Annotated in this window: 96 protein-coding genes and 3 tRNA genes (1 of these 99 running past the window's edge); 42 read left to right on the top strand and 57 right to left on the bottom strand. The window is 35.3% G+C overall.

The annotated features are described in order from the left end of the window. Positions 1-117: 117 nt before the first annotated feature. Positions 118-190, bottom strand: a tRNA-Lys gene (locus tag J2Y60_RS20240). Positions 191-259: 69 nt separating this feature from the next. Further along, positions 260-332 (bottom strand) — tRNA-Lys (locus J2Y60_RS20245). Positions 333-425: 93 nt separating this feature from the next. Between J2Y60_RS20245 and J2Y60_RS20250 the strand changes: the two genes are divergently transcribed. Then, positions 426-1,163, top strand: a complete 738-nt coding sequence (locus J2Y60_RS20250; RefSeq protein ID WP_309916563.1) for a hypothetical protein — start codon at positions 426-428, stop codon at positions 1,161-1,163. 55 nt (positions 1,164-1,218) lie between these two features. Here J2Y60_RS20250 and J2Y60_RS20255 read toward each other — a convergent pair whose 3' ends face one another. Further along, positions 1,219-2,028, bottom strand: a complete 810-nt coding sequence (locus J2Y60_RS20255) for an SDR family oxidoreductase (protein WP_309916895.1) — start codon at positions 2,026-2,028, stop codon at positions 1,219-1,221. A 154-nt stretch (positions 2,029-2,182) separates the two neighbouring features. On the opposite strand from J2Y60_RS20255, the gene rlmD reads away from it, so the two are divergent. Then, positions 2,183-3,595 (top strand): 23S rRNA (uracil(1939)-C(5))-methyltransferase RlmD, encoded by a 1,413-nt coding sequence (gene rlmD / locus J2Y60_RS20260; protein ID WP_309916565.1) that lies wholly within the window; start codon positions 2,183-2,185, stop codon positions 3,593-3,595. Positions 3,596-3,648: 53 nt separating this feature from the next. On the opposite strand, the gene dnaB is transcribed toward rlmD, so the two are convergent. Further along, positions 3,649-5,259, bottom strand: a complete 1,611-nt coding sequence (gene dnaB, locus J2Y60_RS20265) for a replicative DNA helicase (protein WP_309916568.1) — start codon at positions 5,257-5,259, stop codon at positions 3,649-3,651. 255 nt (positions 5,260-5,514) lie between these two features. Between dnaB and J2Y60_RS20270 the strand changes: the two genes are divergently transcribed. From J2Y60_RS20270 to J2Y60_RS20285, 4 genes are all read left to right on the top strand, one after another. Beyond that, a complete protein-coding gene (locus tag J2Y60_RS20270; protein ID WP_309916571.1) occupies positions 5,515-6,477 on the top strand; it encodes a PhoH family protein in 963 nt (320 codons plus the stop codon). A gap of 112 nt (positions 6,478-6,589) precedes the next feature. Continuing rightward, positions 6,590-7,888 carry a M43 family zinc metalloprotease gene (locus J2Y60_RS20275; RefSeq protein ID WP_309916574.1) on the top strand — a complete coding sequence of 433 codons (1,299 nt, stop codon included), beginning with the start codon at positions 6,590-6,592 and terminating at the stop codon, positions 7,886-7,888. 100 nt (positions 7,889-7,988) lie between these two features. Next, entirely contained in the window at positions 7,989-8,621 is a 633-nt protein-coding gene (locus tag J2Y60_RS20280) for a TetR family transcriptional regulator C-terminal domain-containing protein (RefSeq protein WP_309916577.1), read from the top strand. A 129-nt stretch (positions 8,622-8,750) separates the two neighbouring features. Further along, complete coding sequence (locus J2Y60_RS20285; RefSeq protein WP_309916580.1) at positions 8,751-10,079, top strand: AarF/ABC1/UbiB kinase family protein; 1,329 nt, start codon at positions 8,751-8,753, stop codon at positions 10,077-10,079. A 60-nt stretch (positions 10,080-10,139) separates the two neighbouring features. Here the strand turns inward: J2Y60_RS20285 and J2Y60_RS20290 are convergent, their stop codons facing one another. Then, complete coding sequence (locus J2Y60_RS20290) at positions 10,140-10,541, bottom strand: DUF3127 domain-containing protein (RefSeq protein ID WP_309916582.1); 402 nt, start codon at positions 10,539-10,541, stop codon at positions 10,140-10,142. 140 nt (positions 10,542-10,681) lie between these two features. On the opposite strand from J2Y60_RS20290, the gene J2Y60_RS20295 reads away from it, so the two are divergent. Beyond that, a tRNA-Leu gene (locus J2Y60_RS20295) sits at positions 10,682-10,765 on the top strand. 52 nt (positions 10,766-10,817) lie between these two features. On the opposite strand, the gene J2Y60_RS20300 is transcribed toward J2Y60_RS20295, so the two are convergent. The 5 genes from J2Y60_RS20300 to J2Y60_RS20320 all read right to left on the bottom strand — a co-directional run bounded on the left by J2Y60_RS20300 (position 10,818) and on the right by J2Y60_RS20320 (position 15,876). Further along, a complete protein-coding gene (locus J2Y60_RS20300; protein WP_309916585.1) occupies positions 10,818-12,608 on the bottom strand; it encodes a M56 family metallopeptidase in 1,791 nt (596 codons plus the stop codon). Positions 12,609-12,656: 48 nt separating this feature from the next. Beyond that, positions 12,657-13,025, bottom strand: a complete 369-nt coding sequence (locus tag J2Y60_RS20305; RefSeq protein ID WP_309916896.1) for a BlaI/MecI/CopY family transcriptional regulator — start codon at positions 13,023-13,025, stop codon at positions 12,657-12,659. Between the two features lie 153 nt (positions 13,026-13,178). After that, positions 13,179-13,844 (bottom strand): deoxynucleoside kinase, encoded by a 666-nt coding sequence (locus tag J2Y60_RS20310; RefSeq protein WP_309916588.1) that lies wholly within the window; start codon positions 13,842-13,844, stop codon positions 13,179-13,181. A gap of 219 nt (positions 13,845-14,063) precedes the next feature. Continuing rightward, entirely contained in the window at positions 14,064-14,834 is a 771-nt protein-coding gene (locus J2Y60_RS20315; protein WP_309916591.1) for an SGNH/GDSL hydrolase family protein, read from the bottom strand. Between the two features lie 103 nt (positions 14,835-14,937). Then, positions 14,938-15,876 carry a glycosyltransferase gene (locus tag J2Y60_RS20320; RefSeq protein ID WP_309916594.1) on the bottom strand — a complete coding sequence of 313 codons (939 nt, stop codon included), beginning with the start codon at positions 15,874-15,876 and terminating at the stop codon, positions 14,938-14,940. Between the two features lie 573 nt (positions 15,877-16,449). Here J2Y60_RS20320 and J2Y60_RS20325 point away from each other — a divergent pair. Then, entirely contained in the window at positions 16,450-17,421 is a 972-nt protein-coding gene (locus tag J2Y60_RS20325; RefSeq protein ID WP_309916597.1) for a glycoside hydrolase family 43 protein, read from the top strand. A gap of 142 nt (positions 17,422-17,563) precedes the next feature. On the opposite strand, the gene J2Y60_RS20330 is transcribed toward J2Y60_RS20325, so the two are convergent. Both J2Y60_RS20330 and J2Y60_RS20335 read right to left on the bottom strand, forming a co-directional pair. Next, positions 17,564-19,891, bottom strand: a complete 2,328-nt coding sequence (locus tag J2Y60_RS20330; RefSeq protein ID WP_309916600.1) for a carboxypeptidase-like regulatory domain-containing protein — start codon at positions 19,889-19,891, stop codon at positions 17,564-17,566. 90 nt (positions 19,892-19,981) lie between these two features. Then, on the bottom strand, positions 19,982-20,767 hold the full coding sequence (locus J2Y60_RS20335; RefSeq protein ID WP_309916603.1) for a LuxR C-terminal-related transcriptional regulator: 786 nt from the start codon (positions 20,765-20,767) through the stop codon (positions 19,982-19,984). 202 nt (positions 20,768-20,969) lie between these two features. Between J2Y60_RS20335 and J2Y60_RS20340 the strand changes: the two genes are divergently transcribed. From J2Y60_RS20340 to trxA, 7 genes are all read left to right on the top strand, one after another. After that, on the top strand, positions 20,970-22,478 hold the full coding sequence (locus tag J2Y60_RS20340; protein ID WP_309916606.1) for a succinate CoA transferase: 1,509 nt from the start codon (positions 20,970-20,972) through the stop codon (positions 22,476-22,478). Between the two features lie 253 nt (positions 22,479-22,731). Continuing rightward, positions 22,732-23,433, top strand: a complete 702-nt coding sequence (locus J2Y60_RS20345) for an SDR family oxidoreductase (protein ID WP_309916609.1) — start codon at positions 22,732-22,734, stop codon at positions 23,431-23,433. Between the two features lie 126 nt (positions 23,434-23,559). Continuing rightward, positions 23,560-24,513, top strand: coding sequence for an SPFH domain-containing protein (locus J2Y60_RS20350; protein WP_309916612.1), 954 nt, complete (start codon positions 23,560-23,562; stop codon positions 24,511-24,513). Between the two features lie 36 nt (positions 24,514-24,549). Further along, positions 24,550-25,341 (top strand): hypothetical protein, encoded by a 792-nt coding sequence (locus J2Y60_RS20355; RefSeq protein WP_309916614.1) that lies wholly within the window; start codon positions 24,550-24,552, stop codon positions 25,339-25,341. A gap of 76 nt (positions 25,342-25,417) precedes the next feature. Further along, a complete protein-coding gene (dnaE, locus tag J2Y60_RS20360) occupies positions 25,418-28,990 on the top strand; it encodes a DNA polymerase III subunit alpha (protein WP_309916618.1) in 3,573 nt (1,190 codons plus the stop codon). A 108-nt stretch (positions 28,991-29,098) separates the two neighbouring features. Further along, on the top strand, positions 29,099-30,247 hold the full coding sequence (locus tag J2Y60_RS20365; protein ID WP_309916621.1) for a hypothetical protein: 1,149 nt from the start codon (positions 29,099-29,101) through the stop codon (positions 30,245-30,247). Positions 30,248-30,382: 135 nt separating this feature from the next. Then, entirely contained in the window at positions 30,383-30,706 is a 324-nt protein-coding gene (gene trxA, locus J2Y60_RS20370) for a thioredoxin (protein ID WP_309916624.1), read from the top strand. A 219-nt stretch (positions 30,707-30,925) separates the two neighbouring features. Here trxA and J2Y60_RS20375 read toward each other — a convergent pair whose 3' ends face one another. Beyond that, the gene (locus tag J2Y60_RS20375; protein WP_309916898.1) at positions 30,926-32,116 is read right to left on the bottom strand and encodes an aspartate aminotransferase family protein; all 1,191 of its coding nucleotides are present in this window, start codon (positions 32,114-32,116) and stop codon (positions 30,926-30,928) included. A 117-nt stretch (positions 32,117-32,233) separates the two neighbouring features. Here J2Y60_RS20375 and J2Y60_RS20380 point away from each other — a divergent pair, with 117 nt between their 5' ends. Then, positions 32,234-33,757, top strand: coding sequence for a S10 family serine carboxypeptidase-like protein (locus J2Y60_RS20380; RefSeq protein ID WP_309916626.1), 1,524 nt, complete (start codon positions 32,234-32,236; stop codon positions 33,755-33,757). Between the two features lie 80 nt (positions 33,758-33,837). Here the strand turns inward: J2Y60_RS20380 and J2Y60_RS20385 are convergent, their stop codons facing one another. The 5 genes from J2Y60_RS20385 to J2Y60_RS20405 form a co-directional block, all read right to left on the bottom strand. Next, positions 33,838-34,695, bottom strand: a complete 858-nt coding sequence (locus J2Y60_RS20385) for an SDR family oxidoreductase (protein ID WP_309916628.1) — start codon at positions 34,693-34,695, stop codon at positions 33,838-33,840. 104 nt (positions 34,696-34,799) lie between these two features. Further along, a complete protein-coding gene (locus J2Y60_RS20390) occupies positions 34,800-35,378 on the bottom strand; it encodes a Crp/Fnr family transcriptional regulator (protein ID WP_309916631.1) in 579 nt (192 codons plus the stop codon). A 174-nt stretch (positions 35,379-35,552) separates the two neighbouring features. Further along, positions 35,553-36,314, bottom strand: coding sequence for a cytochrome c oxidase assembly factor Coa1 family protein (locus J2Y60_RS20395; RefSeq protein ID WP_309916633.1), 762 nt, complete (start codon positions 36,312-36,314; stop codon positions 35,553-35,555). Between the two features lie 172 nt (positions 36,315-36,486). Further along, positions 36,487-37,191 (bottom strand): GTP cyclohydrolase I FolE, encoded by a 705-nt coding sequence (folE, locus tag J2Y60_RS20400; RefSeq protein ID WP_309916634.1) that lies wholly within the window; start codon positions 37,189-37,191, stop codon positions 36,487-36,489. Next, positions 37,151-37,570, bottom strand: coding sequence for a 6-carboxytetrahydropterin synthase (locus tag J2Y60_RS20405; RefSeq protein WP_309916637.1), 420 nt, complete (start codon positions 37,568-37,570; stop codon positions 37,151-37,153). Before J2Y60_RS20405 ends, folE begins: the two co-directional genes overlap by 41 nt. A gap of 465 nt (positions 37,571-38,035) precedes the next feature. Between J2Y60_RS20405 and J2Y60_RS20410 the strand changes: the two genes are divergently transcribed. The 7 genes from J2Y60_RS20410 (at position 38,036) to J2Y60_RS20440 (ending at position 44,936) form a co-directional block, all read left to right on the top strand. Then, positions 38,036-39,388: a Gfo/Idh/MocA family oxidoreductase gene (locus J2Y60_RS20410; protein ID WP_309916640.1), complete on the top strand. Its 1,353-nt coding sequence runs from the start codon at positions 38,036-38,038 to the stop codon at positions 39,386-39,388. A 199-nt stretch (positions 39,389-39,587) separates the two neighbouring features. Next, a complete protein-coding gene (locus tag J2Y60_RS20415) occupies positions 39,588-40,664 on the top strand; it encodes a galactokinase family protein (RefSeq protein ID WP_309916642.1) in 1,077 nt (358 codons plus the stop codon). 28 nt (positions 40,665-40,692) lie between these two features. After that, positions 40,693-41,553 (top strand): sugar phosphate nucleotidyltransferase, encoded by an 861-nt coding sequence (locus J2Y60_RS20420; protein ID WP_309916645.1) that lies wholly within the window; start codon positions 40,693-40,695, stop codon positions 41,551-41,553. A 160-nt stretch (positions 41,554-41,713) separates the two neighbouring features. Next, positions 41,714-43,762 (top strand): (E)-4-hydroxy-3-methylbut-2-enyl-diphosphate synthase, encoded by a 2,049-nt coding sequence (gene ispG, locus J2Y60_RS20425; protein WP_309916649.1) that lies wholly within the window; start codon positions 41,714-41,716, stop codon positions 43,760-43,762. Positions 43,763-43,830: 68 nt separating this feature from the next. Beyond that, positions 43,831-44,019 (top strand): DUF6728 family protein, encoded by a 189-nt coding sequence (locus tag J2Y60_RS20430; RefSeq protein WP_309916651.1) that lies wholly within the window; start codon positions 43,831-43,833, stop codon positions 44,017-44,019. A gap of 7 nt (positions 44,020-44,026) precedes the next feature. Beyond that, positions 44,027-44,380 carry an MmcQ/YjbR family DNA-binding protein gene (locus J2Y60_RS20435; RefSeq protein ID WP_309916654.1) on the top strand — a complete coding sequence of 118 codons (354 nt, stop codon included), beginning with the start codon at positions 44,027-44,029 and terminating at the stop codon, positions 44,378-44,380. Between the two features lie 4 nt (positions 44,381-44,384). Then, the gene (locus J2Y60_RS20440; protein ID WP_309916657.1) at positions 44,385-44,936 is read left to right on the top strand and encodes a hypothetical protein; all 552 of its coding nucleotides are present in this window, start codon (positions 44,385-44,387) and stop codon (positions 44,934-44,936) included. Positions 44,937-45,005: 69 nt separating this feature from the next. Here J2Y60_RS20440 and J2Y60_RS20445 read toward each other — a convergent pair whose 3' ends face one another. From J2Y60_RS20445 to J2Y60_RS20470, 6 genes are all read right to left on the bottom strand, one after another. After that, on the bottom strand, positions 45,006-46,241 hold the full coding sequence (locus J2Y60_RS20445; RefSeq protein ID WP_309916658.1) for a DUF1343 domain-containing protein: 1,236 nt from the start codon (positions 46,239-46,241) through the stop codon (positions 45,006-45,008). Between the two features lie 52 nt (positions 46,242-46,293). Continuing rightward, positions 46,294-47,490, bottom strand: a complete 1,197-nt coding sequence (locus J2Y60_RS20450) for a hypothetical protein (RefSeq protein WP_309916660.1) — start codon at positions 47,488-47,490, stop codon at positions 46,294-46,296. Between the two features lie 24 nt (positions 47,491-47,514). After that, positions 47,515-48,387 carry a glutamine amidotransferase-related protein gene (locus J2Y60_RS20455; protein WP_309916663.1) on the bottom strand — a complete coding sequence of 291 codons (873 nt, stop codon included), beginning with the start codon at positions 48,385-48,387 and terminating at the stop codon, positions 47,515-47,517. A 140-nt stretch (positions 48,388-48,527) separates the two neighbouring features. After that, the gene (locus tag J2Y60_RS20460; protein WP_309916665.1) at positions 48,528-49,625 is read right to left on the bottom strand and encodes a carboxylate-amine ligase; all 1,098 of its coding nucleotides are present in this window, start codon (positions 49,623-49,625) and stop codon (positions 48,528-48,530) included. Between the two features lie 73 nt (positions 49,626-49,698). Beyond that, positions 49,699-50,682, bottom strand: a complete 984-nt coding sequence (locus J2Y60_RS20465) for a hypothetical protein (protein WP_309916667.1) — start codon at positions 50,680-50,682, stop codon at positions 49,699-49,701. Between the two features lie 63 nt (positions 50,683-50,745). Continuing rightward, the gene (locus J2Y60_RS20470; protein WP_309916669.1) at positions 50,746-51,450 is read right to left on the bottom strand and encodes an alpha/beta fold hydrolase; all 705 of its coding nucleotides are present in this window, start codon (positions 51,448-51,450) and stop codon (positions 50,746-50,748) included. A gap of 261 nt (positions 51,451-51,711) precedes the next feature. Between J2Y60_RS20470 and J2Y60_RS20475 the strand changes: the two genes are divergently transcribed. Together J2Y60_RS20475 and J2Y60_RS20480 are read left to right on the top strand one after the other, a co-directional pair. Then, a complete protein-coding gene (locus tag J2Y60_RS20475) occupies positions 51,712-52,518 on the top strand; it encodes an alpha/beta hydrolase-fold protein (protein WP_309916672.1) in 807 nt (268 codons plus the stop codon). Positions 52,519-52,693: 175 nt separating this feature from the next. Then, a complete protein-coding gene (locus J2Y60_RS20480) occupies positions 52,694-55,324 on the top strand; it encodes a DUF5686 and carboxypeptidase regulatory-like domain-containing protein (RefSeq protein ID WP_309916674.1) in 2,631 nt (876 codons plus the stop codon). 435 nt (positions 55,325-55,759) lie between these two features. Here the strand turns inward: J2Y60_RS20480 and J2Y60_RS20485 are convergent, their stop codons facing one another. Then, the gene (locus tag J2Y60_RS20485; RefSeq protein ID WP_309916677.1) at positions 55,760-56,191 is read right to left on the bottom strand and encodes a CHRD domain-containing protein; all 432 of its coding nucleotides are present in this window, start codon (positions 56,189-56,191) and stop codon (positions 55,760-55,762) included. 83 nt (positions 56,192-56,274) lie between these two features. Continuing rightward, entirely contained in the window at positions 56,275-58,767 is a 2,493-nt protein-coding gene (locus tag J2Y60_RS20490) for a PIG-L family deacetylase (RefSeq protein WP_309916680.1), read from the bottom strand. A 288-nt stretch (positions 58,768-59,055) separates the two neighbouring features. On the opposite strand from J2Y60_RS20490, the gene J2Y60_RS20495 reads away from it, so the two are divergent. The 3 genes from J2Y60_RS20495 to J2Y60_RS20505 all read left to right on the top strand — a co-directional run bounded on the left by J2Y60_RS20495 (position 59,056) and on the right by J2Y60_RS20505 (position 64,069). Continuing rightward, the gene (locus J2Y60_RS20495; RefSeq protein WP_309916684.1) at positions 59,056-59,889 is read left to right on the top strand and encodes a helix-turn-helix domain-containing protein; all 834 of its coding nucleotides are present in this window, start codon (positions 59,056-59,058) and stop codon (positions 59,887-59,889) included. Between the two features lie 51 nt (positions 59,890-59,940). Then, a complete protein-coding gene (locus J2Y60_RS20500) occupies positions 59,941-61,062 on the top strand; it encodes an NAD(P)/FAD-dependent oxidoreductase (RefSeq protein WP_309916687.1) in 1,122 nt (373 codons plus the stop codon). 379 nt (positions 61,063-61,441) lie between these two features. Then, complete coding sequence (locus J2Y60_RS20505) at positions 61,442-64,069, top strand: glycosyl hydrolase 2 galactose-binding domain-containing protein (RefSeq protein WP_309916690.1); 2,628 nt, start codon at positions 61,442-61,444, stop codon at positions 64,067-64,069. Between the two features lie 140 nt (positions 64,070-64,209). Here J2Y60_RS20505 and J2Y60_RS20510 read toward each other — a convergent pair whose 3' ends face one another. Then, positions 64,210-64,863 (bottom strand): PAS domain S-box protein, encoded by a 654-nt coding sequence (locus tag J2Y60_RS20510; protein WP_309916693.1) that lies wholly within the window; start codon positions 64,861-64,863, stop codon positions 64,210-64,212. Between the two features lie 354 nt (positions 64,864-65,217). On the opposite strand from J2Y60_RS20510, the gene J2Y60_RS20515 reads away from it, so the two are divergent. After that, positions 65,218-65,928, top strand: coding sequence for a hypothetical protein (locus tag J2Y60_RS20515; RefSeq protein WP_309916694.1), 711 nt, complete (start codon positions 65,218-65,220; stop codon positions 65,926-65,928). A 75-nt stretch (positions 65,929-66,003) separates the two neighbouring features. On the opposite strand, the gene J2Y60_RS20520 is transcribed toward J2Y60_RS20515, so the two are convergent. The 3 genes from J2Y60_RS20520 to J2Y60_RS20530 all read right to left on the bottom strand — a co-directional run bounded on the left by J2Y60_RS20520 (position 66,004) and on the right by J2Y60_RS20530 (position 68,639). After that, positions 66,004-67,032: a DUF255 domain-containing protein gene (locus J2Y60_RS20520; RefSeq protein WP_309916698.1), complete on the bottom strand. Its 1,029-nt coding sequence runs from the start codon at positions 67,030-67,032 to the stop codon at positions 66,004-66,006. A gap of 442 nt (positions 67,033-67,474) precedes the next feature. Further along, entirely contained in the window at positions 67,475-67,825 is a 351-nt protein-coding gene (gene gldC / locus J2Y60_RS20525) for a gliding motility protein GldC (protein WP_309916701.1), read from the bottom strand. Between the two features lie 91 nt (positions 67,826-67,916). Then, entirely contained in the window at positions 67,917-68,639 is a 723-nt protein-coding gene (locus tag J2Y60_RS20530) for a DUF4197 domain-containing protein (protein WP_309916703.1), read from the bottom strand. A 151-nt stretch (positions 68,640-68,790) separates the two neighbouring features. Here J2Y60_RS20530 and J2Y60_RS20535 point away from each other — a divergent pair, with 151 nt between their 5' ends. Both J2Y60_RS20535 and J2Y60_RS20540 read left to right on the top strand, forming a co-directional pair. Next, positions 68,791-70,029, top strand: coding sequence for a competence/damage-inducible protein A (locus J2Y60_RS20535; protein ID WP_309916707.1), 1,239 nt, complete (start codon positions 68,791-68,793; stop codon positions 70,027-70,029). Next, positions 70,020-71,324, top strand: a complete 1,305-nt coding sequence (locus J2Y60_RS20540; protein ID WP_309916710.1) for a dihydrolipoamide acetyltransferase family protein — start codon at positions 70,020-70,022, stop codon at positions 71,322-71,324. Before J2Y60_RS20535 ends, J2Y60_RS20540 begins: the two co-directional genes overlap by 10 nt. A 77-nt stretch (positions 71,325-71,401) precedes the next feature. On the opposite strand, the gene J2Y60_RS20545 is transcribed toward J2Y60_RS20540, so the two are convergent. The 7 genes from J2Y60_RS20545 to J2Y60_RS20575 all read right to left on the bottom strand — a co-directional run bounded on the left by J2Y60_RS20545 (position 71,402) and on the right by J2Y60_RS20575 (position 78,581). Next, positions 71,402-72,004 carry a hypothetical protein gene (locus J2Y60_RS20545; RefSeq protein ID WP_309916713.1) on the bottom strand — a complete coding sequence of 201 codons (603 nt, stop codon included), beginning with the start codon at positions 72,002-72,004 and terminating at the stop codon, positions 71,402-71,404. A gap of 371 nt (positions 72,005-72,375) precedes the next feature. Beyond that, positions 72,376-73,140 (bottom strand): acyl-CoA desaturase, encoded by a 765-nt coding sequence (locus J2Y60_RS20550; RefSeq protein WP_309916716.1) that lies wholly within the window; start codon positions 73,138-73,140, stop codon positions 72,376-72,378. A gap of 158 nt (positions 73,141-73,298) precedes the next feature. Further along, a complete protein-coding gene (locus J2Y60_RS20555; protein ID WP_309916720.1) occupies positions 73,299-73,976 on the bottom strand; it encodes a DUF4159 domain-containing protein in 678 nt (225 codons plus the stop codon). Between the two features lie 31 nt (positions 73,977-74,007). After that, a complete protein-coding gene (locus J2Y60_RS20560) occupies positions 74,008-74,709 on the bottom strand; it encodes a 16S rRNA (uracil(1498)-N(3))-methyltransferase (protein WP_309916723.1) in 702 nt (233 codons plus the stop codon). Between the two features lie 4 nt (positions 74,710-74,713). Then, positions 74,714-75,625 carry a CPBP family intramembrane glutamic endopeptidase gene (locus tag J2Y60_RS20565; RefSeq protein ID WP_309916726.1) on the bottom strand — a complete coding sequence of 304 codons (912 nt, stop codon included), beginning with the start codon at positions 75,623-75,625 and terminating at the stop codon, positions 74,714-74,716. 100 nt (positions 75,626-75,725) lie between these two features. Then, positions 75,726-76,289, bottom strand: a complete 564-nt coding sequence (locus J2Y60_RS20570) for a hypothetical protein (protein ID WP_309916729.1) — start codon at positions 76,287-76,289, stop codon at positions 75,726-75,728. Between the two features lie 87 nt (positions 76,290-76,376). Next, on the bottom strand, positions 76,377-78,581 hold the full coding sequence (locus J2Y60_RS20575) for a glutamine synthetase III (RefSeq protein ID WP_309916731.1): 2,205 nt from the start codon (positions 78,579-78,581) through the stop codon (positions 76,377-76,379). A 546-nt stretch (positions 78,582-79,127) separates the two neighbouring features. On the opposite strand from J2Y60_RS20575, the gene J2Y60_RS20580 reads away from it, so the two are divergent. From J2Y60_RS20580 to J2Y60_RS20595, 4 genes are all read left to right on the top strand, one after another. Beyond that, a complete protein-coding gene (locus J2Y60_RS20580) occupies positions 79,128-80,153 on the top strand; it encodes a glutamine synthetase beta-grasp domain-containing protein (protein ID WP_309916734.1) in 1,026 nt (341 codons plus the stop codon). Between the two features lie 150 nt (positions 80,154-80,303). Then, complete coding sequence (mtaB, locus tag J2Y60_RS20585) at positions 80,304-81,629, top strand: tRNA (N(6)-L-threonylcarbamoyladenosine(37)-C(2))-methylthiotransferase MtaB (RefSeq protein ID WP_309916737.1); 1,326 nt, start codon at positions 80,304-80,306, stop codon at positions 81,627-81,629. A gap of 328 nt (positions 81,630-81,957) precedes the next feature. After that, positions 81,958-82,938 (top strand): rhodanese-related sulfurtransferase, encoded by a 981-nt coding sequence (locus tag J2Y60_RS20590; protein WP_309916740.1) that lies wholly within the window; start codon positions 81,958-81,960, stop codon positions 82,936-82,938. 86 nt (positions 82,939-83,024) lie between these two features. Continuing rightward, positions 83,025-83,885: a nucleoside phosphorylase gene (locus tag J2Y60_RS20595; RefSeq protein ID WP_309916742.1), complete on the top strand. Its 861-nt coding sequence runs from the start codon at positions 83,025-83,027 to the stop codon at positions 83,883-83,885. Between the two features lie 80 nt (positions 83,886-83,965). Here J2Y60_RS20595 and J2Y60_RS20600 read toward each other — a convergent pair whose 3' ends face one another. From J2Y60_RS20600 to J2Y60_RS20625, 6 genes are all read right to left on the bottom strand, one after another. Then, the gene (locus J2Y60_RS20600; RefSeq protein WP_309916745.1) at positions 83,966-84,532 is read right to left on the bottom strand and encodes a 50S ribosomal protein L25/general stress protein Ctc; all 567 of its coding nucleotides are present in this window, start codon (positions 84,530-84,532) and stop codon (positions 83,966-83,968) included. Between the two features lie 79 nt (positions 84,533-84,611). Then, entirely contained in the window at positions 84,612-85,553 is a 942-nt protein-coding gene (locus tag J2Y60_RS20605) for a ribose-phosphate pyrophosphokinase (RefSeq protein WP_309916747.1), read from the bottom strand. A gap of 168 nt (positions 85,554-85,721) precedes the next feature. After that, the gene (locus J2Y60_RS20610; RefSeq protein WP_309916750.1) at positions 85,722-86,603 is read right to left on the bottom strand and encodes a tetrahydrofolate dehydrogenase/cyclohydrolase catalytic domain-containing protein; all 882 of its coding nucleotides are present in this window, start codon (positions 86,601-86,603) and stop codon (positions 85,722-85,724) included. 85 nt (positions 86,604-86,688) lie between these two features. Next, a complete protein-coding gene (locus J2Y60_RS20615) occupies positions 86,689-87,387 on the bottom strand; it encodes an NAD-dependent deacylase (protein ID WP_309916753.1) in 699 nt (232 codons plus the stop codon). A 156-nt stretch (positions 87,388-87,543) separates the two neighbouring features. Continuing rightward, positions 87,544-90,039 carry a type I DNA topoisomerase gene (gene topA / locus J2Y60_RS20620; protein ID WP_309916756.1) on the bottom strand — a complete coding sequence of 832 codons (2,496 nt, stop codon included), beginning with the start codon at positions 90,037-90,039 and terminating at the stop codon, positions 87,544-87,546. Between the two features lie 523 nt (positions 90,040-90,562). Then, positions 90,563-93,334, bottom strand: a complete 2,772-nt coding sequence (locus tag J2Y60_RS20625) for a bifunctional aconitate hydratase 2/2-methylisocitrate dehydratase (protein ID WP_309916760.1) — start codon at positions 93,332-93,334, stop codon at positions 90,563-90,565. A gap of 441 nt (positions 93,335-93,775) precedes the next feature. Here J2Y60_RS20625 and J2Y60_RS20630 point away from each other — a divergent pair, with 441 nt between their 5' ends. Further along, positions 93,776-96,043, top strand: a complete 2,268-nt coding sequence (locus tag J2Y60_RS20630) for an aconitate hydratase (protein WP_309916764.1) — start codon at positions 93,776-93,778, stop codon at positions 96,041-96,043. Between the two features lie 298 nt (positions 96,044-96,341). Here J2Y60_RS20630 and J2Y60_RS20635 read toward each other — a convergent pair whose 3' ends face one another. After that, positions 96,342-97,232: an exonuclease domain-containing protein gene (locus J2Y60_RS20635; protein ID WP_309916767.1), complete on the bottom strand. Its 891-nt coding sequence runs from the start codon at positions 97,230-97,232 to the stop codon at positions 96,342-96,344. A 348-nt stretch (positions 97,233-97,580) separates the two neighbouring features. Here J2Y60_RS20635 and J2Y60_RS20640 point away from each other — a divergent pair, with 348 nt between their 5' ends. Further along, entirely contained in the window at positions 97,581-97,877 is a 297-nt protein-coding gene (locus tag J2Y60_RS20640; protein WP_309916770.1) for a hypothetical protein, read from the top strand. A 724-nt stretch (positions 97,878-98,601) separates the two neighbouring features. Further along, positions 98,602-99,252, top strand: a complete 651-nt coding sequence (locus tag J2Y60_RS20645) for a hypothetical protein (protein WP_309916773.1) — start codon at positions 98,602-98,604, stop codon at positions 99,250-99,252. A 301-nt stretch (positions 99,253-99,553) separates the two neighbouring features. On the opposite strand, the gene J2Y60_RS20650 is transcribed toward J2Y60_RS20645, so the two are convergent. From J2Y60_RS20650 to J2Y60_RS20660, 3 genes are all read right to left on the bottom strand, one after another. Continuing rightward, complete coding sequence (locus J2Y60_RS20650; protein WP_309916775.1) at positions 99,554-100,891, bottom strand: ammonium transporter; 1,338 nt, start codon at positions 100,889-100,891, stop codon at positions 99,554-99,556. 97 nt (positions 100,892-100,988) lie between these two features. Further along, complete coding sequence (locus J2Y60_RS20655; protein ID WP_309916779.1) at positions 100,989-102,128, bottom strand: porin; 1,140 nt, start codon at positions 102,126-102,128, stop codon at positions 100,989-100,991. Positions 102,129-102,457: 329 nt separating this feature from the next. Continuing rightward, positions 102,458-102,805 (bottom strand): 4Fe-4S dicluster domain-containing protein, encoded by a 348-nt coding sequence (locus J2Y60_RS20660; RefSeq protein WP_309916782.1) that lies wholly within the window; start codon positions 102,803-102,805, stop codon positions 102,458-102,460. Between the two features lie 189 nt (positions 102,806-102,994). Here J2Y60_RS20660 and J2Y60_RS20665 point away from each other — a divergent pair, with 189 nt between their 5' ends. Further along, positions 102,995-104,017 (top strand): acyl-CoA reductase, encoded by a 1,023-nt coding sequence (locus tag J2Y60_RS20665; protein ID WP_309916785.1) that lies wholly within the window; start codon positions 102,995-102,997, stop codon positions 104,015-104,017. A gap of 258 nt (positions 104,018-104,275) precedes the next feature. Here J2Y60_RS20665 and J2Y60_RS20670 read toward each other — a convergent pair whose 3' ends face one another. From J2Y60_RS20670 to trpS, 3 genes are read right to left on the bottom strand one after another with little or no spacing between them, the layout of a single operon-like run. Further along, the gene (locus J2Y60_RS20670; protein WP_309916786.1) at positions 104,276-104,716 is read right to left on the bottom strand and encodes a DUF2147 domain-containing protein; all 441 of its coding nucleotides are present in this window, start codon (positions 104,714-104,716) and stop codon (positions 104,276-104,278) included. Beyond that, a complete protein-coding gene (locus J2Y60_RS20675) occupies positions 104,703-105,263 on the bottom strand; it encodes a phosphatase PAP2 family protein (protein ID WP_309916789.1) in 561 nt (186 codons plus the stop codon). Before J2Y60_RS20675 ends, J2Y60_RS20670 begins: the two co-directional genes overlap by 14 nt. Positions 105,264-105,282: 19 nt before the next feature. After that, the gene (gene trpS, locus J2Y60_RS20680; protein WP_309916792.1) at positions 105,283-106,254 is read right to left on the bottom strand and encodes a tryptophan--tRNA ligase; all 972 of its coding nucleotides are present in this window, start codon (positions 106,252-106,254) and stop codon (positions 105,283-105,285) included. A gap of 175 nt (positions 106,255-106,429) precedes the next feature. Here trpS and J2Y60_RS20685 point away from each other — a divergent pair, with 175 nt between their 5' ends. Further along, complete coding sequence (locus J2Y60_RS20685) at positions 106,430-107,113, top strand: DUF2461 domain-containing protein (protein WP_309916794.1); 684 nt, start codon at positions 106,430-106,432, stop codon at positions 107,111-107,113. A 3-nt stretch (positions 107,114-107,116) separates the two neighbouring features. Here the strand turns inward: J2Y60_RS20685 and J2Y60_RS20690 are convergent, their stop codons facing one another. The 6 genes from J2Y60_RS20690 to J2Y60_RS20715 all read right to left on the bottom strand — a co-directional run bounded on the left by J2Y60_RS20690 (position 107,117) and on the right by J2Y60_RS20715 (position 113,446). Then, positions 107,117-108,289: an endonuclease/exonuclease/phosphatase family protein gene (locus J2Y60_RS20690; RefSeq protein ID WP_309916797.1), complete on the bottom strand. Its 1,173-nt coding sequence runs from the start codon at positions 108,287-108,289 to the stop codon at positions 107,117-107,119. A 127-nt stretch (positions 108,290-108,416) separates the two neighbouring features. Further along, positions 108,417-109,358 (bottom strand): hypothetical protein, encoded by a 942-nt coding sequence (locus J2Y60_RS20695; protein WP_309916800.1) that lies wholly within the window; start codon positions 109,356-109,358, stop codon positions 108,417-108,419. 93 nt (positions 109,359-109,451) lie between these two features. After that, positions 109,452-110,837 carry a HAMP domain-containing sensor histidine kinase gene (locus tag J2Y60_RS20700; RefSeq protein WP_309916803.1) on the bottom strand — a complete coding sequence of 462 codons (1,386 nt, stop codon included), beginning with the start codon at positions 110,835-110,837 and terminating at the stop codon, positions 109,452-109,454. Further along, positions 110,837-111,517 carry a response regulator gene (locus J2Y60_RS20705; protein ID WP_309916806.1) on the bottom strand — a complete coding sequence of 227 codons (681 nt, stop codon included), beginning with the start codon at positions 111,515-111,517 and terminating at the stop codon, positions 110,837-110,839. Before J2Y60_RS20705 ends, J2Y60_RS20700 begins: the two co-directional genes overlap by 1 nt. A 131-nt stretch (positions 111,518-111,648) precedes the next feature. Then, a complete protein-coding gene (locus J2Y60_RS20710) occupies positions 111,649-112,404 on the bottom strand; it encodes an alpha/beta hydrolase (protein WP_309916810.1) in 756 nt (251 codons plus the stop codon). Positions 112,405-112,459: 55 nt separating this feature from the next. Next, on the bottom strand, positions 112,460-113,446 hold the full coding sequence (locus J2Y60_RS20715) for a cation diffusion facilitator family transporter (protein WP_309916813.1): 987 nt from the start codon (positions 113,444-113,446) through the stop codon (positions 112,460-112,462). A gap of 73 nt (positions 113,447-113,519) precedes the next feature. Between J2Y60_RS20715 and J2Y60_RS20720 the strand changes: the two genes are divergently transcribed. Beyond that, on the top strand, positions 113,520-114,068 hold the full coding sequence (locus J2Y60_RS20720) for an NUDIX hydrolase (protein ID WP_309916815.1): 549 nt from the start codon (positions 113,520-113,522) through the stop codon (positions 114,066-114,068). Positions 114,069-114,072: 4 nt separating this feature from the next. Continuing rightward, positions 114,073-114,687, top strand: a complete 615-nt coding sequence (locus J2Y60_RS20725; RefSeq protein WP_309916817.1) for a LysE family transporter — start codon at positions 114,073-114,075, stop codon at positions 114,685-114,687. 164 nt (positions 114,688-114,851) lie between these two features. Here J2Y60_RS20725 and J2Y60_RS20730 read toward each other — a convergent pair whose 3' ends face one another. Continuing rightward, on the bottom strand, positions 114,852-115,343 hold the end of the coding sequence (locus J2Y60_RS20730; RefSeq protein ID WP_309916820.1) for a GH3 auxin-responsive promoter family protein. It continues 1,047 nt past the right edge of the window; the window shows 492 of its 1,539 coding nt (coding positions 1,048-1,539); its start codon lies off the right edge, out of view — the gene reads right to left on this strand; the stop codon is at positions 114,852-114,854.

Raw genomic sequence — 115,343 nt, forward strand, 5'->3', positions numbered from 1 at the left:
CCCATACATTAAAAGTGTATTGCTCTACCAACTGAGCTACGGAATCTTCAAACCGAAGTTTGTATATATAAAATGTGCGCTCTGGCACGAAGGAAAAATTACCACTGGTAATCTTTGTGATCCCGCTGGGACTCGAACCCAGGACCCATACATTAAAAGTGTATTGCTCTACCAACTGAGCTACGGAATCGGTAATTAAAATTATTTTTTTGGGTAAAAAAAGCCATCGCTTTAGCAAAAGCGATGGCTTTTTCCTTTGTGATCCCGCTGGGACTCGAACCCAGGACCCATACATTAAAAGTGTATTGCTCTACCAACTGAGCTACGGAATCATTTGCTATTTAATGAAACTAACTAAACATCTTTTGTTTTTGTCATATTGTTTCCCTTAATTGCGGTGCAAAACTACGATTATTAAGAATACAATGCAAGCATACTATCTAAAAAAAGTCATATTTTTTTTATGTTTTTCTTTAGCATTTCTACAACTAGCTTATTCTCAAAGCAATGTAGCAACACTGAAAAAAGCAGACTCACTGTATAAAGCTGATAATTTCTCTCAGTCAGAGCGAATTTATGAACAACTTTTGCCTTCAATCGAAAAACCTTCAACTGCATTATTTTTAAAATTGGCCTTTTTAAAAGAAAAAAAAGGAGATTTTTTAAAAACACTGTATTACCTAAATAAGGCTTATCAACAAGACCCCAACGAGAAGATTTTATCAAAACTCAATGAAATAGCACAGCTTCATGAATTAAAAGGATATGAATTGAATGATTTTAATTTCCTTATCCTATTCTATAAACAGTATTCTGGTTTCTTGATTGGTACCATGCTTGTGTTAAGTATTTATATTTTCTTTGTGTTGTTTACCAAGAGATACAAAAACAATCATATTCCTTTGGGTCAAAAAATATTTTTACTGATTTACATCATCGGCATTGGTATATTATTAAATCTACCTGATAAATATCATCAAGGCATTATTAACAGAGATGGCGTTTTGTTAAGAGCTGAACCCTCGGCAGTAGCGCCAGTGGTCTCTATCATAGATAGAGGTCATCGTTTGAACTTAATCGGAGGAAATGATATTTGGAAGCGCGTTTATTGGAATGATAAATTCCTTTATTTAAAAGAAAGCGACATTTGGCTAGTAGAATGAACATTCGGTTAATGTTTTTAAAAGGCTAATTCTGTGCAGAATTAGCCTTTTTACTTTATTTCTTCAAAGGTGAGTCTTTTTCTTTCGCCAAAGTATTGAATACTAAGTTATCAGCAAATGATGGCAACCATTTGTTGATAAATACTGTAAATTTCCCTTGCAATGTTAAAACTAAGTCTCTTTTACGATGTTTTACAGCATATAAAATTCTATCAGCTACTTCTTCCGCACTCATCATATTCCCTTCATCACGCATAGATTCTCCTTTCGAGTTTCCGTCTGCTCCCAAGGATGCTACCCTGATATTAGAAGCCGTAAAACCTGGACAGGCTGTTAATACGTGTACGCCTGAGTGTAAAAGCTCTGTGCGAAGTCCTTCTAAGAAACCATTCAACGCAAATTTAGATGCTGAATAGCCTACTCTTACAGGTAAACCTCTATATCCTGCAATGGAGGAAATTCCTACGATTGAGCCTTTCGTTGCTTTGATGTATGGCAAAGCATATTTTGTAATATAGATTGTTCCAAAAAAGTTAATATCCATTACCTTTCTGATTACCTCAGTATCACAGTCTTCAAACATCGCTCTCATGGATACGCCTGCATTATTGATTAGAACATCAATTTTACCATAAGCAGCAATTGTTTTCTCAACAACATCTTGATTGTCGCTTTCAATACTTACATCAGAAACAATGGGTAAATTTTCGATTCCACGTGCTGTAAGCTCTTGGCTTGTTGCTAAAAGTGCATCTTGTTTTCTACCTGTAATAACAATTTTTGCACCTTCACGACCAAAAGCAAATGCCATTGCTTTTCCGATACCAGATGATGCTCCTGTAATAATAACAACCTTACCTTTCATAATAAAATCTGTTGCAATGTTTCTTAAAATGGTATAAATGTTATTGATAAACATTTATAATACTTGTCTTTAATACTACAAAATTCAACTAAGTTTCTGAAAACTCCTTGCTGATTGTCAATAATAATTTCAATACTTCGTATTTTTGCAATGTATGAAAAAGAAAAATAAAGAAAATATCATTTTTGAAAATGTATTAATTGAAAACTTTGCTTCTGAAGCAAAGTGTATCAGTAGAATTGAAGATAAAGTAATTTTTATTGAAGGGCCTGTAGCACCGGGAGATTATGCTGATTTAAGAGTATTAAAATCCAAGAAAAGTTTCATGGAGGCTGTGGCTTATAACATTCGTCCCAACTCTCAGTACCGTACCCAAACAATTTGTTCTCATTTTGGTACTTGTGGCGGTTGTAAATGGCAACACATTGATTACCAAACACAACTAGACTTCAAATACAAACAAGTAGTAGATGCCTTAGAAAGAATTGCGAAAGTAGATTTACCTGAAATTAAGCCTATTTTTCCTTCTGCTGAAACATTCTATTATCGTAATAAACTTGAATATACCTTCTCGCAAAACCGTTGGTTAACACAGGAACAAATTAATTCAGGAGAGTCTTTCTCAAGAAATGCTTTAGGCTTTCATATCCCTAAGCGTTATGATAAAATTTTAGACATCGACCATTGCTACTTACAACCAGACCCTTCTAATGCTATTCGATTGGCATTGAGAGATTTTACGGCTAAACATAATTTAGATTATTACGAGCAAGTTCGTCAAGAAAAAGGGGCTTTGAGAAACCTGATCATAAGAACTGCTAGTTCAGGGGATTTAATGGTAGTTGTTCAATTTGCGTATTGCCAGCCAGAGGATATTGATTTAGTAATGAATTTCCTTGCGGAGACTTTCCCTGAAATCACCTCTTTGAACTATGTTATCAATACCAAAGGCAATGATACTTTCTTTGATTTAGAGATTGTGAACTTTAAGGGTTTACCATATATTATTGAGGAAATGGAGGATTTGAAGTTTAGAGTAGGCCCAAAATCTTTCTTTCAGACCAATTCAAAACAAGCGTACGAATTATATAAGATTACGCGTGAATATGCTGATATCACAGAAAATGATTTTGTGTACGACCTTTATACGGGTACTGGAACAATCGCTAATTTCGTAGCTCGCCAAGCCAAAAAAGTAATAGGATTAGAATACGTTGAAATGGCTGTGGAGGATGCTAGAGTAAATTCGCAGATTAATAATGTGACCAACACAGAGTTTTATGCGGGTGATATGAGGAAATTATTGAGTAGTGAGTTTGTAAACAAACACGGAAGACCAGACATCGTTATTACCGACCCACCACGTGCAGGAATGGACGAGCCTGTGGTAAGGACACTCCTAGAGGCTTCACCTAAACGAATTGTTTATGTAAGTTGTAATCCTGCTACTCAAGCCAGAGATTTAGCGCTGTTGGATGAAAAATATCAAGTAACGGCGGTACAACCTGTAGATATGTTTCCACAGACCCATCACGTTGAGAATGTTGTTAGGTTAGATTTGAGATAACATAAAAAAAGCTACCAATCGAAATTGGTAGCTTTTTTTATGCATTAATATTTTTAAAAAGGAACATCTTGATTCGGAGAAGTAGTTCCGAAAGGAGAACCTGTATTTTGAGACGGCAAATTATTGATTTTGCTACCCAACATTTTACCCCCACTCTCAAAAGCGGCAGCAGGATTATCTATCTGTTGGAAAGATTGAAGACTATCACCAGCATAACCCATATAATCACCAGCATCTAAATCGCAGTATTTTGTATATTTTCCTATAAATCTTAATTGAACAGTATCTAATGAACCTGCACGGTTTTTAGCAATAATCAACTCTCCTATTCCAGCTACCGAATTGCCTGATTCATCTTGTGTAATACCATAATAATCTGGACGATAAATAAACATTACCATATCAGCATCTTGTTCAATCGACCCTGATTCACGTAAATCTGACAATTGAGGCTTTTTATCTCCCCCTCGCGTTTCTACGGCACGACTCAATTGCGATAGTGCAATCACAGGTACGTTCAATTCTTTAGCAAGCTGTTTTAATGAACGAGAAATATTCGCAATCTCTTGTTCACGGTTACCTGTGCCTTTTCCGCCAGAGTCGCCAGACATTAATTGAAGATAGTCAATCACAATCATCTGAATATCATGCTGAGCTTTCAAACGACGTGCTTTAGCTCTTAACTCCAAAATAGACAATGCAGGCGTGTCATCAATAAAAATCGGTGCATTGGTCAATTTACCAATCTTCGCATGCAATTGTGCCCATTCGTGTGGAGCTAGATTTCCTTTTCTTAATTTATCTGATTCAAGTTCTGCTTCTGCTGAAATCAAACGATTGACCAACTGAACAGACGACATCTCTAATGAAAAGAAAGCTACTGCTTGCCCATGGTCAACGGCAGCATTTCTACAAGCTGATAGAATCAAGGCTGTTTTACCCATACCCGGGCGGGCAGCAATAATAATCAATTCTGTTTTCTGAAAGCCAGAAGTAACCCTATCCAAGGCTGTAAAACCAGTTGGTACGCCTGTTAAGCCTTCTTTTTGATTTTTCTTTAATTCAAGTTCTAATAAGGCCGAACGCATAATCTGCCCCATATCAGAATAATTCTTCCTGATATTGGCTTCCGAAATCCTAAAAAGTTCTTGCTCAATTTTATCTAACAACATGAATACGTCGGTAGTATCTTCATAAGCCATTTTCTGAATCTCAGATGATACCGTAATCAATTGTCTTTTTAGCGAGTGTTCAACTACAATTCTGGCATGAAACTCTATATTGGCTGCTGAATTTACTCTTTGTGTCAATTCAGCTAAATATTGTACACCTCCTGCTATTTCTAATTCACCTGTTGTAACTAATTGGTTTTTAACCGTTAACAAGTCAATAGGTTCTGAATTAGCAAATAATTGCGTAATAGCACCATAAATTCTTTGATGGGCTTCTTTATAAAACGATTCAACTTTTAATATATCAATTACATCAGTTAATGCATCACGCTCTAACATCAAAGCCCCTAACACAGCTTCTTCTAAGTCTGTGGCTTGGGGCGGAATTTTACCTAATCCAGTATCCAACCACCTGTTTTGAGCAGAGATTCGTCCACCGGCATAATTACCGTTTTTTTTATAATTCCCGTTATTTTGATTTGTTTGTTCCATTCTCAGTATTCAAGCCTTTTTATCAAGATTTTACAAATTTTAAAATATTTCAAAAAGGAGATTTTCTTTACGCAACACAATTTTACAAAGAAATTCTTAGAAAACCGAAAAATATAAAACCATAGATTTCATAATTTATTGATAATCAAAGTTTAAAATCATTGAATGAGATTTAATCTAAATTTATGCAACAATTGACGCTTTTTTTTATTAAGTTTAAGTAGAATATTATTCAAACTTTAACATATTTCAGATTTGACAGAAAAAATAATTACCTTAGAAGACCTTGAGTTGGTTGGTTTTCTTGGTGTTGAAAACAGTAATATCAAACAAGTTGCTGCGGCATTTCCTCAAAGTAAAATCATTTCTCGTGGAAACGAAATTACCATCCGAGGTTCATTGCCAGAAATAGTAAGAATAAACGAAATCTTGGATTCACTCATCCAACACTACCAAAAGTATGGCAAGATTTCAAAAGAGCAAGTTCAATCCTATCTTACTCTTGAGAAAAACCCTACTACTGAACCCAATGTACATCTGAAAGAGGAAGACGATGTATTATTATATGGCACCAAAGGGGTAGTTATTAAAGTAAAAACCCCTAACCAGCAAAAAATGGTTGAGGCGGCTTCAAAAAATGATATTGTTTTCGCCGTTGGGCCTGCTGGAACTGGAAAAACATATACTGCTGTTGCGATTGCTGTAAAAGCTTTAAAAAATAAAGAAGTAAAAAAAATAATCATTACTCGACCTGCTGTGGAGGCTGGGGAGAATCTAGGCTTTTTGCCGGGTGACTTAAAAGAGAAAATAGACCCCTATCTTCGTCCTATTTATGATGCGTTAGACGATATGATTCAGCCTGAAAAGCTGAAATATTTTATCGAAAATAGGGTTATTGAAATCGCTCCGTTAGCATATATGCGTGGGAGAACACTCAATAATGCTTTTATCTTGTTGGATGAGGCACAAAATACCACACCCATGCAAATGAAAATGTTTTTAACTAGGATGGGGATTCAATCTAAAGTAATTATTACGGGTGATAAAACTCAAATTGACTTACCAACTAAAGTAAAATCGGGTTTGGCGGAGGCTAGCAGAATACTAGATAACATCAAAGGGATTGCTTTTGTAGAATTAGATGGTAAAGATGTGGTTCGTCACCGCTTAGTTCGTGACATTATCATGGCTTACGAAAAATCAGAAGCACTGAAATAACATTCCAATAAATTACACGACTCTCACTAAAACGGCTTTAATTTGTATTTTTTTATAAAAAATGCAGGTTAAAGCCGTTTTTTATATTCAGTAATCAAAACCATTACCCAAAATGAAAAAACTATTATTCATATTAATCATTTTAATGCCTTCTATACTGTTGGCACAAGATAAATGTGGTGTTGCATTAGATGATAAAAAAATGCAAGAAAAATATAGTGATTGGAATCAACGAAAATCTTTGTTTGAAAGCCAAATTCAGGTAATACAAAATCAACGAAAAAACAGCCTTGCCCGCATTGAAGATAAAATTTATACTATTCCCGTGGTTGTCCATGTGATTCACAACAACGCAAACAATGTTATCGGAGGTGCAAACAACATAAACATTGCTGACGCACAGATAATGTCGCAGATTCAGATTTTGAATGAAGATTATAGAAAAAAACTGGGAACAAACGGCTACAATACCAATCCTGTAGGGACCGACATGGAAATTAATTTCAAATTAGCTGACAGAGACCCGAATGATAATCCCACTACTGGCATTACCCGTACTTATGTAAGACAGAATGGATTTAATTTTGTAGAGGAAAAAAACAAGATTGCCGCCCTTATTCAATGGGATAATACAAAGTACTTAAATATTTGGGTAACGCGTGGTAATAATGGTGTGATAGGCTATGCGAGCTTCCCTTATGATAGCAAATTAGAGGGCTTAGGCGCTACTACACAAAATATTAGTGACCAAGAATTGTTTGATGGCGTGATTATTGATTATAGAAACTTTGGGAATTGTTGTGGAACATTAAGTCAGTCTTATAACTTGGGGAGAACTACCACACATGAAGTTGGCCATTGGCTGGGTTTATTACATCCGAATGGTGATGAGTATTGTGGTACTGACTATTGTAATGATACACCTCAAATTGAAAGCTTGAATTTAAATACAACCTGTGATAAATTGACGTCTAACTGTAATAATATTAGTATTACGAATATGATTGAAAATTATATGGATTATTCGCCTGATAGATGTATGAATGTATTTACAGTTGATCAAAAGAATAGAACTAGAGCAGCGCTAAGCTTGAGTAAGAAAAGGAAGCTATTATTAGATAATGCTGAACCCCTCACGGACTCGGAACGATTGCAAGTAACAGTAACGCCCAATCCGATTAATCCTACTGTTAATGGTAATATTAAATTAAAAGTAACCTTTAAAGATGAAAAAGATTTATTAATTCAATTGCATGATTTAAGGGGTATTTTAGTGGAAGAGAAAGTCTTGACACAACAAAGAAGTGGTTATTATTATTTTGATTCAGAAGCACTTGCTACGGGCTACTACATCGTTAATGTAACTGCTTCTGGTGAAACTGTTTCAAAAAAGATTTTAATTACACGGTAATTTATTACAGAAAATAAGAACAAAGTTCTTCAACTATATGTTGTTAAATCAATAAGCTGGTGTTAAAATCGTTGTTGATGAATTACAAAAAATAAAAATCATGGATAAAACAGAAAAAATCAAGCAAGCCTATATTGAGTATTTTCTTGAAAATGGAAATCAACCTCCTTCTGTATTTGCTTTTACAAAAAAGCTAAAAATGAAAGAGAGTGATTTTTATGAATATTATAATTCGTTCGAGCTATTGGAAAGTGATATTTGGCTAGGTTTTTTTAATGAAACAAAGGCTAAAATTGAAGCTGAAGAAATCTACGCTACGTATAGTGTTCGTGAAAAGCTTTTAGCATTTTACTACACATGGATTGAAGTACTAAAACAACACAGAAGCTATACTACTGAGACGTGGCGTCAGATTGATAAACGCAGATTAAAAACACCTGCTTTTATGGTTGACTTAAAAGTAGCATTTAAAGATTTTGCCCGTGATTTAATCTTTGAAGGAAAGGAAAGTAATGAGGTTCAACCAAGGAAATTTATTGATGAAAGATACCCCGATGCCTTCTGGTTACAGTTCTTGATGGTACTTAATTTTTGGGTAAAAGATAAGACAAAAGACTTTCAACAAACAGATGCAATGATTGAAAAGTCGGTCAATACCTCATTTGATTTGATGGCTTCATCAGCATTAGACTCTGTCATCGACTTTGCAAAATTCATGTTTCAAAATAGATAATAGGAAAAATATATTCTCAATGTTTAATTTAGGATTACATCCATAACATATTTGATAGTCAATAACTTAACATTTTAGCATATTTATTATTTGGCATACAAAACATGGATATAGATTTTCTCTATGATAATGAAAGAACAAAATTCAATACCAACTTCTAAAGTTGCACGTGCTACAAAATTTGTAAAAACAGGCGTAAAAATTGGTGGCAATTATTTAAAGCATAATGTCAAAAAAATGATTGACCCCACTATAAGTCGTGATGAATTACACCAAGACAATGCTACAGACATCTACTCGTCTTTGAGTGAGATGAAGGGTTCTGCCCTCAAAGTTACGCAAATGTTAAGTATGGACAAAGGAATGTTGCCAAGAGCTTACAGAGAAAAATTTGCGATGTCTCAATACTCGGCGCCACCCCTTTCTGGTCCTTTAGTAATGAAAACTTTTAGGAAATATTTTGGCAAATCACCCCTTGAGCTTTATGATACCTTTGAGATAAATGCTAGTAATGCAGCCTCTATCGGACAGGTTCACAAGGCTACAAAAAATGGCAAATCGTTAGCAGTTAAAATACAATATCCGGGTGTTTCAGAAAGTATTGGTAGTGACTTAAAAATGATTCGCCCGATTGCCATTGCCATGTTTGGTTTGAATGAAAATGATGTTGATAGGTATATGGGCGAAGTAGCTGAAAAGCTAATTGAGGAAACCGATTACTTCCTAGAATTAAAACGCTCGGTGGAAATATCAGAGGCTTGTGCACATCTAAATGGTTTATTCTTTCCAAAATATTACCCAGAGTTATCGTGTGAGAAAATCTTGACAATGGATTGGCTGGATGGTCTTCACTTAAACGAGTTTTTGAAAACAAATCCATCTCAAGAAATTAGGAATCAGATAGGGCAAGCCCTGTGGGATTTCTATGATTTTCAGATACATACACTCAGACAAGTACACGCTGACCCACATCCAGGGAATTTCTTAATGACAAAAGATGGCACAATGGGCGTAATTGATTTTGGATGTATAAAAGTAATTAATGATGAGTTCTATGATAATTACTTTGCCCTAATCAATTTTGATACGTTAGACGATAATGAGAAAACAGAAGAGATTTTCAAAAAATTAGATTTTATCACAAAGGTCGATTCACCAAAAGAAGCTGTATTCTTCAGGGATTTGTTTAAAGAAATGATTTTTTTGCTAGGTAAACCTTTTGCAGTAGAAGAATTTGATTTTGCCGACGACAATTATTTTGAAAGCATTTATTTATATGCAGAGAAATTGCAAAACCTTGAGGAGCTAAAAACCTCTAAAGTAGCTCGTGGTTCACAGCATGGATTGTACATTAATCGTACATATTTTGGTTTGTATTCAATCTTGAATGAATTGAAAGCAAAAGTGACTACAACTCGCCCAGAATGGCTCAGATCGCAAGCATTGAGCCTTTGCTAATTTTTTTAGGCGTTAATATCATCAATGAATGTGCTATTAACGCCTAGAAATTCTTCTTGTTTAGAAAGGTAAATCCTGATCATCTTCGCTAAATGAAGGTAAGTCTGCGGCAGGAGCAGCAGGCTTAGAAGGAGCTGATGGTCTTGATGAAGCCACAGGAGATGACCCCGCTGATTGGCTTGGAGCATCACTAGCTAAATCAATTCTGTAAGCTCTTAAATCGGTATACCATCTTTCATTATACTCGCGTGATTCTACGCTAAATGTTACTTTCAGCTTATCGCCCAAAGAAAACGTTTTTAAATCCGCAGATTTGTCACCCCATGCAGTAAAACAAGCTTTTTTAGGATATTGCTCTTCTGTTTCAAGGACAAAATCTTGTTTAACCCAAGCACCATTTTTTCCTTGACCACTCACTTCTGGGAGCACTTTTATCAAACTACCTTCAAATTCTAATGCCATTGTGTTATTTTTTTTATTTTTTCCTTAATTGTATCCTTGATTCTCAATGGTTTAATTAAAGCAACCGCTAACAAACTTGTCTAGCCACTGAAAATCTTTGCAATTAAGTAAATTTTCTTTAATTTCGCACCATCAAAAAAGGCAATGTGGTGGAATTGGTAGACACGCTACTTTGAGGTGGTAGTGGGAGTTATCCTGTAGGAGTTCGAGTCTCCTCATTGTCACATAAAAAAACATCTTTGGAAAATTCCAAAGATGTTTTTGCTTTTCTGTCTATTATTGTTTTTTCACTGGTGGTGCAGGCGGTGCCGCTGGGGGTGCCGGTGGCGATGGTGGTTCTGGTGCATCTGGCATCGAAAAGTTGATGGCACCGTTCATTTTAGTTCTTATCGAAGCTGGCAAATACTTTTGAATCTCTTTTGCATGCAATTCTATTTCTTTTCCTAATGCTTCTATTGGTTTTGCTTGAAATTCAATTAGTTTACTTAAACTATCAATCGGAGCACTATGAATATTCATCTTTTCTCCTATCTTTCCCATTTCAGCACCATACTTTTCAATCTGATCTTCCAATACTTTCATCTCTTTTTCAATTTGCTTCATTTCAAGCTCAGCATTTTTCTTTGCTTGCGAGCCTTCTTTCAGATTAATCATATTGATAGCAATTTTACCTTGTTTTTCTCCTAGTTTACCTAACTGACTTCCAAGTGTCGAAACCTTTGCTGAAAAATCATTAATAGGTTTACTTTGCTCATTTATTTTTTGACTGTACACGGAAATTTCTTTTGAAAGTGCCTCTATCTTTTGAGAATGAGGTTCCATTTGTTTCTCCAACTTATCAATCACCTGTAATTCTTGGGCTACTTTAATACTATCTTGACCTGATAGAATAATTCTTTCACCATTGAAATATAAATTTCCATCAGAAATATTAAAATTATTATTGAAGTCATGTCTAACAATCTTAATTCCTTTTTTAGGAGGCTTAGGTGCCTTAGGGCTTTTGGGAGCTTTCGGAGGCTCAGGAACAGTTTGTGCCTCTGCATTGTTTGGTAAATTAACAAAAACTAATGTTGTGAGGGCAAATAATGACATCACGATAATCCCTGCATAATTTACTGATTTCACTTTTTTTACTCCTAAAATTCTCTGTACTCTACCTAGTAGAGTTTGTTTTTTTCCTGCAAATCCCATGGCTAATGTTACGTTTGTTTGTTGTTGAAAAATTTCGACTTTTGTAAGTGCTTTTACTAAATGAATGTTGTTACCGCATAATTCAATGGCTAAATCATCACAGCAATTTTCTCTTTCTTCGCGAATCTTTGCTGAAATCCACCAAGTAACTGGGTGAAAAAAGAAAAGTATTTCTACAATCGATTGCACGATATTAATCAAATAATCATGTCGTTTGATATGCGCTAACTCATGGGCCAATATGGCTTCAATCTCTTTGTTGGATAAGCCCGTTAGTAAACCAATGGGTAATAATATGACAGGTTGCAAAAAGCCAATCGTCATGGGGGTAGTCGCCAGTGATGACTCTAGTAAGTTAATTCCTTTACCAATATTTATTTTCTTCAATAGTTCGTTGAAGATGTCCAACGTGTCGCCGTGTACAGACTTTGTGTGTTTCCAACGCAGTTGTTCCGTATAAATATACCCTCCCATTAAACGAACCGATAGAAACACGGTACCAATCAACCAAGCAGATACTAATAAATTCAGGTTGTTTGAAAGCAACAGTTGGAAATCATTCCATAGATTAGGAGTTGAAGAAAGCGTGGAGGTATTAGTTAAGTTAGTTTGCGTAAGCTTGTCAAAAGTCAAATTACTTTTAGTGCTCAAATAAACTGTGTTTTCTTCAAAAACCATCAAAAATGTAGCAACTGTAGCTAATAATTGACTAAACAATCCCGCAAAACTCAACCAATATCTTTTAGTAGCCGACTTCTTTGATATCAACAAAGCAACTTTTAAGACAATAGCAATGACAATCAATTGCCACACTGAGTGAAGTAAAGTCCAGCCTATGGCTGTCATTACATTTTCTGGAAAAAAATTCAACATTAATTTCATTGATTTAGAAAGGGGTTAAATTTTGATATTTCAAAAGGTTTAGGAGTTGTCTTCAATTTGTGCAATCAATTTTTTAATTTCATCCAACTCTTCTTTAGATGCTTGATGATTTCCCAATGTTTGCATGACTAGTTTCATCGCCGAACCTCTAAAAGCAGTATCAACAAATTTGTCTACTAAAAATTGCTGTGTGGCTTCTTCACTAATCGCGGCTTCGTATAAATGATAACGGCCTTCTTCTATACGTGATACTATCTTTTTTTCAAACATAATTTGAAGAAGTTTCAATGTGGTAGTATAGCCGATATCTCTCACTTTCGACAATTCATCATTTACTTGTCTTACACTAGCTTTACCCAGCGACCAAAGTACTTGAAGAATTTGTAGTTCAGATTCTGTAGGTTTGATAGGTTCCATTTGCATTCAATATTTGTTACGAATTATTTCGTAACAAATATACTACGAAACAATTCGTATAAACAAATTTATCTACGAATATTTTCGTAAATAAATTTATAAGGCTATTATTTCACCTTAAACGGTCAATATTATGGCTGAAAATTATTCAGATTTATCAAATAATGATGGGACACTCAGTGGCTTAGGGCGTGGCGGGATTTCATACAACAAAGCTTTATCAACTTGATTTATCACAAAAGCTAAATCTTCTGGATTGTTGAGGTAGTCTAGATTATTCACATCTAAAATCAACAATTTTCCATAAGTATAGTTTTCAGTAAAGGCATCATAATGATTATTCAAATCTTGTAAGTATTCTACTGAAATATTAGCTTCAAAATCTCTTCCTCTTTTTTTAATTTGAGAAACCAACTTAGGCATATCTGCTTTCAAATAAATCGTAAGGTCGGGTGCTTTTACAGAAGTCATCATTAAATCAAAGATGCCTTTATAAGTCAAATAGTCATTTTCAGACATAATACCCCCTTGATAAAGATTCTGTGCAAAAATATAAGCATCCTCATAAATCGTTCTATCTTGAATGATTCGTTTGTTAGACTGCTGAATTTGTAATACTTGTTCGTACCTGCTTTTCAAAAAATACAATTGCAAATGAAATGCCCAACGAGACATGTCTTCATAAAAATCAGCTAAATATGGATTTCCCTCCACAGCTTCAAATAATACTTCCCATCCAAAATGATCTGCTAATTTTTTAGCTAGCGATGTTTTCCCAGCTCCGATGTTTCCAGTTACGGCAATGTGCATTGTATATTTTATTAAAATTGATGAATTAAAAAGTGGAAATATGCTGTAAACCAGCCAATTGGTCGGCAAACTCTTTCTTTTAAAACAAATTGCAGAAAATTTTAATTGACTGCCAGCATACAAATTTCGGTCTTTTTAGGTTTAAAATCAAAATACATTTGTACTGGCTGAACTATCGTAAAAACAAAAAGACCCTCTTGCTGAAGGTCTAGTTACTTTTTAGTATTTATATTTTTTCAAAAACTTCATTTTGCTACTCACTTCTTTAATCCATTCACGAGCCATCAATTCATGCCCGAAAACAGTTGGATGAACGCCATCCCAAATCCAGTACTCGCCTTCAGCCTTTTTAAATGCCTTATCGAACATCGCTGGATAATCAATCAATACAGCATCATATTCTTTAGCAAGTTTTTTCACTACCTCCGCTCTTTCGTTAGTTTCTTTCTGCCAAGCCTCATAATTATCTTTCTTAGCTCTGATAGGATAGACAAAAGGAATGCCCAATACAAAAATCATATTTGGATTACTCTCTTTACATTGGTCTAGCAAATCTCTGTAACCTATCTCAAATTGTGTCACATCAGGTGATTCATTAGGTTTGGCAAAAACAGCATTTACATCGTTAATACCAATCAGCAGGCTCAATACATCAGGTTTTAAATCAAGCGTGTCTTGTTTCCATCTTTTCTGCAAATCAGGGATTCTGTTTCCACTGATCCCTCTATTATAAAAAGTAAAGCCTGCTTCGGGAAAATCTGCTCCTATCCTACTTGCTACACCGTAGGCATAACCATGCCCCATAATATGGTTTGGGTCTGTATTTCTTCCTCTATTTCCATCGGTAATAGAATCTCCTTGAAAAAGAAAGGTAAGCTTAGTAGGTATTTCTATTTTATCAGCCCTTATTTCAGACGGCTTTACGATAGATACCAAGCCAGTAAGAACACTTGATTGAAGAAATATACGTCTTGTAAATAAGTTTTTCATGTTAAACAGCGATTTGTTAGCTAAAAATCTTTTCTCATTATCAAAAGACGCTTAACCAACAAAATACTACTTATTTTTATTTTTTCTTCAATAGAACCACTGACTATTTGATAGCCCACTGAATTGAGTATTTTGTGTAGGGCAATAATGAAGGTTTTCTAACCATACAGCTAAAAAGCAAATTCCTATTTTTCCAAATAAGCATCATGAAAAACAGCTTATAAATAATATTATCAGATTTCTTTTGAAACAATTTGTTCAGTCTGCTTGTAAACTTCAATTGCTCTGCTGGTATTTTATTATATTTCAAGAATTGGCTGATGTGGTTGAATGCATCTTTGCGGTGCTTGATAAAACTTTGATTCCCCTTTGTTGAAAAGTCAATTGAAGCATTCTTGCCATGCACTCTTTGAAAAACCAATATCTCATTTAAATAACTAACCCCACCATTACAAGCTGCTACGACGGTCATCCACCAATCATAGAAAAAGCCTTCTGCACTTGGAAAAGGAATTACTTCTTTTAAAAAGCTTTTCTTCACTAGCATCGCATGACCGCTAACAGTATTATAGAAAAACAACTTGCGTGGATCATTACCAGAAAATCTTAGATAGTTTGGTGTCGGTTGCGGGTTCTTAGGGACTTCACCATTAAATCTAATTGAATCACAATGAATAATTGGCGTGTCTTCTGTCCATGCCTCCATTAACCTTTGAATTTTATTCAATGCCCAAATATCATCTTGATCAGCAATCGCTATTATATCACCATTAGCAGCCATTAAAGCCTGTTGGAAGTTGATATTAAATCCTACATTCTTTTCATTTTGCTGAATTGATAAAATAGGATACTTAACCTTTAATTCTTGTAACTTATCCCAAGTCCCATCTGTTGAAGCATCATCAAAAATAAGAATTTCCTTAAGCGGGTAAGTTTGATTAATAATACAGTCTAATTGTTCTTCAATAAAATTGATTCCATTATAAGTACACATTACTACACTGATACAACTTACAGGATTCTGGGGGGTCTCTAATGACATGATTTTAAAATAAGGATTAAAAAATAAATTTAGTATGGTTAATAATTGTTATACAATATGTACAAATGTTGTTCATTCGAATGAAATATTACTAATACCCGATTACATTTTATATGGATGAATAATAACTATTATCAAAAGCTTATATTCTTATGTAAAGTTACCGTATGTTAAGAATTATATTCCAAAACTCTTTCTCCAAAATGCTAATCATTTAATATCTTGCTAATAGTAAGGATTAACAAGCACACCCAATAAAATAATTTAATATAACTTAGGATTCAATTGTATTTCACATAACAATATGTTTAAATCTCTTAGAGATTTAAACATATTGAAATTTTAAAGTAAAATGGTATAAGATTTTTCTAAAATTCAGCTCTTTGAGCGAATCGAGGTGAGATTTTATTATAATTAAATATTTTTCGGCTTCTTTCAGAGCCTTTTTTCAGTCAATTCTTGGTTTAATACAAGAAAATAAGCAGTTAGGAAAAGATATTTCTTATTTAAGTAATATTCAAATAAGAAATTAAATATCATAATAAACTACAACAAATATTGAGCCAATTATTTATGCGAAAACTAATTTTATTGATTATCCTTTTTACGTTTGTTCAACAAACGATTTTTTCTCAATCCATTACCGCAGGTAATCCTGTTTTCAAAGGTTGGTATGCCGACCCAGAAGGAATAATATTTGATAAAACCTATTGGATTTATCCTACTTATTCAGCCCCTTACGAAAAACAAGTATTTTTTGATGCCTTTTCTTCCAAAGATTTAGTGACTTGGACGAAGCATTCAAAGATATTGGATACTACTAATGTGAAATGGGCTAAAAGAGCCATTTGGGCTCCTTCGATTATTAAAAAAGAAGGAAAATACTATCTATTTTTTGGGGCGAATGACATTCAGAGCGACAAAGAATATGGTGGTATTGGAATAGCCGTTGCCGACAAGCCTTCGGGGCCTTTTAAAGACTACCTCAAAAAACCTTTAATTGATAAGTTTTATAATGGTGCACAACCTATCGACCAGTTCATTTTTAAAGATAACAACGAATACTATTTGATTTATGGTGGCTGGAAGCATTGTAATATTGCTCATTTGAAAAAAGACTTTACTGGCTTTATCCCCTATTCTGATGGCAGTATTTTCAAGGAAATCACTCCTGAAAACTATGTCGAAGGACCTTTTATGTTTAAAAAGAATGGTAAGTATTACTTTATGTGGTCTGAGGGTGGCTGGACTGGCCCTGACTACTGTGTAGCTTATGCCATTGCCGATTCTCCTTTTGGCCCTTTTAAACGAATTGGTAAAATTTTACAACAAGACCCTAAAATTGCTAGAGGTGCGGGGCACCACTCTGTGATTAAAAATCCTAAAACAGACGATTGGTACATTGTCTATCATAGAAGACCTTTGACAGAGACTGATGGAAATGCCCGTGTTACTTGTATTGATAAAATGTTTTTTGATAAAAATGGACTTATCAAGCCTGTCATTATTACTAATGAAGGTGTTGAGAAGAAAACGATTAAGTAAAGAGATAAATTGAGTATTGAAATCAAAAAGAGTGGTCAGAAATTAGTTTTCTGACCACTCTTTTTGATTGATAGATGTAAATTATAGTTCCGTTAGGAATGCTATATCAGTAGCATGTTAGAAGTATCCTATGTAAATACCTTTAAAATTCAACTCGATAGCTTAGGTTTGGAATAAAAAGACCTTCTCGGTATTCATCTACCACCTTAGTAAGATAATTGTATTGAAAACCCATAAACTCTTTATACATTGTAGCATTAATGATTTTTAAAGCAATTTCCCCACTAGATTTCTTCTTATTAATCTTGAACGTTGCCGTAAGGTGTGACGTAAAAGCTGAAGGCAATTGCTTCGAAAAAGCCAGCGTTTCATCAAATTTTGCTTCTTGAGCTTTTTGTGAAGCTTTTTCATCTAATGGTGAATAATGGTCACCTCCCTGATAGCTCAATCGGATATTAATCCCAAATACATTTTGCTGATTTTTGCCCATTTGCCATTCTTTCCCCGTTAAAAAATTAAAAGCATAATTTCTATTATACCTCGTATTTCGCCACACTCCGTCTCCTCCTCTATACGTTGAACTAAAAACAGAACCTGTAATCATATAATAAAAACCGCTTGATAAATACTTCTCAAAAGTAATGTCTACACCATAGTTCTTACCTTCTCCTGTATTTTGTAAGGCTTCTTTAAAAAACCAATCATTGGTTAAGTTAATAGTTGAGAAAGAACTATCTTTTATAACAGGTACGTTGAACAGTTTTTGATAATACCCTTCAATTTTTAAATGATGGAACTCCGACAAATTCAGGTCATACCCTAACACCAAATGATGTGCCTTTGTAAAGTCAAGGTTTTTATTGAGATTCTCTTGTCCATTTTTTACAAAGTAATAATTCAATCGTTCTAAACGGCTATGTAAACCAAATCCAACACTGAAAGCCTGAGTTTCAGCAAAGCGATATTTTATACCCAAGCGTGGCTCAATAGTATAATGATTATTCAAGGTAAATAACTGCCCATTCGCCCCAACATTCATCGTTACCTTCTCTGAGAAATTAATGGTTGAATTCGTATAAGCTGAAAGCAAAAAGCTTTTGCCTTTTTCTGCTATCACTTTTTCTAAAGAATTACCAAACGTTGAAGCATTTTGCAATGAAATATCATAACGCATACTTGTTGCCACTAGCCCTGTTTTGTTAGTATGTTTTGAACTAAACTTGGTATTTAAATATGAATTAAAAACAAGGCTGATATTTTGATTATTAATCCTGTTTTTAGGCAAAATCTGTGATATATCATTGATTCTGTCGGTTGTTAAATCAATACCATTGATTGTTGACGCAAAGGTTGTTTTTAAATACTGTGTATCGTTTAAGAATATTTTATGACTGATACCACTGGCCACCATAAACTGTTTAACAGACTGGTTTTCTTTATCAGTATCGTATTTCCATTCCGCCTTATCCTCTTTTATCTTAGCACTAGAATTATCTAGCAAACCAATGCCCCAGAATGAAAATGTACCCGCCTTTTTAGTAGGAAAATTAAGCTTAAACGAAAAGTCTTGGTACTTTACACCACCTGCGTTATCTGGCAAAAGTGGCTCTAATAATGCCATCGTTGAATAGCGATAATTAAAAAGATAAGATGATTTACCCCTCGACTTAAATGGTCCTTCTGACGAAACATCAATGCCTGTAAGTCCCACTTGAAAAGTATGCTCGTCTTTGTTGTTATTGCCTTTCCGCATAAAAATATCGAATACTCCCGAAAGTGCATTACTATATTCAGCAGGAAACGCTCCAGAAAAGAAATCTGAATTGGCTAATAGTTGGCTACTAAGAGCTGTTAATCCTCCTCCTCCAAAACTACTCAAATCTGCAAAGTGATTAGGATTAGGAATTTCTACGCCTTCTAATTTCCATTGTAAAGCTTGGGGATTGTTTCCTCGCACCACGATTGCATTGTTTCCTACATTACTGGTCACGCCTGCAAACGATGAAACCAATCTAGCAGGGTCATCAAATCCACCAGCATATCGTTTGGCTGCTTCAACACTCAGCATTCTTGCACTGAGTGTGGCTGTACTATTGAGAGGCTGTTCTTTATTCACCTGTGGTTTTACTGTAACTTCTGCCAACGTGGTGGTACTTTCTTTCATGGAGACAGTCAGGAAAACCTCTTTTGATGACGACAATACAATCTCTTTCATCAAAATAGGCTCATAGCCAACCATGCTTATTTGAATGTTATATCTGCCTACACTTACATTGTTAATAGTAAAGTTTCCAGAGGCATCAGTCTGTGTACCAAATTTGGTATTGAGGATTATAACATTGGCAAATGGAAGGGCTGTATTAGAAGCATTGTCGATTACTATCCCTCTGAGGGTCTGGGTAGGTTGTTGTGCTTTTGATGGGAACAAGAACATTCCAACAATCAGTAATAGTAGGTTAATTTTTAGCATAATTGTATGAATAAATCGGTTTAATGTGAAAGCACAAAGGTCTTTCATAACCTATTTTCATACAATACTGATTTTTCAGTACTCAACTCATTATATCAAGCCAAGCTTTGAAGCAAAAACAATCGCTTCAAGTGAATTATTAGCACCTAGTTTCTCTAAAACTCGTTGTCGGTGGGTGTTTACAGTATGTACACTGATGGCTAATTTATCTGAAATCTCTTTACTTAAAAAGCCATCTTTGACCAAATGAAGAATCTGAATTTCTCGTTGCGATAAAGCCACACTTGGTTCTTCCACTCTTTTAAGCTCATCGTCCAGAAAAGGAATTATTTTTCCTGTTCTAAAATTCAACAATTTGCTTTTTAAGCCCTCATTTATTTCCTGATTAGGGGAAACATCTATGATACTCAGCGACAACCACATATTGCCATAAGCATCTAATTCCAATATCTGATGTTGTTCTACTACCCTAATGTATTTATCCTCCGCATTTAATATCCTGTACTCATTAATCAACTTATAATCGGTTTTCTGTTCTCTTGAAAAGGCAAAAAATAGCTTCAAGAGTGATATTCCATTTCTGGTAAGTTCCATTAAATCTTTAGGATGAATTTTGGTATCCAGAAAGATATGGTCTTTTACTTCAATCTGTGCTAAATCATAGCCCAGCAGACTACTAAAATTAGGAGAATAAAATACGTGTTCTTTTCTAAAAGAGTCAAAGACACTTACACCACTATTCCCCAAACTAGCCAAAGTATGCAACAGAGGTTTATGTTTTTCGAGAATAGCATAATCTAGTTCCTCCTCAACAAATTGTTGTTGGTTTAGTAATGTTATGTAGGTAGTGGTAATGTGTTGTTGTTCTTCAGTCATATAGGTTCATTTATTATGCAAATGTATCTTTCAATTGGCTTATTTCATGCATCAAACTATTAATTTATTGGTATTAGTTCACCGTAAATGGCACACATTTTTAGCATAAACTAATAATAGTCATGATTTAAAAAATTAATAGTCATAGTCTAAAAAATAGTTTCCTCCGAATTTCGTGCTTTATAAAAAGCTACTCAGAGATATGACTCAAGAAAGAATTCAACCTACTAGTTTACTTGATAAAGTAATAACAGCCCAACAGGCTGCTCAATTTTTTAAAAATGGTATGACCGTTGGCTCAAGTGGTTTTACCCGTGCTGGTGACAGCAAGGCAGTCTTAAAAGCATTAGCAGAAAGAAAACATACTGATGAATTAAAAATAACTTTGATTACTGGCGCTTCATTAGGGCATGATGTAGATGGCCAATTGGCTGAAAACAATATTATTGCCAAAAGAATGCCATTTCAGACTGATGCCATCCTCAGAAAATACATTAATACTGGCGAGGTTTTATTTATAGACCAACACCTAGGCGAAACTGCCGAATTGATTAATAATAAACATTTACCTGAAATAAATATAGCCGTAATAGAAGTGGCCATGATAAAAGCTGATGGTAGTGTTATTCCAACAACATCTATTGGCAACTCTGCCACTTTTATAGAAAAAGCAAAAGCAGTTATCCTTGAAATAAACCTATCGATTCCAACAAGCATAGAAGGAATTCACGATGTGTTTTATCCTGGGGAATATCCTAATCGTAAAATTATCCCAATTACCCAAGCTAATACATTAATCGGGCAAAATAGTATTCCCCTAGATATTTCGAAAGTAATTGGTATTGTGTTCACTAATATCGCCGATAGCCCTGCTACTATTGCAGAACCTGATCAAAAGACAATCGCCATTGCTAGTTATTTGTTAGACTTTCTAAGAGACGAAATAAAGGCTGGTAGGCTCACTAATTCACTTTTGCCGTTACAAGCGGGCATAGGCAAAGTAGCGAATGCCATCTTTGAAGGTTTTGTTGATAGTGAATTTCACGACCTTACGATGTATTCAGAGGTATTGCAAGATAGTACTTTCGATTTGATAGATGCTGGTAAGCTAACGTTTGCTTCGGCATCGTCAATCACTGTTTCTTCAGCATGTTATGAAAAGATATTCATGAATTTTGATAAGTACAAGGATAAGATACTATTGCGTCCACAGAATATCAGTAATGCTGCTGAAGTAATCCGTAGGCTAGGCATTATTGCCATCAATACTGCCATAGAATGTGATATTTATGGAAACGTGAATTCAACCCACGTTTATGGCACAAAAATGATGAATGGAATAGGTGGTTCGGGCGACTTTGCCAGAAATGCTTACCTGTGCATTTTTGTTACGCAAGCGGCTTCTAATGGAAATAATATTTCACACATCGTTCCGATGGTTTCACATGTAGACCATACCGAACATGACGTAGATATTATTGTAACCGATTATGGGTTAGCGGATTTAAGAGGATTAGCTCCTCGCGAAAGAGCGATTAAAATTATTAACAACTGTTCTCATCCAGACTACAGACCTTTGCTTTTAGACTATTATCAAAGAGCTTGTCAGGAAGGCGGACATACTCCTCACCTACTCCACGAAGCACTTGAATGGCAGGCTAGGTTAATAGAAACAGGAAGCATGAAAGTGGATGAATTTGCATTAGTTTAGCACAATCAACAGTCAATGATTATCAGCAATCCCCCATTAGGTTACTGATAATCATTGACACTACCTTAATCTAAGCATCTGGCGAAATACTTTTTAACATCCTACTAATCAACAATTTAATAAAATGAATGATTATTCATTTTATTAAATTGTATCTCAAATACCATATTTGCTATATTTTTTATATTAAAAAAAACATTCTTCCTATACTTAAGTTGTACCAATAATTACTTATCAATAAATATCAAATCTGATGTCAAAAAATATATTAATTATTGGAGCAAGCTCAGGAATTGGAGAAGCTACTGCTCATGTTTTAATCAATAAAGGATTTACAGTTTTCTCGGCTTCTCGGACTACACCTTCAATAGCAGGTATCAAACATGTTACTTGGGATGCATTGAATCCAGACAATACGGTGTTTAATGAACTTCCTGACGTATTAGATGGCTTAATTTATTGTCCGGGTACAATAAATTTAAAACCCTTTCAACGCTTATCACAAGATGATTTCAAGAACGATTTCCAAGTAAATGTACTAGGTGCCGTTTCGGTTATTCAAGCGGTATTACCCAAGCTTAAAAAAAGCAGTAGTGCCTCAATCATTTTATATAGTACCGTTGCTGTAAAAATTGGTATGGGTTTCCATGCTTCTGTAGCAAGTGCTAAAGGTGCCATAGAGGGGCTTACTCGTTCGTTGGCAGCAGAATTTGCTAGTAATAAAATTCGAGTAAATTGTATAGCTCCGTCGCTAACGGCTACTCCTTTGGCAAAAAACTTATTATCAAGCGAGGAAAAGGTAGAAGCCTCTAACAAACGCCATCCCATTGGCAGATTTGGTCATGCACAAGACATCGCAAACATTAGTGCTTTTTTAGTTTCTGAAGAAGCAAGCTGGATTACAGGACAAATACTAAATGTAGATGGCGGAATGAGCGCTATTAAAATGATATAAAATTACCTTTTATACGATAAATATACATTCTCTTACAATTATATGCGACAGCATCAAAGTTTTCCGTACTTTGGTGCTGTTTCTATATTTTTAATTTAATAACATACATACTTAAACCCCAAAACTATGAGTGCTTTAATTATTTTAGTGGTTTTTGCTTTCGTTGTGGTTTTTCTTTCAATTGTTATTGTCAACCAAGGTACGGTTGCGGTAATAACAGTTTTTGGTAAATACCATAGAGTGATGACGCCCGGCTTAAACTTTAAAATTCCGTTTATCGAATTTATTTTCAAGAGAATCTCTATTCAAAACCGCTCGATGGAATTAGAATTTCAGGCCATTACTTCTGATCAGGCAAATGTGAATTTCAAAGCCATGCTAGTGTATGCAGTATTGAATCAGGAAGAACAAACTATCAAAAATGTAGCATTTAAATACATGGATGAGCGCTCGTTTATGCAAGCCCTCATTCGTACTGTAGAAGGAACTATTCGTGCTTTTGTAGCTACTAAAAAACAAGCAGAGGTATTGTTATTACGTGGTGAGATTGTATTGAACGTTAAGAATGAATTAGATGAAACCCTAGAACAATGGGGGTATCATTTGATAGATTTACAGTTGAATGATATTGCTTTTGACGAAGCTATCATGCGTTCGATGGCACAGGTTGTAGCATCGAATAACCTAAAGGCTGCTGCTGAAAACGAAGGGCAGGCGTTATTAATTACCAAAACAAAAGCTGCTGAGGCAGAAGGTAATGCCATTAGAATATCGGCAGAGGCAGAAAAAATTGCGGCACAGTTACGTGGACAAGGTGTGGCACTCTTCCGTGAAGAAGTAGCTAGAGGTATGGCTGAATCAGCCAAAGTAATGAATGAGGCTAATCTGGATGCTTCGTTAATACTTTTCTCAATGTGGACAGAGGCGGTCAAGCATTTTGCGGAACAAGGTCAGGGTAATGTTATCTTCTTGGATGGTTCTACAGAAGGAATGGACAAAACAATGAAACAAATCATGGGTATTCAGCAATTAAAAGAAGGTGGCGATTATGTTGCTCCTAAATTGCCCACTAAAAAATAGTTCTAATCCTTAAATATTAAAGAGTAATTTTAATTTATGAAAAAAGTTTTGTTGGCTAGTCTAGCCCTTTTTCTTTTAAATAGTTGCAGTATGTATAAACCTTTTACATCAACTGTAAAACCAGAAGAGATTAAACAAATAGGAATATTGCCATCCTTAAATGTTCTAACATTTAAGGATGCTGATGAAAATGCTAAAAATAACGAAATAGCTATACAATTATCACAAAGTCTGGCTGTTAAAACAAAAGATAAAACAGAAAGTGTCCTAAATTTAGCGGAGGTTTCTTATAAACACATATCGCTTAATGAAGATGATGAGCAGATTTTAGATAATGAACTGTCACATTATATAACCACATTTAATAAACTAGAGTCAATCAATTCAAGTCATCTTCCTGAAATTCTGAATACTAAAAAAAATAGAGATTTATTTAATACGATAGTTGTCTCTGATAGTGTTGTTAACATATTAGAGAAAAACAATTTAAGATACGCCCTATCTATTATCTCTTTGGGTATAACTAGGACCCCAATTGGTGATGCCGAAAGACGATTAAACAATACAATAGGTTTTGCACTAGCTTCAGGTTTTGTGGCATTGACTGGTACTGGTTTTTGGATAAAAGAATTACCTTATACAAATTCAATGTATGCTATAATTCTTGATGCCAAAGAGAAAAGACTCGCTTTTTTTAAATTTAAAACTGAACTCATAGACCCTTTAAATGAAAACCTTACTAAAACACAACTATATTCTTGTTTTGAAGATTATTGGATTTGGTATCATCCTGAAGCTCAGAAGCATTTAAAAATTACAAAAAAATAAAAAATCATTTTATCCAAAAAGCGACACTAAAATTGTCGCTTTTTTGTTTATTTTGTATAAGTAAAAACCCAATTTGATGCAATTCTCTCATTTACACTGTCATACGCAATACTCTCTCTTAGATGGAGCTTCTAAAATTTCTGGACTTTTTGCTAAAGCAAAAGCTGATAATATGCCTGCTGTTGCCATAACAGACCACGGTAATATGTTTGGTGCTTTTCAGTTTGTGGCTGAAGCCAGTAAACACGAAGGGGTTAAACCCATTGTTGGCTGTGAGTTTTATGTAGTGGAAGACCGTTTTAAAAAACAATTTTCTAAAGAACAAAAAGACAAACGTTATCATCAATTGATGTTGGCCAAGAATGCCGAGGGCTATGCAAACTTGGTAAAGTTGTGTTCTTTAGGTTTTATTGAAGGGCTTTATGGTAAATATCCGCGTATTGATAAATCACTTATTCTGCAATATCACAAAGGTTTAATTGCTACAACTTGTTGTATTGGGGCATCAGTGCCTCAGGCAATTTTAAGAGGTAGCGAAGAGGAGGCTGAAAAAGAATTTAAATGGTGGTTGGATATTTTTGGAGAAGACTATTATGTAGAAGTACAAAACCACCAAATACCTGACCAATTAAAATGTAATGAGGTATTACTAAAATTTGCTAAGAAATATAATGTCAAGGTAATAGCATCAAACGATTCTCATTACTTAGATCAAAAAGATGCCAACGCTCACGATATTTTGTTATGTATCAACACTGGCGAAAAACAGGCTACGCCTACTTACAAAGATGTTGATGATGGCGAATCGGTAAAAGGAAAGCGTTTTGCATTTTATAATGACGAATTTTATTTCAAGAATACACAGGAAATGACCAAACTATGGTCGCATATTCCTGAGGCGATTGATAATACCAATGAAATCGTTGGTAAAATAGACACGTTGCGTCTGAAACAAGATATCATGTTGCCTAATTACGAAATCCCACAGGGTTTTGTTAATCAGGATGATTACTTAGAGCACCTTACGTGGGAAGGTGCTAGAAAGCGATATGGTGAAGCTTGGGAAAGTATTGAAGTAAAAGACAGACTGAGCTTTGAATTACATACCATTCGTACAATGGGCTTTGCGGGGTACTTCTTGATTGTATCAGACTTTATCAGGGCTGGTCGAGAACTTGGCGTTTTTGTAGGACCTGGTCGTGGTTCGGCTGCTGGTTCGGTAGTGGCTTATTGTATCGGTATTACCAATATCGACCCGATTAAGTACAACCTACTTTTTGAGCGTTTCTTGAATCCCGACCGTAAATCAATGCCCGATATTGATACGGATTTTGACGATGAGGGTCGCCAAAAGGTAATTGATTATGTGGTTGAAAAATATGGTAAACAACAAGTAGCCCATATCGTTACTTATGGTACAATGGCGGCTAAAATGTCCATCAAAGACGTTGCTCGTGTGATGGATTTACCGTTGAATGAATCCAATGAATTAGCCAAATTAGTACCTGATAAGCCCGGAACGAATCTTAACCGAGTAATGAATGCTCCGTTAATTGGTGAAAAGTCGTTAGCCGAAAAAGAACAATTCCAAGCAGAAGATATTGAGAATGTTAAAAAACTTCGTGAAATCAGGCGTGAAGGGTCATTGCGTTCTAAAGTATTAGAAGAAGCGCTCGTTTTAGAGGGTTCAGTACGTGGTACGGGTATTCACGCAGCTGGTATTATTATCGCTCCAAAGGATTTAACCGAAATCCTACCTGTTTATTCTTCTAAAGAGGTAAACTTATTAATTACGCAGTTTGAAGGAAAAATAATTGAAGATGCGGGTGTAATTAAAATGGACTTTTTGGGTTTAAAAACCTTGTCTATTTTAAAAGAAGCTTTACGATTGATTAAACAAAACCACGGGATAGATATTGATTTGGATAATATTCCACTTGATGACGTCAAGACGTATGAATTATATCAAAGAGGTGAAACCAATGCAACTTTCCAGTTTGAATCCGCTGGAATGCAAAAACATTTGCTCGATTTAAAGCCCGATCAGTTTTCGGATTTAATTGCCATGAATGCCTTGTATCGCCCAGGTCCTATTGCTTATATTCCAAACTTTATTGCCCGTAAACATGGTCGAGAGGAAATCGCTTATGATTTACCCGATATGGAAGAATATTTGGCGGATACTTATGGTATTACTGTCTATCAAGAACAGGTGATGTTGCTGTCGCAGAAATTAGCAGGTTTTTCCAAAGGAGACGCCGATGTACTAAGAAAAGCGATGGGTAAGAAAGACCGCTACACGCTTGATAAAATGAAAAGCAAGTTTGTGGATGGTGCCAAAGAAAAAGGACACCCTGAAGATAAGCTTAATAAAATCTGGACAGACTGGGAAGCATTTGCACAATATGCTTTTAACAAATCGCACTCTACTTGCTATGCTTTTGTGGCATACCAAACAGGTTATTTAAAAGCGCATTATCCGTCAGAATACATGGCTGCGGTAATGTCTAACTCACTGGGTAACATTGATAAAATTACATTCTTTATGGAAGAATGTAGGCGTATGGGCTTACCTGTATTAGGGCCTGATATTAATGAATCGTATCGTTCATTTGCCGTTAATAAAAAAGGGGAAATTCGTTTTGGTTTAGGTGCTATTAAAGGGACTGGCGATGCAGCGGTAGAGAGTATTATTGAAGAAAGAGATAAAAATGGTGCTTACAAAGATATTTTTGATTTTGTGAAAAGAGTAAACCTTAGAACGGTTAACAAAAAAACGTTGGAAAGTCTGGCTTATGGAGGAGGTTTTGATTGCTTTGACAATATTCACAGGGCTGTTTATTTCGCTGATGTTGAAGGAAGTAATTTTATAGAAAAAATTATTCGTTATGCCAACAAGGCTGTGGAAGTTGCTGCTTCTGCCCAAGGTTCTTTATTTGGAATGCTTGGAGACGGTGGCGGTGGAGACCTCGCAACGCCTAAAATCCCTTTGATTGAAAAATGGGGACAAATGGAAAAACTGAAGTTTGAAAAGGAAGTGGTCGGAATTTATATTTCGGGTCACCCATTAGATGAATATCGCTTAGAGCTAGAAAGCTTTTGTAGCTGTACGCTAGACAGAGTAATGGAACCTATTTTCAAAGGAAAAGAAGTTTCTGTAGGGGGAATTGTCACTAAAGTTGTCGAAAGGTACTCAAAGAATGGAAATCCATTTATGCTTTTTACATTGGAAGATTATAACGGAAGCTATGAGTTTGCTTTATTTGGGGAAGATTTTGTGAATCTTTCCAAATACATTGCTACTGATAGATTCTTATATATAAAGGGACAAATTAAAAACCGTTGGGGTCGACCAGACGAATGGGAATTTAAACCTGTCTCTATTCGATTATTATCTGAAATCAGGAATTTATTCTCGAAAGAGTTAAAAATTAGTATTGGCTTACAATTAGTTAATTCTATTTTTATTGACCAATTAAACAAGTTAGTATCTCAAAATCAAGGTACTTGTAATTTATCCGTTATGGTCTATGACCCAGAAGATAAAGTGGAAGTAACGATGCTTTCAAGAAAAAATAAAATTTCACCAAGTAATGAATTCCTCAATGAATTACAACTAATGCAAGGAGTAACGTATAAACTTAATTAAGTTGTGAATGAGTGAATTGTGAGTTAGTGATACTGAAAAGAATCTTCTTTAATATTTTCTAACTAAAATCACTCATTCACAATTCACTAACTCACAATTATAAACCTCATGCTTAAAAAATTATTTATTTTTACTTTACTAGCCTATTGCACTTGGAACTGTAGTTCTGGGAAAAAAGCCCTTGAACAAGGCAATTATGATGAAGCCGTAGAAACGGCTATTAACAGATTGCAAAAAAGTCCTACCAATACAAAAGCTCAACAAGTATTAAAACAGGCTTTTCCTGCTGCACTCAATTTTCATTTAACCAAAATTGAAGATTGGAAACACTCACAAGAAAATTTTCGTTGGGAACGTGTGGTGGCTGAGTATCAACAGATTCACCATTTAGCTGATGATTTAGTAGCTTGTCAAGCTTGTTTAAAAGTAGCAGGTACACCCAAAAGGTTTTATGATGCATTACAAACTGCTAAAATTTTAGCAGCAGATGAACGATTCGCTGAGGCGCAATCTGCACTAAGCCAAGCCAATAACAATCGTAATGCAGCCAAAGATGCTTTCAATAATTTTTCGGTAGTCCAAGAATTAGTACCTACTTATCCTAATATTAAAGCCAAATTGGATGAATCGTATGAACTTGCCAGTATTGATGTTGTTGTTGAGCAAGTAAGCGTTAATTCTCCTACTTATGCTTTAAGTAATGAGTATTTTCAGGGAAAAATCAACGAATTTCTACGTACTAATCCTAAATTAAATCAATTTGTGCGTTTTCATGCCCCTGAGGAGGCAGAACAAAATAAATTAAAGCCCGACCAAATCATTCATTTACAATTTGATGACTTTATTGTAGGGCAAACCTATGTGGAGACTAACACCAATACTGTAACAAGTAAAGACAGTGTGAAAGTGGGTGAAACGACAGTAAATGGAAAAAAAATAGCTGTTTATAATAAAGTAACGGCTAAATTGACACAATCTAGAAAAGCGATTACGTCAAAAGGAATATTAGATTTTCAGGTAATTGATTTTAAAACCAAACAAAAAGTTTATCAAGATAAAATAGCAGGAGAATTCGTTTGGGTAAATGAATGGGCAAATTTTAATGGCGACGAAAGAGCTTTAACAAAACAACAACTTAGCCTTACTAGAAACAAAGAACTCTTGCCACCTCCTCCACAGCAATTATTTACTGAATTTACCAAGCCTATTTACGACCAAATTACTAGAAAAATAAAAAAATATTATGAAAATTATTAAAAATAATAGCATTAATCATTTGAATATCAACAGAAAAGCTTAAAACCTTTTTGTTTTACTAAAACATAGGAACTAAGATGTTAAAACATTTTGTTTTAACTTTGAGAAAAGAAATTAACTTAATTAAAAAATAAAATGGGAAAATACGTAGTAGCAACCGATGATAATTTTCAAGAATTAATCAATTCAGATAAACCAGTATTAGTAGATTTTTGGGCAGAATGGTGTGGACCTTGTAAAATGATTGGACCAATCGTTGAAGAATTGGCTGGTGATGTAGAAGGACAAGCTATTGTAGCTAAAATGGACGTTGATGCAAATTCAACTGTTCCTTCAACATTAGGAATTCGTTCTATTCCTACATTATTGATTTTCAAAAATGGAGAATTGAAAGAAAGATTAGTAGGTGGAAATATTCCAAAAGCTGTGTTATCACAAACTTTGTTGAAACACGCTTAGTTTTTGAGTTTAGGGTTTATGAGTTTAAAGTTCATAAGTCTAATGTTTATGAGTATCTAAATTGAATTAGCTTGTTCATAAATAACATAACGAGAAGAGGTCAAATTGATTTAACAATTTGACCTCTTTTTAATTTCTATCTATACTACACTATTACTATTATCTTACTGAATTTAAACTGCTAAACTTTGTACTCATAAGCTTTAAACTCATAAAGGCCTAAATGCTCTCTAAAATTACCGCACAAGCTTTCCTAATTTGCTCTTCGGTAATAATTAAAGGAGGTGCAATTCTCATTGAATTATCACAGAATAGAAACCAATCAGTTATTATTCCTTTTTCAATAGCTCGGTCGATAATAGGCTTCAATGTATCAAAATCCTCAAACTCAACCGCCATCATCAATCCTTGATTTCTTACTTCTTTGATTTTTTCATGCACCAATAACGATTTGAATAAAGTAGCTTTAACCTGCACTGATGCCAAGAGATTTTCTTCCAGAATCACATTTAGTGTAGCTAATGACGAAGCACAACTTACTGGATGCCCACCAAAAGTAGTAATATGCCCCAGAATAGGATTGTTTTTAAATACACCCATTACTTCGTGATTGGCAATAAATGCCCCTATTGGCATCCCTCCTCCCATTCCTTTAGCACAAAGTAAAATATCTGGATAAATACCAAATTGTTGAAATGCCCAAAAAGTACCTGTTCTGCCAAAGCCCGTTTGTATTTCATCTAAAATCAACAGCGTTCTAGTTTCTTCACAGCGTTTTCTTAAGGCTAAAAAATATTCTTTTTCTGGAATCCTTACCCCTGCCTCTCCACCGACAATTTCAATAATCACGGCAGCAGTTTTTTCTGTAATCAATGCAATATCCTCTATTACTCCATGTCGGATATTTCTAATGCTAGGCAAAAGCGGGCGGAAATTTCTCTTGAAATTCTCACTACCTGATAGTGATAATGCTCCTTGGGTAGCACCATGATAGGCATTAAAGCACGAAATAATTTCTTGTCGCCCCGTAAAACGCTTTGCCAATTTCATTGCCCCTTCTACTGCCTCCGTCCCAGAATTAGTAAAATAAACATTATCTAAAGGTTTTACATTACTTTCAGTAGGCGTCAATGTTTTTACCAACGCCTCCGCCAATTCTACTTGTGGGGTTTGCACATATTCTCCATATACCATTAAGTGCAAGTATTTATCTACTTGATTTTTAATGGCTTCAACCACTTTAGGATGACGATGTCCCACATTTGACACCCCAATACCTGAAATTAAATCCATGTATTGTTGCCCATTTTTTCCATACATATACACTCCTTCAGCTTGCTCTATCTCTAAGGCTAATGGAAAATCAGACGTTTGGGCAACATTTTTTAAGAATAGTTCTCTATGTGTAATCAAGATTTTGTATTTTTAGTTGATAAGTATTTCTAATAGCTTTAAGCAATAAGCCTAAGCTGAGAGATTTCAGTAAACACAAAATTACAATTCATTCATCATTTAACTAACTCCCAAATGAAAAAACACTTTTTACTATTATTAGTACTATTATCGTTCTGTTCTTTTGCCCAAGAAAAGACAGATTTGAAAAGTATTCAACAAGCCAATGCCATAATTCCTTCCTCTTCATCAGTTCCTGCTCCAGTCGTTACCAAACACCAAACTATTATTAATGGTCAGCCCATTGCATACACCGCTACTACGGGTTATATGACTTTGAAAGACGAAGCTGGTAAACCAAAAGGCAACATTTTCTTTATTGCCTATACGAAAGACGGTGTAACAGACATTACCAAACGCCCGATGACCTATACTTTTAATGGCGGCCCTGGGTCTGCATCAGTTTGGCTTCACATGGGTGCTATTGGACCAAAAAGAATATTGATGTCGGATAAAGGCGATGCCTTAGCTCCACCTTATAAATATGTTAACAACGAATATTCATGGCTGGATAAAACTGATTTGGTATTTATTGACCCTATTAATACTGGTTATAGTAGAGCAGTAAATGGCGAAGACCCTAAACAATTTTTAGGATATGTAGAAGATATCGAGTCTGTAGGAGAATTCATCAGATTATACACAGTAAAATATGGTCGTTGGTCTTCTCCCAAGTTCTTGGCTGGCGAAAGTTATGGTACTACTCGTTCTGCTGGACTTTCGGGTTATTTGCAAGATAAATTCAATATGTATATCAATGGTATTTCTTTGATTTCTTCGGTATTAAATTTCCAAACCATTCTATTCGATAAGGGAAATGAATTGCCTAATATTCTATATGTACCTACTTACACAGCCATGGCTTGGTATCACAAAAAAATTGCGAAGGAATATCAAGGGGATTTACAGAAAGCCTTGCGTGAAGCCGAACATTTCGCTTTAAACGAATATGCTACTGCATTAATGAAAGGTGATTTATTACCAGAAGATGAAAAAAAACAAATTGTTCAAAAACTCAGTAAGTTGACGGGTGTTTCAGAGGCATTTATCCAAAATGTCAATTTACGCATAGAAATCAGCCGTTTTACCAAAGAGTTATTACGTAGTGAAGGCAAAACTGCTGGACGTTTAGACGGACGATTTACTGGAATTGATTATGATGATGCCGGCGAAAGATACGAATTCGACCCAAGTTTGGATGCTACGATCTCAGGACCCTATTCTACGACAGTAAACAACTATTTACGTCAGGATTTAAAATATGAAAATGATTTGCCTTATTTGATGCTGACTGGCAGAGTACAACCTTGGAATTATAATAATGTACAAAACAAATATTTGAACGTAGCCGAAACGTTGCGACAAGCAATGGCTAAAAATCCTTATTTGAAAGTATGGATACCTTCGGCTTATTATGATTTAGCCACACCCTATTTTGCGGCTGAATATGTGGTATCACACATGGGTTTAAGACCAGAACAACGTAAGAATATAAAATTCACCTACTTTGAATCTGGACACATGATGTACATCCACAAAGCATCATTGATTAAACTTAAAAAAGAAGCAGATGAGTTTTATGATGAAACTTTAAAATAATCAGAAGTATCATAAGCACAAGATTGGTCAACTTTTTAAAAGTTGACCAATCTAAAATAACTACTATAAAAGAAATAGATTTAATTACTATACTTGTCTAGCCATTTTGCTTTCAATGTTGCTCTAGCTTCTACAAATTCCTTATCTGTTCCCTGTGCAATAGCATCTAATGGAAAACGTAGTGGACGAGTACCTTCTTCCATTTCCACTAAAGCCAACACTCCATCAGCAATTGTTTGAGGATTCATATTGAATTCAGCTAATTTTCCATAAAATGCTGCACCTAAAGCATTAAAGTCTTCATTAGCTTTTTCACCATATTCTGCTACAATATCAGTTTTATCGGCTGGCAAACCTGCTTTACTTCCATTAGTCATTTCTGTAGGATATACGCCAGGTTGAATACTTACATTTTCAATATTAAATTGTCTTAGTTCATCTTGTAATCCTTCTGTTATGCTTTCTACGCCAAATTTTGATGCTAAGTAAGGAATCATAAAAGGCAATGTATGTCCACTTGCTCCAGAAGTAATATTGATAATCAATCCACTTTTTGCTTTACGCATACTTGGCAATACTGCTTGATAAGTCCGCAAAACACCGTAAAAATTTACTTCAAACATCGCTCTGATTTGGTCTATAGAATAGCCCTCTAATAAACCAAATCCTGATACTCCTGCATTATTGACCACTACATCTATTTTGCCATATTTGGTCAATACTTGTTCAAAAGCATCTTTTACAGAAGTATCATCCGTAATGTCTATTTCTACTACTTCTACATTATCCAAAGCCGAAAGCTCTTCAGCAATTACAGCATTCTTAGTTTTTGTTCCTCGCATTCCTGCTATTACGGTATAACCTGCTTTAGATAAAGTAATGGTCATAAGCTTTCCAAAGCCTGTACTTGTTCCTGTAATGAAAATTATTTTGCTCATTGTCTTAATTTTTTATGTTAATTTATGATACAAAATTGCACCAAGGCAGTACCTATTTCCATTGATAATTAAAGGAAAAAAATCTTGATAAATGTCAAGAGAATTTATTTTTGAAGTGCCTGTTTTCTGATTCTACTGATTGTTTCAGCAGAAATACCAAGATAAGAAGCAATCATGTGCTGTGGAACACGATTCGCAATGGAAGGAAATTTGGAAATAAAATTATGGTATTTTTCTTCGGCAGAGAAGGTAATATTAGCGTGTATTCGTTCCTGCATTACCACAAAACGTCTTTGCAGAATGTCATTTACAAAATCATTAAAGACAGGAATAGTTTTGCAAAGCATATCAAAATCATTTTTCTTGATTAAGATTATTACAGAATCTTCTATCGCATCAATATTATATTTTGATGGCTGTTCAGAAGTCAGGCTTTCTCTATCTCCCGACCAATGATTTTCTATGGCAAAATTCATAATATGCTCAAGCCCTTTATCATCTACAAAATACGTACGCAAAAAGCCTTCGCACACAAATGCATTAAATCGCCAGACATCCCCTTCTTGAAGTAAATATTGTCGTCGTCTTAATTTTTTAACTACACTCACCGATTCTATCAAGTTATAATCTTGTTCGTTCAAGGTAATTCTTTCTGCTAAGTATTTCTTAAAATAGGCAAACATGGGTAAGAGTTGTGAGCGGTCCGCCGCCAAGGTTGTGAGTGATGAGTTTTGAGTTTCGAGCAGTTCGCTAATTTTATTAAAGATGCGGATTAACGAGTGAAATTTGCTAAGAATAGTTAACTTTAAAAGTCAACTATTCTGCAATGTTCGTTGATAAAATCCAGAAGTCCTTTATTATTTTTTCATTTCAATTATTTTCCATTGACTATTAGGTTCTTTCTCCAAATAGACATTCACTTCTATTTCCTTTTGATTTCCAATAACTTTTATTTGAAGGTCAGCTTGTCCATGTCCATTAGTAATATTTACATTACCTGTAGGGAACATTCCGTATTCTTTTATTCCTCCAATTTCTGTTTGAATTTCCTTATTTTGCTCTATGCCTATAATTGACATTTTATAAGCATCAGTTTTTTTAATAGTACTTACAGAAAGTAATAAAACAATTACAAAAAATAAAATGAAAGTACCCAATACGGCAAGAATACGTATAATTGTCTTAGGTTTATCGGGATTTCTAATTACAATTGTTTTTAATACTTTATCTCCCAATCTTTTTTTAACATTACTAGTAGCCAAAACAATAAATTCTACTGGCCAAATAATTAGAAATAGATTCCGTAAAAATAATCTACCAAATGAAGGTACAATATTAGAATCTTCTTCATCTCGAACCATTATTCCCATTATCCATCTTCCTATACTTATACCATTTACACTATCTTTTGCAAAATAAAGTACAAAGATTAAAAGCATTACAAATGACATTGCTATTGTTATATCATTTAGACTATTTTCATTCATAAAGTCTGGTCCCAATGTTAGAAAAAAAATTAAAACTCCTATCGTGGACATTACAAAATGATCAATCATAAAGGCGGCTATTCTTCTTTTTCTAGATGATAGAGTTACATACTCCTTAAAATTTAGTGGCATAATAAATGTTTTTAGGGTTATTTTTTATTTCGATTTAATGGCTTACAATATAGTAATTCCATCTTTAATTTAAATATTTAATTTTCATATATTGAAACACTCATTCTACAAACACAAAAAATCCGCCCAGAGCCTGAGCGGATTTTTTTGTAATTGAAACCTATCTAAAATTTTACACAGCAATATATTTCAAGAATTCAGCCTTAGTAGCTTCTTCAGCAAATTTACCACCATAAAAACTTGTAATAGTAGTTGATGTATCATCCTTCACTCCTCTTGACGCTACACAAAGGTGTTTGGCATCAATCATGATGGCTACGTCTTCTGTGCCTAAAAGCTTCTGTAATTCTTTGGCAATTTGCATTGTCAAACGTTCTTGTACTTGTGGGCGTTTGGCAAAATGCTGAACGATACGGTTTAATTTAGATAAACCTATCACTTGTCCATTCGCGATGTAAGCCACATGGGCTTTTCCAAAAATGGGTACAAAGTGGTGTTCGCAATTTGAATAGAATGAAATGTTTTTTTCAACTAACATCTCATTGTATTGATATTTATTTTCAAAAAGAGCCACAGAAGGCATATTCTTAGGGTCGAGACCACTAAAAATCTCCTTTACATACATTTTTGCTACTCTTTTAGGCGTACCTTTTAATGAATCGTCTGTCAAATCTAATCCCAAAGTCTCCATAATTTGCTTGAAGTGGTATTCTATCTGAGCCATCTTTTCATCGTCAGTCATATCAAAAGCATCATCACGCATAGGAGTATCTACCGACGTCATGATATGCTCATCACCGATTTCTTCATCCGTAAACCTAATTTTATTATTGTTATCAACTAACAGGGTATTCAACAAAGTTTCGTTCGGTTTCATATAATCTAATTTTAAGGTCAAAGTTTGAGTTGATTTTGGGTTTTAGTTTGTCATAAATGACGATAGCGATGTTTTCAGCTGAAGGATTGATGTCTTTGAATTCTTCAGTATCTAAATTCAAATTTTTATGGTCAAATCTATCTAAAATTTCAACTTTGACAAGTTCGCTCAAGACTTTCATATCCATCACATAACCAGTTTCAATGTCTATTTCACCAGTTACCTGTACGATTAAATCATAATTATGCCCGTGATAATTGAAATTATTACATTTTCCATAAACACGTTCATTTTTCTCATCCGACCAATTCGGATTATTCAGTCGATGTGCGGCATTAAAATGCTCCTTCCTAAACACCGACACTCTTTTTGGCATCATATTATCTTTGATTTTTTTAAAATTCAACTTTTAATTAGTCATACTTTTCGACTAATTATGGTAAGTTGGAGACAATCATGCGGAATTTAGTCTCAAAGTTTAAAAGCCGTCTGAAAGGTTGTCAGCAACACTCTTAAACTAAATCAGCGTAATGGTATTCGTAATTAATAACAAGAGAACGTTTAAATTTGTTTAATTAATTACAAAAAAGATTAAACAAATATTCATCGTGTTTATTTAGAAAATTCTTTCTTACAACAAATATCTTAAAATTATCAGCAATCAATTACTGATTTGAAGGCTTTCAATAAATTATTTGTCAATCTTTCTTTTGAAGCCACAAATTATGATTATTTTTCTCGAAATTATTTGTTAGGTTAGAAACATCATTTTTTGATTTTGAGTTCAAATAATTTAAAAGGAACTCTGCAATGCTTACTAAAACACTATCTTCAAATTAAAAAAATGCAAAGACGCAAGTTTATCCAATCAACAGCTCTGGCAAGTACGGCCGCACTGACTATTCCCAATTTTGTATTTGGTGCTAAAGAAGATGAAAAAAAGGTTCGCCTTGGTTTTATCGGTGTGGGTCTCAGGGGAAGGAATCATTTAGAGATGGCAATGTATCGTGATGACGTAGAAATTAACGCCATCTGCGATATCGACCCTAATGCAATTGCTATTTCTTTAAAAATGTTGAAAGATAAAGGTCGAAAAGAGCCTGCTATATATCAAAAAAACGACCATGATTTTGAGAACATGGTAAAACGTGATGATTTAGACGGAATCATCATCGCTACTCCTTGGGAATGGCACGTCCCGATGTCTGTTGCTACGATGAAAGCTGGCAAATATGCAGGCGTGGAGGTATCCGCAACGGTTACCTTACAAGAATCTTGGGATTTGGTCAATACTTTCGAGAAAACAGGTTCGCACTGTATGATTCTTGAAAATGTGTGCTATCGCCGAGATGTGATGGCTGTATTAAACATGGTTCGTCAGAATCTTTTTGGTGAAATAGTCCATTTACAATGTGGTTATCAGCACGATTTACGTGGTGTAAAGTTTAATGATGGTAAACAACCTTATGGCGGTGGGGTGGAATTTGGAGAAAAGGGTTTTTCTGAAGCTAAATGGCGTACACAACATTCTATAGATAGAAATGGTGATATTTATCCTACGCATGGTTTAGGGCCTGTAGCAGAAATGATAGATATTAATCGTGGTAACAGATTCCTTTCTTTGACCTCTACTGCTACCAAATCAAGAGGTTTACATGATTATATTGTAAAGAAAGGCGGTGCCGACCATCCGAATGCTAAAGTAAAATTCAAATTGGGTGATGTAGTAACAACAGTCATTAAGTGTGCCAACGGAGAAACTATTTTGATTACACATGATACTAATTTACCCCGTCCTTATTCCTTAGGATTTAGAGTACAAGGCACGGAAGGCATCTGGACAGAAGATAACAAATCTATTTACTTAGAAAGCTTGGCGAAGAATCATGACCGTTGGGACCCTTTCAAGGAATATCAAGATAAATACGACCATCCACTTTGGAAAACGCATGCCAAGGATGCTGAAAACGCGGGTCATGGCGGGATTGACTACTTTGTATTAAGGGCTTTCGTAGAGTCTGTTAAAAGAAAAGTAGCACCTCCAATTGATGTGTATGATGCAGCGGTGTGGTCTGCAATTAGTCCATTATCAGAACTTTCAATTGCTAAAAATTCAGCTTCTATCGAAATTCCAGACTTTACTAGAGGAAAGTGGAAAACCAACAAGCGTATCTTTGGATTAACAGACGAATATTAAATATAATTTGAAGATTTGGTGATTTGAAAATTTGAAAATGATGTTTTCTTTTTAAAAAATGCTGAATGATAGTTATGATAAACGATTGATTAGCAATTTTTTAAAAAATCAAAGAGACCAAAACACATTTTCAAATCTCCAAATTTTCACACTTTCAAATTAAAACACTATTTTTGCAGTAATTAATTACCGACCATCGATGAGTAATAAGATTAAAGTATCAACACCAGGCAGAATATGTCTTTTTGGTGAACATCAAGATTATCTAGGACTGCCAGTAATTGCAGCCGCAATTTCTAAAAGAGTAAACATTACTGGCGAAAATAGGAACGATGGGAAGGCAATTTTACATTTACCCGATATAGATTCAGAAATTAGTTTCGATATCTATCCAGAATTACCTTATTTGCATAAAAGAGATTACTTTAGGTCAGCTTTGAATATATTACAGCGACAAGGATATTCTTTTAAAAAGGGATTAGAATGTACTGTAGAAGGCAATATTCCAATTAATTCGGGCACATCAAGTTCATCAGCATTATTGGCCAACTGGATTCATTTTTTATCCAGAATAGCCGATGAGCCTAATCCATTATCAGCTAATGAGATAGCGGAAATAGCCTATCATGCGGAAGTGGTAGAGTTTAAGGAAGCTGGAGGAATGATGGATCATTATTCAACGGCCGTTGGCAATGTAATATATTTGGAATCGACGCCTAAGATTTATGTAGAAACGCTCAAACCAAAATTTGGCAGTTTTGTACTCGGAGATTCACTAGAACCTAAAGATACAGTCGGTATTTTGAAAAGAGTAAAGTATGGTGTATTGGAGGCTGTAGAAAAAATCAAAAAGGAGTATCCAGATTTTTCATTGTTTAGCGTTACACAAGAAGACGTCAAGGCATTTGTTAAATTGTTGAATAATGAAGAATTAGATTTGATAAAAGCCAATATTGATAATCGTGAAATTTTGATTGAAGCCCTCGCATTATTGAAGGCAGAAACATTAAACCATGAAAAATTTGGCGAATTATTAAATCAACATCAATTAAATTTACAAGCATTATTAAAAATATCAACTCCTAAAATTGATAGAATGTTAGCCGCAGCCAAAGCCTCTGGAGCATTAGGAGGCAAAATAAACGGTTCTGGTGGTGGTGGATGTATGTTTGTGTACGCCCCAGAAAACCCCGAAGCAGTCGCTAAAAGTATTGAAAATGAAGGAGGTAAAGCTTATATCATTCAGATTGACGAGGGTACAAGCTTAGAAAATTAACCCAACTAGCAAAATAAAAAATCTTTAAATGGCAAAATTACTAATCATGGCGGGCGGAATGTCGTCAAGAATGAAAAAAGCAGAAGGCACAGAAACGTTAGATTCTACATTAATTGAACAAGCAAACACACTTCCGAAGGGAATGATTGGTGTAGGAAAAGATGGTCGCCCATTTATGGATTATTTAATTTATAACGCACATCGTGCTGGTTATACAGAAGTATTGATTTTAAAAAACCCAAAAGATAACGTTACCAAACCTTATTATGACCAATTGGTAGCCGACAACAAGGCTTGGGGAATTACTTTTAAATACGCCACACAACAAATTGCTCCAGACCGCGAAAAACCTGCTGGTACTGCCGATGCCATTCAACAGGCATTAGAACAAACCCCTGAATGGAAAGGCGAACGATTCACTGTATGTAATTCTGATAATTTGTATTCAGTTAAAGTACTTACCTTGTTGAAAGATTGTCCTGTACCCAATGCTGTGGTTTCTTATGAAAGTATTGCTTTGGGCGTTGCTCCAGAAAGGGTAAAAGCTTTTGCTGTAATCAAAGCTGATGAAGAGGATTATTTGATTGAAATCATCGAAAAACCAAATGATGAACAAATAGAGTCTGCCAGAGATAAAAATGGTAAGATTGGTGTAAATATGAACGTATTCCATTTTTATTATGATGATATTTTGGAATATGTAAGCAAAGAACCATTTAATCCAGTTCGAAACGAACGGGAATTGCCAAGTGCTGTCATGAAAATGGCTAAAGAAAACGCTAAGAAAGTAATTACGGTACCTGTAGAAGAAAACGTACCCGACCTTACGTCAAAAGGAGATATTTCTATTGTTCAGAAATATTTGGTAGATGAGTTTGGAGAGTTTTAAGCGATAAATTTGAAATATGATTAATTTGAAAGTGTTTTATTTCAAATTTAATATAACCATTCAGCCCCGATAAACGTTTTAAGTTTATCGGGGTTTTTTGTATAAACTCAAAAGTAAATTACAGAATCTTGTATCTTTGCATAGAACAATTCAATAATCCATGTCAACTACTCAAACTATCAATAGCCTGATTGAAAATGGCAACCGCTATGCCAATTCATTAACTGAATATTCTCGTAGAAAAACGATAACTGTAAACGTTGGCGATGTACCTATGGGTTCTGATTATCCTATCAGAGTACAGTCTATGACAACCATTGATACGTTAGACACCGTTGGGTCAGTTGAGCAAACCATCAGAATGGTAGAATCTGGCTGTGAATATGTGCGTATTACGGCACCATCAGTAAAGGAAGCACAGAATTTGGATAATATTCGCAAAGAGTTGAGAGTAAGAGGTTATAGCGTACCATTAGTTGCTGATATTCACTTTACGCCAAATGCTGCAGAATTGGCAGCAAGATTGGTAGAAAAAGTAAGAATCAATCCGGGAAACTATGCTGATAAAAAACGTTTTGAAACGATAGATTATACCGAGATTGGTTATCAAGTAGAATTAGATAGAATCAGAGATAAATTTTTACCATTGGTAAATATTTGCAAAGAATATGGCACTGCAATGCGTATTGGTACAAACCACGGTTCATTGAGTGATAGAATTTTGAGTCGCTATGGCGATACACCACTAGGAATGGTAGAATCGGCCTTGGAGTTCTTGAGAATCTGCGAAGATGAAAATTATTTCAATATCGTACTTTCCATGAAAGCATCGAACACGCAAGTAATGGTAGAAGCTTACAGATTGTTGTGCAAAAAACTAGCAGAAGAAGGTCTAAAACCCTATCCTTTGCACCTAGGCGTAACTGAAGCAGGAGAAGGTGAAGATGGAAGAATTAAATCGGCTGTAGGGATTGGTACTTTATTAGAAGACGGTCTGGGAGATACTGTAAGAGTTTCTTTAACGGAAGACCCTGAATTCGAAGCACCAGTAGCCAAAGCACTGATTGACAGATATACCCAAAGAAAAGAAAAGTCAACACCAATTTCAGCTTACACTCCCAACTCAACACTCAATACTCAACACTCATTCGATTCTCCTATCAATCCATTTCAATACTTTAGAAGACATACGCATGAAGTAGCCAATTTTGGTGGACATAATGTACCTAGAGTAATTGCAGATTTTTCTCAGATAGAAGTTTCAGAACATGATGATTTAAAACCAATCGGACATTTCTATTTACCATTGCCAGATAAATGGACAATGAACGATTTGGGAGCTGACTATATCTATACAGCCAATAACCCTGCAAAATATATGTTGCCTATGGGGTTAAAAGAAATTTTAGACGCTCCTGCGTGGGATAAACAAACTGATAAAGTAAATAAATTCCCTTTGTTTACTTTAGAACAATATCAAACACAATTATACAGGCATGATTTTTTAAACTTTTTAAGTATCAATTTATCCAATTTAGATACCTCAGTTGTTGAGCAAATCAAAGCTGACAAAACCCTTGTTTTGGCAGTAGAAACAGATAACGAACACGCTATGCCAGCGTTACGCCGTTTGTTTTTTGAATTGATAGCACAAAATGTAAGTACTCCAGCAGTGTTGGTAAGAAAATATGAAAACCTTCCTGAAAGTGATTTTCAACTATTTTCAGCTACTGATTGTGGAGGATTGTTGATTGATGGTTTTGGTGATGGAATATTATTAAAATTGCCTAATTTATCAGAAAAAGCTGAACTATTAACGAAATCAAAAAGTTACAATTCAACAGCCTTTGGTATTTTGCAAGCAGCCCGCACCAGAATGAGCAAGACAGAATATATATCTTGCCCTTCGTGTGGTAGAACGCTATTTGATTTACAAGAAACTACTGCCTTGATTCGTAAGAGAACAGAGCATTTAAAAGGTGTAAAAATTGGTATCATGGGGTGTATCGTAAATGGGCCTGGCGAAATGGCAGATGCTGATTATGGATATGTAGGGGTTGGAAAAGATAAAATTGCGCTATATCGTGGGCAAAATGTGGTAAAAAAATCGGTTCATGCTGATAATGCAGTAGATGAATTGATTGGGATTATCAAAGAAGATGGTATATGGTTTGAACCAGCAACATCTTTAGAGGCTGTTTTCGAATAACTTTATCTGTTTGTATTAATCATTTTTACCAATAGTAGCGATACTGATACCATTATAAACACAAGACAATGTCAAAATTAAAAGACCAATTCAAATTAGGAGAAGCATTTGGATACTTCTTTAGAATATTCAGTAAGCCTGATCCTTCAAAGCCTACTAATTTTAACATTAAAACGATGCACGTCATCAATAAAATATCAATTCTGATGTTTTTGATATGTGTAATTGTAATGATTTACAGAGCATTCTTTAGATAATTGCACAATGAATATTGAAGAATTCAGAGATTTTTGTTTGTCGATGAAAGGAGTAACAGAAGAATTACCCTTTGGACCTGATACTTTAGTGTATAAAGTAATGGGTAAAATGTTTGCATTGACGGGGCTTGATACAGAGATTTTTACTGTAAACTTAAAATGTGACCCTGACAGAGCGATTCAATTACGAGAAGAGTTTCATTATATCACTCCAGGGTATCACATGAACAAAAAACACTGGAATACCGTAAACGGAGATAATGCATCTACAACACAATTAAAAGAACTTACTGAACATTCATATCAGTTGGTTGTTTCAAGCTTACCTAAAAAAGTACAAGTAGAATTTCAAAATTTATAATTGTATGGAGTGGTTATTATTGTTTTTCTTCCTGCCATTTGTACTGACCATGATGTTTTTCAACTGGTTGGAGGAAAAGCTATTTAAGTTTCGTGACCGTGAAAAATTAGAAGAAGGCGAAATATTACTTCATGAAAATAAATTTGTTGAAGCACAGTTATTTTTCACTGAAAAATTAAACCAGTTTCCAAAATCTTCTAGAGCTTACTTTTACAGAAGTAAAGCGAACTTGATGCTAAAAAATTACTTCTCGGCATTATATGATATTGAACAATCGATTTCTTTTGATAATACCGTAGGTGAAGCTTATGTAATCAAAGGAAAAGTGCTTTATAAATTAAAAGAATATGATAGAGCCTTTCTGGAATTTGATAAAGCTGATTGGTTCTTTAGAAGTGAAAATCCCGAAACCTTACGGTGGCGAGGGATGGCGAGATATTGCATTGGTCAAATAGAAAATGCCATTAATGATTTCAACAAAGCGGTATTATTAGGCGACGAAGATGCCGCCTATATACTAAGAACAAAGTTTGAGTATATCAAAAAAAGAGGATAAAAAGTATCAAAATTAATGAACTCAAAATGATAGCTGATTTAAAAAATCACTCATTCACCAACTCACTCATTACTTATAAATCAAATACTTTTTTCTCATCGTTTTGTATTTGGATAATTGTGGCTCCCAAGAATCTTGAATTTCTTTTACGCTTTGTCCTTCAATAATCTGTTTTCTAAATTCAGAATTACCTACTAGTACATCAATATTCAACATTTGGTCACTCTGAGATCTATCAAAAAACTTATCTTTGAATGGATAAGCCTGATAAAAATCTATCATCCATTGAATATTGATTCTTTTACTTTTCCTAAGTAGCTCAATATCATAGTTTCTAAAATCTATCCCGTAGCATTCATTATCCATGTGTAAAGGCTTTTCGCTCATGCCTTTAATACTTACGGGCTTAAAAGTAAAGCTATAAGTACCTTTCAAAGCAGGACTCCCTAATACTGTAAAAGGGAAATACGTACCCCTCCCCTGACTAATAATAGTGCCTTCAAACAAACACATAATTGGATAAAGCATTACACTTTGTTGTGTATTAAGATTAGGCGATGGTTTCACAGGCAAGGTATAAGCATCCTCATGCGTATAGTTTTTCACTGGAATGATTTTTAATTTACAAATCATTTTGTTCGCTAACCAACCTTGACCATTTATCATCTGTGCAAACTCTGCTATTGTCATGCCATGGGCAATAGGAATCGGAAATCTACCCACACCAGACCTTAAACTCATATCTAAAATAGGACCATCTACTAAATACCCATTAGGATTGGGTCTATCTAAAATCAACAGATCTTTGTTATTCTCTGCACAAGCTTCCATCACATCACGCAAAACGTTGATATAAGTATAAAAACGGCACCCTACATCTTGAATATCAAAAATCATTAAATCGACATCTTTGAGGTCTTCAACAGATGGCTTTCTTTTTGAACCATATAATGAAATCACTTTGATGCCTGTATTGGGGTCTTTTTCATCACTGATTACTACCCCAGCACTAGCATTCCCTCTAAAGCCATGTTCAGGGCCAAATACTTTTACCACATTAACACCAGAAGCTACTAGGCTATCCACCAAATGTTTTTTGCCAATAATACTGGTTGGATTAGCCAGAATACCGATACGTTTACCTTTTAAATAGGGTAAATATTTATCGGTCTGCTCTGCGGCTGTTAGGATTGGTTTGGGTTTAGCTACAAATGAGAAGTTACCTTTTTCAATTGAATTAACCTGTAAGCCTGTAAAAAGACTTAATGTTGAAATAACGAATAATATCGAATGAAATATTTTCATGTTTTTTGATGAAGTGTTAAAGCAAGGTAAAGGAAATAGACTCAGGTTGATATCATCTCTCCATAAAACAAACACTACCCCCTACCCAGTCAAAATCTTTATTAAAGCGTACTCCAATCATTTCTCCTCTTGAAAGGCGGGCTAAATTGCTTAATAGTATTGGTCTAGCGTCATCTTTCTGCCAGATATAAAGCATCCTAATTTCACATTTTACAGCACTGCCATCAGTCGTTTGTATGACAGGCTCATATTTTACTTTCTTTTGTAAAATATAATTCTCAGGGTCCATAATGGATGTTAAATCGCTTTCAGAAATATTAATTTTCACCCCTGTTCCTGCAAAAGAGAAAAGTGGTTTTAATACATAGTTGGATAAATTTTCAGGAAACTTGCCTGCATAATCACTCAAAAATCTACATTCAGGAATATAAGGATTATTCAAAAATGGCATGGTGTATTTACTGATTCTGAAAAACCAATTTGGATGTCCAACCCAGTCTACATCAACATCATCAGTTAAACTAAATGCTGTTTGTAAATCTGGGAAGTTTGTTAAGTCATCAAAAATCAAACGGTTGTATATTCTATGAATAGGCGTTTTCACTCCATCATTGATATAAAATAGTTTTCGTCCTTCTTTGATGATTTTAGTAAGACACACAGCTTTAACACCAATGAGCTTTTCGGTTACTTCAAAATCAACCTTTGTTTTTTGTTTCTCAGGATAAATCTCTAAAAGGATAACATTTTCAAGTTGCTCATCGCCGACTACTAGCTTTTTAAAAGCTTCAACGTATGATTTTCTATCAAAATCATTAAACAAAAAATCATAATTGTCAGGAATGTTGTAATGCTTTTGAAAAGTTTCAGACAATAAATACTGAAACCCAAACAATGAAGGGAAACCTTGTAGTTCTATCAACTGTGGTACAAACTCGCCTAGGTTATCCTTACAAACTGCAAAATCAATGGCTAAGAAAGAGGTATGTTCATTTTCATTAGGCACATTTTGTTCGGCTGGTATAGCGTTATCAGTCTTCGCCTTAAAATCATCTCCTGCTATTACATCAATGATACTTTCGCAAGTACTTATGAGTTTATCTTTCAAAGATTTGGGGACAAAAACAGGTGTTTCTGCTACTCTAAACTCGAGAGAGTCTTGCGTAGCATTGTTTAAATCTGCCAAAAACTCTTGATACTTTACTTCAGAAAAGGATTGATTAAATGAAGCTCTGATTTCTTTTTGCATAACAAGGATATTTTCAAAAACAAATTATGCCATTTCTCCAAAAAGTTCTTTTTGACTGATGGTAGAATAGGCTTTTTCAAGAAATTTTGGAATGATAATAGATTCTGTCAGCATGATTTTATCAGGGTCGTCCAGCTTCGCTATCATATCATTGTACTTTTCGATTCCGTGCGTTTTTATCACAGCTTTCTTTTTTTCATCCGACATCAGCAATTTTAGCATTCCTTGTGCATCAGCCTCAGGGTGAAACTGTGTGCCAAATACTTCGTTAGAAAATCTGATAGCCATAATTGCACGCTCTAGGTTTACGTGCGGACGTTCTTTTTCCATTCGTAAAATCTGCACACCTAATTCTTTGATAATCTTCAAGTTGGGACTTACCAATTGATAATCACGAGAATCCACCACATAAAATGGTTCGGGTAAGCCTTCAAACAATGCTTCTTTAATTGTTTTGTCAATTGGGTTCACAGGAAATACACCAAAAGAGGTACTTTTTCTTTTGGTCACTTTCCCAATTTCTAAGTGACGTGCTACCAACTGAAAAGAGTGACAAATCAAAAACAAGAATTTTGGAGTACTTTCCCCATTTAATACTTCCTCAGATTTATTATGCGCAAATATTGAATCAATGAAGGCAAAATATGGTTTTTCCCACACTTCATCAGAAGGTAATGGACTACCCGGTCCACCTGAGGATATATAAATATCGTGTTCTAAATTTGGGATTTCTGTATTACCACGAACATTAAAAACCTGTGTATTTACTTCAATATTTTTTTGTACTCTGAATTCGTTAATCAAATTAATAATGCAACGCATGCCTTCTCCAGCTACGTTGTCATACATATCTAACACTGCTATTTTTAGTGGTTTTTCTGTCGAAATATTTTGCATCGTAAATTTGTTGATGTTAATTTTTATCAATTATTTAATCTCTACTTAACTTATTAAATCGACGCAATTTACTAAAAATAGCCTTAAAATCAATTTGTTACAAAATACAAAGTAAAATTTAACATAGCTTTGCCAACGCTTTAAATCCCAAATCTTGTTTCTTGAACGATATAATCTACGACACTTTTCAAATCGTTAGTTTCTTCAAATACAGCTAACTGACGGTCTGCTCCAGTGCCATTTTTAAGGATTTCTTTGATATATGCTACTTCATTTCGGCTGCCTAATTCGTCCAATACATCATCTACAAAATCTAGTAGTTCATCACATAAATCACTGTATGGTACTTCTTCTTGTTTCCCAAAATCAATCAATTTTGCATGGATACCATATCTGGCTGCGCGCCATTTATTTTCATTGATTAAGACTTTTCTATACGACCTAAAATTCAGGTTTTGTTTTAACAACTTATGGATTTTAGCCACCAAAGCCTGCATTAATGCTGCTAAACAAATGGTTTCGTCAACCCGCATCGGAATATCACAAATTCTAAATTCAATGGTGTCGTAATAAGGATGCAAGCGAATATCCCACCAGATTTTCTTTCCGCTATCGATACATTTTGTTTTTACTAACAAGCTGATGTATTCGTCATATTCACTAGCAGAAGCAAAAAATTCGGGAATACCTGTACGTGGAAATTTATCGAATACTTTCGAGCGATATGATTTAAAACCAGTGTTTCTTCCACACCAAAAAGGCGAATTCGTAGAAAGCGCATAAATATGGGGTAAAAAGTAACGAACGGCATTCAATATTTGTATTCCTTCATTTCTACTCTGGATACCCACATGCACATGTAACCCAAAAATCAAGTTACCTCTGGCGACATCACGCATTTCATCAATCAAAGAATCATAATGCGGACTCGGGGTAATCAGTTGGTCTTGCCAATCTGAAAATGGATGCGTACCTGCTGCTGCTAATAGAAGGTTATTTTGTTCGGCAAGTTGGATAATATTTCGCCTAAGGTCAGTTACCTCCTCTCTTGCTTCTTGAATATTATAACAGATATTCGTTCCCACCTCCACTACAGCTTGGTGCATTTCGGCTTTTACTCTTTCTTGTAATATAATCTGCCCGCCTTCAACAATTTTACTCATGTGCGAGCGTAACTCCCTCGTTACGGGGTCGATGGTCTGAAACTCTTCTTCAATTCCGATGGTGAATAAAGGCATAAGTTTGGAAGGTTTAAGGCTGATAAGGGGAAACAATATTGTAAATCAATACTGTTTCCCTTGTACAACATCATTATTTTTTACTTTCAAAAATGGTATCTCTTGCATTTCCTGCTACCGACGACGTAAGGAAAGTACCCCAAGTAAGGTTGTCTTTACCAGGTTTATGTTTTTTAGCACGGTCAATTGCTACTTTAGCAGCCGTTTCTACTACCCATTCAAAGTTTTCCTGACCAACCGAATTAATATCTGCATCTGGCGCAGGATTACAAAAATCAATGGCATAAGGAATTCCGTCTTTTACAGCAAACTCAACTGTGTTGAAATCATAACCCAATGCTTTGTTCAGTCTAAGTACATAGTCTTTCACCGTTGCTAATAATTTCTTGGCTGCTGGTCCTGTAGGCATCTCAGCTACATAGCGCAAGTGATGTGGATTTCTTGGTTCATAAGGCATTATTCTTACTTCTTTGCCTCCGATACAATAGCAACGGAAGTAATCTGTAAAAGTAATTTCCTCCTGCAAAAGCATTACCAATTGGTCAGTTTCATCATAAGCAGAGAACAATTCGTCGGGATTTCTTACTTTATAAACACTTTTCCAGCCACCACCTGCATGAGGTTTCATATAGGCAGGGAAACCGATATAATCAAAAATATCTCCCCAAGGTAGTGGAAACTTTAGGTTTCTGAATGAAGTCTCTGAAGTATCTGTTGGGCGTTCTTTGGAAGGCAACAACACCGTTTTGGGTACAGGCACGCCTACATTTAACGCTAAGGCATTATTAAAAAATTTCTCATCTGCCGACCACCAAAAAGGATTGTTGATAACAGCCGTACCAGCCATTGCCGTATTTTTAAGCATCGCTCTATAAAATGGTACATCCTGAGAAATACGATCGATAATGACATCATATCCGCTAGATTCCCCTTGTATTACTTTCTCAACAATCATTCGCTCAGCCACGATGCCCGATGGTGCTATTTGATTTACTCTTTCTACAAATGCCTCTGGGAAAGAGGATTCCATTCCATGTAGGATACCTATTTTTTTCATAATACTTAAATTCAATTTTACAGGTTTAATGAATGATTAATTCATTCTTGAAGTGTTTTTTGATTATATTCTATTTAAATATTCAGGGAACATTTCTCGCCAAATATCCCAGTCATGTGTTCCATGCCAACGGACATCTAGCCAGTGGTTGATTTTCTTATTTGCCAAAATTTTAGATAAGCGTTCCGTTTCAGGTTTACAAAAATCAGCATTGCACGTACCCAATACGATATTCATTTGCCATAAATCTGGATGCATGGCATTAGGGAGATAATCAGGAGGATTGTTGAAATAAACACTCTCGCTATAATACCCATTCAAAAACGAGCGTATATCAAAGGCTGCCCCCATTGTAAAAAGGTGTGATACTTTATCAGGATGACGAAAAGCAAAATTTGCTGCATGAAAACCGCCAAAGCTACAGCCTGCAACAGCTACTTTTGAGGTATTGCATTCGCGCATGATGGCAGGAATCAATTCTTCATTTAAATATTGGTCGTAATAAATATGGTTCTGTATACGCTCTGAGGGATGCAAGTGTTTGCCATACCAAGAATATTTATCAATACTATCGGGGCAATAAATTTTTATTTTGCTGCTTTCAATTTGCTTTTTTGCTGATTCAATTAGCTTAAAATCCTTTGCCTCGTAATATCTCCCCATGGTAGTAGGAAAAACAATTACTGGATAGCCCCAATTTCCAAAAATCAACAATTCATTATCTGCTCCGAGATGATGAGAATAATACTTGATATAACGTTCTTGCATTTTGTTGGTGAGGGTTTTACATTATTTCAAAAATTTATTCACAGCTAGATTTAGACTATTTAATTTACTACAAAATTACCACTTGGCAATACTTTCAGATAAAAGTAGGTGTTTTAATCAGAATTCTGTTTTAGTTAGAATCTTTACTCTAAAATAGAAACTGTTTTTAACTTTCAAAACAAAACATTGGAATAATTTATCTGTGAAATATTTAACAATTTGTTTATTTTCGGGAATAATCCAAAAATTGCTAATTCACATATGACTATATATTCACAAAATTCTTCCTCAGAAATCCTTCAAATTGAGGATAATATTTATTCAGCCTACCTAAATAGAACTGTTCATATCACTTTAATATATCCAAAAAAAAATAATTCACTCAACTTGGTTATTTTTAATGATGGACAAGATTTTGAGTCTTTGAAAATCAAACAGTGGATTTCGTCCTTGATGGATGACAACAAAATATCTCCTATTTTGTGTGTAGGTATTCACGCCAATAACGAACGCTTACAAGAATACGGAACGGCATCGCAAGCTGACTATAAAAACAGAGGAAATAAGGCTCATCACCACGCTAACTTTGTTTTAAAAGAATTGTTACCCTTTTTAGAAAATTCTTATTCATTATCATCAAAAAATAGAGTAATGGCTGGTTTTTCTTTGGGTGGATTATCTGCCATGGATATTGCATGGAATCATCCGAAGATATTCACCAAAGTGGGGGTTTTCTCAGGTGCCTTGTGGTGGCGACAAAAAGCTGAGGAGGATGGTTATACGGATGAAAACGACAGAATAATGCACAATATCGTCAGAAAGGGCACATATCACAAAAACCAACAATTTTGGTTTGAGGCAGGTACCAATGATGAAACCTCTGATAGAAACAATAATGGCATCATTGATGCCATTGATGATACCCTCGACTTAATGAAAGAATTAGAAAAACATGGCTATAAAAAGAACGAAGACATCGTTTACAGACAAGTAGAAGGCGGAGAACATAATCAACAAACTTGGAGCAAAGTAATGCCAGAGTTCCTTACATGGGCTTTTGGACAATAATTATTAAAATTTTAGTAGCTTTTTTTCTTGTTTACCAATCATCCCAAAACTTTACTAGTTATCACATTTAGGGTTTTTTAACAAAAGGTTGTCTAATATAGGCAACCTTTTCGTTTAACTTGCATCTGTATTTTATTCATTACATCAAAGCTATTAATCTTTAAACTGAGTTATTATGAATTCATTTATCAACAAAATCCTTATCATTACTATTTTCACTATTTGTTTTGGCTTTTCAATGTTTGCAGGAGGAATCAAAGGCACTGTTAAAAATACTCACGGAGAATACCTTTCTTTTGCTTCCATTATTGTAAAAGGTAGTCCCAAAGGAACGATGGCTAACGAAGATGGCAAATACGAGCTCGCCTTAGACCCTGGTAATTATACCATCATCTTTCAATATTTAGGACATAAAACTTTAGAAAAACAGGTTGTTGTTAACAATGATTATTTACCTCTTGAAATAGTATTAGAGGAACAAGCAATCAGTTTGAAAGAAGTAGAGTTTTCTGCTAAAAGTGAAGACCCCGCCTATACCATTATGCGAAAGACTATTTCGATGGCTCGTTTCAAAATATTAGAACTCAATGAATACTCTGCCAGAACTTACGTAAAAGGCACGGGACAAGTAAGCGAGGTTTCGGGTTTGATAAAAATGTTGGCTGGTAAAAAAATAGAAAAGGAATCTGGATTAAAAATCGGACAAGTATATGTTTTGGAATCTATCAATGATGTTATTTTCAAACAGCCATCTTCAGTAAGAGAAAAGGTAGTTTCTACCCGTAACAACTTGCCCAAGCAATTACAAAGCCAAGGAACAAACTTTATTCCTGTATCACGCACCAACTTTTATAACCCTAAACCGTTTGGCGACATGGTGTCTCCGTTGTCCCCTACTGCTTTGGCGTATTACAAATTTAAGTATGAAGGTTTTTTTACTGAAAATGGTCAGACGGTAAACAAAATACGTGTGACACCTAAATCAAAAAATGATAATGTATTTGATGGTATTATCAATATCATAGAAGATTCTTGGTATATCCACAGTCTGGATTTGCACTTTAGCAGCGACAATATTTCAAACAGGATTAAAATGATTTTTGCTCCTAACAAAGAAATCTGGTTACCCATCAATTATACTTTCCGTTCTGATTTTGATGCTTTTGGCTTCAAAGGTTTCTTTAATTATGTTACCAACGTTCGTAACTATACCGTTGCGGTCAATGAAAAATATCATCAACGACCTGTAGTAATCGATGAGAAAATTGATAAAGCGGAGGCCAAAGAATTGAAAAGCGAGAAAGTAAATAGCAAAATAGCCCTTAATCAGAAACAGGTTACGCGTAAGCAACTCAACAAGTTTTTGAAAGACGCTGAAAAAGAAGACAAGAAAGAGAGAAAGAAAAAAGGGGAAGATGTAGATTTGGTACGGTCGTATAACATTGAAATTGATAGCCTCCACAGTAAACGCAGTGCTGATTTTTGGAATGAAGAAAGACAAGTGCCATTGACAGACTTGGAGATAAAAGGTTATGCCCAAGCGGATAGTATCGCTAAAACCAACGAACAGCAATACAAGAAAGATTCGGTTAGGAATTTACCTGCTTTTAAGTTTTCACATTTAATTTTTGGCAAAACATATAACTATGGCAAAAGAGACGATTTGTTCGGTTTCTTTAATAAATCTCTTAGCTACACTTCTCCGTTAGATCAAATTCCTTCTTTGGATTTTGTTAATACTGTAGATGGATATTTTTTAAAGGCTTCTTTAAGATATGATATTCGTGAGAAACTCACCAAAAGAGAATCTATTTATGGTGATTTAAGGTATGCCTTAGGAAGAAAAGCGCTTAACTGGAATCTTGGGTATTATTATTTAAAAAATCAGCAATCGGTTGAAGTAAGAACTGGACGATATATTCAGCAGTTCAATGACGATAGACCTATTTCTACACCAGCTAACACCATCTATACGATGTTGGCTGAACGTAATTATCTAAAAATTTACCAGAAAGATTATGCTAATATTGAATATAGAAATCGATTATCTGAGAAAGTAACTATTCGATTAAACCTCGAATATGCTGAGAGAATGGCACTAAAAAACTTGGAGACTTTTAAGCCTTGGATTGATGTAAAAGACAGAAGTTTTAGTTCGAATACTCCTGAGAATGTAGAATTAGCCAATACTGACTTTGATAAACATAAAACGTTTTTAACGGAAGCCGATATTATTTGGAGACCTTTTGCCAAAAAACGCAAATTCAATGACCGTGAATATACCATTAATACGGGCAATCCTATTTTCAGACTTAAATCTACCAATGGATTATTAGCTGAAAGTCACTTTTCTCGCTTGCAAGGTTCTTATGAACAATTCTTTGATTTAGAAAAGTTGGGAAATTTGCACGTTTTAACTAATTACGGAGGATTTATACAAAAACCGAGTTATTTTATTGATTATCGCCATTTCAATGGTAATCAGACTATCCTCCGTTCTTTCAGATTTGATGCTTTTAGAAACTTAGATTATTATTTACATAGCACTACAGGCAATTATTTAGAAGTATTTGCACAGCATGATTTTAATCACTTTCTATTAACTCAAATTACTCCGCTTAGAATTTATGGCTTGAAAGAATCTATTTTTGCTAATTACCTGAAAGTGCCTAATCAACAATTTGAATATGTGGAAGTTGGCTATGGCTTATCTGGCATTGGTAAATTGTTCGGTTTAGAAGTAGTAGGCAATTTTGTGAATGGCAAGTATGATGCTACTGTGTTGAGGATTAAGTTTAATCGATAGAAGCTATTAGCTTTGAGCGGTGAGCTATGAGATTTTTTAGTGAATTGTCTAGCTTTTTCTATTAGCGAGTGACTTAAGTACTACTGATTACCCACATCTTTTAAAATGTTGAAATAGAAATGTTATTAATGATCAAATTAGCTTAAATGTACATAAATAGTGTTTAAAACCAAGCGTTGAAGCCCTCATCTCTAGCGAGGGACTTAAGTCCCTCGCTAGAGATAAACGTCTGATTATTAGAAATTTATAAACTTATGGGCAATCAGTAGGACTTAAATCACCCGCTAATAGAAAGAAGGGCTGTTAAAAACTGATGGCATGACTTTTAGAGTAATGCCATCAGTAAACGTCACAAAAAAGCGGTCAGAAAATTAATTTTCTGACCGCTTTTTTAAATGCTAAAAGAAGCTAAAAACTCATCGCTCAAAGCTAAAATTACTGTAAAATCAATTGTCCACGAATTTCTCCTCCAGGTTTTGAAGCACTGTGAATATTCACATAATAATTACCTGCCATTAAATCCGTTTCTTGTTCGGTAGTCAAAGCAGCCGTTGTGCTAGAGTAAGCTGTATTAAATGTGGTTCCTAAACCAAATATTACAGCACCACTTACGCCCACAGCTCCTTTATGAATATGCCAAGCCGTAGGAGTAACACCATTATAACTAATCGTATATGAAATCACTTTTGTTGTTTTGTTATAAGTTCCAACAAAAGAACCAGTAGCAGTTGAAGTATTGGCGGGTACTTCAACAGAGCCATTTAGTGTAACATTAAATTTCACTTCTGGTGAAACTTCTTCATCCTTTTTACAAGAAATGGCAAACAACAATGTAGAGATTAAGAAAGCAAAGAGTGTTTTTTTCATGTTAATTTTTGTTTAAGTGAATCCAAGACTTGCGTCTTATTTACACTTACGGCTCTTTCTCTACTTTAGTTGCGTCGGAAAAATTATTTTCCTGCCGAAATCAAATTGGCGAATAATCTATAAGCCCCAGAAACGCCCGCTGGCAACTGGCGGAAGAAGGCATACCCTGTAAAGATATAATTCCCTTTGCCATATTTTGTATACAACAATCCTCCATTAGCAGGTGGCTCATTAGGGTCGTTAGATGATAGAATGGCATCATACTTTGCATCCCAATCATTTGAAAAATATAACCCCCTTTCTTGAATCCAACCATCAAAATCTTTGACTGTAATCTTATTAGGCGTATTCAATAAAACACTTTCAGGTTTCAAGAAACGTACTTCTGCTTCTTCAACCGTTACTCTATCCCTTGACAATTTAAACGGATAAGGTCCAATACCTGTTTCAATTTTCTGTAAGTTGCTATTTACCTGATATTGAACCACCATGTTACCGCCATTTTCTACATATTCCATTAGTTTTTTCTGGTAATAAGTAATACGTTCTTCAGTGTTATAAGCCCTTACTCCTACTACGATGGCATCAAATTTAGATAAATCTTCATTCAGTTCTTTCTCCGTCAAAATCGTCACATTGTATCCAATCTGACGCAAAGCCATTGGCACGTCGTCGCCAGCACCTACGATATAACCAATATTTTTGCCTTTCGTCTTAATGTCCAGTTTCACTACTTTTGCTTCTGCCAATGGGAAAAGTGTTTGTGGTGGAATATGGTCGTAAGCTACTGTTAAAATCCCTCTGTCATAAGTACCATTCGCTGTTTTAATTACCGCCTTTACCGTACCTTCGGGAGTAGTACTAGAAGGCGTTACTTTAAACACTAGCTTAACTTCTTGGTATTTATTTTCCAAATTAAAATCAATGCTTGAAGGGCTAGACTTCCAGCCAGCAGGCAATGCTAAACTAACGCTTCCTGAGGTTTTACTTTTACCTGATTTCAATGTTACTTCTACCTCTTTGGCTTGGTCATTGGCAAAAACATATACTTTATCCGAAATATTGGCAGTAACTTCTGGGCGAATCTCAAAAGTACGATACAATTCTCCACGGGTCTCATCAGTATATTTATAGATAACAGGCGAGCTAAAAGTAAAAGGTTGATTATCAATCAAAAATGTAAATTCTGCTTGTAAATCTGCTGGTTTTTCGGGTAAGCCAATCAATGTTTGGTCATCTACACGATACATACCTTTGCCCATTTTCTTTTCTGCTAGCCAGAAAGGCTGTGTTAGAGGCTGATTCTTAGGAATTTCTACAGGGAAGCTAATTCTTTGTAATTCATTATTGCCCAAACTAACATTAAAAGTACTGTCTTTGCCGAAACCAACTAAACGTATTTTCTGTAAAGTCACGGCAAAATCTGAACGCTTTACTGCTGTTGCCAGTATATTAATTTTTTCCCCTGCCGAAGCTGAATATTCGTTAGGATTAGCTTCAAAATACAGACCTGTGCAAGCAATAATAATGTTTTCTAATTCCTTTTTCTTCTGAGCCTTCCAGTATTCATCATCAATTTTTAGCAGTGTTTTGTATGCCTCTAATAAAGAAGGAACAATGGTAGATGGATTCTCTGGATTATAACTATTAATGGCAAGGTTAATCCAAGATTCTACTTCCTTCCCTCCTTTTACCCTACTCCACGTTAAATCAACGCCATCAAAAACATCTTTCTGCGCTAACTCTCCAAACTTGTGTACAAAATATTCAGGTCGTAAACCACGTGTGCGAGGTACACCAAATCCTTGCGATTTATGTTGCGAGCGACTTTCTGCAGCAATTTCAGAATAAGCTTTTCCTAACAATGGATTATATCCACCAATTTCTACTTGTATAAATTTACCTTCAGTAGGTTTCTGTGAAACAGCACCAAAATTAAAGGTATTCCAAACTACTCTCTTAGCTTGCCAAGGTTTTACGTATTTCAATTGTTCGGGAAACTTAGTAGGGTCACCCGAAAGTTTGAAAGCCTCTTCTGCTAAAGCTGCTGAAGCAGAGTGATTGCCATGTCCCGCACGAGCGTCAGGCGGGAAACGGCAAATAATTACATCTGGACGAAGATTTCTGATACGCCAGACGACGTCTGCCAATACAGCATCTTTTCCCCAAATTTGTAAGGTTTCTTCCGTATTTTTAGAAAACCCAAAATCGTTTGCACGGGTAAAATATTGCTCAGGACCATCAATCGCACGAGCCGCTAGTAATTCTTGTGTACGAATCAATCCTAATAAATCACCTAATTCTGAGCCAATCAGGTTTTGTCCTCCATCACCGCGTGTAATTGATAAATAGGCTGTTCTTACTTTACGCTCTTTTGCCAACCACGAAAGCATTACGGTGTTTTCATCATCGGGGTGAGCAGCAATATACATCGCTGTACCAAGCACATTGAGTTTTTTCAAATTCAACAAAAGTTCACCAGCAGGCATAGGTTTTATAGGCTGGGCTTGGATGTTGAACAGTGAACCGAAAAGTATTAATAATAAAATAATGGTTTTGTTCGATTTGATATTCATCTGAGAAATTTTATAGTTCTGCGTGAAATTAACTGAAAACATTAACAATACTAAAACAGGAAAATAATTGATTTCTGAGAAGGAATAAAATTAATTCGCTGAATGACACTAAACACATCGTCGAAAATTAAAATTGAGATAATATATCAAAATATCGACCACCCATCATTAGGTATAATTTCTGATTTAAATTACTTTTACAAGCATAAAATAAGGCGTAAGTAGAATAATTTCTGAAATAATCCATCGATATTTTCCTTCATCTACGTATATCCTACTACTTCAATTATGCTACCTTTCAACACACATCATCAAGAATTTGACCCTCCCGAAGAGTTACGGGATTCCATAAAATGTTTTTGGTATGACAAGATAGTATCTCACCAGTCAAACTCAAGTTTTGAAGTAGTGCCTGATGGTTACGCCGAAATTATTTTTTACTTCGGGAGTCCCTGTAGTATTGCTCAAAATGGAGTTTTACTGCCCTTGCCATCACCTTTTATGATAGGTTTACTCAATCACCCTATAGTTTTTCATGCGGAAGGTGGTTTACAAATAATTGCTATCAGGTGCTTTCCTTGGTCGGTTTTCGATTTACTTGGATTATCACCAAGTAAAGACGGAATACGTATATTTGAACATCCCATTGCTCAACTCCAAGCTACTTTGGGTGAATTTATCAATGCAGATAAAATAGCAGAAGCAATTGCTCATGTAAAACAGTATTTATTGAATATTAGGTCGCAGATTGCGATTGATAGTATGCTGTCCAAAGCGGGAATAGCCATGAGCAAAGCAAACGGCACTATACCTGTAAGTCAAGTAGCGGAGGCGGCTCATGCAACGGTTCGTACCTTGGAAAGAAACTTCAAGCAATCTGCGGGATATACTGTTAAAGATGTGTCTGGGCTGATGCGCTTTGAGCAGGTACGCAATCACCTTTGGCTTTATCCAGATGCCAACCTTGCGGGATTAGCTTATGAATTGGGTTATACCGACCAATCTCACCTAAGCAGGGAATTTAAACGCTACACTGGCACTACACCGTCAGCATTTGCGAGAAAAGCAAAGAAAGATAAGGAGTTGCTGGGCAACGATTTTGTCGCATTTGTACAAGCCTAAGGCAAAAGCATTGTAGAATTTTGTATTGATTAATTTAAACAATACAAAATCATGTTACTACAAAATAAAAAAGTAGCCATTATCGGCGCAGGACCTGTTGGTCTGATAATTGCAAAATTACTTCAACAACAGGGAATAGATATAACCGTTTACGAAAGAGACAAAGACGCACAAACAAGAATTTGGGGCGGTACGCTTGATTTGCACAAAGAATCAGGGCAAGCAGCCATGCAAAAAGCAGGATTGCTGGAAAGCTATTATGCTCTAGCAAGACCAATGGGCAGAACGGTAACAGATGAACAAGGCAAAATATTGTTCACAGCAAAACCTCAATATGACACTCCAGAGATAAACAGAAATGATTTAAGAAATATATTGTTGGATAGCTTAACAAGCGATACCGTTGTTTGGGATAGGAAATTTACGAAACTGGAAGAATTCGATGGAAAATGGCTTATACATTTTGAGCATGGCATGAATGTAACCGCAGATGTTGTTATCGGAGCCAATGGCGGAATGTCTAAAGTGAGAAAATACCTTACGGATATTGAAGTAGAATATACTGGTACTGTTATCATACAAGGCGAAGTATTTCAACCAACTATAAAATGTGCGGAGTTCTACCAATTATGCGACTATAATATCCTAATGACGGCAGGCGAAGGCATTAATTTAGTAGCAAACCCTCAGAATAACGGTGCATTGACGTATAATGTAACCTTTAGAAAGCCAGAAGAATGGCTTTATGAAAATGGATTAGATTTTCAGCATACCGACAGCATTGCTACATTCCTTTCAACAATGTTTTCGGATTGGCACGAATGCTATCAACAATTATTCCGCTCAACCTCATTTTTTGTAGGATTGCCAACGAGAAAAATCTCGTTAGATAAACCTTGGACTAATAATCGTCCTTTGCCAATAACCCTTATTGGAGATGCTGCCCATTTAATGCCTCCTTTTGCAGGCAAGGGCGTAAATACAGGGCTAATGGATGCATTAATATTAGCTGATAACCTTACCAACGGAAAATTTGAAACCATTGAAGCGGCTATTAACGATTATGAGCAAAAGATGATGGTGTATGCCCAAGAAGCACAACTTGAAACAAGTAAGAACGAAATAGCGATGCATCAACCCAACTTTTCTTTCCAAAAAAGATTTAGTCATTAAGCTTGTCAATGGTATTCTTGATTGAGCATTTAACAAGTTTACACTTTGAAAGGAATCTAGTAGAAAGAAATAATATTTTCATTAAAATATACAATTTCCAGAAAGGTTATTTAATACCATTTTAGGAATTTAGTACTGACAAATTCATTATATGTCAAATTAAAAAATAACATATATTTCCGATTCAACTTTTTTATTTAAGTGTAATTGCTCATTTTTAACTTAAAACATACAAATAAGTATAATTATCACAGAAATTATGTATTAATTTAGCCAATCATTCAAAAAATGATTGACGAGTTGGTCTATGCCAACCTACTGTGTACTTCTAAAAATATTAATAATTTTAATCCCTACTATGTCCAATTTTTTAAAATTAATGTTGAAACAAATTCATGTGTTTTTGATGTTGCTATTGGCTAATCACTTACAGGCTCAAAATCAATATGAGCTTAACGGTGCTTGGAAATGTGCACCCATCAAAAGTGTGAAAGAAAATGGGGAGGTGATTTCATCTCCTCATTTTTTTCTTTCGGGTTGGAAACCTGCCGTTGTTCCGGGAACTGTGCTAACAAGTATGTTGGCTAACAAAGAAATTCCTGATCCTTTTTATGGATTGAACAATGAGAAAATACCAGATATTTATAATACTGGCAGAGACTATTATACTTATTGGTTTGCTAAAGACTTTAAAGAAGTATCGCCAACCAACGGTTCTGAAGTGTGGTTGAAATTCAGAGGTATCAATTATGCCTGTGATGTTTTTTTGAATGGCAAAAAAGTAAATGAGAAAGTGTTTGAAGGAATGTTTCTTCGTCAATCTTTTAATATTACTAAGCTTTTGGCGAAAGATGGAAACAATCGTTTAGCAGTCATTGTATATCCACCTTACACCGTTGGTAATGCCAATGGCGGGCAAGGTGGTGATGGGACAATTGCCAAAAACGTTTCGCTACAATATACAGCTGGATGGGACTGGATTCGTCCGATTCGTGATAGAAACACTGGTATTTGGGATAAAGTGTATATCGAAAAAACGGGTAAAGTAAATCTAAAAGACCCACATGTAATTACGCTAGTTCCAGAAAAAAGATTACCTGATGCTCCACAAAAACCAGCCATTATCAAAGCCTCTGCTGATTTAGAGAATACTTCTTCTGTAAAAGTTGAGGGTACTTTAGTTTATACCATTGATGGCAACAAGGTTTCCAAAAAAGTAAGCCTTGCTCCTAACAGTACCACTACGGTTAACCTTGATAATTATAGTTTAAAGAATCCTCGTTTATGGTGGCCAGCGGGCTATGGTAAGCAAGAATTGTATGATACAAAATTTGAGCTTATCGTAAACGGACAAGTTTCTGACCAAGAGGCTGTAAAAGTTGGGGTACGTGAAATTCAGACAGATTGGAATGCCTTAACAGCAAGTCGCCAGATTTATGTCAATGGACAAAAAGTATTCATCAAAGGGGGTAACTGGATTATTTCTGATGCCATGTTGCGTTTCTCGGACGAGCGATACGATGCAGAAATTCGTTTTCACCGTGATATGAACCTGAACCTCATTCGTATTTGGGGCGGAGCTTTGGTAGAACGTCCAGAATTTTATGAAGCTTGCGACCGCTACGGTTTATTGGTATTCCAAGATTTTTGGATGTCGGGCGATTGTAATGGTCGTTGGGTAGACCCTATGAAAAAAGAAGACCAATGGACAAGAAGAAACTACCCTGATAATCATCAGCTATTTTTATCATCGGCAGCTGATATGATTAAAATGGTAAGAAATCACCCTTCGTTAGCCATTTGGTGTGGAGGTAACGAAATTACGCCACCCGAAGATATTTTAGTACCTCTAAGAGACGAAATCTTACCAAAATTAGACGGTACTCGTTGGTTTATTGATTATTCAAACTCTGACGAAATGTCGTTTAATTCATTAGGGGGAAATGGCGATGGGCCTTATGGTATTCAACCATTGGATGTATTCTGGAATCAACGCACTTTCCCTTTTAATTCAGAAGTTGGGTCAGTAGGTACAGGTGATTATGAATCATTAAAACGCTTTATTCCAAAAGAAAACCTGAATGTTCCTTATCATGATAGTAATCAAAAGCCTGATTCTGTCTGGACTTACCATACTTATACGGGCGTAGGCTACAATCAGTTTATAGACCCTTACGGAAAGCCAAAAGACATCAAAGATTTTGGTTTGAAAGCTCAGTTGGTCAATTATGACCAGTACCGTGGTTTGATTGAAGGTTTTTCTTCACATATTTGGGAATGGTACACAGGCGTGATTATCTGGAAAACCCAAAATCCTTGGACAGCCATGCGTGGGCAAATGTATGATTATTACTTAGACCCCAACGCTTGTTTGTATGGCTTGAAAAGTGGTAGCGAATTGGTACACATTATGGCAAATCCTGTAGATGGCATGCTGATGATGGTGAATAATGACTTTAAACCTCGCAGAAATTTGATGTTGGTGGCTAAAGCATACGACATCAATGGAAAAGTAAAAGAAATCACTCAGGTGTTCACCTTTATTGAAGCAAGTTCTGTAAAGAAGATTCTTTCAGTGAAAAAGGTTTTAGAAGAAATTGGTGCGGAAGAAGGTTCATTTTTATCATTACAATTATTGGATGAAAACAAACAAATTGTAAGCGATAATATGTACTGGTATCCTAACAGCAAGGGGGTGTATTCGGGTTTACAAAAAATGAAATCGGTAGAAAATCTAAAAGTAGCTGTAAAGAGTATCGGAACGGGCAAAGTACAAGTAACCATGAGTAATCCTGCGAATAATCCTGTTGCTTTCTTTAACAGAGTTTCGATAGTAGATGAAAGAACCAAAGAACGTATTTTACCAGTATTCTATAACGATAACTACGTTTCTATTGCCCCAGGAGCAGAAAAAACCATCATTATTGACAATGTTCCTTTACAAACAAAACCACAAGTATCTATTGAAGGCTGGAATTATTCCTTGAAGTATTTCAATATTCAATAATAGTTTATGAGTTTAGGGTTTATGAGTTTAAAGTAGATTTAAAACGCATAAACCCTATAAGCTCAAAAACTTTAAACTCATAAACTCATAAACTTTAAACTTATAAACTCATAGACTTTTTACTCATAAACTCATAAACCCTATACCTCGTCTTCCTTATCTCTCAGTTTGCTTACAACCTCCGTTATTTCTCTGGTATAAACATTTAATTTTTCAGCAGCATGTTTAAGGGCATTGATAAAAGAACCTATTTCCTCTTGTGAAAGCATCGGTTCGTCAAACATATTACAAATACCTAACATTAGTGTAACAGGATGGCGTACCTCGTGCGAAATCTTAAAAAGAATCTCCTCTAAGTCTTTAATGCGGTGTTCTTTTTCCTCCTCTGCTTTTTTCCGCTCATCAATTGGTATCCTTATTGAAAAGTATTGAATGATAACATGGTTTTCATCAAATACGGGAAGAATGATACTATCTTGCCAAAAATAAGAACCGTCTTTCGCAATACTTTTCACCTCATTTCGCCACATTTCACCCGCAGAAATAGTCATCCACATTTCTTTAAAAAATGTAGTAGAATGATACCCCGCATTCAAAATTCTATGATTTTGTCCAATCAATTCCTCCTCAGTGTATTTACTTACCTCACAAAATTTCTTATTTACATATATAATTATTCCCTTGGTATCAGTAACAGAGCAAATAACACTTTCATTTATCGCCATCTGATAAGCCTCCAAAAACCTTAATAATTCAAGTTTCGACTTATCTTTAAAAGTATAATTTTCTGCCATTCTATTTTACAACAAATCTTCTCTCACTGATTTTTGACTGTTTCAAGGGATAAACTTAGTAAAAAATCATCTAACATAAGATTTTTTCAAGAAAAAATGGAAAGATGTGGTAAACGCAATCGCTCGTCTGCATGCGAGTGATGACTATTAAAAGGCTTCCAGCCGAGATAATTGCAAAATGATAAGTACAATGAATATTCTCGTATGCTAAAACGGTAAACACAAGGTTTATTACTACTCAAACCTAAATATTGCCCTTCCACAAATCATTTAACTTTGATTAGTTACCCAATTTTATTTCTTTTGTGCAGTTAATTACACTATTTCTAATCTTTCAAAACACTAAACCATCTTATGAGAAAGTATCTACTCTCCTTTTTTACATGTATTGCTTTTACGAGTGCTTTTGCACAGAAAACAGAATTACATTTTGCATTAAATTCTGGGCTTTTTTCTTTCACAGGCAAAGCTTCTGATGCGATTTCATCCATTAATTATAATGAAACCAATCAAAGTGGCTATACCAATAATCCTTATGGTACGCAGTCTGCTATTTCTTATGGCTTTTCTGTGAATTTAAAGAGAATAACAAAAAAGAATTTTATTCTGGGGATTGACCTTGGCTATGAAAATCTAAGAAGTAAAGTAACCATCAATACCATCAATGGTTATACGGGAAGTTCCACGTATCAACTAGTAGCTACTGGCAAAACGATTTTAGTTTCAGACTTTATCAATATCTTTCCATCTATTGGACATCGTTTTCATACCAATAAAGTAGCCATTGATTTAACGGGTGGTTTTGATATTGGAGCTAATTTAAAGGCTCATGAAAACGGAAAAGCAACAGCCGTTGATGGAACAGTATTTACAACTGATGTTGATAGACATACCATTAGTGCAGATGTTAGACCAAGAATTCAGGTGGCAGCCATTTATAACAAAATGGGTATTTATGCGGGTTATTCTTATGGTTTTTTAAGCTATAAAGCTGGCTACGTTGGTGGCTCTACCGAATGTGTTGCAAGGTTTGTACGTTTTGGGATAACGTATCAGTTATTTTAAGACTAATTAATCCAATAAAAAAGCGTCTTGAAAAGTTAATTTTCAAGACGCTTTTTTATGTGTTTATGCTCTAACTTATTTACTCTTAGCATCCCAAAGGGCTGCTTTTGCTAAGGCTGCTTTGTCAGCACTTCTGGCTTTAATCCAGTCGCTTAAAAATTTATATGATTTTTTATCAGTCTTTGCATCTACCAAGCTATCTAATACGGCAAGGGCTTTAGGCACTTGTCCTTCACGGAAGTAGGCAGTTGATTCTTCTCTCCAAACTCTTCCATTAATTGATTTTTTATCTACGCCTAATTTAGCAAGATTAGCCCTAACCTGATTAATTTTTGCAACAGAATAACGCATTCCGCGACTACTGTACAAAGAATACATAATAATGTTTTCAGCAGTTTGTTTTACTAGGGTTTTATCATATTTAGCATTGAATTCACCTAAATGGTTAATCATGTATTCAAAAATATCATTGTCGTCATCCATGATTACTTTTTGCAATAATAAAAAGCTGGTATTATTGCTGTATTGAGCAGACGGGATGATTTTTGCATAATTATTCATTACATTGATATTATCCACCGTATCACGCATAATTCTAGCCATAAAGCCATATTCAATCAAGAAATTAGCATCACGATTGCCAGAACGGTAACTTGTTTTATAATTACTAGTACGTTGCTTAGGGTCAATTGCCTTCGTAGCAGCTTCAATCAATGCTTGGGGGGTATTATAATTTTCGCCCAAAACTGTAATGTGCTGTAGCTTTACATCTTTATCAAAAAATAAAAGTGTTGGTGTAGAGGGAATCCAAATGCCTTGTTTATTCAAAAAAGCTGCTCCTTCTGGCGAAGTAATATCAAGCTTATAATTTACAAAGTTTTGGTTGAAGATATTCCCTACTTGTGCATTTTCAAAAGTAGGTTTGAAAGCATTACAAACATGACAGGTAGGTGCATATACTTCTAAGTGTACAGGTTTGTTTTGGGCTTTGGCTAAGTCAAAAACTGTTCTAAGGTTTCCTCCCTGTAAAAAAGCTGTTCCTTTCTGAGCAAAAGATAAATTGCTTAGCAGTATGAAAACAGCGAGCATTAATAATTTTTTCATGGTTAAAATTGGATGATTGCGAAATTCCTGACCCGATTATACGTCTCACTCTCTTCAGAGAATAAGGTTGTTCAGTTCTTATGTTATTGGCTTTTTAATAAAACAAGATGTAAAAACGAAATAATATTTTTCTCAAAATCCTTTCTATTAGCGGGTGACTTAATTTCTACTGATTACCAACATCTTTTAACGAGTTGAAATGAAGATGTGATTATTGATAAAATTGGTTCAAATAGGCTTAAATCGCCTTTCAAACCAAGCGTCGGTCGCCTCATGTCATAGCCTGACTACTTGAAGCTCTTATTCCTAGCGAGGGACTTAAGTCCCTCGCTAGGAATAAAAAACATTGATTATCAGTTATTTATATACTTATGAGTAATCAGTAGAAATTAAGTCACCCGCTAATAGAAAGGATTAGAACTTAATACTCATTAATAATCAATTATTGTCCTTTTTCAGCAGCCTTGATTTCCTCTTGCAGATTTTTAGTAAGTGTTCTACAAAGGTTATCAATTAAACTAGCCATTTTTTCATCACCAGTAGCATCTACTAAAGTATTGCCTACACTGCCGATAATTTCAATATAAAAACGCTTCATTTCTAAAACGTCCATGTCTTTTGTCCAAAGTGGTAACGCTAAAGTTCCTTTGTGGTAATGGTCCCAAACACCTACAAAAATAGATTTTGTTTCTTCAATACCTTCATTAGGGTTGTCTGTGGCCGACCATTGTATTTGTTCAGGGATACTTTGGTCGTCTAATTGTACTTTAAAATTAATTTCAGAATGTTTCATTATAAATAATTAGTACTTTTTTATATTATGGTTTTTTGAAATAAGTAGCCCAAAAAACTAATAGCTCATAACTCAGCGCTGATAGCTAATACTACTGATTTGCAAAAACTTTTTTCAATAAATCCGTTACACGAGCAGCAGGATTTTCTCTGATTTTGAGTTCTTCTTGAGCAACTAAAAGGAATAACCCGTCAATTGCTTTTTGAGTTGCATATTGTTTTAAATCTGGGTTAACTTTTTTAGCAAATGGAATTTTATTGTACGTAGTAGCAATTTCTCCGTATAATTTTGTCGCACCCGTCGAATTAATAGATTCTTCCATCACAGGAGCAAACGCATTGGTTAATGCTACCGAAGATGTTCTTTTTAAATAATTAGTAGCAGCATCTTTATCTCCTTTCAAAATACTGACAGCATCTTGTATCGTCATTTGTGTGATAGCATCCACAAAGATAGGTACTGCTTTTTCTGCCGCTTTCTCTGCTCCTCTGTTCAAGGCAGTAATAAACTTATCGCATTGAGCACCCAAGCCAATCTGACGAAGTTTTTGTTCTACATTTTGGGCTTCTGGGGGGAACAAAAGTTTAATAGCTTGGTTTCCAAGAAAACCATCTGTAGCTGATGCCTGAGCAGCACTATTTTTGATACCCACAGTCAAGGCTTCTTTTAAACCTTTACCAATCTCTGCGGTGGTTAAAGGTCCAGATGTGTTACCTAATACATCATTCGCTTGTTTAAGGATATTTCCAAAATTCTGTGAATTACAGCTACTCACTGAAAAAATTAAGGATAGGCCTAAGAATATTCTTTTCATTTTTTTAATTTCAAGATTTAACAATATTAAAAACTGACAAATTTTTATGTAAAGTCATTGTCATTTAAACGCCAAAACACTTGAATTTGTGTAATTTTGAACAAAAATAATCAATTAGGACTAAGCCTTTAGCTAAAAGGTAAAAATAAAAATGATTCGAGCAGAGATAATTACTATTGGTGACGAGATATTATATGGGCAAATTACTGATACTAATACACAATGGATTAGCGCTGAACTTGATAAAATAGGCATTCGCACCGTTAGGAAATCTTCCGTTGGTGACACACAGGAGGCTATTTTGCAAATTTTTAATGAAGCCACCCAACGAGCAGAATTAGTAATTGTAACAGGAGGCTTAGGACCAACAAAAGATGATATTACTAAAAAGACATTTTGTAAGTATTTTAACACTACCCTTGAAGTACATCCAGAAGCATTAACAGATTTACAAGACTTTTTCAGAAAAAGAGGGCGTGAGGTAACAGGTTTAAATCTTGGACAAGCAGAATTACCCGCTAATGCTACTTATATCAAAAATACCATGGGGACAGCACCCGGTATGTGGTTTGAGCAAAATGGTGTAGTATATATCTCTATGCCAGGGGTGCCTTATGAAATGAAAGGGTTAATGACGTTATCGTTATTACCCAAAATACAAGCTTATTTTAAAACGCCTGTCATTTTCCATAAAGTAATTCGTACAGTTGGTATTGGGGAATCTTTGTTAGCCGAAATGATTGACGCTTGGGAAGATGCCTTGCCTCCACATATCAGACTAGCTTACTTGCCCTCGATGGGCAGTGTAAAGCTCCGTCTGACAGGCTTCGGAGAAGATATTGCTTTGCTTGAAAAACAGGTAGAAGAAGAATTTCAAAAAGTACTGCCTACTATTCAAAGTTATGTATATGGCTATGGCAACGAAGAACTAGAAGAGGCAATTGGACGTTTATTGAAAGAAAAAGGTTTGACCGTTTCAGTAGCAGAAAGTTGTACTGGTGGATATTTGGGGCATCAATTCACTAAAGTAGCTGGCTCTTCAGCGTATTTTATGGGTGGAATACTCTCTTATGACAACAGCGTTAAAATTAATCAGTTAAGCGTAAAACCTGAGACTTTAGTACAATTTGGAGCAGTTTCTGAGGAAACGGTTGTCGAAATGTCAGAAAATATTCGCAAATTATGTAATACAACTTTTGGATTAGCGACTAGCGGCATTGCTGGACCAGACGGTGGAACACCCGACAAGCCCGTGGGTACTATCTGGATTGCCATTGCCACTGAAAGTAAAACAATCACAAAAAAATTGCAATTGGGTGGGTTTCGTGAACAAAACATTCATCTTACAGCAATCAACATACTGAATTTATTAAGAACAACATGGCTTTAATCGAAGTAATCATGCCCAAAATGGGCGAAAGTATCATGGAGGCTACTATTTTGAAGTGGCTTAAAAGTGTAGGCGAAAAAATTGATACCGACGAGTATTTATTAGAAGTAGCTACTGATAAAATTGATACTGAAGTACCTTGCTCTCAATCAGGTGTTTTAACGGAGATTTTGGTTCAAGAGGGTGAAATCGCTGAAATTGGCAAGCCTATTTGTATTATCAGTACTGACGAAGAGGAGGTTAAGGACAATACAAAAGTGGAAGTAATTTCGGAGCAACTGGCACAAGAAATTGAAGAAATAAAAATATTGACAGGCATTAATCTTGACCCAATTACGCAAGAGGCTGTCATTTCATCCAATAATGGCTCAAGGTTCTATTCTCCATTGGTATTGAGTATTTCTAAAGAAGAAAATATTTCTAAGACTGAGCTTGATGCTATTGTGGGGACTGGTGCAGACCAAAGAGTAACAAAACACGATATTCTTAATTATTTAGAACAACGCAAAACGACTAAGGTAATAACACCACAAGCCAAAGCTCCTGAAAAAATACTTTCAAATGCTTCTCCCGTTTTCATATCTGGCAATGATGAGATTATTCAGATGGACAGGATGCGTAAAATGATTGCTGAAAGAATGGTGGATTCTAAAAGGGTTGCTCCTCACGTTACATCTTTCGTAGAAACAGATATGACGAATGTAGCCATCTGGAGAAACAGTATCAAAGATTCTTTCAAAAAGCAATATGGCGAAAATATTACCTATACGCCTATTTTGTTAGAAGCCATCGTTAAGGCTATCAAGGATTTCCCTCAAATTAATGCGTCGGTTGATGGCGATAGAATTATATATAAGAAGAATATTAATGTAGGGATGGCAGTTGCGTTGCCTAACGGTAATTTAATTGTACCAGTTATTCATAATGCTGATTCTTATAATTTAATTGGTCTGACCAAGAAAATTAACGATTTAACAAAAAGAGCAAGAGAAAATAAGCTTAAACCTGAAGATTTGGAAGGTGGCACTTATACTTTCTCTAACATTGGTACTTTCGGAAATATCATGGGTACGCCCATTATTGTTCAGCCACAAGTAGCTATTATGGCGTTTGGAGCTATTCAGAAAAAACCAGCTGTAATTGAAACCCCACAGGGTGATTTGTTAGGTATTCGTCAAAAGATGTTTATTTCTCATTCTTATGACCACAGAATTGTGGATGGCTCATTAGGTGGACAATTTGTAAAAAGAGTATCTGATTACTTGGAAGCCTTTGAAATTGATAGAAAATTGTAGGTAGAGTGCTGTGTATTTATTACTAGCGAAGGACTTAATTCCCTCGCTAGTGATAAATATTTTTATAAGATTCCTTCTTATTTAAACTCCTTACTAGTCGGTAGCTCAACGCTCTTTATCGCACCAATAGGGGCTATTTTTATATTTTTATTACCTTTTTTCAAATAAAAGTAATACAAGCTGTTTGAGTTTATAAGATAAACCTGCTCAGCTTCACCACTGCTAAAATTAAGGGTAGTTTTATATTCAAGTACATCTTCCTTTATTCTTCTTGATAAGCCTAATCCTTTTCCCAACCCTATTCCAACGAAGAATGAAAATAGGGTCAATGCCATAAATTTAACAAAAAGATTGGTATAGTGGTTTTCAAGTCCTTCATTATCTAATTCGCCCTTACCATTTAATCCTGACAATCTTTTTACCCATTCTTTATCCCTTTTTTTTGATAGGTAAGCTGGGAAATAATACGAAAATGCGATAAGCACTATTAATAAAATTAGTATAACTGGAAAGGAAGCTAAATCGACAATCGGACTTATTAATATGTCTGTAATGGTTGAATATTTTAAAATATTTACTCCAATTTGGAAAAACATTACCCCTTCTTTAAATATTCCCAATATTATCAAAAAAAGATAGCCAAACGGAATTGCTTTTTGTATGCCTTCAGAAAATTTCATTTTTGTAAGTTTAGTTATTTAATTGTTTGTTGTATGGTGTTTTTTGCATTTCTAAAACTATGCATATATTTCTAAATATCCAATTTATTAGAAGGCATCGGATCTTAAGATAGAAGGATGTCTCATAAAACATAAGTCATTCTGAATTTTTCTTAGAATAGGGAAGTTTAACAAAATAGCCTCATTATGGCAAAATATTTCGCCCCAATAGGGCTTGGAGAAGATAACTAAATTAGCAGGATATTTCTACCGATATATTGTTCCTAACGGAACTATTATTCCATATATACAAATCAAAAAGCGGTCAGAAAAATAATTTCTGACCGCTTTTTGATATCAACATTCGGAATGTTTAATGTTATTTCTATCATCTAAAACTCAGCATTCGCAGGTTTACTTAAATTTGGCTTGATAATTCTTAGCCAGATTAATAATTTAATCATCGGATAAGTTGGGTCAAATTCATACCATTTTGAAGCGAAATTCATGCTATTCGGCAATTTATGGTGATTATTTTGGAATAGCTCGCCCATCATTAGGAAATCAAATACCAATGAATTTCTTGATTTGTCGTTATTATCATGGTTTTGATAACCATATTTATGACCAGACCAGTTTACGATAGCACCATGTACAGGTCCCATCAAAAAATGGATTGGCAACAAAAAGAAAAATGCCCAGTGCATATCAAAATAAACAAAAGCAACCACATACATCAATACGTAAGCAACGCCCCAACCTATTCTTGACATCCAGTGGTCTCCCACTTTTTCAATCGTTTTTGAAAACGGATAGTTGTGGTCAAAACGCTCTTCTATTTTAGATTTATTATTCAACAATGCGTTGTAAATATCTTTTGTCTTCCACATCATAGCAAATACATTATCTGAAAAATGCGGTGAATGTGGGTCTTTTTCAGTATCGCTAAAAGCATGGTGCATACGGTGTAAAATTGCGTAGGCACGTGGACTTAAATAAGAAGATCCTTGAGAAACGTAAGTAAGAAAATAGAAAAATTTCTCCCAAAATTTATTCATCGTAAACATCTTATGTGCTGAATAACGATGTAAGAAAAACGTTTGACTAAATAAAGATAAATACCAATGAAAGATGAAAGCGGGCAATACCAATTGCATGATTATATTTTGTTATTTTAATTTGTTCTTGTGATTGAGCACTAAAAAGAAAGTCCTTAGTTATTTCTCATTAAAAGAATAACACTAAACCTTCAACAAAGTTACCGAATGTTTGGTGAAATGGTTTAAATATTTTCATATTCTGACATTTGCAAGGTTTAAAACGATGTTAGCGAGTATGAAAGGAGATTTGCCCCCATTTGCAAGGCTTTCATCCTGATACCTTCGGGGTCGTTATACACACTTTGGTCTTCCCAGCCATTGCCCAAATCGCATTCGTAGGTATAATAACAGACCAATCGTCCTTCATAAATCAAACCGAAACCTTGCGGAGGTTTGTTATCATGTTCATGTATTTTGGGTAATCCATTCGGAAATTTAAATTTCTGGCTATAAATAGGATGGTTAAATGGCAATTCAACAAAACTTAGTTCTGGAAAAACCTTTTTCATTTCTCTTCTAATGAATTTATCCAACCCATAGTTATCATCAATGTGTAAAAAACCTCCGCCTACTAAATACTTTCTAAGGTTTATTACATCGGCTTCGCTAAATACCACATTGCCATGTCCTGTTAGATGCACAAATGGATAAGTAAACAATTCAGGACTTGATGGTTCTACAATATCCTCTTCTGGAGCAATGTTCGTTCTGAGGTTACTATTGCAAAATTTAATAAGGTTGGATAGCGAGGTTTTGTTACAATACCAATCGCCCCCTCCCCCATATTTCATTTTAGCAATTTTAAATGAATACTGAGCAAAGCTTTGATGATTAACAACCAACAAAAAAGTCAACAGCAAAATATAGGCAATACTTTTAGCGGTATTCTTCATAGTTGAATTACATTTTTGTTTGCTTGGTTTACTATTGATTAATTAAATTTAAAGCGAAACAGGCTGCCAATCCAGCCGTTTCAGTTCTTAATCTACTTTTGCCTAGCGTAACGGGCTTAAATCCTTTTGCCAAAGCTTGTTGTATTTCTTCGGGAGTAAAGTCACCTTCTGGGCCTATCATCACAGCGTAATTCCCTTTTGGGGTTGCCAACTCTTGAATCAATTTTCTATCACCTTCTTCTAAGTGAGCAATCATTTTCTGGTCTTCTGCAATATCTTTTTGTAAAAAAGCCTTCCAGCTAATCATCTCATTAATCTTGGGCAGAAATGCTTTGAGCGATTGTTTCATTGCTCCGATGGCTATTTTTTCAACCCTGATTGTTTTGATTTCCTTTCGTTCAGAATAACGACTTTGAATAAAAGAAATTTCATGAATACCCATTTCTACACATTTTTCTATCATCCATTCTATCCTATCCATATTTTTGGTAGGTGCAATAATCAAATGAATGTAAAAATCCTGACGCTCGTAATTTTGTTGTTCTTCCAAAATCCTCACTTCACATTTTTTTTCATGTGCCACTTTTATATCACAACGATAGAATCCTCCGTTGCCATCCACTACATAAATTTTACTTCCTACTGTAAGGCGTAAAACTCTGATTGCATGACGAGACTCTTCTTCGTTTAACAAATGTGTTTGCTTGATATTGGGTTCGTAAAATATATTCATGTAATTAGTCTTCCTGAAGCTTAGAAAGCGATTCTTTTTCCAGAGAAGATTTTTTGCTATAACAAAAGTAAATAAATAAAATACCTGCTATGACGATTGGCACTGCGATTATTGAGCCTTCAAAGCCAAATTCTCCGCCAGTCCATAGGATATTACCCATTACATTTTGGGTGATAATGCCTTGTATACTATGTCCTGATACTTCAAAGCCAAAAACTGCTCCTTGAAAGAAATTCCAAGTAAAATGTAGCCCGATAGGAAACATCAAGTTTTTTTGAAAGATGAAATACATTCCGAGCAAATAACCCGCCAAAACCAGATTGAATAGAGGAACGAGGGCGATATGATTGTTCATCAGATGTAACCCTGAAAAGATTAATGCAGACGTGCTGAGTGCCACATATTTATTCATGCCTTTCATTAAGGTACTTAGTACATACCCACGAGCCATGAGTTCCTCTGAAATGGCAACACATACAAAAAAGATGATGTATGACATGAACATTATGGGATGAAACTCAAGCTTAACTACTTGAACAAATCCCATAATTTTCATGATTATAAATCCCGCAGTAATTAAAATAATGCCTAACAAACATCCACTGGCAAAATCTTTTGTTTTTCCTTTCCAGTTGATACCCAACTGTTTAAAGGTAAGTTTATTTCCTAAGAGTACTGGAAAAAGCCAAACTGCTACTATTTCAACGATAACTCCCCCTAATTCCTGCAACAATAATTTATCATGATGCTTAGGCTGACTACTCAGTTCATACAGTTGGTTTAAGCTAATCCCATAAATATTTGCTAATAAGTAGGCAAATAAAATTCTACCTAGCCCAGCGAAGAAAATAAAAAACAAAAGAAACCCAGCAACATTAATCAGTGCCTTCAACCAAATGGGTACAGCGTTAAACATTTATATGTGTTAAGTAATTGAGTGATTTAGTGAATGAGTGATTAATACTTTAAAATTCAACAAATTCTTATCACCACAACTCATCACTCACACTTCTTACTTAGTCTTCTGCTTCTGTTTTGAAAGAATATAAAGTTGGGTCTAATTTGAAATTGCCTGACAAATAATCATCAACAAATTTAGTTACCACTCTATCATTTACTTCTTCTACGTTCAAACATACCTCAAGACCGATTCCAAATTCAAAATCTTCATCAATCTCTAAGTGTTCAGAAAGCTTAATTTCTTCATTCTCTTCAATTTCTTCAATCAATTCGGTGATGAACAATTCTACTTCTTCATCCATTGCTTCATTGGCAGTATACGTCTCATCACGATTTTCAACAGGCACATACAAAGGAAATGATTTCATCGCTTGGCGCTCGGCAGTTTCGTAAACGATACTATTGTAGTGCAAACGCAAAGAATAAATAACGGCATCAAAAATTGCTTCTTGTCCATTGTATTCACCAACAAACTGAACGTGAACAAATTCTTCAACGTTATCAGGTTCGTCATTAAGTTCGTCTTCAAAGTAAACAAACTTTTTTCCTGCTTCCTTGCATTCCTTTTTTAACTGTTCAATTTCTTTTGGGTCAAGTCCCGGATTTGATTTTAATGACATATTACAATAGATTAATTTATGTGTCAAAGATAGCAAAAATGCCCACTAACACAAAAGTGTTGTGGGCATTTTCAGGCTTTATATTACTTATCTGATAAGTAACAACTCTCTGTATTTTGGTAAAGGCCATTCGTCGTCGTCAACGATAAGCTCTAATTTATCTACGCAGTAACGAATTTCCTCAAAATAATTCTTCACTTTAGTGCTATAAAGTCTAGCTCTTTCAGCAGTATCTTCTACATTATTAGCTTCTTTTCTAGCCTCAGTCATCTCATCAACCAAGTTGTTGATTTTAGAAGTATAGATAGATATTTTCTTGATTATTTCAATCGTCGGTGCATAATATTGTGGGTCGATACCGATTTCTTTTTGTCCACGAACATTATCAACCAATTGCGTTTGATATTTCAAAGAAGTTGAAACGATGTGGTTAATGGCTAAATCGCCCACTACTCTCGACTCAATCTGAATTTTCTTGATATAATTTTCAACCTCAATTTCATAACGAGCGTGCATTTCAACCTCATTGAAGATACCATGCTTAGAAAACAAGTCTGCCGCAGATTTATCTAAGTATTTCAATAATGCTTCGGGCGTTGTCTTTAGATTAGACAATCCTCTTTTTTCAGCCTCTTGTGTCCACTCTTCTGAGTATCCATTTCCTTCAAAAAGAATTTTTCTTGATTGTTTTACATATTTTTTCAATACCTCAACAATCGCTAGTTCTTTCTTGATACCTTTTTCAAGGTATACGTCTACTTCTTCTCTGAATTGGAATAATTGGTTGGCAACAATCGTGTTCAAAATCGTCATCGGAGCAGCCGAATTGGCAGATGAACCTACGGCTCTGAATTCAAATTTATTTCCTGTAAAAGCAAAAGGGGAAGTTCTGTTTCTATCAGTGTTATCCAACAGAAGTGCTGGAATTTTATTGATACCTAGTCTTAGATAAACGTTATCACCTTTTTCTAATTTAATATCGTGCATTTCAGAAAGATTCTCTAAATCATTCAATACGCGCGTCATTTCTGTACCGATAAAAATAGAAACAATGGCTGGAGGAGCTTCGTTTGCTCCTAAACGGTGTTCGTTCCCTGCCGTTGCGATAGATGCACGTAATAAATCAGCATAATCGTGAACAGCCTTAATCGTATTTACAAAGAAAGTAAGAAAACGAAGGTTTTCTTTTGGCTTAGTCGATGGGCCTAAAAGGTTTACGCCAGTATCAGTAGCCAACGACCAGTTATTATGTTTACCAGAACCGTTGATACCCGCAAATGGTTTTTCATGGAAAAGTACACGCATTTTATGTTTTGCAGCTACTTTATTCATTAAGTCCATCAAAAGGGCGTTGTGGTCACAAGCTAAGTTTGCTTCTTCAAAAGTCGGAGCAACTTCAAACTGTGCGGGTGCTACTTCGTTGTGGCGTGTACGCACTGGCATACCTAGTTTCAAAGCTTCAAGCTCAAAATCTACCATGAAGGCATTTACTCTTGAAGGAATTGAGCCAAAGTAATGGTCTTCCAACTGTTGCCCTTTTGCTGGCGAGTGTCCGAAAACTGTTCTACCAGACATCATTAAATCTGGACGAGCATTGTACAATGCTTCATCCACCAAAAAGTATTCTTGTTCAACACCTACCGAAGCCGTTACTTTTGAAACTTCACGATTGAAGTATTCATTCATCACTTTGGTAGCTGCCTTATCAATCAATTCCCCTGATTTTAACAGCGGTGTTTTATAGTCTAGTGCTTCGCCAGTATAAGAAACAAATACTGATGGGATACACAAAGTAGCAGTTCCTGCCACGTTTTCCATGATGAACGCAGGAGAAGAAGGGTCCCAGGCGGTATAACCACGTGCCTCAAAAGTAGAACGAATCCCACCGTTAGGGAAAGACGAAGCATCAGGCTCTTGTTGAACCAATGCCGACCCCTTGAATTTTTCTACTGCTTTACCCTTACCTGTGATATCAAAAAAAGCATCGTGCTTTTCAGCAGTAGTACCAGTTAGTGGTTGAAACCAGTGAGTATAGTGTGTTACTCCTTTCGATAAAGCCCAAGATTTCATTGCAGCGGCTACTTCGTCGGCAGCCTCTCTATCAATTTTCTTACCATCTTCAATCGCGTTTGTAATTTTCAGATAAGCTTCTGGACTCAACAAAGAACGCATCACTTCATCATTAAAAGTATTGCTTCCATAATAGTCCGTTACTTTCTCTGTCGGTATTTTTACTGCTACCGTCGGGCGAGATTGAGCTAACTCAAGTGCTTTAAATCTTGCAATTGCCATATAAATTAATTCAGATTATTTTTTGAATGTTAATGGATAATCCATTTGGACCTTGATTGGAAACATTGTAAAGCTATGTTCCCGCTCAATCATATCCTCATTAATACCACTAAATTTTAAACTCACGTATAAATGTAATTGAAATTTATTTTTTATTAATTATTCAGGGATAAAATTTAAAAAAATAGCCAAAATTGGGCTTTTGACTCCAAAATTGAAAACCTTCAAATATCACAATTTTATCAATATTAAAATAACCAAAGAAAAAATTTGACTATTTTAAGAACTTTACATTTAATTCTGTGAAAATTTTGATTTACAAAATAAAGTATCGTAAATTTGATAATAACAAAATATAATTTCTTTAAACAAAAAATTAGTATTGTTTTAGACATTAGAATAGTTCAAATAAAGCAAAAAAAGAGGTGCAGGTTTAAAAATTTCATAAAAATCATTTTTTTCTTGTGAAATTCAATTTTAGAAGTATAAATTTGTACCAAGAAATAAGGAAATTAACCAAATATTAAAAAATCCAATAACAAAATCATGGCAAAAGCTAAACTTGAGTACATTTGGTTGGACGGTTACAAACCAACTCAGAGCCTTCGTAGTAAAACTAAAATTGAAAATGATTTTAGTGGTAAATTAGAGGATTGCGACATGTGGTCATTTGACGGTTCATCAACAGAACAAGCACCAGGTGGTTCTTCTGACTGTCAATTAAAGCCTGTTTTTATCTGTAAAGACCCTGAACGTTCTTTATTAGGAACTCCTGCTTATTTAGTTATGTGCGAAGTATTGGATTCAGAAGGTAATCCACATGAGTCTAACGGTCGTGCTACGATTGAAGATGATGACAATGACTTCTGGTTTGGTTTTGAGCAAGAATATTTCTTATATGACTTAGCTACAAATCTTCCTTTAGGTTTCCCTGCAAACGGTTATCCTCGTCCACAAGGACCATATTACTGTTCAGTAGGTGCTAAAAATGCTTATGGACGTAATATCGTTGAAGAACACTTAGAATATTGTCTTCAAGCTGGTTTGAACGTAGAAGGTATCAACGCTGAAGTTGCTGCTGGTCAATGGGAATTCCAATGTTTCTCTAAAGGAGCAAAACAAGCTGGTGATGAAATCTGGGTTGCTCGTTATTTATTAGAAAGAACTTGTGAGAAATACGGTGTTTGGGTTAACTACCACTGTAAGCCACTTGGTAATACTGACTGGAATGGTTCAGGTATGCACGCTAACTTCTCTAACACTGCTCTTAGAACAGCTGGTAAGAAAGAAACTTACGACATTATCTGTCAAGCATTCGCTCCTTTCGTGAAAGAACATATCGAAGTTTATGGTGCTGATAACCATTTACGTTTGACTGGTAAACACGAAACTCAGTCTATCGATCAGTTCTCTTACGGAGTTTCTGACCGTGGTGCATCAATCCGTATTCCAATCGCTGCAGTTCAAAAAGGATGGAAAGGATGGTTAGAAGACCGTCGTCCAAACTCTGCTGCTGATCCATACAAAGTTGCAGCTCGTATTATTAAAACTGTGAAAACTGCTGTTCTCTAGTTTTGATACAACATATATAAGCAAAAAGCTCGACTAAATTAGTCGAGCTTTTTGCTTATATACCAGATAATCAACTAATAATGAATACTATATACACTTAGTTTTGATTTTTTAGCTATAAATTTCAATCTTGATAACTATCTTTGCAGTATGAAAAAAGTAGCATTTTATACATTAGGCTGTAAACTCAATTATTCAGAGACTTCAACTATCTCAAGAATGTTTGAGCAAAAGGGCTATCAGAAGGTAGAATTCAATCAAAAGCCAGACATATTTATCATCAATACTTGTTCTGTTACTGAAAATGCGGACAAGAAGTGTAAGAAAATTGTAAAAGAAGCAAATAAGATAAATCCTGATGGTTATGTAACCATCATTGGATGTTACGCCCAATTAAAACCAAAAGAAATTGCCGACATCGATGGAGTAGATGCCGTATTAGGAGCAGCCGAAAAATTTCAATTGATTGATTTATTAGATGGTTTTGTAAAAGAACCAAGCGGCAATAAAGCCAAAATCTATAATCAAAATATTGAGGAGGCAGTGGAATATCATACTTCTTATTCCTTAAACGACAGAACGCGTACTTTCTTGAAAGTACAAGATGGTTGTGATTATCCATGTGCTTACTGTACTATTCCTCTTGCTAGAGGAGCTAGCCGTTCTGATACCATTCAAAATGTAGTAAAGGCTGCTCGTGAAATTGCTGAAAGTGGTGTAAAAGAAATTGTATTAACAGGCGTAAATATCGGTGACTTCGGTTTACAAAATGGCAAAAGAGTAAATACTTTTCTGGATTTAGTCAAAGCATTAGACGAAGTAGAAGGCATCGACCGCTTTAGAATTTCGTCGATAGAGCCAAATTTGCTTACAGATGAAATCATCACCTTTGTGGCGAGTTCAAAACGTTTTGTACCACATTTCCATATTCCTTTACAATCGGGTTCAAACAAGGTGTTAGCCTTGATGAAACGTCGCTATAAAAGAGAACTTTATGTAGATAGAGTTAATAAAATAAAGGAATTGATGCCTCATTGCTGTATTGGTGTTGATGTAATCGTAGGCCATCCAGGTGAAACTGAGGAGGCGTTTTTAGAAACGTATCATTTCTTAAACGATTTACCTATCAGCTATTTGCACGTTTTTACTTATTCTGAACGTGAAAATACTACTGCTTTGGCCATCAAGCCAGTAGTACCTATGAGCAAAAGGTCTGAAAGGTCAAAAATGCTTCACATTCTATCTGATAAAAAAAGAAGGTATTTTTATGAACAACATTTGCAAAATGACTTCACTGTACTTTTTGAAGAAGATGTTGAAAATGGGCAAATGCAGGGTTTTACTGAAAACTATATCAGAGTAACGGCTAAATATGACCCATTGTTGATTAACGAAACAAAAAAAATAAAACTAACTGCTATTAATGATAATATGGTGGTGGAAGTAGAAGAAGCAGAGGTTTATGAAATGCATTAAAACTTAATGTTGATAAGAAATCTTATTATCAAAAGAGGTCAGAAAACTAATTTCTGACCTCTTTTTTAATTATTGTAGTTTATACACTAAATGTTTGGCTGGAGGCCTTTTAATAGTCATCACTCGCATGATGCGAGCGATTGCATTTTTTTTCAAATATAAAAAATGACAAAAAGCATTTTTGGAAATTACAAATTCATACATCTAAACTAGCCTTTTTCGTATCTTTGCAGTGCTTATTCGTTTTAGTATCTCTTATCAAATATTGAAGGTTACGAATAGGCATTTTTGATAAGAAATACATTCACCCTGTAATCTCATGTTGAAGATGAAGCCATACAGAGTAATTCTTTATTATAATTACACGCCTATCCCCGATGTGGATACTTACCGAGAAAAACATCACTTATTTTGCCTTGAAAATCGTTTGTTAGGACGCATCATTGTTGCGTCAGAAGGACTAAATGGCACTGTTTCGGGCCTAGCAGAAGACTGTGAACGATACATGAATTGGCTAGAAAACGACCCGATTTTTGCAGGCTCTGATTTCGATTTTAAAGTGGAAGAACACGAGGAACACGCTTTTGCTAAACTTCATGTACGTGTAAAAGAAGAAATTGTTAATTCAGATTTGCCAGTTGACCCTAGAGTAAGAACAGGCAAACATTTGGAGCCAGCCGATTTTAAAGCAATGTTGAAGAACGACCCCGACGTTGTATTGGTAGATATGCGTTCTAACTATGAACATAGTATCGGTAAATTCAAAGGAGCGGTTACTTTTGACATGGAAACGCTTAGAGAGCTACCTGAGCACGTTCAAGAAATTGAGCACCTTAAAGATAAAAAAATCATTACGTATTGTACTGGCGGTATAAAATGTGAAAAAGCTTCTGCTTATTTAATCGAGCGTGGCTTTGAAAATGTATATCAGCTACACGGCGGTATCATCAAATATGGCTTGGAAGAAGGTGGCGAGGATTTTGAAGGGAAATGTTACGTGTTTGATAACAGAGTAAAAACTGAAGTAAATACTGTAAACCCTGTTATTATCTCAAAATGCCATATCTGTAAAACTGATACAGAAGATATGGTAAACTGTGCTAATCCAGAATGTAACGAGCATTTACCAATTTGTGCTACTTGTTTACTAGAAATGGATGGGGCTTGTTCTGATGAATGTAAAAATCACCCACGCAAACGTCCTTATAATGTTAAAGGGTATTATTCGAAGCAGTCGGATAACTATACTCCAGAATTTGGCTTCAAAAGTAGAAAATTAACCAAAAGTCCTTTGGAACAAAACGCGTAATTTATATATTTGACGACTATATTCAACTAGAGGTATTGTAGCTATTTACAATACCTCTAGTTTTTTTCATTTAACTTCATTGAACAATGGCTATTTCACCAACCGATTTGATTACAAATGCTGATGGAAGCATATATCATTTAAATCTTCGTCCAGACAATATCGCTGATACCATCATTACTGTGGGGGACCCTGAAAGAGTGGAAAAGGTATCTCAATATTTTGATAACATAGAATTTAAAATCAATAAAAGAGAATTCGTTACGCATACGGGCTATGTAGGGAAAAAACGTTTGAGTGTAATTTCAAGTGGCATCGGTACTGATAACATAGAAATTTTAATGAACGAACTCGATGCGCTGGCTAATATAGACTTAGTTACCAGAACGCCATACGCCAATCATAAATCATTGAATATTATTCGTTTAGGAACTTCTGGCAGTTTACAAAAGGACATTCCTCTTGAAAGCATTGTAGTATCCAAATTAGGCATTGGCTTTGATTCACTAGGGTTCTTCTATCATTCACCAGACAGTGAAATTGCTGAATCTATCAAACAAAGTTTTGAGTTAGATTTTTTGCCTTATGCCAATACAGGAAGCCAATCATTATTCACATTGATGATGGATAACAGCCCCAATAATTGGGTTGAGGGCAACACTGTTACCTGTCCGGGTTTTTATGCCCCACAAGGCAGAGTATTGAGGTATCATCCTAAGATTAAAAACCTTTTAGAAAAATTCAATGCTTACAAGCACGGCAATCTTGTATTAACAAACCTTGAAATGGAAACTGCGGGTTATTATTTGATGGGAAAAATATTAGGCCACGAAGTACTATCAATGAGTGCTATTGTAGCCAGTAGAATGACGAACGAATTTGCCCCGAACGCAGAAAAAACAGTTGATAATTTAATTCAACAAGCCTTAGAAAAGCTAACTAAATAACAACTATAATAGAAAAGGCTGTTTCTATCTATTGAAGAAACAGCCTTTAAAAATCTATCAGTGTAATTGGAAATTAACTACTATGAGTTAATTTTTCCTCTTAAAGCACGTGGGATGTCAATTGTAGCCACTGGAGCCGAAGGATTATTTAAAATCGCAACGTTTTCAGCTTTCAATTTAGCAACTTTCAATGTTTGTCCTAAGTCCAAACCTGTAATATCAGCTTCGATAAAGTCAGGAATGTTATCAGATAAACCTTTCAAAGATACTTTACGTAATTTTTGAACCATTTTACCCCCCTTACGAACGCCTGGTGCATCACCGATAACTTTCACAGGAACATCAATTTTGATTTCTTTACCTGCAACGATTTCTAAGAAATCGACGTGAAGAATCATTTCTGATACTGGGTGGAATTGTGAATCTTGAACGATAGCGTGGTGAATTTCACCTTCGATATTTAAAATTACTTCTGATACTTCAGGAGTATATAATAATTCGCGGAAAAGAATCATTGGTACAGCAAAGTGAATTTGTTTTTCACCACCATACAATACACATGGAGCTAAAGATTCGTTACGAAGATCTTTAGCTGATTTTGTTCCAAGGGTTTCTCTGTTATACCCTACGATTTCAATCTTTCTCATTTTTGAGTGATTTGTGTTGAAAGCCTGTCGATTTCAAGGAACTAATTCCTTAAGCACTATCCTCAATCAACCGTTTAAATTAATTTTTTATAAATAATGAACTGATAGACTCATGGTCACGAATTCTGCCAATGGCTTTGGCAAATAATTCTGCTACTGATAATACTTTAATCTTATCGCTAGCTTCTTTTAATGGAATAGTATCAGTAACAACAAGTTCTGTAAGAACAGAGTTATTGATATTCTCATACGCTTTTCCAGAAAGCACTGGGTGTGTTACGATAGCTCTTACCGATTTAGCTCCTTTATCCATGATTAATTGAGCGGCTTTACACATGGTTCCACCCGTATCAATTAAGTCATCGACCAATACTACATCTGCACCTGTAACATCACCAATCAATTGCATAGTAGCCACTTCGTTAGCACGTTTACGTTGTTTATCGCAAATTACCATTTCGGCATTAAAGAACTTAGCAACATTACGCGTACGAACCACACCACCAACGTCAGGAGAAGCAAACAATAAATTATCTAATCCTAATGATTTTAAATAAGGAACGAAAATCGCTGTTCCTTCTAAGTGATCTACAGGGAAATCAAAGAAACCTTGAATTTGTCCAGCGTGCAAATCCAATGTCATTAATCTGTCGGCTCCAGCAGCAGTTAATAAATTAGCTATCAATTTTGCGCCAATACCTACTCTTGGTTTGTCTTTTCTATCTTGACGAGAATAGCCAAAATAAGGCATAACAACCGTAACATAGTGAGCAGAAGCACGACGAGCGCCATCAATCATTAACAAAAGCTCCAGCATATTATCAGCTGGTGGGAAAGTCGACTGAATGATGAAAACATCACATCCTCTAATAGACTCATTAAAACTTGGTGACATCTCACCATCTGAGAAACGTTGAACAGAAGACAATCCTAAATCTTTTCCGTAAAAGCGAGCAATTTCTTTTGCTAAATATTCGGAAGATGATCCAGTAAAAATCTTAACTTGATTGATAGCAGCCATTTTTTTGGAGAGTTTTGTAAATCTCTCTTAATTCAAAATTATCTTGGAAATACCTTTTCTGAAATTTACCGCAAAAGTACAAAAATCATTTAGTAAAATAGCATCAAAACAACGTTTTTTCATGTATTTGTTGTTTTCATCAAAAACAACATTACATAATACAACTATTTATTGATATATCACCTTTTTAGCTGAAAGCAAAGTGTTTTTCATCAACGAAACAATCGTCATCGGCCCTACTCCTTTAGGCACTGGTGTGATGAAAGAACATTTCGGTGCTACTTCGTCAAACTTAACATCACCCTTTAAAGCAAAGCCAGATTTCTTAGTAGCATCTTCTACCCTTGTCAAGCCTACATCAATAACAACAGCACCATCTTTTACGTATTCAGCCGTGATAAATTCGGGACGTCCTAATGCAGCAATCAAAATATCAGCACTAGCACAAACCGCAGGTAAATCTTTCGTTTTAGAGTGTGTAAGCGTTACGGTACAATTACCGATTTTATTATTACGTTGCATTAAAATTGACATTGGCAAGCCTACAATTTGGCTACGACCTACTACCACACAATGTTTACCAGAAGTCTCTATGTTATAATATTCTAGTAAATCTAATACCCCTTGCGGAGTAGCAGAAATATACGCAGGAAGACCTTTCGCCATTCTACCAATATTGATTGGATGAAAACCATCCACATCTTTACTTGGTGCAATTGTCTCCATTACTTTATCGGGATTGATATGGTTTGGAAGAGGTAATTGAACAATCAATCCATCCATATCTTCATTATCATTTACTTTTTGAACCTCCGCTAACAGTTCTGCTTCGGTAATACTTGGGTCAAAACGAAGTAAAGTTGAATTAAATCCTAACTCTTCACAAGATTTCACTTTGTTGGCAACATACGTTTCAGAAGCTCCATTATTTCCGACCAAAATGGCTACTAAATGAGGCGTTTTACCTCCAGATGCTTTGATTTCAGCTACTTCCAATGCGATTTCTTTCTTGATTTCGTCAGCAACTGCTTTCCCGTCTATAATTTGCATGGTTTGTTTTTTTGTAATTTGAAGTCGCAAAATTACGGCTAGTTTTTTGTTAAGCAAAACAAATTGGGTTATCTCTGGCTATATCCTAATCATTTACCAAAATATCCCATAATTTAGCCAAGCCCACACTGCCGATATGCTCGATAAAAGACATATTCTTTCTAGTGGCAGCTTCAGGCTTTTTAGGGTCAATGACGTAAATAGGCACAAAACTTAGCACATAATTAACTAACCCCGCCGCTGGATATACCTGTAAGGACGTTCCTACTACGACGAAAATATCAGCACTTTCTGCTATTTCAATGGCTTCGTGTATAAGAGGAACATCTTCATGAAACCACACGATATGCGGGCGAAGTTGTGAACCTTTTTCACATTTATCACCCAAATTGATGGGCTTTGTGCCAATATCATAGACCAACTGTTCATCAACTGTCGACCGAGCTTTTGTTAATTCACCATGAAGGTGCAACACATTGGTAGAGCCAGCGCGTTCATGAAGATTATCTACATTCTGAGTAATGATTTGAACGTCGTAGTATTGTTCAAGACGCGCTAAAATCTTATGTCCTTCGTTGGGTTCAACATGGTCTAACTTAGCCCTTCGCTCATTATAAAAACGCAAGACTAATTCTGGGTCTTTTTTAAAGCCTTGTGGCGTGGCTACATCTTCGATGGCATGATTCTCCCAAAGTCCATCCGATGCCCTAAAAGTAGGTATGCCACTTTCTGCTGAAATACCAGCACCAGTAAGGACTACTAATTTCTTTTTTGTAGGGTTCATTTCTATATAAATGATTTATTTTGCTTCTAAATTTTAAAATCAAAAAAAGGTCGCCAATCAGAAATCGACAACCTTTCTTTAAAATATTAGGACTAAATGAGATTCAAAAAGAATAATCACAAATCACTCATTCACTAAATCACTCAATTATTAGATTTACTTCTTCTTCCCTCTAGTTGTAGGTGCAGGAGCTTCCTCGCCTAGTTTGATACAATCTTCCAGCGTTAAATCTTCAGGCTTAGTATCTTTCGGAATTTTGATATTTCGTTTCCCAATCTGGATATAGGGTCCATACATTCCATTTACTACTTTGATTGAATCATTTTCAGGGAATTCTTTCAAGTATTTATTGGCTTCGCTATCACGTTTTTTGATGATAATCTCAATCGCTCTTTCGCCAGTAATTGTGTCGATGCTCTCACCTCTTCCTAATGAATAGAATTTGCCATTATGTTTTACATAAGGCCCAAATCTACCTTTGCCTGTTGTGATAGGCTCTCCTTCAAAACTTCCAATGGCACTTCCAACATCTGCCTGACGCTTTTCCAGAATCAATTCGATGGCTCTTTCTTCTGTTATCGTAAATGGGTCTTCAGTAGGCGGAAGGCTCGTATATTTATCATCATGACGAATATAAGGCCCCATTTTGCCTGCTCCAATTACCATAGGCTTATCTTCAAAGAAACCAACTTCTCGTGGCAGTTTTGGCAATTCCATCAATGCCAAAGCCTCCTCTAAAGTAATGGTTGTTACTAACTGGTCTTTCTTAAGGTTGAAATAAACAGGTTTTTCATCATCTTTGGTTTTAGCTTCGCCCAATTGTACATAAGGGCCAAACTTGCCTAATCTTACCGAAACAGGCTTTCCTGTTTTTGGGTCAATACCCAAATCACGTGTTGAACCTACTGTGTTTCTATCAACACCTTTACTATCTTCAATGGTTTGATGGAAGCCTTGGTAAAAGTTATCAATCATTTTTGACCACTCTACCTTTCCTTTGGCAATCTCATCAAATTCATCTTCCATATCGGCAGTAAATTTAAAATCTACTACTTCCTTGAAATTTTCGACTAGAAAGTCATTCACTACCATACCTACTGAGGTAGGGAATAGCTTAGCTTTTTCAGTACCAAATGTTTCTTTGCTTATTTTTTCAGAGATTTTGTTCTCTTTCAAAATAATCTCTTTAAAGTTTCGCTCCTTGCCTTCTCTATCTTCTTTTACAACGTATTCACGTTTGATAATCGTTGAAATAGTCGGGGCATACGTAGAAGGACGACCCACACCTTTATCTTCTAAGGCTTTTACCAAACTCGCTTCTGTATAACGTGCTGGTGGACGAGAAAAACGCTCAGTAGCTTTTAGCGTATCTAAATTCAGGATTTGCCCGATATTTAAAGGAGGTAACATTTTTGAGTTTTCTTCATCGTCCTCATCATCTTTTCCTTCTAAATATACTTTCAAGAATCCATCAAATTTAATAACCTCTCCTTGTGCTATTAGTTCCTCAGACGTAGTAGAAATTCCAACGGTAGCAGTGGTTCTTTCTAATTGGGCATCTGCCATTTGCGAGGCAATAGCACGCTTCCAAATAAGTTCGTACAAACGTCTCTCTTTGGCGTCTCCAGAAACAGTACTTTCAGCAAAATCTGTTGGACGAATAGCTTCGTGAGCTTCCTGTGCAGATTCATCCTTGGTTTTATACTGTCGGGTCTGTACATAATCTACTCCATAGGCATTTGTAATGGCTTCTTTAGCTTTTGCGATTGCTTCTTCTGATAGACTCGTTGAGTCTGTTCTCATATAAGAAATCTTACCTGCTTCGTATAGTTTCTGTGCATACATCATGGTTGATGCCACAGAATATCCTAATTTACGTGAAGCCTCCTGTTGTAAAGTAGAAGTGGTAAAGGGTGCCGTTGGAGATTTTTTAGCAGGTTTTGTTTCTAAGTTCTTAATCTTGAACTCTGCTCCTATGCATTTTGTCAAAAACGCCCTTGCTTGTTCCTCAGTTTCAAAATTTTTGGGTAGTTCTGCCTGTAAAACTCTCCCTCCTGCTAATGGGAACTGTGCTATAATTTTGTAAGAAGATTTTGAATCAAAAGTTTCAATATCTCTTTCGCGTTCTACAATAATCCTAACTGCTACAGATTGTACTCTACCTGCAGAAAGCCCCTTTTTCACTTTAGACCATAGCACGGGTGAAAGTTCAAAACCTATCAGACGATCGAGCACACGGCGTGCTTGCTGAGCATTCACTAAATCAACGTCAATAGTTCTTGGGTTTTGAATAGCGTTTTGAATAGCCTTCTTGGTGATTTCTCTAAAGACAATTCTATTCGTATTATCAGCTAGCCCCAAGGCTTCTTTTAAATGCCATGAAATAGACTCTCCCTCACGGTCATCATCGGTTGCTAGCCATACTACATCAGCAGATTTAGCGGCAGACTTTAGTTCGTTGACAACTTTTATTTTCTCAGGAGATATTATATAAGTAGGCTTGAAACCATTTTTAATATCGATGGCGTCGTTTTCTTTAGGTAAATCTCTAACATGACCGAACGAGGATTTTACCGTAAAATCTTTTCCTAAATATCCCTCAATGGTCTTTGCCTTTGCTGGAGACTCTACTATTACTAAGTTTTTCGACATTAATTATTTTGATTGGTGGAGTAAACAATCGAAATTATTTACAAAATATTTATGCTTTAGAGGCTAAAATCCATTAGTTTGATGCCCACTTGGGTATAAAATGCCTGAAAAAGACCTCTACGTTTTATATTTTGTCAAATATATAAACTTCATTTCAAAATGTAGTCCATTTTTTTGATAACAGTAATAAATTTGCAGAATTCTATTATTTATTCGAAATGAAAATTAGCCATCAACCTATATTAATTTGCCAGATTATATGAAGAATCTGTTTAAACTTTCCCTTTCGGATTAAACTAAGTCTTTTAGAATAGCTTGTTCCAAAATTTACTCAATGTAGCGATGCTATGCTTCGAAAATTTTGAAAAAATCAATTCAAAAATACAATACTTTCACCTCAGAATCCGAAAGTTTAAACCGCTTCGAAATAAATCTTAGAGTGCTTCAAAAATACGCTCTCTTTTATATAAACAACAAAAAAGCCTGAGTGTTTGCTCAGGCTTTTTTAATATATGTTATGCTATTATTTCACCAACTTGATGTGTGATGGAGCAAATTTAGTCAAATTGATACCATCAACTGCTTTTACATACTCTTCGATAGTAGGAGTTCTACCAAGAACTGTAGAAAGAACTACCACTGGCGTTGATGAAAGCAAAGATTCGCCTTTTTTAGCATCTGTATCTTCCACAACTCGACCTTGGAATAAACGAGTAGAGGTTGCCATTACTGTATCACCTTTTGCAGCCTTCTCTTGGTTACCCATACAAAGGTTACACCCTGGACGCTCTAAGTATAACATTTTTTCGTATGTTGTACGTGCAGCTGCTTTAGGTGCATTATCATCAAATTCAAAACCTGAGTATTTTTGTAATACTTCCCAGTCGCCTTCCGCTTTCAATTCATCAACAATGTTATAAGTTGGCGGTGCTACTACAAGTGGTGCTTTAAATTCAACTTTACCATTTTGTGATTCAATGTTTTTAAGCATTTGTGCCAAAATTTTCATATCACCCTTGTGAACCATACAAGAACCAATAAATCCAAGATCTACTTTTTTATCGCCACCGTAGTAAGACAACGGTCTGATAGTATCATGGGTATATCTTTTTGAAACATCGGCATTGTTTACGTCTGGGTCAGCAATCATTGGTTCAGCAATTAGGTCTAAGTCAACTACTACCTCAGCGTAATATTTAGCGTTAGCATCAGGTCTAAGCGCTGGTTTTTCACCAGATTGAATTTCAGCAATTCTCTTATTAGCCTTATCAATCAATCCTTGAAGCACTTGGTTTTTGTTGTCCATGCCCTTGTCAATCATGATTTGGATTCTGCTTTTAGCAATCTCCAATGACTCTATTAAAGTAGCATCTTCAGAAATACAGATAGATGCTTTTGCTTTCATTTCCGCTGACCAGTCTGTAAATGTAAAGGCTTGGTCGGCAGTAAGTGTACCAATATGCACCTCAATAATTCTACCTTGGAACACGTTTTCTCCACCAAATTGTTGAAGCATTTGTGCTTGAGTAGCATGTACCACATCACGAAAATCCATATATTCCTTCATGTCACCTTTAAAAGTAACTTTTACAGAATCAGGAATTGGCATAGACGCCTCGCCTGTAGCAAGTGCCAATGCCACTGTACCAGAGTCAGCACCAAAAGCTACACCCTTAGACATACGAGTGTGCGAGTCACCACCAATGATGATAGCCCAGTCATCTACCGTAATGTCATTCAATACTTTGTGAATTACATCGGTCATTGCGTGATAAACCCCTTTAGGATCACGAGCAGTAATCAAACCGAAGTCGTTCATGAACCTCATCAATTTTGGAATATTCGCCTGAGCTTTTTTATCCCAAACAGAAGCCGTATGACAACCTGATTGATAAGCACCATCAACCGTCGTAGAAATAGTAGTTGCAGCCATTGATTCTAATTCTTGGGCTGTCATCAAACCAGTAGTATCTTGTGACCCTACGATATTTACTAATACACGAACATCTGAGCCTGCATGTAAAACTTTACCCGGCGTAGCACCTACTGCGTTTTTATTGAAGATTTTTTCTACCGCTGTAAGGCCTTGTCCTTCATTAGAAACTTCTTTTGAAGGAGCATATACTGGAGCAATTGCAATACCTAAAAGTTCAGAAGCAAATGTTTGGATTTTTTTACCAAATACGATAGCATAAGACCCTCCTGCTTTGATAAATTCTATTTTTTGAGGAGTAAACGCCTTAGAAATATCAATCAGCTCCACATCGCCATTGTATAATTTCTTCGTTTTTGTATTAATTGTAAGTACAGTACCTGTTTCTACAGAATACACCTGCTCAAGTATCGGCTCGTTATTTTCATCACGAATAATTTTACCCGCTTCATCTACTTTTTTAACCCAGTTTTTAAGGTCAATTCCGATACCGCCCGTTACATCTACTGTAGTAAGGAAAATTGGAGAAATACCATTCGTACCACCAACAATTGGAGCAAAGTTCACGAAAGGAACGTAAGGACTTGCTTGCTTGCCCGTCCAAAGTGCCACATTATTTACTCCTGACATTCTTGATGAACCTACACCCATTGTTCCCTTTTCTGCAATTAACATCACAGATTTATCTGGGTGTTGCGCTTTCAATGCTTCGATTTCAGCTTGAGCAGCAGGAGAAATCATACATTTTCCGTGCAATTCACGGTCAGAACGTGAATGAGCTTGGTTTCCTGGAGAAAGTAAATCTGTTGAAATATCGCCTTCACCTGCGATAAATGTAACCACTTTAATTTCTTCAGGTATTTCTGGAAGTTTCGTGAAAAATTCTGCTTTAGCATAACTCTCAAGGATGTCTTTTGCTGTTGCATTGCCACTTAGGAAGGCATTTTTCAAACGACTCAAGTCTAAATCGTATAAATAAACTTGCGTTTTCAATACGTCACCTGCCTGTTTTGCAATAGCAGCGTCATCTCCTAAAGCCAAATCTAATAATACTTCAATCGAGGTACCACCCTTAATGTGTGATAACAATTCGAAAGCAAAATCAGGCGAAATTTCTTTTACAACAGACTGACCAAGTATAATCTCTTTTAAAAACTTAGCCTTTACACCTGCCGCAGGAGTAGTTCCTGGCAAAGTGTTATAAATAAAAAACTGAAGTGAATAAGGACGGTGTTCGTTGCCCAAATCTTTAATTTGTTCAATGATTTCGCTTACCAATTCAGCACTATCAATTGGCTTAGGATGAAGTCCTTGCGTTTTTCTTTCTTCGATTTCTTTAAGGTAATCGTTATAAAAATTCATATTGTATTATTTACAGTTATTATGGTATTTTTACGTGTATATTTTTATATCAGTAAACTTCTTCTTAGAATTTAAATTAAGTTTTTCTGTGAATTAGTTGTCTTACAAATTTATAAAAAGCAACTTCGATTTAAAAATTTTTTATCGAATAGACGTTTTTAACATATATTTTCTTTGTTTTGTGTTATTTTTAATTGTGTTATTCTATCATTGAACAGGCAAGCATGATTTTTTTATTAATTCCCAATTAACAATAAAACCTTATAACATTAAAAAATGTATTTTTAACGATATAAGTACGCCCACAGACTGCAAAGAACTTAAAATACCTGAAATTTGTTATCTCTATACATTAAGAATGGAAAATAGTAATTAGATTTATGGATAAATCTTTATTCTTTAAATCTTATAATTTCGTGAACTCTTAACTAAAAACATATTATGGCTTTTGACATTGAAATGATTAAAGCAGTTTACGATCGTATGCCAGCCCGTGTGGAGGCAGCTCGTAAACTTGTCGGCAGACCCCTTACCTTAACAGAAAAAATTCTTTACTCTCACTTGTGGGAAGGTACTCCAACAAGTACGTTTGAGAGAGGTGCTTCTTATGTTGATTTTGCACCAGACCGTGTAGCGATGCAGGATGCTACAGCTCAAATGGCTCTTTTACAATTTATGCAGGCTGGTCGTCCGAAAGTAGCTGTTCCTTCTACTGTTCACTGCGACCACTTAATCGAAGCTAAAGTAGAATCGAAAATTGACCTTTCGGTTGCGATTGATAAAAACAAAGAGGTTTACGATTTTCTCTCATCTGTTTCAGATAAATATGGCTTAGGCTTCTGGAAACCAGGTGCAGGTATTATTCACCAAGTAGTATTAGAAAACTATGCTTTCCCAGGTGGTATGATGATTGGAACTGACTCTCACACAGTAAATGCTGGTGGGTTAGGTATGATTGCCATTGGTGTGGGCGGTGCAGATGCTTGCGACGTAATGGCTGGTTTAGCTTGGGAGTTGAAATTCCCTAAACTTATTGGGGTTAAATTAACTGGTAAATTAAACGGTTGGACTGCTCCAAAAGACGTAATCTTAAAAGTAGCAGGTATCCTCACTGTAAAAGGTGGTACTGGCTGTGTCGTTGAATATTTCGGCGAAGGTGTTACTTCAATGTCATGTACAGGAAAAGGGACTATCGCCAACATGGGTGCTGAAATTGGTGCAACTACTTCTACTTTCGGTTATGACGAATCGATGGCTCGTTATTTAGCTTCTACAGGGCGTGCTGAGGTAGCTGCTTTGGCCGATGCTATTAAAGAACATTTGACTGCTGACCCAGAAGTATATGCTGACCCAGCTTCTTATTTCGACCAAGTTATCGAAATCGACTTAGATACATTAGAACCACATTTGAACGGTCCTTTCACACCAGATTTAGCAACGCCTATCTCTAAAATGAAAGAATTAGCAGAGAAAAACGGCTGGCCAACTAAAATAGAAGTAGGTTTGATTGGTTCATGTACAAACTCATCTTACGAAGATATTTCGCGTGCGGCATCTTTAGCGAAACAAGTGGCTGCCAAAGGCTTAAAAACGAAATCAGAATACACTATCACACCGGGTTCTGAATTAGTACGCTATACAATCGAACGTGATGGATTCATCGAAACTTTCAATGAAATCGGAGGTAAAGTATTCTCTAATGCTTGTGGACCATGTATTGGTCAGTGGGCTCGAGCAGGTGCTGAAAAAGCTGAGAAAAACACCATCGTTCACTCTTTTAACCGTAACTTCGCTAAACGTGCTGATGGTAACCCTAATACGTACGCCTTCGTTGGTTCTCCTGAATTAGTAACGGCTTTGGCAATTGCTGGCGATTTGACATTCAACCCTCTCACAGATTTCTTAACAAACGAAGCTGGAGAATTAGTAAAATTAGATGCACCATCGGGTGATGAATTACCTAAAAGAGGATTTGCAGTAGAAGATGCTGGTTATCAAGCACCTGCTGAAGACGGCTCTTCTGTACAAGTGAAGGTTTCTCCAACATCTGATCGTCTTCAATTATTAGATCCATTTACAGCTTGGGAAGGCACTGACTTATTTGGCTTGAAATTATTGATTAAAGCAAAAGGAAAGTGTACCACTGACCATATTTCTATGGCTGGACCTTGGTTGAAATATCGTGGACACTTAGATAATATCTCAAACAATATGTTGATTGGGGCATTGAACTTCGCTAATGAGAAGACAGATAATGTTAAAAACCAATTAACAGGTCAATACGGGCCAGTTCCTGCTACACAACGTGCCTATAAAGCGGCAGGTATCGGAACAATCGTAGTGGGTGATTCAAACTATGGAGAAGGTTCTTCACGTGAGCACGCTGCGATGGAGCCGCGTCACTTAGGTGTTCGTGTGGTATTAGTAAAATCTTTTGCTCGTATTCATGAAACTAACTTGAAAAAACAAGGTATGTTGGCAATTACATTTGCGAATGAAGCAGACTACGATTTGATTCAAGAAGACGATACAATAAATGTGCTTGGTTTAACTTCATTTGCTCCGGGTAAGCCATTGCAAGTTGTTTTAAACCATAGTGACGGTTCAACTGATACTATTGTAGTAAACCATTCTTATAATGATCAACAAATTGAATGGTTTAAAGCAGGTGGTGCATTGAATATTATTCGTGCTAATGTAGCTAAGTAATTTATTAGGTATAGATATATCAACCTCAAACATGAGTCATCCCGAATTTTCTCATAAAATAGTGAGTTTTGGAGGATTTGTAAGTATTATCGTCTTGTCCTTACTTTTCTTTTCTTGATAAAAGAAAAGTAACAAAAGAAAATCAAGAATTCCTAAACTCGCTCCGCTCAAACAGTAGGAATTCGGTATTTATCAATCATAAAAAAACGGTCTAAATTAGTTTGTAGACCGTTTTTTATGCAATTTTAAAATTCGGGATGACTCATGTTTGAGCTAAACTTCCTTTTTTCCTCCCTTATTAAACTGACAGCATTTCTATAAATTCATTCTCGGTGATTATTCTAATTTTATACCCTATTGCAACTAATTGCTCTGCCATGCTAATTTTTGAAGATTTATATCCTTGGCTGACTCTATAAACATCTGATTGTCCTATTACAATATAATCCGTTTTATTGCTTACACCACTTGAACAGCTTCCTCCTAGTCTTTTTATTAAGGCTTGGGCGTCTTTTCTTACAAAATACTCTAATGTTCCAGTAAACACTACCTCTTTACCATTAAAAGCATTGGAGTGGCTCTCATTAATAGCTATTTCAAGGGTTTTCTTTTTCTTTGAAACTCCAGTGGAACGTTTCTTAGCCTGATTATTAGCCTTGAATAGGTATATTTCTTCGATACTTGTTAACGATAACTCATCCAACACTTTAAGGACTAAATGAGCGCATGCTTCAGCATCCTCTAAAGCATTATGATGGTTGAATCTATAATTTTCAAGTTTAGAGGCTACCAAATAACTCAATCCGTAACCTATTTCTCCCTGCCAAGCCATTCTTGATAAGGCAATCGAGCACATGGGCGTAAACTGAGCAGTTTGTATATTATAATGCGAGCAGACGCTATTTAATACACCAAAATCAAAACTTGCATTGTGTGCAATGACTACTTGATTATCCAAAAGAGGTTTCAGTTCATGCCAAATCTCCTTAAAAGTTGGTTTATCTACTAAATCCTTCAATTCGATTTTGTGGACTTGATTTTGGTAAAAGCCCATTTCAAAGGGAGTAGGTTTTATCATCCATTCTTTTCTCTCAACGATATTTCCATTTTCAACCCTTACAAGTCCCAAAGCACAAGCACTTCCTTTAAAATTATTAGCGGTTTCAAAATCAATTGCAACAAAATTCATCTTGATAATTTTTATGGTTGAGTGGTGATATACTGGCTAACTTTTAATCTACCAACGATGTTAATATTTTACCAAATTTATTAGAATTAACATTACGTAAAAAGTCTCAGATTATTATATGTTGACAAATGATAATGAAATACCCCACTTTGAGAAGCAATTAGTGCAAATTGAGCAACATCCTAACCTCATAAAAGTACCAAAGATGGCTAAGTATGGCTTGGAATAAATGTGGATGACTTTCGACAAGGAGCTATACTTTTTTGATAGGATTACTCCTTTTAATATGCTTTATAGCATGGTAATAGTTTTTGAGGAATGAATTATCAATTATAACGTTTTAAAATAATGGAATTAGAAGTTCTTTTAAGAAAATATATTTCAAACGATAGTTATACTAGTCGGGACATTCCTGCTAGTCATAGATTGTATATAATAGATTTATATATTAAAGATCTGAAAAACTATTTGAAAGAGTTACATGAGTTGATTATTAATCAAACTGAAAATGATGAAAATAAAGCTCACCATTTAGGTTTATTAACAGGCTTAGTAGAGCGAATAATTGTCGAGTTGAATAATGAAAATAATATTGTAAATGAATTGAATCAAATTGACCTCACTGGAGAAGCTAACTTACGCTAATTGTGTCAGAAAAAATCTTTTTATGCCAATATAACCATCTTAAAAAATTCTAACTGTCATTGATTGAGCGTTTGATGGCTCAAAAAACTGTAAAAAGCCCTCAAATATTATCTGGGGGCTTTCTTATAACAAAACAAAACCACAAGAAACCAAACTTGTGGTTCACAAAGATATTGAATATTTCTTATAAAAGGGAGATAAAGAGCATAGTTCCATTATTGTGGAGAATTGAATCAGTATAGTACCATACAAAATACAGAAAGCTTAATAATTATTCTCTATTAAGTTTTTAAAAACTTAATAGAGAATAATTTGGGACGAATATGAGCAGTAGTTTTTTCAATAGAAAATAAAGGTTTTATAGCTAATTTGAAGTAATGTATTCGTTATTATAAAGACAATATAAGCTAACACTTAAATGGTTTATCCAAAATTAAGCAAGCTAGGTTATGTAACAATATTATAGATTATAGTATGTAAAATTTAGCTATGAATAGAAGAATTTATAAATATTATGATTTTCAGTTAAACAAATTCATTAAACGTCAAGTTAGCAAAGTACGCTTTTAAAATAATCCCTTATAAAAGATAAATTGAATTATGAAGCTGTTAAAGGAATTGAGTTTTAGAATAACCTATCATGCCAAGGTTGAATAAGCTTCTACAGTTTTGTAATAGCCTGTTCATTACAAAGGCAAAATCTCACAATTAAAGCCATGAAATCATGATAAAAAAATTAGCTACTAATACTTTTGATATTGTCATGAATGAAGAGGAAATAGAATCAAACGTATATAGAAGAAGAATAACTTCTAACATCCGTTTAGATTCCAATCCTAAAGAATATAAATTAGAATTTCTTTGTGAATATTCAGAATTATGGCATATCTATTCTAATCCCAACAATGAATTTAAAATATGGGATGATAGCAATGAACATTTAGGTTATAAAGAAAGCAAAAAGAAATCTCTTAAATTATCATTAATAAAAAATAGTAAAGAGGATAAATCACAAGGCTTTACAATTTTAGTTTATTTCTGGGGAAAGATATTTTCAAAAGAAAATGACAATACTTTCCTAATAATTCCTGAAACATCTCAATTTAGAAGTAAGTATTTCAAAGAAATATTTATTAATAATAGAGAGAAAGGAGATATAATTAAATCTGGTATGCATAATATATACAAAATAATTATTCTTTTGGCATTATGTATTGAAATAGGGTATTTTGAGGAAGCTAATAGTCCATATAAGAAGGGAACTATTTATTATTTTACTGAAATAAACTTTGGGGGGAAATGTTATGAAATATATTTCAATGTGTTGATTAAAAGTAAAGGACTGATTAGTATAGATCATATCATTGAAATCTAAGTTTTCTATCCTGCCAATGTCAAAAATTCTGCTACAGTTTTGTAGCAGAATTTTTTATGAAATACAAAGGGATTATCTATAAGGATTATTTACTTATTAGATAATGTGAAACTCAAGCTGTTAAAAGAATTACAACATCCCTTATCCTCAATATTCTAAGTGCCATTTTACTGCCATTTTAGTGCCATCACTTTTGGTATTTGGCATATTAAAAGCATAAAAAGCCCTCTGACATAGTCTGAGGGCTTTCCTTCTGAAACAAAACCACAAGAACCATTACTTGTGGTAAAGTTTTAATATTTTATGCTTCTGCAAGGAATTCATCGTGTTGAGAAATATCCAAACCTACTCTTTCTTCTTCTTCAGTTACACGTAAAGGAATGATTTTATCTGTAATGAATAATAAGAAATATGAAAGACCAAATGCGAAAGCTGAAACAACTACAAGAGCTACTAAGTGCTTGATGAATAAAGCTGGGTCACCAGTGATGAAGAAACCTTGTTCTGTTTCAACAACTGCACCATTAACTGCTTTAGAAGCAAATAAACCAGTCATTACCATACCTACCATACCACCTACACCATGGCAAGGGAATACATCTAAAGTATCATCTAATTTAGAATTAGCTCTCCAGTGTGCCGCAACGTTTGAAATAATAGCAGCGATTGTACCAATTGTGATAGCGGCTGTTACTGAAACAAAACCAGATGCAGGCGTAATAGCAACTAAACCTACTACAGCACCGATAGAGAAACCTAACGCTGAAACTTTACGGCCACGTGTTACATCAAATAAAATCCAAGAAAGACCAGCAGAAGCAGCTGCTACGTGAGTAGTTGCAAATGCAGATACTGCTAATGGACTAGCACCTACTGCTGAACCAGCATTGAAACCGAACCAACCGAACCAAAGTAAACCAGTACCTAATAATACGTAAGGAATGTTTGCTGGAGGAAGAATATTCGCTTCAACGTGTGACTTACGACGTTTTAAATATAATGCACCTGCTAAAGCAGCCCAACCTGCACTCATGTGTACAACTGTACCACCCGCGAAGTCAAGAACACCATATTTAAACAACCAACCTTCTGGGTGCCATGTCCAGTGTGCTAACGGAGCATAAACTACTACACAGAAAAGCACCATAAATAATACAAATGCACGGAAGTTAATACGCTCTGCTAAAGCACCCGAAATAAGTGCTGGCGTAATAACGGCGAATTTCATTTGGAAAAATGCAAACAAAGCAAATGGAATAGTACCAGCTAATGGCCAAGGCTTACCATCAAATACTCCTTGGAACATAAAGTAAGTAGAAGGGTTACCTACAAAACCTCCGATTGTTTCTCCGAAAGCTAAGCTGAAACCAAATACTACCCAAATAACTGTAATTACACCCATTGCAATGAAAGATTGCAACATCGTAGAAATTACGTTTTTGTGGTTAACCATACCACCATAAAAGTAAGCTAAACCAGGAGTCATTAATAATACTAAACCTGAAGATACTAGCATCCAAGCAGTATCACCTGTATCAATGCCTTCTGTTACCGCAGCACCCGGAGCAGGAACAAATGCTGCTCCAATTGCAATAATAAGCAAAATGAGAATTGGAATAAATGTTGGTTTTTGTGTCATTGTGATTAGTGTTTTAGGGGTTTATTATGGAATTGTTTACAGAAACTAAATTACACATAACCAGCTATATTTTAGCTGATTATGTGTATTATTATCATTAAAACTTATAAATCATAGCCATACCTAAAGTAGCTTGTGATTTAGTCTCTTTGCCATCACCATCTGTAAAGAAGTTTTTATCATAGCTATCAATTCTTAATTCAGGTTTTAACAACAAGTGACCATCAGCAACTGTGAATGTAGGCGTAATTGTGATAGAAGTAACACTAACACCTGTACCATCAGCTAATCTTAACGCACGTACACCGCTAGTATTAGAGAATGATTCATATCTAGCTCCTAGGCTAAATGTGCTTGAAAAGTCATATTTAGGATACACTGCAAAACCACCCCAAGTCTTTTTGGTAGAAGGTCCACCAGTACCTTGATAGTCACCAGTTTGAGCACCCGTAGCAGCATTTAAACCGATTAAGAATTTTTCTGTTACTTGGTAAGTTGTTGTTAAATCTAACAAATTGTATGATGCATCAGATGCACTTACACCAGTGACAGCATCAGAAGCTTCATTAGAAGTAATACCATTTACATAAACGTTCCATCCTGCAACTGGCTGTACAAACACTTGGGCAATTAAACCTTTGCTAGTGTTATTATCCATTAAATTATCAACGTTGTTAACAATACCTCCCATCAAAGAGAATTTATCAGAGAATGTGTATTGTGCTTTTACACCAATGTGGTAGAAAGGACCATTGTTAAATAAATTTGAAAGTGAATAATGATAGTTAACTGGAGCATCAATTACTTCATAGCCGATGTGTGTTCCAAACTGACCAGCCGTAAATGTCAATTTATCAGTTGCCTTCCAGTTGAAATATGCCTGCTTGATAGCCAATGCTGTTGTACCTCTACCTAATGGCCCGATTACGTTTCCGTATTGCCCCAAATCAGCATTTGGTCCGAATGTTAAATCAACAACAACATCAGATTTTGAAGTTGAATAACCAATTTTTGTTTGAACCAAACCTAAAGAAAACTGACCTGATTTCTGATCGAAAGCTCTAGCAGTTCCAGAAGCACCCAAATTGCTTCCACCTACTGGATTATTGAAGTTGTGTAAGTAGTAAGAATCAATATATCCAGAGAAAGTAAACTTACCTTTGTCCTCCTCTTTTTCTTGAGAAAATGCAGGAACGGCTAAAAACAAAGAAAATAACGTGATTAAGGTTTTTTTCATAATAATATTTGGTTGAATGTTTAAATATTAATGCTTGATTACAGTGCAAATATTATAGGTAAAATTTACTATTCCAAATTTTATGTGCAAATTTTTAACCTATTTTAGGCTTTTTTTCAAAAAATAATCCAAAACAGGTATAATTTTAACCACATATTGGGGAAAAATGTCAATATTTTTATCCTACAAGTTCATTTTTAACATATTCTGTAATATTGCAAAAAAACCAAATATTCTTAAAGTAAAATATCAAGAAAAAATATAATTATTCAAATAAAAAAGCCCTGATTTATCTCTAAATCAGGGCTTTCAACTAAAATAAAAAATAACTATTCAGCGTGTAACCAGGCCTTTTTAGCATAAAGGGTTTCTTCGTCTTCTTCGTGGTCTGGATCAGGAACACAACAGTCTACCGGGCAAACAGCTGCACACTGTGGCTCTTCGTGGAAACCCATACATTCAGTACATTTATCTGAAACGATGTAATAAAATTCATCCGAAATAGGTGTCATTGGGTCTTTACCTCCGATAACACTACCGTCTTCTAGTTCAACGTCTACTAATTTGGTTCCACCCGACCAAGTCCATTCTACTCCACCTTCATAAATTGCTGTATTAGGGCATTCTGGCTCGCAAGCACCGCAGTTGATGCATTCTTCGGTTATGATAATTGCCATAAAAACTTCGTTTTAATTGTATATGCTTTCTTAAATTGATTTAATACCTCTATCAGAATTTAAAACATTCTATTTATTTAAATCATTCACAAAATTAACAGTTAAACATTGAATAGCCTATAAAGTTTGGAGACTATTGAAAAAAATATTTCGTTGTATTTGTGTAAATTTGTAAAAAAAGTACAGAAAATGGATTTACAAGCAAGAATTGAAACATTCGTTAGCTTAGGAAATTTCTTAAGAGACGAGGAAAATCAATCAATCATTGAGGAATGGGCAGATAGGGCTTCGCATCAAAACAACTGGTTTACACCCCAAAATACTAAGAATGCTATCAAATCAATCACTGATTTTTATTTAGATAGAGATACCTTGGAAAGATGGGTAGGGTTATATGAAATACCCGATAGACCTCCGATTATAAAAAGTATTGGTGTGATAATGGCTGGGAATATTCCTGCTGTAGGTTTCCATGATTTATTGACGGTTGTCATTGCGGGGCATGACTGTGTAGCAAAGGTTAGTTCGCAGGATTCTGTGTTGATGTTAGCTTTGATTGAAAAGCTGTTAGAAATTAGTCCGACTCTGGGCATTAGAATTAGCGAAAGAATGAACGAAGTAGATGCTTTAATAGCTACTGGTTCTGATAATTCGGCTCGTTATTTTGAATATTACTTCAGAAATAAAGCTCATATTATTCGTCAAAATAGAAGCTCAGTAGCTATTTTAAATGGTAGTGAAACTGAGGATGATTTCTTTGCATTGGGAAAAGACATTACAGATTATTACGGTTTAGGCTGTAGAAATATCTCAAAGTTTTATGTTCCTGAGGATTATGACTTTGTGAATTTTTATGATACTATCGAGCCATTGGGTGATGTTTTTTACCATAATAAATACAAAAATAATTACGATTATAATAAGTCTATTTATTTAGTAAATCAGGTGCACCATTATGATAATGGCTTTTTGATACTGACAAAAAACGAGTCGTTGGTTTCTCCTATTTCAGTTATCTTCTATGAAACTTATGAAAACGAAGAAGATTTAAAACAAAAAATAGCAGATAAAACAGATAAAATTCAGTGTATTGTCTCAAAAGAGGCTTGGTTTGAGGGAAGTATTCCTTTCGGAGAAACACAAATGCCAAAGCTGTGGGATTATGCGGATGGTGTTGATACAATGTTGTTTTTATTGTCATTGAATGACTAAAGATAAAACATTCTCATTTGTAGCATCACAAAAAAGCGGTTAGAAAACTAATCTCTGACCGCTAAAACCGTGGTCTGTGGCACACAGAACACAATACTTGACTATTTTGGTTAATAAAACCATCAATATGAATATTTAACTTTAATGTTCTGTGTGCCATAGAACATGGTTTTAGTTTTCTGACCGCTTTTTTGCCTTATTCCAATTTTTATCCTTAGCGAGCCCTCCCCTCGCTAAGGATTGGATAGTAATAGATTTTTACTCTGCTCTGACTAAAGTTACTGTTTTACCAAAAAGAGGCTTACCTATAAAACCTCTCAAATCCAACATATTTTTATTTTTAAGAGACATTTTACCTGATACCGTCCTCCCAGAACGAGCATCGTAAATTTCACCATGTACCCAGCTATTATTCCCTTCAAATACAAATTTGTTCAGAAAAACAAGTCCAAGTATGTGTCTGGTTCGTAATTTTTCTTCTGGATTTTTTGTATCTAAAATGGGCTTGCCATTCACAGTAGGTGTCTTTAACCAAACTATTTTTCCAAAATAATGATTGTCCTGCTTAAAAATTTGAATCTTGGATGCTCTGTCTTCCGTAAACCACACGCCTACAATTCCATCAGATTCTTCGCTATTTATAAAAGAGCTCAACAAACACCATATAAAAAGCAATGATAACAACTTAGGACACTTCATGAACATATTTTGATACATAGAATTGATATAGTTTGAATGATATAAAAGCAGTAAACACTCCTATTCCAGCACCTGCCAGTACATCAAGCGGATAATGAACACCTACATAAATACGACTATATGAAACAATTATTGCCCACAAAAACAGGTATTTAACCCATGAATATTGTTTGCCAACTAATAATATCAAGCATACCACCAAGGTAAACGAGTTAGCTGCATGAGAGGAACAAAACCCAAATTGACCTCCGCAATTGCCTACTACATGGACTAAATGTTGAATAGCAGGTTCATGACAAGGCCTTAGTCGTTCAACTAATGGTTTAAAAAATGATGAACAAATTTGATCAGCTAATGCTACACTTATTATTATCGTTAGAATAATAGCAATGGATTGCTTTTGATAACGCCATATTAATAACCCAATGATAAGCACGTAAAGGGGAATCCAAGAGTTTCTTGCCGAAATCCAAGCCATAATTGGGTCTAAAGTAGTAGTATGACATGAATTGAGCCATAAGAATACTTCTGTATCAAGTTGATTCATCAAAATTATCTTATAAAATTTAAAAATTCATTTTCTCACGAACCCGCTCGATAGTGGTTTTGGCAATTACTTCGGCTTTGGCTTCGCCTTCTTTTAATTTTTGCTCTAGTTCAGGAATATTATTCATGTAATAATTAAATAATTCTCTTTCTTTGGCAAATTCACGTACTAATACTTGGTGTAAGGCTTGTTTAGCATGCCCATAGCCATACCCCCCTGCTAAGTAATTGGCTCTCATTTCTTCAATTTCTTCGACTGAGGCTACTAAAGAATATAGTTTAAAAACATTATCAGTCTCAGGATTCTTAGGTTCTTCCAGTGGAGTAGCATCGGTAACAATCTTTTTTACGGCTTTCAACAAATCTTTTTCATCCAAGAAAATATCAATATAGTTTCCATAAGACTTTGACATTTTCTGTCCATCCGTACCCGGAATCACCATGACGGTTTCATCAATCTTAGCTTCTGGTATTACCAGCGTATCTTCGCCATATTGATTATTAAACGCTCCGCCCAAGTCTCTTGTCATTTCAAGATGTTGACGTTGGTCTTTTCCTACTGGAACTAAATGTGCATCATATAACATTATATCAGCAGCCTGTAATACCGGATAGGTAAATAACCCAGCATTTACATTAGCTAGTTTTTCAGATTTTTCTTTGAAACTATGTCCATTCGCCAACATAGGGAAAGGTGTAAAGCAACTTAAATACCACATTAATTCGGTATGATAACCTGCTAATCTAGATTGGCGATAGAAAAAATTCTTGTCAGCATCAAAACCACAAGCTAACCATGCTGCGGCGATGGCATATGTATTGTCACGGAGTTGTTTTCCGTCTTTTAAAGAAGTAAGTGTATGTAAATCGGCTATAAACAAAAAAGATTCGTTAGCTGGATTTTTTGATAATTCGATGGCTGGACGAATTGCACCCAAAACATTGCCTAAATGTGGTCTGCCTGATGCTTGTATGCCTGTTAGAATGCGCATTTTAAAAAAGGGTATAATCGTAAAATAAAATGTGTAACTGATGTTAATATTTTGCAAAATTGAGTAAAATCCATGAATCCATCAAATCGTGTTCCCTGATTTTACGTAACTTCACGAATTAAGTATTTTTAACCTAATAAATTATCGTTTTTTTATCTCCTTAAAATTGTCAAGAATGGCTGTTCCTACTTCAACTTTCGATTACCTAAATTTACTCAAAGAAAACAATACCCGAGAATGGTTTCATGCCAACAAAAAAACGTATGATGGTGTAAAGGCTGATTTTGAAGCTACTATCAAAGAACTGATTGGTGCTATTGGGGCTTTTGAAGATATGACTGGCGTTGAAGTAAAAGACTGTAATTACAGGATTGCACGCGATGTTCGGTTTAGCAAAGACAAAGCACCTTACAAAACATGGTTGTCGGCTAGTTTTTCGGCAGGCGGCAGAAAAGCGGGCAGAATGGACTATTACCTTCATATTGAAGACGGCAAATCGTTTATAGGAGGCGGTATGTATTCGCCTACACCCGAACAATTGGCAAAACTCCGACAAGAAATTGATTATAATGCTGCCGAATTAAAATCAATTATTTATAAGCCTGACTTTATAAAGACATTTGGTGAGGCCGAAGGAGAATCGGTAAAGTCGGCTCCAAAAGGATATTCAAAAGAGCATCCAGAGATTGAATTGCTGCGTAAAAAACAATTATTTTTCTGGCATAAATTTTCAAACGAAGAAGTATCGGCGGATAATTTTGTTCAAAAAGTAACTGAAGCATGCTTTATTCTAAAACCATACTTAGACTTTTTAAACTATATTTTCTTTGATGACCAAGAGCCTGCCATAAAATTGTAGCTTTTAAAAAATTGAAGCAAAAACATTGTTCGAATTATTTGAAATCTTATTAGGGCTTTTTAACACATATTCTGCCATCACAGGGAAATGGTCTGAGATATTAAAATCTGAAATAGTATGACACGACTGCACTTGCCATTCTGCACTAAAGAATTGCTGGTCTATTCTCACACAGTACGGTTGTCTGTTCAAGGTAAATCCCAGACCTTTACCTACCTCCTCAAAGGCATTTTTAAAGCTTAAACTCAATTTTCCATAAGCATACCCAAATGGGGTTTCGTTGAAATCACCACAAATGATAACGGGATATTTACTGCCTGCTACATACGACTCTACCTCTTTCAACTGTTCGTTTCTAAACTCAAACCCTTGTTTCATCTTATCAAAAGTATCCATGATTTCCAAGGCAAATTGTTTAAACTCGCCATTCTTCAAGGCATCTATGCTCTGATTGATTCTTACGCCCATAGACCATAAATGTGCATTTACTACCCTGACGGTATCGTTACCATAAGCAATGTCGGCACAGATAAACCCATTGATTTTAGGGCCATAGGCTTTGTCCCAAATCTTACTATATTGGTTAACGATTGGGTACTGAGAAAACAAAGCCAGACCTACAGAACGCTCTTTATCAAAGGTTGTTAGTTTTTCAATCTTATTTGAATATTGTGCTTCAAGGTGTTGATTGGGTGAATATTCTTGAAAACAAGCAATATCCGACTTTAAGGCACTCCATTTTGAGTTTCCTTCTGCATTTTCAGCAAAACATTCTCCATTAAAACTCAATACTTTCAAGGTATTCAAAGAGGTAATTTCTTTTGTATTAGCATTGTTGATGCTTATAAAACGCTTCATGATGGGGAAGGCCATCAATACCCAGATAAAGCCAATAGTGGCCATTACTTTCTGTCTTTTGTATAATAAATAACCGCTTGCTATCAACCCTACTACAAAGGCAATGGGCGAGCTCATCATGATAAAACCTGCTATCCAATGGTCAAAAATTGGATAATGACAAAAAGACATTGTAATGAACAGATAAGAAAGGGCGGTATAAGCTAGAGGAAACTCTTTGAATTTCTGATAAGCAACTCGTAGTCCATCAATGATACTTGACATTAATAAGCTTGGAAAGACGAATAAGATTTGGAAAAATTTGATGTATAATATCATAGCATTAGTGAGTTTAAGGTTGGTGTGTTATCAAACAATTGTGCCGAACAAAAAAAGATATTGCTCCCTTTAAAAACTAAAGACGATGTTTGTTCAACATCGTCTTTTCATTTTATTCATTCCATCATTACTTAACTTGAAATGAACCATTTCCGATTTTGAACCCTTCGGAATATAACTCTATGTTATATTTCCCTGATTGGTAAGAAGAACTTTTACCGTAAATGATGTCCACTTTTTGGTCATTATTTTCAAATGGAACACTTTGTTTGAAGCTGTACCCTAGTTCTTTTCCATCATAATTTACTGTTCCTGCCGAACCATCTTCGCTTACAACCGCTCCGTTTTGATCTAGAATTCTAACAAAAATTTCTTTGTTGTTTTTCTCAGCCACAGGATTAGAAGGCATGATAAATGAAATCTTTAATTTATTGATTTTTGATGCTTTATACAAGCCTCCCTCACGCACTTTACCATTAGATGCCAATGCCGCTACTTGTACATTGATAGCCTTCATAGCACTTGCCATCGTTACTTTACGTTTCAAATCATCATTTTGTGAAGAATAATCAGAAACTGTTTGAACTAATGAAGCTTTTTCAGTTTTCAAGCCAGTGTTTTCAGTAACTACTTGTTGTTTCTCTTCTTCAAGTGTTTTGGTACGTGCTATCAAGTTGCCATTTTCTTCTTGCAATTTGCGAATATCGTCATCCTTAACAGTCAAGAATTTTTCGTATTCTCTGATTTTAGTATCATATTTTTGAACAGAGAAATTAAAATCAGATTTTAATTTCTTTTTATCATTTTCTAATTGAGCTTTTACGTTTTCTAATTCAGTAACATTGCCACCCAATTTTTTAATTTCAGCTATTTTATCGTTTAATACAAAAGCAATAGAGTCTAGTTTAATCTGAGTACTTGATAACTGTTCAACTTTAGTTGTCAATGAATGTTGAAGCTCAAAAGTTTCGTTTCTAGCTCCCATGAATAAGTAACTTAATAAAGCTACAATACCAATCAGAACGCCTATAGTAATTTTGAATACTCCTTGATTGTTGTTTGATTCCATGATTGTTCCTGTTTAAGTAATTGTTGTTGTTTTTGATGATACAAACTAACACGCCTTAACTTAAACAAGAATTAAACTCACATTAAATTTACCTTAAAATTGCTCAGTGTTTTTGGGAAATGATAACGTGAAGATGGTTCCGTTTTTATCAGATACTACTGTGACTTCCCCTTTGTGTAAGCGAGTAACTTGTGAGACTATCGCCAAGCCAACACCATGCCCTTTGGTGGCCTGAGCGGTAGCATTGCTCCGATAAAATGGATGGAAGATGAAGGGTAAGTCAGACGCAGGAATAATCGAGCCTTTGTTCATGAATGATATTTTAATACCTTCTTCGTTGGCTAAGAAGGTGACAATTACTGTATTATCATCTGAAAACTTACAGGCATTGTCCATTAGATTCATCAATACTACCTTTAATGATGCTTCATTGCCTTGGATAATTAACGATTCTTCATCTTCGGGGAAGTCTAGGAAATTAATTTGTACCTGATAATCCTCATGCCATTTTTGAAGTTGTCCTTTGGTTTCCCACAGTAACTCATCCATTCGGATAGGCGTTTTTTGTACACTTTCTGAACTGACGATGGTATTTGCCAAGTTTAAAAGAGTATTGGTTAGCTGAATTAAGGTAGTAGTGTCTTCTTTTAAAGAATTTAAGCTTTTTTCATATACTTCTGGACTCCTTTTTTGCATTAAGGCTACGTCTATCTGCGAATATATTTTGGTAAGAGGATTCTTTAATTCATGCGAGACATTGGCAATAAACATTTTTTGCATAATCAGGGCATCCTCAATCCTATCTAATAGTTGGTTAAAAGTAGCCACCAACAACCCTATTTCATCTGAACGATTGGGATGTTCTACCCTTTTGGCGACATACTCAGGGAAAATACCATTTACCTGTTTAATAATACCCGACATTGGTGCCAGTGCCCTATCAGCGAAAAACCAACCTGATAGTCCTAGTAGTAAAATACCTGCCAATATCATAATCATCAAGATTCGCCTCAGGTCCTCCAAGGCTTCTATGCCATTTTTATCAATAGCACTTACTACCACCCAGTTGTCCGACTCTCCTTTTTTAAGGTGTATGCCCAGTACCTGATAGTCGCCAACACGGGCATAGGTAGTAATCTGGTCAGATTTCATCAAGGGCAACAACTGTTGGCGTGAAAGCAGATTGCCATTGTTGGATGAAAACACAATCATCTTACTGATTTCATCATACACAAAAATATTTTCATCAATCAATAATTCTTTATCCGAAATATTGACCAATCTCAATACTGTCGAATCAGTTGCTTGTAAATCGAAGAGTAATGTGGTGGTAGTGATGGCACGGTCTTGCAGGCGTTTATAAAAACGTTTTTCAAGATACAGCTTACTAAAGAAATATACTCCTACTGAAAAAAGTAGTAAGATGGCCGTTACCAATGCGATGAACTGGTAAGTAAGTCTGGAGCGAATATTAATCATCAATTTGGTATTTTCAGTACATAACCCATCCCAATCTGTGTATGTAATAGTTTGGTGTCAAAATCTTTATCAATTTTTTTGCGGACAAAGTTTACATATACTTCTATGACGTTAGTACCCGTATCAAAGGTTACATCCCAGATTTTTTCGGCCAGTTCAGCTTTAGAAATTACGCGTCCTTGGTGCCTGATAAAATATTCTAGCAACGAAAACTCTTTGGCTGTCAATACGATTTCTTTACCCCCCCTAGACACACTCTTGCTTTCTAAATCCATTTCCAAATCCGATATTTTCAGCGTATTAGCTGTTTGTATAGAACCTATGCTTCTGCGGGTTAAAGCACGGATTCTGGCCATTAATTCTTTGAATTCAAACGGTTTTACCAGATAATCGTCGGCACCACTATCAAGCCCGATGATTTTATCATCAGTAGTACCAAGGGCTGTGAGGAGAAGGATTGGAAAAGAAATGCCATTTGCCCGAAGTTTTTTGCAAAGTTCTAAACCATTAATGCCGGGTAAGATGATATCAGAGATGATTAAATTATAATGATTGCGAGAAGCGAGCTGAAACCCCATATTGCCATCATAGGCTACATCTACTTCACATTGCTGTTCTTCAAGCCCTTGTTTGATGAGTTGCACCGTCTTTATTTCGTCTTCTATTACTAATATTCTCATACGATGTTCGTTTGCTTTAATCAAAATTAAGGAATATTAGCCAGAAAGAACTATAATGAAAATTGTAAAAGGCGTATTTTAAGGGAATTTTAATGTTTAATGAAGATTTTTAAGGACTCTAAAAGCATTTATTAGTTATTTTCCAGCAAAATAGATTTTACAAGTTCATAACGTTCCGTAGTGATTAAATGCCCGTTTTCGGGTAAATAAATCAAGCGATGAGGGGCATTTTCTAAGGAATTGGCCACAAACTGTCCATTGGTTGTTTCAATAATCCAATCTTTCCCCCCTTGCAAAATGGTAACGGGGCAAGTAATTTTTCGCCAAAAAGGCAATAGTTTTTTTAATTCCTTTACATGGCTAAACTTTTCATCGCTAGCTGCATTGATATATTGAGGTAAAAATAACCTTGCGAATTTTGAATTGATAGGCTTTGAAAACCACCAGAATTTTTCGACAGATGGGTCGCATGCGGGTGATACCAATATCAAGGCTTTTATAAATGCAGGATATTCTGCGGCCATTCTAGCAGCCACACCTGCCCCATACGAACGCCCCAACAAAACAACGCCCGAAGGCTTTTTAATCTTAATGATTTGGTAGAATATTTTGGCTTGTTCTTCGATAGAAGCCACCTTATGTCCAGAATTATTATAGCCTGCACGGTCGGGTACTACTATTTGGTATTTTTCCAATAGCAAACTATCTGCTAAAAATTCTTTATACCCCGACCACGCCCCCGGAGCTCCATGAATCAAAAAAAGCATAGGTTTGGTAGTATCGCCAGACGACGCATAGAAATACTTGTTGCCTTCGTAATTAAAGTATGAAAAGTTGGGTTTGGGTGGGTGCTGACTATAATATTTATCAACAGCTTCGTCGTTCATTTTGAAGCTCTTCAAACATGAAATGCAACTTACGATGAGTAAAAGGATGACAACTTTATGAAATGTCTTCAAGAAAATGCTTCTGATTTAATGATAAATTTATTTTATTCCATTCAATATTTTTAGTCTGCTCATACTGCCTGATAGGGCAATTTTCAATTTTGCAATGATGACAGCAATCTGGCAAACATGGGTCGGCATGAATAAAAAACTCTACGTTTGAGTCAAATTCTTTGCCTAAAATTTCTTCAAACTCATGTACAGTATCATGCACTTTATCTAATACCCAATAGTTGGGTAAAGTTAGGTGACAGTCAATGTGGAGGTCGGAACCGTACTCTTGTATCCTCAGGTTATGGACATCTATCCATTCTTTCTTTTGATTATTTTTGAGAATTTCTACGATACTATGTAGGATATTATCATTGGTTTCATCCATTAATCCCCCAATGGATTTTCTGATAATTTTGATACCACTAATGCCCATAAAAGCAGCAAAAATGATAGAAGCTACGCCATCTATCCATAAAGCCCCTGTGAGAATGATTAAACCAATAGCAATAATCAGAATAATACCACTCATAGCATCTAATTTTAGGTGTTTCCCATCTGCAATAAGTGTTGGTGAGTTTTGTTTGGCTCCTTCTTTTTCTATCGCATAACCTAAAAAATAATTAATCAAGGCACCCGCCGAAATAATAACCAGACCAACGTTTAGGTCGTTTAAAGGCAAGGGATTAACAAAACCTTGTACCGAGTGAAATATGATAAATATACTGGCTAGCGTGATAAGTACGCCTTCTAATCCTGCTGAAAAAAATTCGATTTTGCCATGTCCATAAGGGTGGTTCAAATCTTTGGGGAGCGATGCTAAATAAACTGCATAAAAAGCAAAACCACTGGCTACTACATTAATGATTGATTCTAGCGCATCCGTTAGGATAGCACTTGAATAAGTTAAATAATAAGCAACGAATTTTACAATCATCAGTAGTGTACTCACCACAAATGATGTAAGTATTAATTTATATTTAGGAGACATTCTTCGTATATTTAATCACAAAGGTACGAAATTCATATTTTAATTTTAGAACATACTATTATACCTTTGCAAAATGACAACTTTTGATAATCCTTGGAAGACGATATCGTCTCGTGAAGTTTATGATAATCCGTGGGTAAATATTCGCCACGAAGAAGTAATTAAGCCCAACGGCGAAGCAGGTATTTATGGTGTAGCTCATTTTAAAACAAGGGCTGCTGCAATTTTACCACTCGACGAAGAAAACAATACTTGGTTAGTTGGCCAGTATCGATATACTTTAAACGAATATACATGGGAGATTCCCATGGGGGGTGGCTCTTTTGAGGTAGATATTCTGGAATCTGCTCGGCGTGAATTAAAAGAAGAGACAGGCATAGAAGCAGAAAAATGGACGGAATTAGGAAAACTTCATACATCAAATTCTGTAACCGACGAGGTTGGTTTTATGTTTCTGGCAGAAGGTTTAACCTATGGAGAGGCCGAACCAGATGATACGGAGATTTTGGTGTTGAAGAAAGTGAGTTTAGTTGAAGCAATCAGAATGGTAATGGATTCCGAAATTACGGATTCATTAAGTATTGCAACAATTCTGAAAGTGGCACGTTTGAAAGGAATTTAATTTTATGATAATTAATGCGATTGTTTTTGGATTCCTTTATGGATTCTTATTGTGTTTTACTTTTGGGCCGGCGTTTTTTAGATTGATACAAACTAGTATTGATATTGGGTTTAGAAGAGGAGTATTAATTGCGGGAGGAGTAACGGCTGCGGATGCTATTTTGATGTTTTTTGCAGTATTTGGCACTAGTTTTCTACCAAAGTTTCAATATTTCAATGTTACTATTGCCCTTGTTGGGGCATCTATTTTGTTTATCCTTGGGTTCAATAGTTTATTTAAACAGCAAACCCAATTGGTATATCCTAAATCGAAATTTGGCTCTTTTCTATACTACTTTACGTCAGGTATATTGTTGAATTTACTCAATCCTTCAAATTACATTGCAGTTTTCACTACGTCTACTTACTTAACTAGTGTAGAAGGCTTTAGCCTTAATGAAACCATTATTTTTTTCATAGCAAGCTTATGTGCTACGATGTTAGCTGAATCGTTGATTGCTTTCTATGCTCAGAAAATGAAGAAGGTATTAACCCCTAAAATTTTAAGGAGAATCAATCAAGTAGCTGGTATTATTTTTATTATTTCAGGGCTGCTGATTCTTTGGAAGCAGTTTTTGTAGGGGGATAGCTGTGAGTTATGAGATTTGAGCTGTGAGTCTTAAAAGTAATATTTTTACCCGCTGATTTACAGAGATTTTCTCACTGATTTTCGCAGATACATTATATCAGGGAAAATCAGCGTAGTTAATCTGCAAAATCAGCGGGTAAAATGACAACTCACAACTTATTTAATATACGCTTCCCATTCAGCAATTAAGTCTTTTTTCTTCAATACTCTCGGGAATTTATGTTGTCCGCCTGTTTTGCCTTTAGATGCCATAAAATCATAAAAGGCTTTCACTGGCAATACACTGATTTCCAATCCTTTTAAAGCATGTTTTCGCTCTACGGGATAATCATCATTGATTCTGCAAAGAGTTTCGTCTATAAATTTTAGCAATTCCTCAGCATCCACTTGATCATCCGTCCCAACATACCAATGATGCCCGAAGGTATCTTCCAGCCTTTTACCTACCACCGTAAATTCTCTTATATCGATATTAAATTGCTTGCAAGCCAATTCAATGGCTTTATTCATGTTGTCTACAGAAAGGTGTTCTCCACAAAGACTCAAAAAGTGCTTTGTTCTGCCTGTAATAATAATTTCGGCTTGTTTTTTATTGGTAAACTTAATGGTATCGCCTATCAGATAACGCCATGCTCCAGATACTGTAGA

This window comes from Arcicella sp. BE140, assembly GCF_031456255.1.
GTDB classification, from domain to species: Bacteria; Bacteroidota; Bacteroidia; order Cytophagales; family Spirosomataceae; genus Arcicella; species Arcicella aquatica.

Coding starts and splice junctions, on each gene's coding strand:
- J2Y60_RS20250 (WP_309916563.1), top strand. CDS start 426: ATGCAAGCATACTATCTAAAAAAAGTCATATTTTTTTTATGTTTTTCT.
- J2Y60_RS20255 (WP_309916895.1), bottom strand. CDS start 2,028: ATGAAAGGTAAGGTTGTTATTATTACAGGAGCATCATCTGGTATCGGA.
- rlmD (WP_309916565.1), top strand. CDS start 2,183: ATGAAAAAGAAAAATAAAGAAAATATCATTTTTGAAAATGTATTAATT.
- dnaB (WP_309916568.1), bottom strand. CDS start 5,259: ATGGAACAAACAAATCAAAATAACGGGAATTATAAAAAAAACGGTAAT.
- J2Y60_RS20275 (WP_309916574.1), top strand. CDS start 6,590: ATGAAAAAACTATTATTCATATTAATCATTTTAATGCCTTCTATACTG.
- J2Y60_RS20280 (WP_309916577.1), top strand. CDS start 7,989: ATGGATAAAACAGAAAAAATCAAGCAAGCCTATATTGAGTATTTTCTT.
- J2Y60_RS20285 (WP_309916580.1), top strand. CDS start 8,751: ATGAAAGAACAAAATTCAATACCAACTTCTAAAGTTGCACGTGCTACA.
- J2Y60_RS20290 (WP_309916582.1), bottom strand. CDS start 10,541: ATGGCATTAGAATTTGAAGGTAGTTTGATAAAAGTGCTCCCAGAAGTG.
- J2Y60_RS20300 (WP_309916585.1), bottom strand. CDS start 12,608: ATGTTGAATTTTTTTCCAGAAAATGTAATGACAGCCATAGGCTGGACT.
- J2Y60_RS20310 (WP_309916588.1), bottom strand. CDS start 13,844: ATGCACATTGCCGTAACTGGAAACATCGGAGCTGGGAAAACATCGCTA.
- J2Y60_RS20315 (WP_309916591.1), bottom strand. CDS start 14,834: ATGAAAAACTTATTTACAAGACGTATATTTCTTCAATCAAGTGTTCTT.
- J2Y60_RS20320 (WP_309916594.1), bottom strand. CDS start 15,876: ATGTCATTAGAGACCCCCCAGAATCCTGTAAGTTGTATCAGTGTAGTA.
- J2Y60_RS20325 (WP_309916597.1), top strand. CDS start 16,450: ATGCGAAAACTAATTTTATTGATTATCCTTTTTACGTTTGTTCAACAA.
- J2Y60_RS20330 (WP_309916600.1), bottom strand. CDS start 19,891: ATGCTAAAAATTAACCTACTATTACTGATTGTTGGAATGTTCTTGTTC.
- J2Y60_RS20335 (WP_309916603.1), bottom strand. CDS start 20,767: ATGACTGAAGAACAACAACACATTACCACTACCTACATAACATTACTA.
- J2Y60_RS20340 (WP_309916606.1), top strand. CDS start 20,970: ATGACTCAAGAAAGAATTCAACCTACTAGTTTACTTGATAAAGTAATA.
- J2Y60_RS20345 (WP_309916609.1), top strand. CDS start 22,732: ATGTCAAAAAATATATTAATTATTGGAGCAAGCTCAGGAATTGGAGAA.
- J2Y60_RS20350 (WP_309916612.1), top strand. CDS start 23,560: ATGAGTGCTTTAATTATTTTAGTGGTTTTTGCTTTCGTTGTGGTTTTT.
- J2Y60_RS20355 (WP_309916614.1), top strand. CDS start 24,550: ATGAAAAAAGTTTTGTTGGCTAGTCTAGCCCTTTTTCTTTTAAATAGT.
- dnaE (WP_309916618.1), top strand. CDS start 25,418: ATGCAATTCTCTCATTTACACTGTCATACGCAATACTCTCTCTTAGAT.
- J2Y60_RS20365 (WP_309916621.1), top strand. CDS start 29,099: ATGCTTAAAAAATTATTTATTTTTACTTTACTAGCCTATTGCACTTGG.
- trxA (WP_309916624.1), top strand. CDS start 30,383: ATGGGAAAATACGTAGTAGCAACCGATGATAATTTTCAAGAATTAATC.
- J2Y60_RS20380 (WP_309916626.1), top strand. CDS start 32,234: ATGAAAAAACACTTTTTACTATTATTAGTACTATTATCGTTCTGTTCT.
- J2Y60_RS20385 (WP_309916628.1), bottom strand. CDS start 34,695: ATGAGCAAAATAATTTTCATTACAGGAACAAGTACAGGCTTTGGAAAG.
- J2Y60_RS20390 (WP_309916631.1), bottom strand. CDS start 35,378: ATGTTTGCCTATTTTAAGAAATACTTAGCAGAAAGAATTACCTTGAAC.
- J2Y60_RS20395 (WP_309916633.1), bottom strand. CDS start 36,314: ATGCCACTAAATTTTAAGGAGTATGTAACTCTATCATCTAGAAAAAGA.
- folE (WP_309916634.1), bottom strand. CDS start 37,191: ATGAAACCGAACGAAACTTTGTTGAATACCCTGTTAGTTGATAACAAT.
- J2Y60_RS20405 (WP_309916637.1), bottom strand. CDS start 37,570: ATGATGCCAAAAAGAGTGTCGGTGTTTAGGAAGGAGCATTTTAATGCC.
- J2Y60_RS20410 (WP_309916640.1), top strand. CDS start 38,036: ATGCAAAGACGCAAGTTTATCCAATCAACAGCTCTGGCAAGTACGGCC.
- J2Y60_RS20415 (WP_309916642.1), top strand. CDS start 39,588: ATGAGTAATAAGATTAAAGTATCAACACCAGGCAGAATATGTCTTTTT.
- J2Y60_RS20420 (WP_309916645.1), top strand. CDS start 40,693: ATGGCAAAATTACTAATCATGGCGGGCGGAATGTCGTCAAGAATGAAA.
- ispG (WP_309916649.1), top strand. CDS start 41,714: ATGTCAACTACTCAAACTATCAATAGCCTGATTGAAAATGGCAACCGC.
- J2Y60_RS20430 (WP_309916651.1), top strand. CDS start 43,831: ATGTCAAAATTAAAAGACCAATTCAAATTAGGAGAAGCATTTGGATAC.
- J2Y60_RS20435 (WP_309916654.1), top strand. CDS start 44,027: ATGAATATTGAAGAATTCAGAGATTTTTGTTTGTCGATGAAAGGAGTA.
- J2Y60_RS20440 (WP_309916657.1), top strand. CDS start 44,385: ATGGAGTGGTTATTATTGTTTTTCTTCCTGCCATTTGTACTGACCATG.
- J2Y60_RS20445 (WP_309916658.1), bottom strand. CDS start 46,241: ATGAAAATATTTCATTCGATATTATTCGTTATTTCAACATTAAGTCTT.
- J2Y60_RS20450 (WP_309916660.1), bottom strand. CDS start 47,490: ATGCAAAAAGAAATCAGAGCTTCATTTAATCAATCCTTTTCTGAAGTA.
- J2Y60_RS20455 (WP_309916663.1), bottom strand. CDS start 48,387: ATGCAAAATATTTCGACAGAAAAACCACTAAAAATAGCAGTGTTAGAT.
- J2Y60_RS20460 (WP_309916665.1), bottom strand. CDS start 49,625: ATGCCTTTATTCACCATCGGAATTGAAGAAGAGTTTCAGACCATCGAC.
- J2Y60_RS20465 (WP_309916667.1), bottom strand. CDS start 50,682: ATGAAAAAAATAGGTATCCTACATGGAATGGAATCCTCTTTCCCAGAG.
- J2Y60_RS20470 (WP_309916669.1), bottom strand. CDS start 51,450: ATGCAAGAACGTTATATCAAGTATTATTCTCATCATCTCGGAGCAGAT.
- J2Y60_RS20475 (WP_309916672.1), top strand. CDS start 51,712: ATGACTATATATTCACAAAATTCTTCCTCAGAAATCCTTCAAATTGAG.
- J2Y60_RS20480 (WP_309916674.1), top strand. CDS start 52,694: ATGAATTCATTTATCAACAAAATCCTTATCATTACTATTTTCACTATT.
- J2Y60_RS20485 (WP_309916677.1), bottom strand. CDS start 56,191: ATGAAAAAAACACTCTTTGCTTTCTTAATCTCTACATTGTTGTTTGCC.
- J2Y60_RS20490 (WP_309916680.1), bottom strand. CDS start 58,767: ATGAATATCAAATCGAACAAAACCATTATTTTATTATTAATACTTTTC.
- J2Y60_RS20495 (WP_309916684.1), top strand. CDS start 59,056: ATGCTACCTTTCAACACACATCATCAAGAATTTGACCCTCCCGAAGAG.
- J2Y60_RS20500 (WP_309916687.1), top strand. CDS start 59,941: ATGTTACTACAAAATAAAAAAGTAGCCATTATCGGCGCAGGACCTGTT.
- J2Y60_RS20505 (WP_309916690.1), top strand. CDS start 61,442: ATGTTGAAACAAATTCATGTGTTTTTGATGTTGCTATTGGCTAATCAC.
- J2Y60_RS20510 (WP_309916693.1), bottom strand. CDS start 64,863: ATGGCAGAAAATTATACTTTTAAAGATAAGTCGAAACTTGAATTATTA.
- J2Y60_RS20515 (WP_309916694.1), top strand. CDS start 65,218: ATGAGAAAGTATCTACTCTCCTTTTTTACATGTATTGCTTTTACGAGT.
- J2Y60_RS20520 (WP_309916698.1), bottom strand. CDS start 67,032: ATGAAAAAATTATTAATGCTCGCTGTTTTCATACTGCTAAGCAATTTA.
- gldC (WP_309916701.1), bottom strand. CDS start 67,825: ATGAAACATTCTGAAATTAATTTTAAAGTACAATTAGACGACCAAAGT.
- J2Y60_RS20530 (WP_309916703.1), bottom strand. CDS start 68,639: ATGAAAAGAATATTCTTAGGCCTATCCTTAATTTTTTCAGTGAGTAGC.
- J2Y60_RS20535 (WP_309916707.1), top strand. CDS start 68,791: ATGATTCGAGCAGAGATAATTACTATTGGTGACGAGATATTATATGGG.
- J2Y60_RS20540 (WP_309916710.1), top strand. CDS start 70,020: ATGGCTTTAATCGAAGTAATCATGCCCAAAATGGGCGAAAGTATCATG.
- J2Y60_RS20545 (WP_309916713.1), bottom strand. CDS start 72,004: ATGAAATTTTCTGAAGGCATACAAAAAGCAATTCCGTTTGGCTATCTT.
- J2Y60_RS20550 (WP_309916716.1), bottom strand. CDS start 73,140: ATGCAATTGGTATTGCCCGCTTTCATCTTTCATTGGTATTTATCTTTA.
- J2Y60_RS20555 (WP_309916720.1), bottom strand. CDS start 73,976: ATGAAGAATACCGCTAAAAGTATTGCCTATATTTTGCTGTTGACTTTT.
- J2Y60_RS20560 (WP_309916723.1), bottom strand. CDS start 74,709: ATGAATATATTTTACGAACCCAATATCAAGCAAACACATTTGTTAAAC.
- J2Y60_RS20565 (WP_309916726.1), bottom strand. CDS start 75,625: ATGTTTAACGCTGTACCCATTTGGTTGAAGGCACTGATTAATGTTGCT.
- J2Y60_RS20570 (WP_309916729.1), bottom strand. CDS start 76,289: ATGTCATTAAAATCAAATCCGGGACTTGACCCAAAAGAAATTGAACAG.
- J2Y60_RS20575 (WP_309916731.1), bottom strand. CDS start 78,581: ATGGCAATTGCAAGATTTAAAGCACTTGAGTTAGCTCAATCTCGCCCG.
- J2Y60_RS20580 (WP_309916734.1), top strand. CDS start 79,128: ATGGCAAAAGCTAAACTTGAGTACATTTGGTTGGACGGTTACAAACCA.
- mtaB (WP_309916737.1), top strand. CDS start 80,304: ATGAAAAAAGTAGCATTTTATACATTAGGCTGTAAACTCAATTATTCA.
- J2Y60_RS20590 (WP_309916740.1), top strand. CDS start 81,958: ATGAAGCCATACAGAGTAATTCTTTATTATAATTACACGCCTATCCCC.
- J2Y60_RS20595 (WP_309916742.1), top strand. CDS start 83,025: ATGGCTATTTCACCAACCGATTTGATTACAAATGCTGATGGAAGCATA.
- J2Y60_RS20600 (WP_309916745.1), bottom strand. CDS start 84,532: ATGAGAAAGATTGAAATCGTAGGGTATAACAGAGAAACCCTTGGAACA.
- J2Y60_RS20605 (WP_309916747.1), bottom strand. CDS start 85,553: ATGGCTGCTATCAATCAAGTTAAGATTTTTACTGGATCATCTTCCGAA.
- J2Y60_RS20610 (WP_309916750.1), bottom strand. CDS start 86,603: ATGCAAATTATAGACGGGAAAGCAGTTGCTGACGAAATCAAGAAAGAA.
- J2Y60_RS20615 (WP_309916753.1), bottom strand. CDS start 87,387: ATGAACCCTACAAAAAAGAAATTAGTAGTCCTTACTGGTGCTGGTATT.
- topA (WP_309916756.1), bottom strand. CDS start 90,039: ATGTCGAAAAACTTAGTAATAGTAGAGTCTCCAGCAAAGGCAAAGACC.
- J2Y60_RS20625 (WP_309916760.1), bottom strand. CDS start 93,334: ATGAATTTTTATAACGATTACCTTAAAGAAATCGAAGAAAGAAAAACG.
- J2Y60_RS20630 (WP_309916764.1), top strand. CDS start 93,776: ATGGCTTTTGACATTGAAATGATTAAAGCAGTTTACGATCGTATGCCA.
- J2Y60_RS20635 (WP_309916767.1), bottom strand. CDS start 97,232: ATGAATTTTGTTGCAATTGATTTTGAAACCGCTAATAATTTTAAAGGA.
- J2Y60_RS20640 (WP_309916770.1), top strand. CDS start 97,581: ATGGAATTAGAAGTTCTTTTAAGAAAATATATTTCAAACGATAGTTAT.
- J2Y60_RS20645 (WP_309916773.1), top strand. CDS start 98,602: ATGATAAAAAAATTAGCTACTAATACTTTTGATATTGTCATGAATGAA.
- J2Y60_RS20650 (WP_309916775.1), bottom strand. CDS start 100,891: ATGACACAAAAACCAACATTTATTCCAATTCTCATTTTGCTTATTATT.
- J2Y60_RS20655 (WP_309916779.1), bottom strand. CDS start 102,128: ATGAAAAAAACCTTAATCACGTTATTTTCTTTGTTTTTAGCCGTTCCT.
- J2Y60_RS20660 (WP_309916782.1), bottom strand. CDS start 102,805: ATGGCAATTATCATAACCGAAGAATGCATCAACTGCGGTGCTTGCGAG.
- J2Y60_RS20665 (WP_309916785.1), top strand. CDS start 102,995: ATGGATTTACAAGCAAGAATTGAAACATTCGTTAGCTTAGGAAATTTC.
- J2Y60_RS20670 (WP_309916786.1), bottom strand. CDS start 104,716: ATGAAGTGTCCTAAGTTGTTATCATTGCTTTTTATATGGTGTTTGTTG.
- J2Y60_RS20675 (WP_309916789.1), bottom strand. CDS start 105,263: ATGAATCAACTTGATACAGAAGTATTCTTATGGCTCAATTCATGTCAT.
- trpS (WP_309916792.1), bottom strand. CDS start 106,254: ATGCGCATTCTAACAGGCATACAAGCATCAGGCAGACCACATTTAGGC.
- J2Y60_RS20685 (WP_309916794.1), top strand. CDS start 106,430: ATGGCTGTTCCTACTTCAACTTTCGATTACCTAAATTTACTCAAAGAA.
- J2Y60_RS20690 (WP_309916797.1), bottom strand. CDS start 108,289: ATGATATTATACATCAAATTTTTCCAAATCTTATTCGTCTTTCCAAGC.
- J2Y60_RS20695 (WP_309916800.1), bottom strand. CDS start 109,358: ATGGAATCAAACAACAATCAAGGAGTATTCAAAATTACTATAGGCGTT.
- J2Y60_RS20700 (WP_309916803.1), bottom strand. CDS start 110,837: ATGATTAATATTCGCTCCAGACTTACTTACCAGTTCATCGCATTGGTA.
- J2Y60_RS20705 (WP_309916806.1), bottom strand. CDS start 111,517: ATGAGAATATTAGTAATAGAAGACGAAATAAAGACGGTGCAACTCATC.
- J2Y60_RS20710 (WP_309916810.1), bottom strand. CDS start 112,404: ATGAACGACGAAGCTGTTGATAAATATTATAGTCAGCACCCACCCAAA.
- J2Y60_RS20715 (WP_309916813.1), bottom strand. CDS start 113,446: ATGTCTCCTAAATATAAATTAATACTTACATCATTTGTGGTGAGTACA.
- J2Y60_RS20720 (WP_309916815.1), top strand. CDS start 113,520: ATGACAACTTTTGATAATCCTTGGAAGACGATATCGTCTCGTGAAGTT.
- J2Y60_RS20725 (WP_309916817.1), top strand. CDS start 114,073: ATGATAATTAATGCGATTGTTTTTGGATTCCTTTATGGATTCTTATTG.